A 112,252-nucleotide genomic window follows, 5' to 3' on the forward strand; every position below is an offset into this window, starting at 1 on the left:
GGGGGTGGGGGGGGGGCCTCCCCCCCCCCCCCCCCCCGGGGGGGGGGTGTTACCCCCCCCCGCCACTACCTGCACCAGTTCCACGGCCGGTCGCTGCTGGTGACCGGTATTGGCGTAATCTTCTGCTGTGAATCCGGACGTCGAAGCAGACATCAAGGACCTCTCCGCCACCCTGAGCAGCATCGAGGCGGTGATGGACCTCGATGCCCTGCGTGCCCAGGTCGCGGATCTGGAGGAGCAGGCAGCCCGCCCCGACCTCTGGGACGACCAGGAGAAGGCGCAGAAGGTCACCAGCCAGCTCTCGCACAAGCAGGGTGAGCTGCGCCGCATCACCGGCCTGCGGGAACGCCTCGACGACCTGCCGCTGCTCTACGAGCTCGCGGAGGAGGCCGAGGACGCGGACGCCGCCGCCGACGCGGACACCGACAGGGCGAAGCTGCGCGACGAGATCGCGAGCCTCGAGGTGCGCACACTGCTCTCCGGCGAGTACGACGAGCGCAACGCGCTGGTCACCATCCGCGCCGAAGCCGGTGGCGTCGACGCCGCCGACTTCGCCGAGATGCTCCTGCGCATGTACTCCCGCTGGGCCGAGCGGCACAACTACGGCGTCGAGGTCTTCGACACCTCCTACGCGGAAGAGGCCGGCATCAAGTCCGCCACCTTCCGCGTCACCGCCCCCTACGCCTACGGCACGCTGAGCGTCGAGCAGGGCACCCACCGCCTCGTGCGCATCTCGCCGTTCGACAACCAGGGCCGCCGCCAGACGTCGTTCGCCGGCGTCGAGGTCGTGCCCGTCGTCGAGCAGACCGACCACGTCGAGATCGACGAGAAGGACCTGCGCGTCGACGTGTACCGCTCGTCCGGCCCCGGTGGCCAGGGCGTCAACACGACCGACTCGGCGGTGCGCCTCACGCACATCCCGACCGGCATCGTCGTGTCCTGCCAGAACGAGCGCTCGCAGCTGCAGAACAAGGCCACGGCCATGAACGTCCTGCAGGCGAAGCTGCTCGAACGGCGCCGCCAGGAGGAGCAGGCGAAGATGGACGCGCTCAAGGACTCCGGCTCCAGCTGGGGCAACCAGATGCGCTCCTACGTGCTGCACCCGTACCAGATGGTCAAGGACCTGCGGAACAACCACGAGGTCGGCAACCCGTCCGCGGTGCTCGACGGTGAGATCGACGACTTCCTCGAAGCCGGCATCCGCTGGCGCAAGCAGTCCCAGCAAGCGTGAGCCGCAGCCGCGGTGTGAGCTGAGGCGAAGGGCACGTCCGGGCCGTCCGATGGTCCGAACGTGCCCTTTCGTCCACCGGTTGTGCTGAACCGACCACGCCGTGTGGGGGAGGAGAACCGCCTTTCCGGGGCTGGAAGTTAACCGGAACGGGGGCTTTACCGCGGCCATGGGTAGACTCGCGCCTCGTGATTCGTCTCGAACACGTTTCCAAGGTCTACAAGACCTCCACGCGTCCCGCGCTCGACGACGTGTCCGTCGAGATGGAGAAGGGCGAGTTCGTCTTCCTGATCGGGCCCTCCGGGTCCGGCAAGTCGACGTTCCTGCGCCTGCTGCTGCGCGAAGAGGTGCCGACCAGGGGACGCGTCTACGTCTCCAACTTCGACGTCGCCAAGATGTCGCGGCGCAGGGTCCCCCGCCTGCGCCAGTCCATCGGCTGCGTGTTCCAGGACTTCCGCCTGCTGCCGACGAAGACGGTCGCCGAGAACGTCGCGTTCGCCCTCGAGGTCATCGGCAAGCCCCGCAACACCATCGTCAAGGTGGTGCCGGAGGTGCTGCAGCTGGTCGGCCTCGACGGCAAGGAGGACCGGTTCCCCACCGAGCTCTCCGGTGGTGAGCAGCAGCGCGTCGCGATCGCCCGCGCGTTCGTGAACCGCCCGCTGGTGCTGATCGCCGACGAGCCCACCGGAAACCTGGACCCCGACACGAGCCAGGACATCATGTTGCTGCTGGAGCGGATCAACCGCACCGGCACGACCGTCATCATGGCCACCCACGACCACGGCATCGTCGACTCGATGCGCCGCCGGGTCGTGGAGCTGTCGTACGGCAAGGTCGTCCGTGATGACGCGCGCGGCGTTTACGGCGTCGGCCGCTAAGCGCTCCTAATCCCCGACCCCCCAAGGAACCCCGCCCCCGATGCGTACCAGCTTCGTGTTCAGCGAGGTCGTCACCGGACTTCGCCGGAACGTCACGATGACGATCGCGATGATCCTCACGACCGCCATCTCGCTCGGGCTGCTCGGCGGTGGCCTGCTCGTCGTCCGCATGGTCGACAAGATGCAGGCCAACTACGCGGGCAAGCTCGAGGTCTCGGTCCTGCTGACCAACGACGTCAGCGCCAACGACAAGGACTGCACCCAGCAGCCGTGCGCGGGGCTGAGGTCCCAGCTCGACCAGACCTCCGGCGTCGAGTCCGTGGTGTACCAGAACCGCGACGAGGGCTTCGAGCGCTTCAAGCAGATCTTCGAGGCCCAGCCGGAGCTGCTCAAGCTCGCCCGGCCGGAGGCCATCCCGGCCACGTTCCGGGTGAAGCTCGAAGACCCGGAACGCACCGAGGTCATCAAGAACGCCTTCGAGGGCAAGCCGGGCGTGAAGGGCGTCGACGACCAGGGCAAGTTCCTGGAGCGGTTCTTCGACGGCCTCAACGGCTTCCGCGACGTGGCGCTGATCCTGGCGCTCATCCAGGCGTTCGCGGCACTGCTGCTGATCTCGAACACCATCCAGGTGTCGGCGTTCACCCGCCGCGTCGAGGTCGGCATCATGCGCCTGGTCGGCGCGACCCGCTGGTACACGCAGCTGCCGTTCCTCATCGAGGCGGTCGTCGCGGGCATCATCGGCGCGGTCACCGCGGTCGCCGGCCTGGTGCTGTTCAAGGCGTTCTTCCTCGACCGCATCACCCGCAACCTCACCGAGTCGGGCATCATCCCGCCGGTCGGCTACCTGGACATCCTCATAGTCTCGCCGTGGCTGTTCCTGGTCGCGATCCTCATCTCGGCCACGACCGGCTACGTCACGCTGCGGCTCTACGTGCGGCTTTAAGAGTTTTACCGACCACGTAGAGTTGTCGCCATGGTCAAGGAACGCGGGCAGAAGGTCATCGCGTCGAACCGCAAGGCTCGGCACGACTGGGCCATTCTGGACACCTACGAGGCGGGCATTCAGCTCGTCGGCACCGAGGTGAAGAGCCTGCGCATGGGACGGGCGTCCCTCGTGGACGCCTTCGCCCAGGTCGACGACGGCGAGATCTGGCTGCACGCGCTGCACATCCCGGAGTACGTCGCGGGCACCTGGACGAACCACGAGGTCCGGCGCAAGCGGAAGCTCCTGCTGCACAAGCACGAGATCGAACGGCTGATCGGCAAGACCAAGGAGTCCGGTCTGTCGCTCGTCCCGTTGCAGATGTACTTCAAGGACGGCTACGTCAAGGTCGAGCTCGCCCTCGCCAAGGGCAAGAAGTCCTACGACAAGCGCCAGGACATCGCCAAGCGCGACGCGAACCGTGAGATCGCACGGGCGCACGGGCGGGCGTTGAAGGGCCGCTACTGACGCCGTCCACCACCGCACCGACGAGAACGCCCGGCCCACCGCACCGCGGGAGCCGGGCGTTCCGGCGTTCGCCTCAGCTGTCGAGGTAGGCGAGGACGGCGCGGACCCGCCGGTGCTCGGAGTTCGACGGTTCCAGGCCGAGCTTCGCGAAGATGTTGCCGACGTGCTTCTCCACCGCGCCGTCGGACACCACGAGCGTGCCGGCGATGGCCGTGTTCGACAGGCCCTGCGCCATCAGGCCGAGCACCTCGCGTTCGCGCGGAGTCAACGAGTCGACCGGGCTCTTCTTGCTGCGCACCATGAGCTGCGTGATCACCTCGTGGTCGATGCTCGTGCCGCCGTCGGCGACCCGCCGCACCGCGTCGACGAACTCCTTCACGTCGGCCACCCGTTCCTTCAGCAGATAGCCGACCCCGCTCGCACCGCCCGCGAGGAGCTCGACGGCGTAGCGCTCCTCCACGTACTGCGACAGCACCAGCACCGGCAGCCCGGGATGGCGGCGGCGGCACTCGATGGCCGCGCGCAGCCCCTCGTCGGTGAACGTCGGCGGCATGCGGACGTCCACCACGCACAGGTCGGGCCGGTGCTCGGTCACGGCGTCCAGCAGGTCGGTCCCGTTCTCCACCGCCGCCACGGTGTCGATGCCCTCGTCGGCGAGCAGCCGCTGCACGCCCTCCCTCAGCAGCACCGAGTCCTCGGCGATCACCACGCGCACGGCAACTCCGCTCGAATCACGGTCGGCCCACCAGCGGGGCTGACGACGACAACCACACCGTCGATGGTCGCAGCCCGGTCCGCGAGCCCGGCGAGCCCGCCACCCGGCTTCAGCTCCGCACCGCCCTGACCGTTGTCGGTGACCTCGACCAGCACGCCCGTGTCGATCCGGTTGACCCGCACGGTCGCCCTGGTGCCGGTGGAGTGCTTGGTGATGTTGGTGAGCGCCTCGCCGACGGTGAAGTACGCGGCGCTCTCCACCGCCGTCGGCGGCCGCGGGTCGACGTCCACCTGCAGGTCCACCTCGATCGGCACGCGGGCGGCCAGCGCGGACAGCGCCGCGTCGAGACCGCGGTCGCCGAGCACCGACGGGTAGATGCCGCGTGCCAGGTCCCGCAGCTCCTTGATGGCGAGCTTGGCGTCCGCGTGGGCCTCCGCGATCAGCTCGGCCGCGCCCTCCGGGTCGCTGTCCAGCTTCGACTTCGCCCGGCCCAGCCCCATCGCCACGGCCACGAGCCGCTGCTGCGCGCCGTCGTGCAGGTCGCGTTCGATGCGCCGGCGCTCCGCCTCGGCCGCCTCGACCCCGCGCGCCCGGCTCGACTGCAGCCGTTCCGCCTCGACCGCCAGCTCGTCGGCACGGGTCGGCCCGAGCATGGCGCGGGCGAACCGGCCGTGCAGCGCGCCGAGCGCCTTCGTGCCCATGACCGCGAGCGGGACCAACGCCAGCCCGAGCACCGCGATCGGCAACGCCGAGGCGAACGAGTCGATGGTCCAGAGCTCGCCGACGACGACCGCGAACGGCGCGTAGCTGATCCAGAACGGCACCGCGGCCAACGCCGCCACGACCGTCCAGAGCGTGAGGACCGCGCCGAACTCCAGGACCCCCACCGGCAGCAGGAGCAGCAGGTAACCGAAGTCGCGCCAGGTGGCGGGGTCGGTGAACTGGGCCTTCCACCGCTGCCACAGCGTGCCCGGCTGCCGGGCCCGGTAGGGCACCGGGATGTCCGTGCGCAGCGCCGCACCGACCCACGCCCGTTCCACCGTCGCGCCGGCCCGCACCGCCTGCATCGCGAGCCAGAGGATCGGCAGGCCCACCCACAGCACGGACAGGGAGAACCCGACGACCGTGAGCACGACGGTGAGGGTGAACCAGAAGATGCCGGTCACCAGGTTGGTCAGCAGGTAGAACCCGGCTGCGAGCGCGTTCGGTTTCCTCATGACGTCCATGTTGTCGTTGTCGCTGGTCAGGGACCATGCGGCCAACCAGTCAGCCGGTGGTGGGGACAGCCCTACCTGCCTCGGGAAGAACTCGGTGGCAGCGGCCGTTATGCTAGGTGCACCACGACGAGGGGGTGAACGGTTTCGACTGTGGACGTTGATTCAGGGGAAGCGTGCCGGTGCAGGCGAGAGACCACCGCAAGCGTCATCGCAAACCAATAAGCGCCACGTCTAACGACAAGCGCGCGTTCGCTCTCGCCGCCTGAGGCGAGTAGCAACGCTGTCGGCCTAGGAGTGCCTTCGGCCTAGAGTCCGGCATCAGCTAGAGGGCTTACCTGCAGTCCCGGTCGCGGGGACTGTTCGGGAAACTCACAGCGACTGGGCCCGTCACATCAGCTCGTCCGCGTGACTGATGGGGTCAAGCAGAGGCAGAGCGGACTGCGCACGGAGAAGCCCTGATGAACCGCCACAGGACCCGGGTTCGATTCCCGGCACCTCCACTCGGACGGCGAGTGCTCGTGGAGAGCACTCGCCGTTTCTCGTTCCGGGTGTTCATCTGGGGGGCGACCCCCAGACCCCCGAGCAGTTCGGGCGCTGAGCGCCCTCACGCAAACCCGAGTGCCATCACGCAGGCTCCCGAGCAGGGTCGGCGGTGAGCGGCCTTAGGTCGACAGCGGCAAGACGTCGGAGAGTGTGGACAGGAAGTCCTCGGCATCGAACATTGCGCCGGCCGAGGCGACGCCGGTGACGTGGAAGCGGCCGGTGAGCAGGCGGTCTACCGCCTCCACGGCCAGAGGGGCGCTGACGGCGTAGATGTCGCGGCCTGCGACTGACAAGCGGCGTTCCTCCGAACCTCGGCGTACGCGTACGTCCACCTCGAAGGTTTCCGGTTCGGAGCGGGGAGTGGCGGCGGCCAGGGCCTGGGCCGCGGTGACGGACATGTACGAGGTCACCGACGGGATCGCCAGGTGGCTGGGCACGGTCACGATGTCGGCCATCGAGAACTCACCGACCACCTCCCGCGGCCCGCTGGGGAAGTCCCAGGTCGACGTGGGCGGCGCGGTGTCGTGGTGCTCGAGCCGGCCGTCGCGGAACCGGACCCGCCGACCACCCCGGCGGTCGCGGGAGACCGCACCGGCGGTGAGCGTGCCGGGGGTCGGCTGCCAGCCGCTCAGGCCGTAGGCGACGTGCGCCTCGGACGCGTCGGGCCAGTCCGCCATCGCGGCGGTGACCAGCAGGTCCGCCAAGCCACCGAAGAACGCCATCGCGGGCACGACCGGGACCGCGGCACCGCGGGCGAACGTGTCGGCGTTCGCCTCGATCTCGGCGGCCACGTCCACGTACGGGATGCCGGCGCGTTCGGCGGCGGCGATCAGCGGCAGCGCCGTCACGGCGAACGGACCGGCCGCGTTGACCACCGCGTCCGCACCGGTCAGCGCCCGGTCGAGAGCGGCGGGGTCGTCGGCGGTGGCCTGCGCGCGGCCGAACGGCAGTGGCGTGAAGCCGCGCTTCTCCAGCTCCGCCTGGATGAACCGGCCGGTGAGGCCGGAGGCGCCGTAGACCGCGATGTGGTGTCCCATGACGGCAATTCAAGCCAGGGCGGCGCTCACTGCCCAGTGTCTGGAACGACACGATGCGTACAATTCCGGACATGCTCGCGTTCGCCGTGACCGACGGGATGCTGCACTTCGAGCTGACCGCTACCTACGAGATCTTCACCGCGCCTCAGCTCGGCTACCGGGTGGTCGTCTGCGGTGACGGGCCGGTGCGCGTCGGCCGGTTCACGCTGGAGCCCGACCTGCCGCTCGACCGGCTCCACGAGGCGGACACCGTCATCGTGCCCGCGGTAGCCGACTGGGAGGGGCCGGTCGACCGGCGGCTGATCGAGGCGGTCCGGGTGGCGCACGCGAAGGGCGCGCGGATCGCCTCGCTGTGCACGGGCGCGTTCGTGCTCGCGGAAGCGGGGTTGCTCGACGGGCTCCGCGCCACCACGCACTGGGCGCACGCCGACGAGCTCGCCCGCCGGTACCCGCGGGTGGAGGTCGCACCGGACGTGCTCTACGTCGACAACGGCCAGGTGCTCACCGCGGCGGGCAAGGCGGCGGCGATCGACCTGAGCCTGCACCTGATCCGCCGCGACCACGGTGCGGCGGCGGCGAACACGGCGGCGCGCAGGCTGGTCGTCCCACCGCACCGCGACGGTGGCCAGGCGCAGTTCGTGCTCGCCCCGGTGCCCGCCGAGGAGGGGCACCCGCTGACCGAGCTGTTCGACTGGGCGAGCGAACGGCTCGACCAGGTGCTCACCGTCGAGGACCTGGCCAGGCAGGCCGGTATGAGCTCGCGGCACCTCACCCGGTTGTTCCGCACCGTCACCGGCACCACCCCGTTGCAGTGGCTGCACATGCGGCGGATCCGGCGCGCGCAGGAGCTGCTGGAGCTGACCGACGACAGCGTCGACCTGATCGCGGAGGCGGCGGGGATGGGGACGGCGACGACGTTGCGCCGGCACTTCCACCGCACCGTGGGTGTGCCGCCGGACACATACCGCCGCACGTTCCGGCCGGTGGGTGGCAGGTAGTCCCCGAGCAGGGCGTTATGTTGGCCGGATGAGCAACGGACAGCGCATCGGGGCGCGGGTGTTGCGGCGCAAGCCGATCGACCAGCTGACCCATCCCGGCAGCGAGATGCGGCGCACGCTCGGCGTCGGCCACCTCACCATGATCAGCATCGGCGCGACGCTGGGCACCGGCATCTTCGTCGTCCTCGGCGAGGCCGTGCCGCTGGCGGGACCGGCGATCGTCGTCTCGTTCGTGCTCGCGGGCATCACCGCGTTGTTCTCCGCGCTGTCCTACGCCGAGCTGGCCGGGCTCATCCCGGCGTCCGGCTCCTCCTACTCCTACACCTACGCCACGCTCGGCGAGATCGTCGCCTGGGTCTGCGGCTGGTGCCTCGTGCTGGAGTACGGCGTGTCCGTCGCGGCGGTCGCGGTCGGCTGGGGCCAATACGTCAACGAGTTGCTGCACCTGGTCACCGGGCTGCGGATTCCGGACGCGCTCAGCCAGCCGCCGGGTGACGGCGGGATCGTCAACGTCCCGGCCGTGCTCGTCGTCGTCATCTCGATGCTGGTGCTGCTGGGCGGGGCGCGCGGCAGCGCCCGGACGAACACGATCCTGGTGTACGTGAAGATCGGCGCGCTGGTCATGTTCTGCGCGGTGGCGTTCACGGCGTTGAAGGCGGGCAACCTGCAGCCGCTGTTCCCGCTGGGGCTCGCCGGCATGAGCGCGGGCGCGGCCACCCTGTTCTTCTCCTACATCGGGTTCGACGCCGCCTCCACCGCCGGTGAGGAGGCGGAGAACCCGCAGCGCGACCTGCCGCGCGCGATCATCATCTCGCTCGTCGTGATCACCGCCCTGTACTGCGCCGTCGCGCTTGCCGCCGTCGGCGCCATGCCGTGGCAGGCGTTCGAGGGCACCGAGGCGGCGCTCAGCCGGGTGCTGACCGACAACGTCGACGGCGCCATCTGGCCGATCCTGCTCTCGATCGGCGCCGTGGTGGCGACGACGTCCGTGGTGCTGACCGTCCTCTACGGACAGACGCGCATCCTGTACGCGATGTCGCGCGACGGGCTGGTGCCGTCGATCTTCGCGAAGCTCAGCCCGCGCACCGGGGTGCCGTTCGTCAACACCGTCGTCGTCGGCCTGTTCATCGCGGTGCTCGCCGCGCTCGTGCCGCTGGGGTCGCTGGCCGACGCCACGAGCATCGGCACGTTGTTCGCGTTCGCGCTGGTCAACATCGCCGTGATCATCCTGCGGCGCACCGAGCCCGACCGGCCGCGAAGCTTCCGGGTGCCGTTCTCGCCGGTCACGCCGCTGCTGGGGCTCGCGTTCTGCGTCTACATGATGTTCAGCCTCGGCCTGGACACCTGGGTCGCGTTCCTCGCCTGGATGGCGCTCGGGTTCGTCATCTACTTCGCTTACAGCGTCCGGAAGGCCCGCCTTGAGGTTTCGAGCGATCACTGACGTCCCGGGTATCGCCCGCGTGGCGCGGTACTACGCCGACGTCTGGGAGACGAGCCTCGACGTGCTGTCCACCGAGACGCTGCACTGCATCCGGCACGCGGGCGGCGCGACGATCGGCGCGTTCGACGGCGACGAGCTGGTCGGTGCCACGACCGGGCTGTTCTGCCCGGACGGGTCGGTGTACTCGATGATCGCCGCGGCCCGCCCCGGTGCCGGGCTGCCGTTGAAGCTCGCGCAACGCGACTGGGCGGTCGGCCTGGGCGCGCGGTCAATGCGCTGGACCTACGACCCGCTGGTGGCGCGCAACGCCCGGTTCAACCTGGTGAAGCTCGGCGCCGTCGTCACCGAGTACGCGGTGGACTTCTACGGGCCGATGAACGACGGCGTGAACACCGGTGAGTCCGACCGGCTCACCGTGCGGTGGGACCTGACCGGCGCGCGGGAGCCGCACGAGTCCGAACCGCGCGGCGAGGTCACGGCGACCGCCCCGGACGGCGGGCCGCTGCGGCGCACCGACGGCGACCGGATCTGGTGCCGGGTGCCGGCCGACGTCGTGCGGGTGCGCAAGGAAGCGCCGGAGCAGGCGCAGGAGTGGCGCGCGGCGGTGCGGGACGTGTTCCTGGACGCCTTCGACCGCGGGTACGTCGCGACCTCGATGTCCCGCGACGGCTGGTACGAGCTGGAGGTGGCCGGATGAGGATCGAGCGGGTCGAGCTGCTGCACGTCGCGATCCCGCTGGTGTCGCCGTTCCGCACGTCGTTCGGCACGATGACGACGAAGGACACGTTCCTGCTGCGGGTCGTCACGGACACCGCGGAGGGCTGGTCGGAGTTCGCCGCCGACCCGGAACCGCTGTACTGCTCGGAGTTCGTCGCCGCGGCGGAGCTGGTGCTGGCCGACCACCTCGTGCCCCGCGTGACACCGGAGGTCACCGCCGCCGAGGTCGGGCCGAGGACGCACGCGGTCAAGGGCCACAAGCTCGCCAAGGCCGCGCTGGAGACCGCCGTCCTGGACGCCGAGCTGCGCTCGTTCGGGATGCCGATCGGCACGTTCCTGGGCGCCACCACCGACAGGGTGCCCGCCGGTGTCTCGGTCGGGATCAAGGACTCGGTCCCCGAGCTGCTCGACGACGTCGAGGGCTACCTGGCGGAGGGCTACGCGCGGATCAAGCTCAAGATCGAGCCCGGCTGGGACGTCGACCCGGTCCGCGCGGTCCGCGAGCGCTTCGGCGACGTCCTGCTGCAGGTCGACGCGAACACCGCGTACACCCTCGCCGACGCCGACCACCTGCGCCGGCTCGACGAGTTCGACCTGCTGCTCATCGAACAGCCGCTGGAAGAAGACGACCTCCGCGGCCACGCCCTGCTGGCACAACGGTTCCGCACACCGATCTGCCTCGACGAGTCGATCACCTCGGCCAGGGACGCGGCCACCGCCATCGCGCTCGGCGCGTGCCGGATCGTCAACGTCAAACCCGCCCGCGTCGGCGGCTACCTCGAAGCCCGGCGCATCCACGACGTCGCCGTGGCGAACGGGGTCCCGGTGTGGTGCGGCGGGATGCTGGAGACCGGTGTCGGGCGCGGGCCGAACCTCGCGCTGGCCGCGTTGCCCGGCTTCACGCTGCCCGGTGACGTGTCGGCGTCGCGCCGCTACTTCGCGGAGGACGTGACGGAACCGCTCGAGCTGCGGGACGGGTTCATGCAGGTGCCGAGCGGGCCGGGCATCGGGGTCGAGCCGGTTCGAGAGGTGCTGCGGCGCTTCACCACCGCGACCCGCGTGCTCTACGCCAGGGACTGAAGCTCGCGGGCCAGGTTGCTCCGCGCGGCGGCGCCCCACCGCTGCCGCGCGGGCTCGGTGACGTACAGGTTCTCGCGCTCCAGCAACGCCTTCAGCACCTTCGCCCGGCCCGCGCGCCACGCCGGTTCGTCGTAGCGCGCGTACTCGCGGCGCACGGCCTGCCGGTAGCGCTCGTAGTGCTCGGGCTCGGAACCGAGGATCGCCAGGTCGGCGTCCAGCAGCACGTGCGCCAGCGGGTCGTCGGACGAGTGCGTGATCGTGGCCAGCACCAACGCCTCCACGCGCGTGACGTGCTCCTCCGCCAGCCCCGCGAGGCGTTCGCGGGCCCACAGCGCGCTGGCCCGTTCGTCCTCGCCCGGTCGCCCGTCGTAGATCACGTCGTGCGCGCACGCGGCGAGGGTGAGGACCGCCCGTTCCTCGACGGAGAACGCGAAGGCGTCCGCGAGCTCCGACGAGTCGCGCACGACGGACGCCACGTGGAACGTGTTGTGGTAGGCCCTGTGCGGCTCGGCGTAGCGTTCGACCAGGTCACCCGCGTCCGGTGTGCCGCCCAGTGCCCGGACCGCGTCGTCCCAGATCCGCCTCACCGCGCCAGCTCCTCTTCGACGACGTCCGCGGCGGCGCTGCTGCCGCCCTCTGGCTGGAACTCCGGCAGCGGGAAGATCGCTGTGTGCGCCACGGTCACCTGCTCTTGTCGTAGGGGCGTTCCGGCCAGTGGTGCTTGGGGTAGCGGCCCTTGAGCTCACTGCGCACGCGCAGGTAGCCGTTGCGCCAGAACGACCTGAGGTCGCTGGTCACCGCGGTCGGGCGGCCGGCGGGGGACAGCAGGTGCACGACCACCGGGACGCCCGCGATCTTCGGGGTGTCGGCCCACTTCATCGCGTCCTGGATGCGGACGTGCAGCGCGGGCGTGTCCTGGGTGTAGTCGACCTTGCCCTGCCCGATGCGCTCCGGGGCGAGCTGGTCGAGCTCCGCCGCCTCCGGCCACGGCAGCAGGTTCCGCAGCACCTGCACGGTGTCGATCTTGGCCAGGTCGGAGCGCTTCTTCGCCTTCCCCAGGTCGAGCGATCCGATCAGGCTCTCGTCGTCGACGCTCGGCCAGTCGCGGGTGCGGTGCAGGAACGCCATGCGTTCGCGCAGGCGCTTGGCGGCGTCGGTCCACTTCAGCAGGCCGAGCCCCTCGGCTTCGAGGCCCATGCGCAGTGCCTGCTGCGACTTGGCCAGGTCGTTGAGCGGGCGTTCGTCCAGGGTGATCGCGCCGAGCTTGCGGACGCTGTTCGCGACGACGTCGCGTTCCCACCGGATGTCGTCCTCGGTGTGCACGAGGGCTTGGGCGGCCGTGACGGCGAGCTCCTCGTCGGCGGGCGCGGCGAGGCGGATGCGGCCGTGCTTGCTGCCCGGTTCGCGGTCGGCGATCGCGACCGCCAGCCACTGGGAGTGCGCGTTGTCGTGCTCGACCGCCGTGCCGTTGGCCATCAGGTAGACGGTGCTGTTCTTGGACCGGCGCTTCGCGAGCCGTTCCGGGTAGGCGAGGGCGACCACGAGGGCGGGATCGCCGTTGCCGTGCGGGTTCGTGCCGAGCTTTTCGAGCTTCTTGGCCTCCTGGCGCCACTTTCCCGGGGCTTTGAGGGCGGTCGCCAGGTCGGTCGTGCTCGGGTGGGAGCTGTCGTCGAGCAGCGCCACGACCTCGGCGGCGGTCCGGTTGCCCGCGAGCGCGCTGCCGTCGATCAACGCCCGGCCCAGGCGCGGGTGCAGGCCGGCGCTCGCGATGCGGTCCCGGCGCTCGGTGTCCTCCAGCGCGCCGATGGAGTGCAACGTCTCCTGGGCGGCCTTCAGCGCACCCTCCGGCGGGGCGTCCCACCAGTTCAGGCCGGAGCCGTCCGGGGTGCCCCACACCGCCAGTTCCAGCGCGAGCCGGGTCAGGTCGGCGGTGCGGATCTCCGGTTCGGGGTAGCGGGGGAGCGTCGAATGCTCGTGCTCCGGCCAGCAGCGGTAGACCCGGCCGGGAGCCTCACGCCCGGCGCGACCGGCGCGTTGGTCGGCGACGGCCTGCGACACCCGGATCGTGGCGAGACCGGCGAGACCGCGGCGGTGGTCGACGCGGGGGACGCGGGCCAGCCCCGCGTCGACCACGGCGCGGACGCCGGGGACGGTCAGGCTGGACTCGGCGATGCTGGTGGCGAGCACGACCCGTTGCCGCGGACCCGGTGTGAGGGCGGCGTCCTGGACCGCTGCCTTGAGCTGGCCGTGCAAGATCACCGTGTCGGCGTTCAGCAGGCTCGCGGTGCGGTTGATCTCGCGCACGCCGGGCAGGAACGCGAGCACGTCACCATCCACTTCGGACAATGCTCTGTTGATCGCGCGTGCGACGGTGTTCTCGATGCGCTCGTTGCGGTTCGGCGGGACGTAGGTGATCGCCGTGTCGAACGTGCGGGCAGCGGTGTGCAGGACGGGTGCGTTGCCGAGCAGGTCCGCGAGCCGTTGGGCGGCAACGGTCGCGGACGTGGCGAGCAGCTTCAGGTCCGGCCGCAGGCCCGCCTTGGCGTCCAGCAGCAGCGCGAGCAGCAGGTCGGCGTCGAGGTGGCGTTCGTGGACCTCGTCGAGCAGCACCGTGCCGACGCCGGTGAGCTCCTGGTCGTGCTGCAGGCGGCGGACGAGCAGGCCGCTGGTCACGACCTCGATGCGGGTGTGCCTGCTGGTCTTGCGGTCACCGCGGACCGAGTAGCCGACGGTGTGGCCGACCGGTTCGCCCAGCAGGCTCGCCATGCGCGCGGCGGCGGCGCGGGCGGCGATGCGGCGCGGCTCGGCGACGACGACCTTGCCGGGCAGGGCGAGCGGCACCAGCGTGGTCTTGCCGGTGCCCGGCGGTGCGACGAGGACCGCCGACCCGTGGTCCTCCAGCGTGCGCAGGAGCTCGGGCAGGACGGACTTCACCGGGAGATCGGGCAGGTGCACGTTCCTGAGTGTGTCAGGGTGGTGGCATGGTGCTGTTGGGTGTGGTGTCCGGAGTGCTGTCCGCACTGCGATCCGCGCGGAACGTGGCGCAGTGGAAGCACGTGCCGATGGTGTCGGAGTCCTCGAAGACCGCCTCCGTGCTGGCCGTGGTCCCCGCGCGCGACGAGGAGGCCACCCTCCCGTCGCTGCTGCCCGGCCTGGTCGGACAGCCGGGGGTGCGCGTGGTGGTCGTGGACGACGCCTCCGCGGATGCGACCGCGAAGGTCGCGCTCGCGCACGGCGCCGAGGTCGTCACGTCGCCGGGACCGCCCTCCGGGTGGGCGGGCAAGGTGCACGCGATGCACCTGGGCGCGCAGGCCGTGCGGGACGAGGAGTGGCTGCTGTTCGTCGACGCGGACATGACCTGCGCACCTGACCTCATTGGCCGGCTCGTGGCCACGGCGTCCGAGCTGGGCGCGGACCTGATCTCGTCGTCCGGGCGGGGGACCGGGCCGGCGTGGTGGTTCCTGCTGCCCGCGTTCAACACGCTGGTGTTCGAGGGCTCGCCGCCGGACGGCAAGGGCCCGACGGCGCTCGCGGTCGGGCACTGCGTCCTCGTGCGGCGGCCCGCGTTCGAGAAGGCCGGTGGCTGGGAGGCGCTGGCCGGGAACCACGCGGACGACGTCGGCATGGCGACGCTGATCAGGGACACCGGCGGGTTCGTGCGGTTCGTCGACGCGTCGGCACTGCTCACGACCTCGGGCCTGGACACGTTCGGGGACACCTGGCGGTCGCTGCGCAAGAGCATCCAGCCGGCGTTCCGCGACATGTTCGGGACGCGGGCACGGCCGCTGCTGGCCGCCGCCGGGCTGCTGCACCTCGCGTACGGGCTGGTCCCGGTGCTGCGGTGGCGCTCGCCGTGGTCGTGGCTCGCCTGGGCCGCGCAGGCCGCGTCGCACCGCGAGTTCGTGAAGCGCGTCGGGCAGCCGGAGGCCTCCGCCGTGCTGGCGCCGCTGGCATGGGCGACGATCGGGGTGTTCCTGCTGGACTGTGCGCTGCGACCCGGCGCGAGGTGGAAGGACCGCCGCGTTGGTTGACCCGTTGCGCGACCCGGACGACCCGGACCTGCTCGACCCGTACCAGTCGCGGTCGCTCGCGATCCTCGTCGAGGGCGCGCGGCTCGCGTCCGGTGCCGTCCGGTACGGCAAGGTCGGGCGGGTCGGCTGCGCCGCCGTCGTGATCAATCGGGAGAACCCGCTGCCCACCGGCAACTTCGGCTGCGCGCTCGACGGGTCCTCGGTGGAGGTCGCCTCGACGCTGCTGCGGCTGGAGCAGACGTTCGCGGACGTCGGGCGGGCCGAGGCCGTGGTCTACGCGTCACCGACGACAGTGGACGAGATCGAGGGCATCGCCGACGACTCCGGCTGGTACGCGGTCGAGGAGCTGCAGACCGTGGTGCACCGCGGCCGTGCCGTCGTCGCCGAGGGGGTGCGGCGGGCGGAGGACGCGGACCTGCCGGGGATCGTCGAGCTGCTGTCCGACGAGCTGGTGGGCAACCGGGCGCGGCTGCAGAAGTGGCTCGGCCACCGGCTGGACGACCCGCGGTGCCTGCTGCTGGTCGTGGACGACGGCGAGCGGATCGGCGGGTTCGCCTCCGGCTTCGCCGAGCGCGGCGTGGGCCTGGTCGAGCAGTGCGTGGTGCGACCGGCCCGTCGCCGCCGGGGCGTGGGGCGGTCGCTGGTGGTCTCCGCGGTCGCCGCGCTGCGCTCGGCCGGTGCGGCGCTGGTGGCCTCCCAGGTCGACGAGGGTCCGGGGGAGCGCTTCGCCGAGGCGTGCGGGTTCGTCGCGATGTATCCCGTGACGGCATACGTACGCAGGGTGGATGAGCTGCTCGATTGAAGTGTTCAGTTGCCGCGTGACATATCCTTAGCAGGGCTAAGGGAGGCATGGGGTGCGCGAGCGCTTGCCGGTAGAGGTCTGGGTACTGGTCGCGGCCAGTTTCATCATCGCCATCGGGTTCGGGATCGTGGCACCGGTACTGCCGGTGTTCGCGGCGACGTTCGGGGTCGGGCACACCGCCATCGCGATCCTGATCAGCGTGTTCGCGGGGGTCAGGCTGGCGTTCGCGCCGCTGAGCGGCATCCTCGTCAACAAGTTCGGCGAGCCGCGGATCTACATCGTCGGCATCCTGATCGTGGCGGCCGGTACCACCATGGCCGGGTTCTCCGGCAGCTACTTCGAGATGCTCGGCTGGCGGGCCCTCGCGGGCATCGGGTCGACGATGTTCACCGTCGCCGCGCTCGCGCTGCTCATCCGGATCACCCCGGCGCCCATGCGCGGGCGGGCCTCCGGCATGTGGGCGGCCGGGTTCCTCGTCGGCAACGTGGCGGGCCCGATCGTCGGCGCCGGTCTCGTGCCGTTGGGTCTCTGGGTGCCGTTCGTGTCGTACGGCGCGTTGCTGTGCGTCGCGGCGTTCGTGGTCTGGTTCTTCCTGCGGAAGTCGACGCTGGCGGCACTGGACAAGTCCGGCGGCGCCGACCACATGCCGTTCATGGACGCCATGCGCCACCGCGCCTACCACGCTGCGCTGGCCTCCGGTTTCGCCAACGGCTGGGCCGTGTTCGGCGTGCGCATCTCGCTGGTGCCGGTCTTCGTGATCGAGGCGCTGGAGCAGAGCCCCGCCGTCGCCGGCATCTCGATGTCGGTGTTCGCCGCCGGCAACGCCGCGATGCTGTTCCTCTCCGGCCGCATCGCCGACACCCGCGGCCGCAAGCCGGTCGCCATCGCGGGCCTCCTGGTCAGCGGCGTCACCACGATCTGGATGGGCTTCACCACCGGCACCTGGGACTTCATGGCCGCCTCGCTGATCGCGGGCATGGGCGCGGGCCTGCTGAACCCGCCGCAGAACGCCGTCGTCGCCGACGTGATGGGCGCCCGCGGCCGCGGCGGCCCGGTGCTCGCCGGCTTCCAGATGGTGACCGACCTGGGCGCCATCATCGGCCCGATCTCCGCGGGCGTCCTCGCCGACACCTTCGGCTTCGAGGCCTCGTTCGCCGTCACCGGCGCGGCACTGCTGCTGTCGGTCGTCTTCTGGCTCATCGCCCCCGAGACCCTGCCCACACACGAGGAGGAGCACACGGCCGCGGCCGTGGCACCGGAGTGCGGCGCCCTCGACGAAACGGCCGAGGTCCCACTGGGCGAACGCGTCGGCGGCAAACCACGCCACCCGGAAGCGTGAGCGCGTACTCAGGTTCTTTTCAGCCTGGATCGCTACCCTCGCCCCCGTGGGTGGAGCAGAGCGCAGTGCGCGGAAACGGAAGCAGGCCGCGCGTGCGGTGACCCAGGCTCGCAAGTCGGGCGGGGACAGGACGAAGGTCATCGCCGGCATCGCCGTGGTGGCCGTGCTGGCGGTCGCCGTGATCGGTTACGTGATCTACCAGCAGCAGTCCGGCGACTCGACGACGGACGGCGCGATCCCCGCCGCCCCCGCCGAGAAGGTCATCTCGGCGCCGTCGGTGCGGGACAACAACGTCGTGGTCGTGGGCAAGGACAGCGCCACCACCACCATCGACGTCTACGAGGACTTCCTCTGCCCGGCCTGCGGCCAGTTCGAGGAGATCTACGGCAAGGACCTCAAGACCGCGGTCGAGGACGGCAAGCTCAAGATCCGCTACAACATCCTCCCGATGCTGGACCGCCTCTCCAAGCCGGCCGGCTACTCCTCGCTGTCGGCCAACGCGGGCCTCTGCGCCGCCGACGCCGGCAAGTTCAACGAGTTCCACGCGGCCCTGTACTCGAAGCAGCCAGAGGAGGGCGGCCCCGGCTACACCAAGGACCAGCTGATCAAACTCGGCAAGGACCTCGGCATCACCGACCCGGCCTTCGAGACGTGCGTGCAGAACGACACCTACAAGGCCCCGCTCACCGACCTCATGTCGAAGACGAGCGCCAACGACGCCCTGAAGAACAACGGCGGCTTCGGTACGCCGACCGTGGCGCACAACGGTTCCCGCGTGGACATGGCGGCCAACGACAACTGGCTGGCCGACCTGCTCAAGTAAGCCCCTCGCTGACAGCGCCCGGTCCCCGTTCGTTCGTGGGGGCCGGGCGTCTTCGTTCTCGCTGGCCTTCGGTTGTTCGTGAGTGTGCTGCGAGTCACTTCGGTCTTCGGGGGTCGGGAGCTGGGGTGAAACTGGGGTTGCGGGTGGGTTGGACCGGGGTCTACCAGGGCGGATGGGGGTTCGGGACCCCCGATTTTCATCTTGTGGCACCGATGTTGTACGGTATTGGCACACGAGAACGGCAGGGAAACCAGCCGGGAACGTGGACCTTCAAGGGGCTGTGGCGCAGCTGGTAGCGCATCACACTGGCAGTGTGAGGGTCAGGGGTTCGAGTCCCCTCAGCTCCACAATTGGATAGCACAAGAATTGCCCGCTGACCTGCGCAAACAGGTTCGGCGGGCGATCTTGTTTTCTGTCCTAAGTGGACGCCGCCTCACCGTGAGCTCCACGACGAGTCCTTTGGTCAGCGACCGCGCACACTCGACTTGGTCGGCAGCTCGCGCAACACGTCAATCACCGCCTGCGAGCCGACCTCCACCTCGCCGTCCACAAGGCACGCCCAAGTCGTGGCCACGAACCAGCTACCTGACGCTCTTGAGCGCAGCGGTGAGGGCCTGCCACGGAAGCAGGACGCAACGTACGCGGCTTCCGGTGGACCGCACGGCCTCGAAAGCGCCCATCGCGCCGACCGAGGCCGGCGGCTCCGGAGTTGCGCCACGCAGGAAGTCGCGGACCGCGTCGTGCAGTTCAGCGACCCTGTCCGCGGTCTTCGCCTCCATCACCAGGGTGTGCATGACCGACGCCGACGCCTGGCTCAGCGTGCAGCCGGCGACCTCGTGGCTCAGCTCGTCGACGATGTCGTCGTGGTGGCGCAGGCGCAGGGTGATCTCGTCGCCGCAGGACGGGTTGACCTTGTGCACCTCCGCGGTGAACTCGTCCTGCAGGCCGTGGCCGCTGCGCAGGCGGTAGTGCTTGGCGATGACGTCCCGGTAGAGGTCGTCGAGCTTCACGCGTGCTCCTCCAGGTCGATGAACCCCTGCGCGGCGAAGAACTCGCGGGCCCGCCGCACGCCGCTGACCAAGCGGTCGATGTCGTCATGTCCGTTGTAGACGTGCACGCTGGCGCGGACGGTCGCTGTGACGCCGAGGGCCCGGTGCAGCGGCCATGCGCACTGGTGACCTGCCCGCACCGCGATGTCGTCGTCGTCGAGGATCTGCGCCACGTCGTGCGCGTGCACCCCGTCGACGACGAAGCTGATGATCCCGGGCCGGCGCGCTGGGTCGTCGGGTCCGAGGGTGCGTACGCCGGGGAGCGCCCGCAGCTCGGCGAGCGCGTATCCGGTCAGCTCGACCTCGTGGTCGAGCACCCGCTGTTCGCCCAGGCCCTGCAGGTAGCCGATGGCCGCGGCGAACCCGACGGCCTGCGACACCGGTGGCACGCCGGGCTCGAAGCGGCGCGGCGGGTCGGCGTAGGTGGCGCCGGTGAGCGTGACCGTCTCGATCATGGAGCCGCCGGTGAGGAACGGCGGCATCCGCTCCAGCAGGTCGAACCGGCCCCACAGCACGCCGATGCCGCTCGGCCCGAGCATCTTGTGGCTCGACAGCACGAGGAAGTCCACGTCGAGCGCGCGCACGTCGATCGGGATCCGGCCTGCGGCCTGGCAGGCGTCCACCGCGACGAGGGCTCCCGCTCGGCGGGCGGCGCGCACGATCGGAGCGGTGTCGGTGACCGCGCCGGTGACGTTGCTCTGGAGGGTCACCGACACCAGCGCGGTCCGCTCGCCGATCACCTCGTCGAGCACGGTGAGGTCGAGACAACCGTTCGGGGTGCTGGGGATGTACCGCAGGGTGGCGTCGGTGCGCCTGCACAGCTCCTGCCACGGCACGAGGTTGGCGTGGTGCTCCAGCTCGCTGACGACGACCTCGTCGCCGGGCCTGATCGACAGGCTGTCCGCGCCGGTGCCGGGTGAGCCGAGGGAGAACGCGAGCAGGTTGATCGCTTCGGTGGCGCTCTTGGTGAACACGACCTCGGAGGGGTCCCCGCCCAGGTAGGCGGCGACGACGGTGCGGGCGTCCTCGTACGCGGCTGTCGCTTGCTCCGCGAGCCGGTGCGCGCCGCGGTGGCACGCGGCGTTGGAGTGCTCCAGGAACTCGCGCTCGGCGTCGAGCACGGCGCGCGGGCGCTGGGTCGTCGCCGCGGAGTCGAGGTAGACCAGCGAGCTCGCGTCCGAGGCGGTCAGCAGCGGGAAGTCGGCCCGGACGCTCCGGGAGTCCAGGCGGGGGAGGGCGGGTGTCCGGTCGACGGCGGTCATGAGACCGTCCTGTGGTCAACGGTGCCGGACTCGATGATGATGTTCGCCGTCTGCAGGCACAGGCCCCGCACGCACACGCTGATCTCGTCGGCGTCGGCGATGTAGTCGGGTTCGGCGAACTTCGGGTTGAACGCCTCGATCCGCTTGGTCCGCACACCCTCCTGGTAGTCCGGCAGCCGGGTCCAGACGATGCCGTCGTAGGACTCGGTCCGCTCCGGGAAGACCGCCGGGTCCTGCCAGCGCACCACGACGCCGAACATCAGCAGCGGTTCGAACAGCGGCTCGGCCAGGCCGTCCTCGTCCAGGTCGCCGTCCGCGGCGTAGCTGAACCCGCCGCCGACCATGGACAGCGAGCAGGTGGCCAGCGGTTCCTCGGCGGTGGCGTGCTCGAGCGCGGTGCCGCAGCCCAGCTTGCGGGCCAACAGGTCGGCCACGGCGTAGGGCAGCGCCTCCGCGGTGCGCGGCACCGGGCGCACGTCGTTCTCGGCGTAGCGGGCGACCACCCGCAGGTCGTCGGAGCGCACCTCGTCGAGCAGCAGGGGCAGCTCCTCCTCCAGCGAGCCCTTGCTGTCGTCGAGGATCGCCGAGGCCAGCGGCACCGGCAGCATGCTCGTCGGCGTGCTGACCACGTTCGGGTGCGTCCGGTTCGCCGAGGCGCGGCGCGTGCCGTTGAGGACGTGCGGCTCCCCGTCGATGTCGGTGACGATGGTCAGCTGCAGCACCGGCTGCCACAGGCTCCCGGGCTCCAGGCACTCGCGCAGCGTCGTCACCCGGTTGGACACACCCGGCAAGTGGGCGCGCAGAAACTCAGCGTCATAAACCTTGGCCATTCGAATTCCCCCTCGTGGTGACACGGTTTCGTGTTGTCATCCACGGCAGCATGCGTTCTCGCCGCCTGCCCTCCAGTGGAGGCTGGTGGCGCACCGAGGCGCTCTCCCCCAAGCTAGCGCGACCTGTGAACGAGCGGTTGTGTTGTCCTTGTCGTCCGTTATGTGCATAGGGCTGGACGAGTGAGTTCTTGAGTCGGGCCGACCGCTTCTTCCGGTCAGAACAGGTAAGCCTGAAATCCATCTTGCGACTCAGCGTGATTCTTGATTCATGTGCACGAGGAATTTCTCACGCCGTTGCCCCGGAAGGGTGGTCTTCTGCACTACTCTCTGATGCTGATCGAGGAAACCGGGGCTATGCCATTCCTCGTCAGGAGAAAACACGCGGTGGCCGGCATTGCTCTACGCTCGGCCCGGTGACCTCCACCCTTGATCGCCTGTACTCGTTCATCCAGTTCTCCGCGCGCCTGCGGGAGGTCGAGCGGCACAACCTGGCGACCCCCGACCGGCCCGAGTCGGTGGCCGAGCACTCCTGGCACCTCGCCCTGATCTGCTGGCTCCTGCGCGACGAGTTCGAGCGCGAGTTCAACGCACCCGTCGACCTGGACAAGATGATCAAGATGTGCCTCCTGCACGACCTCGTCGAGATCGACACCGGCGACCCCTCCGCCTGGCGCACCGACGGTGCCGCCGAGGGCAGCGCGGAAGCCAAGCGGCAGAAGGCGTTGGCGGAGGAGCAGTCGGCTCAGGAACGATTCGGTTCCCTCCCGGAACCCATTGCCTCCGAAATGCTCGCGGTGTGGCACGAGCACGAGGCAGCGGAAACGGTGGAGGCGCGGCTCGTGCGGGCGGTGGACCGGTTGAACCCGGCGCTGATGCGGCACCTGACGGGGCAGGGGTGGTCGGATGTGAGCGCTACCGCTGAGGACCTGGACAACCTGCAGCTCCCGCGGGTGTCGGTGAGTGCGACGCTCACCGAGCTGTATCAGCGGGTTCGCGCGGCTGCGGTCGAAAACGGGCAGTTCGTCGTCAAGGGCGCTTAGTCTGCGTTTTTGTCGAATTTGAAGTGGAATCGGTGTGATGAGCCGGGAATTTCTGTTCTGCAAGGGTCAACTGGTCCTGCGGCAGGCTTTCCGAGGTCCGCGGGAAGGCTTCCGGCCCGTGAGCAGGTTCAGCGGCGCTACGGGGTCGGCGACCCTACCGGGGCACGTCGATCGCCGTGGTGCGTCACCAACTGCACAGCCGGAGGCGTGCCGTTGGTCACCGTGTCGGTGGTGACGGTGATCTGGATCAGGCCGGTTGCGCGCTGTGGAAAGAACCGTTGGCGCACTGGGTGTTCACCAGCTGGTAGTCGTCTGTTGTGGACTGTGCCGTCACCGACACGTTCCCCGCCTTGAGCACCGCCACGTCCATGTGCCCGTGGAAGGTCGCGACCGGGGTGGACGTCGACACGGCCGGGTTGAAGACGTTGAAGCCCACATCGGTGTTCGTGGTCTCGTTGGTGGTGCCGTAGGTGATGCTCGACCACGCCGCCAACGGCCGGGTCGCCGCACCGGCGACGAAGCTCGTCTGGTTCCAGGTCCACGCCGTCACCGACAGGTCGTCTGGGGTCTGGTTCCAGATCGTCGTGTACAGCGTGTTGGCGTTGCAGTCCTGGTAGTGCGTGTACAGGTTCCACCCGTTCTGGTTGCCGAACACGTCCTGCGGCACCGCGCCGTTGTTCCAGATGTCGGCCAGCGCCGCCTCGCTGGGGCAGTCGCCGGAGGAGGCGCCCGAGGCCAGCAGGTTCACGTCGTAGACCCCGCCGGGCAGGGCGACGCTGTACTGCGCGCCCTGCGGACCGTCGACCGGGCCCTGCGACCGCGGGTACTGCGCCCACAGCTGGTTGCCGTACCGGGACGGGACCAGCGCCTGCATGATCGCGAGCGAGTAGCCGGGCGTGGCCGCTTCCACCAGTTGCCCGGTCAGCTCGGCCGACCAGTTCAGCTCGCCATCGGCGATGCCCGACTGGAAGGCCTGCATCTGGGCCCAGCTCTGCAGGACCGAGGTCTCCGTGGACCCGGCCGCCGCCAAGATGCCGGTGTAGGCCTCGCTCAGCGCGCCCCACAGGTCGGCGAACGCGCCCTCGAACGTCGCCAGGGGGTTCTTCGTGGTCGTCTCGTAGACGTTGTAGGCCGTGCTCATCAGGTTCGCCACCACCGAGGCCACCGGCCCCAGCGCCGACAGCGCGGTGTAGACGGTGCCCTCGACCAGGGCGAGGACCGTGGCGGCGGTGTGCGACTGGGACCCCAGGCCCACGTCCGCGCCCAGCTCGTCCAGCAACGCCTCACTGTTGATGAAGAACGAGTTGATGAACCCGGTCAGCTCGCCGAACAGGCGCTGGATGTCGTCGGCCAGGCTGAGCTGCTGCTGCAGCGAGGTGACCACCGCGCTCCAGTCGGTCGCCGACACCCCCGTCGGGCACGTGGCCGAGGAGCTGATGAACAGCGACAGCGTGAGCGGGCTGATGGTGAGGTTGCTGTAGGACTGCTCGACGGTCATCGTGCGCGGCAGCAGCTCGGCTTGCTGGAGCTGTTCGTTGATCGAGTCGTAGGCGGTGCCCTGGCCGCCGGTGTAGGCGGGGAACTGCCCTGTCGGCAGCCCCAGGATGCCCTGCACCGGGTAGGCCGGCCACAGCGTCCAGGTCTGCGCGGGCGACCCGGTGCAGCTGTCCACCACCACGGGGGTGCCCGCCGCGGTCGACCCGTCTTGAACGGTGAGCGCGAGCGTCCCGTTGCCCAGCGAGCTCATGAACGCGCCGTCGGTCAGGGTGAAGACCTCGTTGGCCCCTCCGTTCCCGTGCCAGGCGATGACCTGCGTGCCCGGCGCGGTCAGGTTCGCGGTGACGTTCGCGTAGAGGCCGTTCAGCCGGTTGACCAGGAGGTTGCCGTCGACGCACCACAGCTGGTTGGGCCGTGGACCCTGCGGCGCCGGCGTCGAGGTCAGCGGGTTGAGCACCAGCGGCGTCAACGGCTGGCCGTCGGCGTTGGCCAGGTCCAGGACGAACTTCGTGCCGGTCGGCTCGGACAGGTCGCTCACCACGAACGAGTGCCAGTTCTGCATGACTGCCCACTTCCCACGGCTGGACTACCCGACCGATGGCAACACGTTCGCCCCTGCCCCACCAGAAGGGTCACCCGGAGGTGTGTCACCTCCCCTTGTCACACCTGCCTGCCGGGGACAGCGGGATCGGCTGCACCGCCGAACAACCCGGAGTGACCTCTGGGACGCGTTGACCGAGCCGTTTTCGACGTGCTCGCACAAGCCCTGGCGCAGTGACAGGACGTCCTGACCACGCCGCACCGGCAGCACCACCTGGAGCGGACCTGGCGGCGCCGGGCAGCCGGCCCCCGCGCCGGGGCGGGCGGAGGGGCCGGCTGCCGGGGGTCAGGCCGCGTGCGCCTGCAGCGACGAGTAGCCGACCCCGGACTGCGCGAACGCCTCGACGGCGAACTCGGTGAGCTGGTCGACCACCGTCGGGTTCAGCAGCAGCTGTTGCGTCTGGACCAGGCTGGCGCCGGAGAGGCGCGGCTGCTCGCTGTACTCGATCTTGACGCTGTTCCCGCCGGTGGTCGTGACGTTCACCTTGACGTCCCGGTAGACGCCGGTGAGCTTCGAGGCGATCTTCATCGTCAGGTCGGCCACGACCACGGCCGCGGTGAGACCGGCGATGATCGTCAGCATCACCTTCGGGTCAACCCCGAACGCCTGGGACTGGGCCGGCGTCGTCCACTTGCCCCCGCTGTACAGGCGGGTCGCGGAGTTGGCCGAGCTGAGGTCGACCTCCACCGAGTTGGACCGCGCGTCGCTGAACATCGTGCTCGTGGTGATCTTCTGCTCGAACCACACCTGGACCACCTCCGCCGGCGTGAGCACGTCCTCGCCGAGGACGATCTCCTTCTCGGCGACGTAGATCGGGGTCGTCGACCCGTTGCCGTGGATGTCCGTCGAGTACGACGACAGACCGGGGTGGATCTTGCCGTACTGGTTGACCAGCGTGATCCCCGTGCTCAGGCCGCCGGTGACGGCGTCGTGGAGCAGGCCGTCGTCGTCCAGGACCGCTTTGTCGCCCAGGCCGATCGCGACGTCGTTGGTCGAGACGCTCACCGCCACGTCGCCCTGGAAGCCGTTGCTGCCGAAGAGCCGGTAGAGCGGCTGCCACGAGAAGGTGTTCTTCGAGAGGTACCTGTCGGCCGACTGCCACACGACGTTGTAGGTGCCGTTCACCTTCTTCGCGAAGCACAGGTTGTACTTGTTGTCCTTCAGGGTCTTGAGGTCGTCCGGTGCGATGTGGATCGAGACCGTCTTGAACTGGCCGTCGGCCATGGTGCACTCCTCGGTCGTGGTGACGGGGCCGGTGCGACCCCGTGGGGCACACGCTCCGGCGCCGCCGTCTCCGACCGGTCGCCGCGCCGCACGAGGGGGTGTCGCCGTGCCGTCGCCGTCACTCGATGGGCTGGACTGGGCCAGGCGGGTTCCGTTGGGCCATTGGCGGTACAGGTGCCGACGGGGGTCCCCGGGGGCTGGTGACGCGCCGTTGCCGTTCTTACCCGGACGGGTGACCACGAAGGTATGGGTCAAGTCCGCGCACGACTGAGTGACGGCGGTCCGGCGGCGCCGGGGCGGACGCCGCGGCAGTCGGGCGGGAGATGCCACGGAGACGCTTCCGGGCGATGCTCGGGTCGTGGGGCGACGGCGCCGGTGCTCGCGGGGAGGACGACGATGACCGAAGCGGAAGGTGGCAGACGAGCCGGGGGCGCGGGGGTGCGGCTGGTGGTGCTGGGCCGGTTCGAGCTGCTCACCGGAAGCGGGGACGTCCCGTTGCCCAAAGGCGCGCAACGGCTGCTGGCCTACGTCGCGATCCACCACGGCGAGGCGGTGAGCCGGCAGGCCGTCGCCGAGCAGCTGTGGCCGGAGTGCCGCAGGCAGCGGGCGACCGCGAACGTGCGGCAGGCGCTGTGGCACCTGCGCAGGGCCACGGAACGGCCGGTCGTCGAGTGCTCCGTGGACCGGTTACGCCCGTCGCCCGCGCTGACCGTCGACTTCTGCCGGGCGATCGAGGCGGCCCACCGCGTCGTCGGTCCCGCCGCGACCGTCGACCCGGCGACCGCGGGGGACCTGGTCGCCGCGCTGTCGCGGGACCTGTTGCCGTACTGGGCCGACGAGTGGCTCGCACCCGAACGCCGGCGCTGGGAGCAGGTCCGGTTGCACGCGCTGGAGGCGGTCGCCCACCGGCTCATCTCGGCCGGTGCGCACCTGGCTGCGCTGGAGGCGGCGTTCACGGCGATCTCGATCGACCCGGTGCGGGAGACCGCGCACCGCACGGTGGTCGCGGCGCACCTGGCCCAGGGCAACTGCGGGTCGGCGCTGCGGCACTACCAGCACTACCGGGCGTTGCTGCACCGCGAGCTGGGGGTGGCGCCGTCGTCGCACATGACCCGGTTGGTGGCGTCGCAGGCGGCGTTGTGACCCGGTACCCGTCAGCGGTGCAGCCGGGCCCACAGCGCGGGCCAGCCGCCCTTGCCCAGCACCGCGGCCGGGATCAGCAGGCCGTGTTCGGCGATCTTCGACCAGAACAGGTCCACGGGCGCACCGAGGTCGGCGGCCGCGGGCAACGCCTGCTGCCAGGGCCCCTGCGGGTCGGCCAGGTCGCTCGGGGGAAAGCCGGGCACCGTCGTCTTCCTCGGCCCGGCCACCACGACCGTGTCCTTTGTGGACTCCGAGCAGGTGGTCGCGATCGCCAGCGCGCACACCAGTTCCGTGGACGGGCGACGGGCCACCGAACGCGCCAGCGCGGCGTCACCGAGCAGCTCGCCCATGGCCGCGCGGACCGACCGCGCCACGACGTCCAGGGCGTGGGCGGGAGCGATCTCGGGGCGGCGCACCAGAGCGCGCAACGTCCTCGGCAGCGGTGCGCCGCCGGTGAGGGCGTGCAGCCGCTCGTGGTCGCGCAGCTCCTGGTCGAGCCGGTGCACCGCGGCGGCCAGCGGGCGGACGCGCGTGGCCTGCCACAGGGTCGTCGCGGCGAGGCCGTCGGCGAGGGCCGCGCGGACCAGGTCCACGTGGTCGTCCACGCGCTTCAACGCCACCACGGCCGCGTCCGGTTCGAAGTCGGCGGGACCGGGTCGGCCGAGACCGCGGGCCAGCTCGGCGTAGGCCCGCCGGGCGGTCACGACCGGCTTGCCGGCCAGCTCCCGTTCCACGGCGGCGGTCAGGGCGCGGACGAGCTCGGCGGGCAGGTTTCCCGCGGCGGACCGGCGGGCGGAGCCGCCCCGCACGCGCACCGGGGGAACGGGCACCACCGGCTCCGGTTCCGGCGGCCGGGGCGCGGGCAGGTGCTCCACCCACTTCCTGACCTGCTGCTCCAGCTCGTCCGCGACGGTGTCGTTGAACCGCGCGCGCAGTTCGTGGACGTGCCAGCCCGCGGTGTGGCGGCGCACGTCGAGGTTCGCGGCGATGCGGCCGTCGGGAGCCCGCAGGGCCATGAGCACGCAGTGGCCCTTGCGCGCCTGGTCGGCGTACCAGGACTCGCCGATGCAGTTGCCCATGTACCCGGACCACTCGGCCAGCTGCCGCGGTTCGCGACCCAGCTCCACGGTCAGCCCCGCGACGGTCGAACCGTCCACAGCGGACACACCGGGCGGGATGGGGAACACGCCGGTGTCGGCCTCGGCGATCACGGCGCTGGAGGTGACGCCGGTGACCAGCTCCGCCCAGCTCCCGCAGCGCGGTGGTGGCACCGCGCCGAACATCACGAGCTGCGCCACCTCGGCCACGGCGAGCGGCAGCGAGGTGTGGCCCGGCTTCGCCGGCGCGTCGTCGTAGGTGACGGTGGGGTGGGGGTGCTCGTGCCGGACGGTCGCGGAGTCGCCGCCGTGGAACGGTGCCAGCGCGTCGGCGAGGTCCGCGAACCACAGCAGGTCGTGCGGCAGCTCGACGTCGGCCGGATCGGCGCCGGCGAGGCGCTGGGCCAGCGGTGCGGTGGGGGCCTCCTCGCGCGTGTCGGCTAGCGGCGGCTGTTCCCAGCTCTGCGGCGCACGCGGGTACCCCACTTCCCGGCGCCACCCGGCCAGCTGCGGCGACCGCCCCGGATCGCCCTCGCCAGGGTGGTGCAGCGGCTGGAACAGCCTGTCGAGGAACCTCTCCACGGCCTCGAACACGACCACGCCGTAGTTGCGCGCCATGGCGGTGTACGTGCGCACCCTGCCCTCGGTCCGCGCGTTGACCGTCCGGTCGGGACCGGTTTCCAGCACGATCCGGTGGACGTAGGCGCCTGGCCGGGCCGGGTGGTTGTACGCGCCGTCGGGCCGGTGGGTGGCCGCCGTGCGGCTCCTCTCGGTGAGACAGGCGTCGGCGGCGACCAGCTCCGCCCGGTGCCGGTCCACGGCGACCGCGAAACCCTCGTCGGACGTCGTCCGCGCGAACCGCAGCAGCGCTGTCGCCGCGATGGCGTCGTGCAGCAGGTGTTCGAGCTCGCTGGCGGTCCACCACTTCGGCGGCTGCCAGCGCGCGGCGTTGGCGAGCGTCACCGGCTGTCCGCTGAGGTCCCAGGTCAGGTGCTGCACGATCTTGGCGTCGAAGTGCTCGCGGTGGCGCTCGCGGAGCTCGTCGAGCCGCTCCGTCCGCACCTGCGACGCCACCAGGCGGGCCCGGCGCTGCCGGTCCAGCAGCAGCCCGCACACGTGGTCCCACAGGTCGAGGACGAGCTTCAGCCTGCGCGGCTTCGGGTACGCGGCCAGCACGCGGGACAGGTGACCGGCCACAGTGGACGCCGCGCCGCGCGGGAACGGGTCGACGTCCTCGGGCGCACGCAGGTCCAGCACGCGTTCCAGCTGTTCCGGCCCGAGCAGGTCGGACGCCGCCGAGGCCAGCTGCACCGCGGCCCAACGCCCGTCGGTGACCGCCCGGTGCGCCGCCGCGCCGACCCGTTTGGTGACCTGCTCGCCGAACAACGCCACCAGCACAGCGGTCCGGTCACCCAGCCGGTGCGCGCCGTCGGCACCGAGGCACCGCAGCGCGGCCAGCACCGCGTCGCGGCGGTCGCCGTGCGCCCCCGCGAGCCGGGCCGAGTGGAAACCGCCACCGAGGTCGACGCCCGCACCCGCCGCGACCTCACCGCCTTGGCGCACCAGCCGGTCGAGCCGGCCGGTCGCGGCGCGGACGGCCGCGGGAGCGGCACCGGCGGGACCGAGTGCGACCGGTGCGCCGGGCACGGGCGGTCCGCCCGACGGGACCGGCCAGCAGCCGAGCCCCGGTCCGGCCGTCACGCCGAATGCCAGTCGAGTCGTCATCGGCACCATCATCGCGCACGCGTGCCACCCGTTTTCCCGGCTGAAGCGCGTCCGGTGACCCGCTGACACCGCGCTGGCACGCGGTGTCAGGGAAGTGTCAGCGCGCGTCGCAATTCTCATGGCCATGAGGAAGTCAGCGCTCTCGGCGCTCAAGAGGATCACTTTCGTGGCGTTGATGGGCGCGCTGGTCGGCGTGTCCGCAGGCGCCGCCACGGCCAACGCGGCGACCGCCCGCAACGGCTCCTGCGAGGCGGGCGAGTTCTGCCTGTACTACAACAGCGACCACGCCGGTTCGGTGTCGGACTTCGCCACCTCCGTTCCCGACTACGGCGACGAACAGCCGAGCTGCTACGACTTCAAGGGCGCGGGCAACGGCAAGGGCCTGTGCGTGAAGAACGAGGCCGCCTCGGTCTGGAACCGCACCAGCGGCCCGGTCACCGTCTACTTCAACAGCGGCTACGCCGGTCCCCGGCAGACCATCGCCGCCGGTGGCAAGGTCAACCTGAACTCGGAGCTCAAGAACGAGAACGCCGCGCACAAGCTGGGTGACGGCGGTGGCGGCACCCCGCCGCCGAGCGGTTCCTACGGCACCCCGGCGACCAACCCGCACCCGTCGGCCACCGCGCGGGCCCCGCAGGCCACCAAGCGCACGCAGTTCATCGACGACCAGATCCGGTCGCTGACCGGCGAGAAGGACTGCTGGGTCGGTGACTACCGCAGCTACGAGCCGTCGACGAGCAACCACAACACCGGCAACGCGCTCGACTGCACCATCTCCAACGCCATCGGCTCCTACCCGAGCGCGGCGCAGAAGGAGCAGGGCTGGAAGCTGGCCCGCTGGCTGCAGAAGCACGCCGCGAAGCTCGACGTCCGCTACGTGATCTGGCAGGGCAAGATCTGGAGCGTCGCCCGCTCGTCCGAGGGCTGGCGCGACTACACCGCGGGCAGCGGTGTCACCGGCGGTCACTACGACCACGTCCACGTCTCCGTGCAGAACCCGCACGGTGACTGAGCTGCCGGACAGCTGACGTCCGGCAGGGGGGACGTCGACCTGGTCCGGTGCTGTGCAAGGGGAGTGCCCGTCGCGGGTGCTCCCCTTGCCGCGTCGCTCAGGCGTTCCGGCGGCGCACCACCTCGGTGATCCAGACCGGTGCGAACGGCGACGTGCAGTTCGGTGGTGTCGGGTAGTCCTTGAGCACCTGCAGCCGTTCGCCGATGTCGATCGCCCGTTGCCGCAGCGCCGGGTGCTCGATGCCGATCTGCGCCAGGCAGTGGTTCATCGCCCACTGCAACCGGTCCGGGGCGTCGCGCAGCTCCTCCTCGACGACGTCCAGCAGCCCGTCGAGGTCGAGGCCCTCCGGTTTCTTCGCCACCCGGTCGACGGTCAACGCCCAGCCGGCGCTCGCCACCACCGGGTCGGGGTCGTCGATCCACGTCACGCGCAGGTCTTCGGCGTGAGCGCTCTTCTTGACGACGTAGTTCACGAGCCAGTCGTGCACCTTGGGCTTGCGCGCCTCGCGCAGCATCGTGTCGAGCTCGGCGCGTGAGAACGCCTTGGGGCGGCAGATCAGCAACGCCAGCAGGCGCGCCGCCGTGTCGCCGGTGGCCCACAGCTGCACGGCGAGGTCCTGCTGGGTCTTGAGCTCCTTGGCCAGAGCGCGGAGCCTGCCGAGGTTCACGCCGTGGTCGTCGCCGTGCTTCTCGTTCACGGCACGGGCTTTCGGGTCCTCCAGTGCGGCCAGCCTGTCGAGCACCCCGGTCACCGTCATCGCAGCCTCCCGTTCGTCACCGACAACAGAATACGTCGGTGACGAACGGGTCGTGCGGCTAGCGGCCGACCACCGTGCAGGTGGCGGTCGCGGTCCTGGCCGGGTTGCTCTCGGACGTGGCCTTGAGCGTCACCTTGGACGTGATCGGGCCGCCGTCGCGCTTGGCGTGCACCGGCACGTCCACGCGGCCGCCGAACTTCGCGGTCGCGAGCGCGTTCGGCAGCGACACGGTCCAGCCGGTGTCCGCGACCGTGGCGGACACGCGGTAGACGTCACCGCCGAGGTACTGGGTGACGTCCTCGGGGTGGCCGCCCGCCGCGGCCGCGCGACCGGTGTTGGTCAACGGGAACCGGCACGTGGCCACGCCGTCCGAGCCCGTGCGGGCCGCCGTGGGCGTCACGCGCACGCCGCGCTGCTGCGGGCCGGCGCCGTCCAGCGAGCGGACGGCGACGGTGTAGGACAGCACGCCCGCGGCGTCGCGCTGCACGTCGAGGACGTAGAAGTGCAGGCGGTTGGCCTGGTCCACGTACTCGAACTCGCTGCCGGAATTGGTGCCCGCGTGGAACAACGCGTCCGACAGCTGCCGGTAGTCGCCGACGGTGATGGGGACCTTCGTGCCGTCCGGCAGGACGTAGTCGGTCATGCCGATGTCCTGCGGGTTGGCGTCGACGACCCACGTGAACGGTGCGGCGTCGGCGTTCTTGGTCTTCGCGAGCAGCACACCGGAGTCAGGGGTGAACGAGTCGGCGCCCATGCGGTCGACGACTTCCAGCGTGTAGTTGTTGTAGCCGCCGCCGTCGCAGAACGGGTTCGCCGACACGGTGCAGGTCGGCGACCGGTCGGCGTTCATCGCGATGTTCACGCCGGTGAGGCCGGTCGCGCCGGGCTGCACGGAACGGGCGGTGACCTTCGCGATGACCGTGCCGGAGCCGGCCAGCGCCTCCCGCGACAGCCGCAGGACGTTCTGCTCGTCGACGATGCCGAGCTTGATCTTGTTGCGCAGGGTCTGCTGCGCGCCCAGCGACGCACCGCCGGTGGCCGGGATGGTCCACCGCGAGTGCGGGCCGCCGGGGCCGTTGAACGAGCCGCGCGACAGCATGTCCCACGGGCCGGAGTAGTCACGCCGCGGCGGGCTGCCGTAGGGGTTGCTGTAGTTGTCGCCGATGCCGAGGAGGTGGCTCAGCTCGTGCGCGTAGACGCCCTGGCCGGAGCTCTCGGCCTGGGTCGACGAGCCGCCGCCCGCGTTCGGCCAGATCGACGAGCCCGCCGCCCACGAGGTCCAGTCCACGTACCGGGTGCGCGACCAGTTCGGCAGCGCGGGGTCCGGCGGGCCGAAGTCGTCGGTGACGTCCTCCCTGGTGCGGAACTTCATCATCCCGAACTCCTGCCAGGTGCCCGACTCGTCCTGGCCCGCCGACAGGTAGTAGGTGAAGTCGTAGCCCGCCGGCACCTCCGCGCCGACGTCGGCCACCCACGCGGCACGGCCGTCGGTGCGGATGTCGCGGGTGCACGTGTCGCCGGCCGGGCAGCCGGTGCCGCCCTGGAACTCCATGGCGTACTCGTGGTCCTTGCCCGGCATCGTGTACGGGCCGAACGCCTTCAGGTCGACGCCGTAGCGCCCGCCGGAGGTCTCCATCCAGTACTCGTGCACGGTGTGGCCCCGGTTGAGGCCGTTCGGCTTGTTGAGGAAGTCCTGGTAGAACTGCGCGACCTGCTCGCGCGGCACGCCGCTGGCCTCCGCGCTGGGGTTGCCGAACACCGTGGAGTGCTCGGGCTGCGTCACGACGAACGGCTGGTTCGGGTAGTCCAGCAGCACCAGGGCACCCTTGAACGTGCGCACCGACCCCCGCTTCGAGGGGTCGGCCCAGGTGGTGCCGGGGATCTTGCGGTAGTCCCCCTCCCACGTCATGTGGTCGGGGTTGACCCAGTTCTGCGGGTCGATCGGGCCGGGCAGTCCGGCGTGCGCGGCCACTCTCGCGGCGTCGCGCGACTGCTGCCACGGCTGCTGCTGCGGCCAGTGGTCGAACTGCCAGTGGTGCAGGGGTTCGTCGGGCGGAGCAGCGCTCACGCCGGTGGTGCCGGCGACGAGTCCGCCGACCGAGAGCAACGCGGTGACCAGCAGTAACGGACGCCGGTTCCGGCGACGTGCAGGTGTGCGGTCCATACCACCCACCGTGGTGCAGACCGCGGTGCCGTCACCACGGCCTGGCGTCGGGTGGCCGCGTTGCCAGTTGACACAGCGGAACGGTGCCCGACGCCCTCCACAGGGGAGGTTCGGCCCCGCACGACCGGGGTGAAGCCGCTCGTGGGAAGCCGTCCACAGTAGAGCCTTTTCGGCTCACTGAAGCTGGAGTTGCCCCGTCGATCAGTGGCCTGAAGAATGCGGACGCTCCACGCGGAATTTGCCCTCTGACCACCGGCGGAGCTTCCTTGTCAGTGTTCTGCGCAGCCTCTACTCTCGGATCCAAGAGCTTTGACGACTGCTGGGGCGGAGTTCGTCGGATTGTTTCGCCTATTCGGACGGGCTGCCACGGCCGCGTTACTGCAGTTGTATTTACGGGTTGACCGGTCAACGGTCCGGTTCGCCTTCATGGTCCGCACGGCCGCGGCGGTGGTCGGTGCGCGTTGACAACGAGGTCGGCGGAAGTGACGAGGAGGGGGACACGTCATGGGATCTGGAGACGTCCGAGGGCGCAGGGCTGCGGCCAACCGTGCAGGTCGAAGCGATGACCAGGTGATGATGACACGGGTCGGGCTGCGCATCCCCACGGCGTTGAGCTTCGACGAGTGGGAGCGGGCAGGTCGCAGGCTGGCCGAGCTCGTGGACTCCTCGGCGTGGTCGCTGGGGGACTGGCTCGTGTTCGGCAAAGAACACTACTCCGAGCGCTACCAGCACGCGGTGCGGGCGGTCGGTCTGAGTTATCAGACGTTGCGCAACTACGCCTGGGTGGCCGGTCGGTTCGATTTGCACCGGCGGCGTCCGGCGTTGACCTTTCAACACCACGCGGAAGTCGCCTCCCTGCCGGCTGATGTCCAGGAATACCTGCTCAGCCAAGCGGAGATGAATTCTTGGACCACCCGGCAGCTGCGTTCCGCCATTCGCGGCGAAAAAGACTCCGGAAATGAGGTTTCGGCCGACTCGCGCATCAGCCTGCCGCAGGACCGGATCGAGACCTGGCGGCAGGCGGCGGACGTGGTCGGGCAGGACTTCGAGCAGTGGCTGGTGACGAACCTCGACCGGGCCGCCGAGCGCACGCTGAGCTCGGGGCAGGGGCTGCGGGTCGTCTCCTGAGCGACGGCCCGGCGCCGGCGGCTGTCACAGGTTGCGGACGAGTCCGCCGTCGCAGCGCAGCGCCGTGCCGGTGATGTAGGACGCCGGCTCACCGCACAGGAACGCGGCCGCGGCGGCGAACTCCTCCGGGCGCCCGTAGCGGCCGGCCGGGATCGTGGCGAGGGAGGCACGGGTGACCTCGGCGACGGTGCGGCCGGACCGCTCGGCGTTCGCGGCGTCGACCGCAGCGAGCCGGTCGGTCTCGATGCGGCCGGGCAGCAGCATGTTCACGGTGACGCCGGCCGCGGCCACCTCGCCGGCGAGCGTCTTGAGGTACCCGGCGAGCGCGGCCCGGCCGAGGTTCGACAGCGCCATGTTCGCGAGCGGCGCGGCGACCCCGCTGGAGCCGACCGCGAGGATCCGGCCCCAGCCGCGGTCCCGCATCGCGGGCAGGCACAGCGCGACGAGCCGCAGGTGCGGGCGCAGCAGTGCGTCCAGCGCGCCGTCGGCGTCGGCCACGTCCACCCCGTGCGCAGGGCCCTGGCGCGGCCCGGGACCGTTGAGCACCAGCACGTCCGGTGGCCCGAACCGCTCGGTCGTCGCGGCGACCAGCGCGGCAGGGCCGTCCGGTACCGTCAGGTCCACCTCCACGCCCACCGCGCTGGGCAACGACGCGGCGACCTCCCGCGCCCGGTCGCCGCGGCGGCCGCAGATCACCACGCCGGCCCCCTCCGCGGCGAGCGCACGGGCCACCGCCTCACCGATTCCGCCGGTCGACGAACACACGAGTGCGGTGCGCCCGGTCAGTCCGAGATCCATGGGTTCCACTCCAAACCTGAAATCGGCGAGTTGTTGGATTGAATATCAGTGCGCCGGGGTACGTGCAACCGGCGTCCTGCCGACAGGACAACCGGCAGGACCGGAAGAGGTGTGGAACGAGCGCTATTTGTTGCGGCCTCGCGATAACGCGTGCTAGGCATTTGTCACCACCCGACCTGATTATGGGAATGGATATGACTGCCGAATACGACCCACTGCTGCTGCCGTTGACCAGTGAAATTCTCGACACGACGTTGCGGGACGGCTCCTACGCCGTCGATTTCCAGTTCGACGAGAATTTCGTCGTCGAACTGATGTGCCGGCTGGACGCGACCCCGATCCAGAAGATCGAGATCGCGCACGGGGTCGGGTACGAGGCGGAACGGGCGGGCAACCGGCCGGGCAGCATCTCGCTTCGCCGCTGGTGCGAGCTGGCGGGCACCCACCTGCGGTCATCGACGTGGGGCGTGTTCGCGCAGCCGTCGTTCAGCCGCCTGGAGACCATGTCCGAGCTGGTCGGGGCGGGCATGAGCTTCGTGCGCGTCGGCATGGAGGCCGAGAAGGTCGCGGCCAACCTCGACTACCTGCGCAGGGCCACCGAGATCTGCGGTCAGGTCTACCTCAACCTGATGAAGTCCAGCTCCACGCCCTACGAGGCCCTGCCGGACCTGCTCAAGGCCGTGCCGCGGGAGGTCGCGGGCGTCTACGTCGTCGACTCCTACGGCTCGATGCTGCCCAGCGACGTGCACCGCTACGTCACCGTCGTGCAGCGGTCGTTCCCCGTCGTCGGTTTCCACGGCCACAACAACCTGGGCCTCGCCAACGCCAACAGCATCGCGGCGCTCACGGCCGGCGCGTCGATCGTCGACGGCACCCTGCACGGCTTCGGCCGCGGCTCCGGCAACGCCGAGACCGAGTCGCTCGCCGGCATCCTCAAGGTCAAGGGCGACGACCGCTACGACTACCGCGAGCTGTCCCGGATGGCCGAGTTCTGCCGCGAGCACCTCGACGTGCTGCCGGACAACCGGAACATGCAGGTCCTGGGCGGTGTGCTGGGCGTGCACTCGAACTACTACCAGCTGGTCGAGGACCTGTGCGAGCAGCACCGGCTGGACCCGGCGTCGGTGATGGAGAAGGCCGCCGGCCTGGCCACCCGCAGCATCGACGGCGCCGACATCAGGGCCGCCGCCGAGCTGTTGTCCGCGCCCGCGACCGTCGGCGCTCGGGCCTGAGGGGGAGACGCCGTGAAGCTGGCGCGGTTCAGCACGGGCATCAGCCACGAGGTCCACGCGGGCCTGCCCGACGGGCGCTGGGTGCCGTTGTCGCTCATCCCCGGCTACGAGGAGCCGGTGCGCCTGGTCGACCTGCTCGTCCCCGACCACCGGCCGGAGCTCGAAGCACAGGTCGCAGCCCTCGCCGACCGGGCAGTCGAGCTCGACCTGGGCGACGCGGCCACGATCGCCCAGGGCCCCGTGTGGGGTGCCGGGCTCAACTACCGCAAGCACTCCCAGGACCTGCTGACCGAGCAGCCCAAGTCCGGTCCGGGCTCCTACCTGCGCCCGGACAACGCGCTGATCGGCAACGGCGGTGTGATCGAGCTGCCGCGGCAGAGCGAACGCGTCACCGCCGAGGCCGAGCTGGGTCTCGTGATCGGCACGGAGTGCAAGAACGTGCGGCGCGACGAATGGCTTTCCGTCGTCGTCGGGGTCGCCGCGGTTCTCGACATGACCGCGGAGGACGTGATCCGGGAGAATCCGCGGTACATCCCGTGGGCGAAGGGGTTCGACACGTTCTGCAGCGTCGGTCCGCAACTCGTCACGGTGGACGAGATCACCGACTTCGCGACAATTCAGGTGTCGACCGTGCGAAACGGGGAAGTCATGTCTTCGGCACCTGTTTCCGACATGCTCTACGACCTCGGCTATTTGGTGGAGTACTTCACCGCCGGCCGCACGATCGCACCCGGCACGGTCATCTGCACGGGAACTCCGGGTGCCGCCGTGATCTCCGCGGGCGACTCCGTCCGCGCGGTGGTCGAGGGGGTCGGAACGCTCGTGCACACCGTCAAACAGGCACCGTGAAGGGGCGACAGGCGTGTTGGTTGAGCAGCTTTCCATCGTGGACGCGATCCGGCGTGCCTTCGTCGAGCACGCCGATCGCGCCGCCGTCGAGACGGCGGCCGAGACGATCACCTACCGCGAGCTCGGCGACCGCGTCGCGGCGTTCGCGGGACAGCTCGAAGCGTGCACCGCTCCCGGCGAGTTCGTCGGGGTCGAGGCCGCGCGCGGTGCCGCGACGATCGTCGCGCTGGCCGGTGCGCTGACCTCCGGCCGGCCGTTCGTGGTGCTGGACCCGCGCGACAGCACGTCGAACGCGGAGAAGGTCGCCGCGCTCGGCGTCGCGTGGCTCGCCCGCGGCGGTGAGCTCGTCGAGGTGCCCGGCGAGAAGCGGGCGGTCGGGCAGACCGGGGCCGCCTACGCGATCCACACCTCCGGCTCGACCGGTGAGCCGAAGTGCGTGCTGGTCGCGGTGGACCCGCTGGCGCGGATGATCGCCGACCACGTGCGGCGGCTGGAGCTCACACCGGACTGCCGGACGTTGCAGTTCGCGCGGCTCACGTTCGACGGCTGCGTCACCGAGATCCTCTGGACCCTCACCTCGGGTGCCTGCCTGGTCGTGGTGGACGAGTCGCGGCTGGCGCCGGGCCCGGTGCTGCAGGCCACGCTGGAGGACCTGCGGATCACGCACCTGAAGACCACGCCGTTCGCGCTGACCGCGACCGAGCCGACCGGCTCGATGTCGTTGCGGCACGTGGTGAACGGCGGTGGCGCGTGCCGTCCGGCGCTGGTCGGCAAGTGGTCGGCGGTGGCGGCGTTCCACAACGCCTACGGGCTGACCGAGACCACCGTCTGCAACCTGCTGAGCGACGTGCTCGACCCGGCGCTGCACACGGAGACCGTGCCGCTGGGCGAGGTCGTCGGCGACTGCGGGTACGAGGTCGTGCCGCGCCCCGGCGACCCGGCCTCCCGCGGCGAGCTGGTGATCATCGGGCGCAGCGTGGCGATCGGGTACCTGACCGCCGACGGCGTGCAGCGCTTCGAGGGCGCCTACCGGACCGGTGACGTGGTCGAGGAACGCGACGGGCGGCTGTACTTCGTCGAACGCGCCGACCGGCAGCTGAAGGTCCGCGGCTATCGGCTCGACCCCGGTGAGATCGAGAGCGCCGCCTGCCGGTTGGCGGGCGTGGTCGAGGCGGTCGTGACGGCCGAGTCGCACGACGGTTCCGAGATCGCGGACGCCTTGGTCTGCTACTTCGTCGGCACGGTCGACGAACGGGCCGTGCGCGCCCATCTGGAAGCGGTGCTCGACCCCTACAAGGTGCCGTCGGTGGTCACGCGCATCGAACAGATGCCGTACACGCCCAACGGGAAGGTCGACCGGGACGCCCTGCGGGCCGCGCGCACGACGACGGCGGCGGCGGTGACCGATCTGCCGGAGGACCGGGTGCTCGCACTGGCCCGGCAGCTCACCGGTGTCTCCGACGCCTCCCTGGACGACAACTTCTTCGACATCGGCGGCGACTCGGCCTCGACCGTGGTGCTGGTGAACGAGTTGCGCAGGCTCGGCTGGATGGACGCGGGCGTGCGGGACGTGCTGCGCGCCGAGAACCTGAAGTCGCTCACCACCGCGCTGCGCGAGCGGAGCGCCTGATGTGCGGCGTGTGCGGGACGTTCGCGCCCGACGGCCAGGTCGACCGCGGTGTCGCCGCGGCCATGCACACCCGGCTCGTGCACCGCGGCCCGGACGAGACGTACTCGCTGAACACGCCGACGCTGGCGGTGAAGCTGGGCCGGCTCGGCATGACCGGACTGGTCGACGGCTGGCAGCCGGCGGAGGACCGCGGCGGCCGGTTCGTGGCGATGACGAACGGCGAGATCTACAACGCCCGTGCGCTGAAGGCGCGGCTGGGCACCGACCCGGCCAACGGCGTGGACGTCGCCGTGATCCCCGACCTCGTCGCGGCACACGGCATCGCGGGGCTGGCGGAGGTCGACGGGCAGTTCGCGTCGGTGGTGTTCGACCGGGCGGAGAACGCGCTGTACCTGGCGCGCGACCGGTTCGGCGTCTGCCCGCTGTACTACACGGCGGTGGGCTCGTCCGTGCACTTCTGCTCCGAGCTCAAGGCGCTGGTGCAGTGCGCGGGGCAGGCGTGGCGGGTCGACGTGACCGCGGTGGACCAGTACTTCTCGCTCGGCAACGTCGTCGCGCCCAGGACGCTGGTGCACGGTGTGTCCGCGGTGCCGCCGGGATGTGCCGTCCGGATCTCGGCCGACGGCGTGGAGACCGTGCGGTACTGGCGTTACGGCGACTTCACCGAGGACCCGGTGCCCGCGGAGGAGCTGCGGTCGGCACTGCGCGAGTCGGTGTCGGCGCGGCTGCACGCGGACGTGGAGATCGGCGCGTACCTCAGCGGTGGCTTCGACTCCACGGCGATCGTGCTGGAGGCGGCGTCGCTCGTGGACCGTCCGATGAGGACGTTCTCGGTGGTGTTCGACGACCCGTCGCTCGACGAGGGCCGGTTCCAGCGCGAGGTCGCCGCCCTCGCCGAGACCAAGCACGAGCAGATCCGGTGCGGGGTCTCCGACATCACCGCGTCGTTCGAGAAGATGGTGCGGCACTGCTGCTTCCCGCAGCGGGAGACCTACAACGTCGCCGCGATGATGCTCGCCGACGCGGTCCGGTCCGCCGGGATCAAGGGCGTGGTGTCCGGTGAGGGCGCCGACGAGCTGTTCTTCGGCTACGACTCCTACGCGTTCGACAGCGCGGGCCGCGGCCGTCGGCCCGGTCGTGACGAGAACGAGCAGGCCTGGGGCAGGGCCGACTTCGCGTGGGAGGTGAACTGGGACAAGGTGTCCTCGCGCCGCACGGCGTTCCTCGCGCCGGAGGTTCAGGAAGCCCTGCGGGGCGCGGAGTTCTGGCGCTCGCGGCTGATCCCGTTCAGCGACGACGAGGTGCGCTCGCTCTCCCCCATGCAGCTGCGGTCGGTCGCGGACGTGCACGTGCAGCTGTCCGGGCACCTGCTCGGCGACCACGGTGACGCGATGGTCATGCGGAACTCGGTCGAGGGGCGGTACCCGTTCCTGGGCAACGGCGTGGTGGCGGCGGCGTTGCGGGTCCCGGACGCGGAGAAGGTGGCGGACTTCGAGGGCAAGGCGTGCCTGCGGTCGGCCTACCGCGGGATCGTGCCGGACTCGGTGCTGAACCGGGGCAAGCACGGGTTCACCGCCTACGACCTGGACTCCGTCGTGGACCCGGTGACGTGGGCGCGGTGGGAGGAGCTCGTGGTGGCCAGCGGGGTGCTGGCGCCGGGGTCCCTGACCGTCGCGCCGGGCACGGACAAGTTCGACTTCCGGTTGAGTGCGATCAGCATCGCGATGGTGGTGGATGAGCTCGGGTTGCGGGTCTGAGGTGTTCGTCTTCCCCGGTGCCGGGTCCTACGGCAGCGACTGCCGGGCGTTGCTGCGCTCGGGGACGCTGGTGAAGTACCCGGGGCGGTTCGGGCGCAGCGCGCCGGCGGCGTCGTTCGGCGCGCTGGTCGAGGCGTGCGCGGAGCAGGTCACCGGGGAACGGCCGGTGCTCGTCGGGCACAGCTTCGGTGCCTACGTGGCCTATGCGGTCGCCGGGGTGCTGGAGACCTCCGGTGTCGCCGTCGAACGGCTGGTGGTGCTCGGAGCCGTTGCGCCGTCCCGGCATTCCGTGGCACCGGAGTCCATTTCGGACACCGAGGCGTACCTGGAGCGGGTGGCGCCGGGGCTCGTCGCGGGGGAGTGGCGCGACGTCGTGGTGGAGACCGCGGCGCGGGACATGACGCTGCTGGGCGAGTTCCGGCCGTCGGACCACCCGGTGCTGCGGTGCCCGGTCTTCGCCGCGCACGGCGAGGAGGACCCGCTGACGTCCCCGGCCGGTGTCGCCGCGTGGGCCGAGGTGACCACGGGCGTGTTCACCCGCACCGAGTTCCCCGGCGGCCACTCAGCCCTGCTGGAGGCCCCCGACCTGCTCTGACCAGCCCTCTCCTGGCATCTGCCTGGGCAGCAAGGGAGGGGCTAGGGGGAGGTTTTGGCTGCGCAGATGGGCGAGCAGGTGTTCGCGAGCAGTGGAACCAGGGCCTCGGCGACGTGTCGCACGACCCAGCGCTGGTGCAGCTCGGTCACGGGGCCGTCGCACACGCTGCACGCGCGGACGTGCTCGGTGCCGTGCGTGCCGGGGTCGAGGCGGGAGAGGTCGGTCGTGGGCGGCACCAGCACCGGGAACACGTGGCCCGCGTAGAGCGCGTCCGCGCTGACCCGGCTCTCGGCGAGGTTCCGGCAGCGGGTCAGCTCGTACGGGAACCAGTGCAGCCGGTGCGAGGTGTGCGGGTCGAACCGCCGCAGGCTCGTCATGGCACCGATCTCCGGCGGCACGCGGACCAGGTTCGACCCGCGCAGGTCCAGCACCTCGACCGCCGTCAGCTTCGCGATCGTGGGCGGCAGGGTGATGATCTGGTGCTGCTCCACGGGACTCAGCTCGCGCAACGGCCGGAACAACGCGCGCCCGTCTGCCGCGGCCTCCTCGACCACCTCCAGCAGGTGCAGCCAGCCCGGTGACGCCGGGTTCTGGCGGTCCGGGTGGAAGCGCACGAGCTGCCGGGTCCTGTCGACGCACCGGCACCCGTCCTCGGTCTCCCCCATGACGGGCAGGGTATCGCTGCCACCGTTCGGCCCGTCGGGATCAACCGGTTGCCCTGCACGCCGAACGGCTAGACCTGGGCCTGTGCGGCTCGGCGGCGCGGGCGGAACCACATGGTGACGCCGGTGGCCATCAGCACGAACAACGGCAGCAGCGGCACGTACGACACCCACACCACCGAGCTGTCCACCGTCAGCGCGACCGCCGTGAAGACGACCGTGACCATGAAGACCATGCTCACGACGCGGTGGAACCGGCGCATCCGCTTGCTCATCTCGAACCTCCCAGTCGGGTGTTTGTCGAGGTCAACGGTATGAGCACGGGTGCGGTCCGCGCTTCTCGATTCCTGACCGGTCGTTCACGGGGAAATCAGGCAGGATGCGCGTGTCGATCGCGGCCGCTCCCGATCGACGTGCTGGTGAGAGCACACCGGAGCACCTGAGGAGAAGATCGATGCGCACCCTGATCGCCACCGCGTTCGTCTCGCTCGACGGCGTCGTCGAGGCCCCCGGCGGCGAGCCGGGCCACCGCAGCTCCGGCTGGACCTTCAAGGACATCGCGTTCGACGAGGCAGCCTACGAGATCAAGGGCCGTGAGCAGGAGGAGGCCGCGGCCATGATGATGGGCCGGGTCAGCTACGAGGCGTTCTCCCCGGTGTGGCCGGCGCTCGACTACTTCCCGCGGTACAACGCGATGCCGAAGTACGTCGTCTCCAGCACGTTGGAGGAGGACCAGCTCGTCGGCAACTGGGGCGACATCACGATCCTGCGCTCCCTCGACGACGTGGCCGCGCTCAAGGAGACCGACGGCGGCCCGATCTCGATCCACGGCAGCGCGACGCTGAACCGCAGCCTGTCCGACGTCGGCCTGATCGACCGCTACCACCTGCTGGTGTTCCCGGTGCTGCTCGGCGCGGGCAAGCGGCTGTTCAGCGAGACCGACAAGGACAAGCAGCTGCTGACGCTGGTCGAGAGCGAGTCCTACTCCAACGGCATCCAGAAGCTGGTCTACGACGTCACGCGCTGACGCTCGCGCTCCGGCACGGCCACCGGTCGTGCCGGGGTGAGCTGGACCAGGACGATCGAGCCGATCAGCACCAGCGCGCCGATGAGCTGGAGCAGCGACAGCGTCTGACCGAGGAACACCAGCCCCAGCAGGGTGGCGACGAGCGGGCTGAAGAACCCCAGGAACGACAGCCCGATCGCCGGCACCCGGTCGGTGCCGCGGAACCAGACCGAGTAGGCGAAGAGCGACCCGAGCACGATCAGGTAGCCGAAGCCGAGCGCGTTGGTGCCGTTGATCGTGCTCGGCAGGCCCTCCAGCAGGAACAGGGCCGGCAGCAGCACGATCCCGCCCGCGGTGAGCTGCCAGCCGGTGAACAGCAGCACGTTGACCTCGGCCGGCCGCTGCCACCGCTTGGTCAGCACGATGCCCGACGCCATGCAGACCGCGCCGCCCAGCGCCGCCAGCACGCCGACGACGTCCAGCTGCGCCGTCGCCTTCAGCACGAGCAGCGCCACCCCCGCCGAAGCGGCCAGGCACGCCAGCAGGTGGGGGAGCCGGACGCGGTCGCCCAGCAGCAGCGCGGCGAGCACCAGCACGACCATCGGCTGCACCGAGCCGACGAGCGCCGCGACCCCGCCGGGCAGCCGGTAGGCGGCGACGAAGAGCAGGAAGAAGAACGCGCCGATGTTCAGCGTGCCCAGCACGAGCGCGCGCCACCACCAGATGCCGGTGGGCAGGATGCGCCCGAACAGCAACAGGATCAGCCCCGCCGGCAACGCGCGCACCACCGCGGCCAGCAGCGGCCGGTCCGGTGGCAGCAGCTGGGTGGTGACGAGGTAGGTGCTGCCCCAGATCATCGGTGCCAGCGCGGTGGTCGCCGAGTCCGCCAGCAGTCGGTTGCCCTTCATGGCACTGCCCCCGTCACTTGTCGGTGCCGAAGAACCGATCCCCGAAGTCACCGATGCCGGGCAGCATGTAGGCGTTCTCGTTGAGCCGTTCCTCGATCGCGGACGTCACGATCCGCACCCGCGGGTAGCGCGAGCACACCGCCTCGATGCCCTCGGGCACCGTGATGAAGGTGACGAACACGATGTTCTCTTCTAGCACCCCGTGGTCGAGCAGCACTTGAACCGCGGCCAGCGCGGTGCCACCGGTCGCGAGCATCGGGTCGAGCAGCAGCACCTGGCGGGACGCGATGTCCTCCGGCAACGCCGAGTAGTACAGCTTCGGCAGCTTGGTCACCCTGTCGCGCTGGATGAGGATCTTGCCGATCCGCACGCCCCTGACCACCGCCCGCAGCCCGGCCTCCATGCTCTCGCCCGCCCGCACGATCGGGACGCCGACGAGGTCCTCCGCGAACCGCAACCCGTGGTAGGTCGCGCCGACCGGGGTGGTGACGTCGCGCGGTGTGAACGGCAGCAGGTCGAGCCCGGCCTCCACGAGCAGCCGGATGATGCGTTCGGTGTAGAAGACGAACTCCTCGCGCGACACCTCGCGGTCGCGGACGATCGTGTGCATCGCGCGCAGCTGGTTGGTCTGCGGCAACAGGTGGACGTTCTTCTCGAGGTAGGCCTCGATGGAGATCACGGGCACTCCTTGGCAGCGGCCACGACCCCGGCGAACGAGTCGACGAGCCAGGTGGGGTTGGCGCTGAGCAGTTGTTCGACGCTGTGCACGCCGTAGGTCACGCCGATCGACGCCATCCCGGCGGCGTGCGCCATCAGCACGTCGTGGGTGGTGTCGCCGACCATCACCGCGTTCGCCGCGGCCACGTCCAGCGCGTCGAGCACCACGAACCCGGACGCGGGGTCGGGCTTCGGCGCGGGCACCTGGTCCGCGCCGACGACGACGGCGAAGTGCTCGCGCAGCCCGGCCGCGGTGAGCAGCGCCTCGGCGTTGGCGATGAACTTGCTGGTGGCCACGGCGAGCAGGACACCGCCGTCCGCCAGCTCCTCCAGCCCGTCGTGCACGCCGGGGAACACGAGCCGGGTGGCCATCGGCAGCACGATCCGGCGGAACGTCGACTGGTAGAGCTCCACGCAGTCGGCGGCCACCGGGTCGTCGGCCGCGACGCCCAGCAGCTTCGCGAACGCCGCCGGCAGCGGCAGCCCGATCGTGGACCGGATCGCGCCCGAGTCCGCGGTGGGCAGTCCGAGCTGGGCGAACACGGCGGCGAACGTCGTGACGATCCCGGTCGGGGTGTCGACCAGCGTGCCGTCGAGGTCGAACACCACGCAGCGGCGGCTCATCGGCTGAACTCCCTCGCGTGGGCGGCGGCCAGCTCGCCGGCGACCTCGGCGGTGCTGACCAGCACCGCGGTGTTCGCCTTGGCGGAACGGCCTTCCGTGGCGCGTTCGACGGCCTTCATCAGGTACTTCGTGATCGCCTGTCCGGTCACGCCCTCGCGTTCGGCGCGCTCGACCGCCTCGGCGATCACCGACTCGACCTCACCGCCGTCGATCGCGTCCCCCGGTTTCGTGGGTGTGGTGACGAGGAACGAGCCGGGGCCGCCGAGCCGCCAGTGGTTCTCGACCGCGCGCGCCAGCACCGCGGGGTCGTCGATCCGGTGCGGGCTGCGGAACCCGCTGGAGGTGCAGTAGAACGCCGGGAAGTCGTCGGAGCGGTAGGACACGACCGGCACGCAGTGCGTCTCCAGGAACTCCAGGGTGAGCCCGAGGTCCAGGATGTTCTTCGCGCCCGCGCACACCACGGCGACCTTCGAGCGGGTGAACTGGATCAGGTCCGACGACACGTCCATCGTCCGCTCGGCGCCGCGGTGCACACCGCCGATCCCCGCGGAGGAGAAGAACTTCAGCCCGGCGAGCTCGGCGGCGATCACCGACGACGCGACGGTCGTGGCGCCCATGCCGCCGCGGGCCAGCACGATCGGCAGGTCCCGGCTGCTGACCTTCGGGATCTTCGGTGTGGACGCGAACCGCTCGATGTCGGTGTCGGTCATGCCGACGAGGATGCGGCCGCCGTCGATGCCGATCGTCGCGGGCACCGAGCCACCCGCGCGCACGGCGTCCTGCACGCTGCGGGCGGTCTCGGCGTTGTCCGGGTAGTCCAGGCCGTGCGTGATGACGTTGGACTCCAACGCCACCACGGGCTGTCCGGCGGTGATCGCCTCGGCCACTTCCTCGCTGTACACCAGGGGAATGCTCACGAACTACCTCCGATCGCCAGCGTGACCGCCTTGGTCACGGCCTCGATCAGCTCGGACATCTGCTCGTCGGTGAGCAGCACCGGCACGTGCGCGGCGGCGTGCAGCTCGACCTGCCGGCGCACCTGCGACTGGCCGATGGCGGTCATCAGCTCGTCGATGTCGGGCTCGCGCAGCAGGCTGTAGTGGTCCGCCTCCAGGTCGACGATGACGGGGGGCACTGCAGAGAAACCTTCGCTGCCCTCGATGAACGAGTAGTCGTCGCCCCGCGCCTTGAAGATGGTGATGGGCGCGGTGATCGTGCGTTCGGCGAGCTCGCTGAAGGTGTACTTGAAGGAGAACGTCTCGGTGACGATCCGGATGATCCGCCGCACCAGCTCGGGGTCGAGGTCGCGGAACTCGGCGCTGACGAACCCGGCGAAGCTCTCCTCGTCGCGCGCCACCTCCAGGCACCGCTGCAGCCGCGGGTCGGTGATGCTGCCCGCGAACACCGAGAACAGGATGGTCACGAACGCCCTGTTGTCGTACGCGGCCTCGTTGCTGTCGCGCTCGTCGCGGACTTTCGGCGAGCCCGGCGCGATCAGGAACAGGGTGCGCACCTCGTGCCCGGCCTGCTCCAGCTGGTGCGCCGTCTCGAACGCGACCCGCGCGCCGAACGAGTAGCCCCACAGCGTGTACGGGCCCTCCGGCTGGACCTTCTTGATCGCCTCGACGTCGGCGGCGGCCATCTCGCGGATGGTGCGGTACGGCGTCTCGCCCTCGTTGATGCCGTGCGCCTGCACGCCGTAGAACGTCTTCTCCGACTTGCTCGCCAGCGTGCGCAGGTTCATCGGGTAGCCGCCCAGACCGGGCCAGCAGAACACCGGTGCGCCGGTGCCGCCGGAGCTCATCGGCACGAGCCGGGAGATCGGTCCCTCGTGGACGCCGTCGACCCGGCGGGACAGCTGCTCGATCGTCGGCGACTCGAACAGCACCTGCAACGGCAGCGAGGTGCCGAAGTCCTTGTTGATCCGGTTGACCAGGCCGACCGCGATCAGCGAGTTGCCGCCGGTCTCGAAGAAGTCGTCGTGCGTCGACACGGTCTCGCGCTTCATGAGCTTCTTCCACAGCTCGCTGACGCGGCGTTCGGTCGTGGTGCGCGGGGCGACGAACGGGCGGTCGTTGTCGTCGGCGTTGGTCTTGTCGGACTTCTCCAGCGCCTTGACGTCGATCTTGCCGTTCGCGGTGACCGGCAACGCGTCCAGCACCACGACCTTGTTCGGGATCATGTAGTCGGGCAGGAAGTTGACCAGGTCGTCGCGGATCAGCTCGGCCGGTCCCTTCATGTGCACGACGTCCTCGTTCATGCCGGGGCTGCGCCGCTGGGCGTAGGAGACCTTGCCGCCCAGGAAGAAGTACGACGGGCCGGGCGCCTCACCGAGGTCGGCCAGCACGCCGTTGATGCGCTTGGCCGACGGCAGGTCGTTGCCGGACTTGGAGCTGTAGCCCGACGACATGAAACCGAGGTCGACGTCGTTGGCGGACAGCCGGTGCATGGTCCGGCCGAGGTCGACGTACTCGCGCCACGGCTCGGTGGTGCGGCTGACGACCGTGACGCCGAAGCTGGCCCGCTCGTACACGGCCTGGTTGATGGCGATGACGTGCTTGCGCAGCACCAGCTCGTCCGAGACGCGCTCGAACTCGCCGTCGCGGTAGCGGTACTGGCCCGCGGGCAGGTCCGCGACCTTGCCGGGGTGGGTCTGGACGTAGACGTCGACGGCGTCGTCGGTGCGCGGGCCGGTGTGGGCGGTCAGCTGGAACGTGCCGAGGTAGTGGTCCTCGTCGGCGACGTCGAGCAGGTCCTTGATCTCGGGGGTGTGCGCGGCGGCCCGCAGGTCGAGGCCGTAGCCGGGCAGGACCTCCTCGAAGAGGCCGACCATGTGGCCGGTCTCGATCTCCAGGACCTCCTGGACGTTGTTCTGGTACACGCCCTCGATGGCGGCCCTCCGCCCGATGAAGTGCAGCTTGACCTGCGGCTCCTGCTCCTCGACCTGGGCGATCCGGACGAGCTGGTGGCGCAGCGGGTGGTAGTAGTACAACCCCGCCGGCAGGCCCGCGATGTGGTGCAGCTCCAGGTAGATCTGGGTCGCGTAGAGCGAACCCGGCGAGGCGTAGCCGTACTTGGGCAGCAGCCGCTGGTCGCTGTAGTGCGCGCCGAAGTAGCGCAGGATCTCGCCCAGCTCCGCGAACCGCACGGACTTCGGGTCCTTCGAGCCGGTCGCGTCGACCTGGCGGCCCAGCAACGCGGCGAGGTCGGCCGCGGTGACCGCGCCGCCCTCGTAGAACCGGTAGGACTTGCGCGAGAACACGACCTTGCGCTGCAGGCAGGACGCCTCCTCACCGGGCAGCTCGAACGCCTCGCGCCCGCCGAGGTCGTCGCGCACGCCGGGGTTCGACAGCTGCGCGCGGACCTGCAGCCGGGAGGACTTCGACTGGTGGTGGGCACCGGAGTTGCCCTGGTCCATCAGCGCGGCTTCCTTGGGGTTCAGCTCGACGCACGCGATCAGGTTCTGGAACCCGGTGCGCTCGTCGGACTTCACGATGACCGCCGCGTTGCGCACCCAGTCGTGCGTCTCGATCGCGAGCCGGATCTCGTCGAGCTCCACCCGGTAGCCGCGCAGCTTCACCTGGCTGTCGGCGCGGCCGGCGAACTGCACGGTGCCGTCCGGGTTCTGCGTGACCAGGTCGCCGGTGCGGAACATGCCGTCCACGAACCGCTCCGCGGTCAGCTCCGGCTGGTGCAGGTACCCGCGGGCGACCTGGAGGCCGCCGATGTGCAGCTCGCCGATCTCGCCCAGCGGCACCATGTCGCGGTTCTCGTCGAGCACCAGGTAGGTGGTGTTCGCGGCCGGCGCTCCGATGGAGATGGACTTGGGGGCGTTCGCCAGCTGCGCCGGGTCGACGGTGAACGACGACGAGTTGATCGTCGTCTCGGTCGGCCCGTAGAGGTTGACGAGCTGCGTGTCCGGCATGGTGGCGGTCGCGCTGACCGCGAGCGTGCGGGACAACGCCTCACCGCCGCTGAAGATCTGCCGCAGGCTCGTGCAGGTGTGGAGCTCCTCGGTGTCGATCAGCGCCTGCAGCAACGTCGGCACGCACTGCAGCGTGGTGACGTCGTGCTCGCGGATCGTGCCGATCAGCATCTCGGGGTCGCGGTAGATGCCGGGCCGTCCCATCACCACCGTGCTGCCGACCGCCGGTGCGAGGATCTCCCACTGCGCGGCGTCGAAGCTCATCGGCGTCTTCTGCACCACGCGCTTCGTGCCGTCGATGCCGTGCGCGTCGTGCAGCCACAGCATCTGGTTGACGATGCTGCGGTGCTCGATCATCACGCCCTTGGGCTTACCGGTGCTGCCGGAGGTGTAGATGATGTAGGCGAGGCTGTCGTGCGCGGGGCTGAAGCCGTCGTCGAACGCCTCGTCGCAGTCGGCGAGCGTGACGATCCTGGTGCCGCTCGGCGCGAGCTCCGCGAGGCGGGCCTTGAGCCCCGGCTGGGTCAGCACGACTTTCGTGCGCGAGTCCTCGATCATGTACCGCAGGCGTTCCTCCGGGTACTCGGGGCTCAGCGGGAGGTACGCGCCACCGCTGCAGAGGATGCCCCACGCGCCGACCACGAGGTCCAGCGACGGTTCGACGAACATGCCCACGCAGTCGTCGGCCGTGATGCCCAGTCTGCGCAGGTGCGTCGCCAGCGCGGAGCTCTGCTCGAACAGCTCGCCGTAGCTGAGGCTGCTGTCGCCGAACACCACGGCCGTGCGGTCGGGGTGCTCCTCGACCTGCTTGCGCAGCAGGTCGGGCAGGCACCCGCCGTCGCGCTGCGTACCGTCGACTGAAGCTGCGTTCGGCATGCGAGAAGCCCCCAAGGCGTCGGTGGTGACCAATGGGTACGAGAGCCCAGTGCGGTGGAAAACGTACGAACGGCGCCTCGAATCCGTCTGGAGGACGTGCCGAGACGAGGCCGTCACGGCACGTCGGACCCAGGGTCGTTCCACTGAGGACGGTCGGTCCGGCCCGCGCGGGCCGGTGAGGGGCGTCAGGCCGACGTGGAAGGCCCGGTCATCGTCCACTTCGGACTGCGTCGAGCGCCTGCCAGGTGAGCCGGCGCAGCTCGCCGAGGTCGCCGCCGCCCTGGCGCAGCCACACCGTGCTGGCCGCGTCCAGGCACGCCAGCAGGGTCGCCACGACCGCCTCGCCGACGAGGCCGGCCGGGGCGCCACCGGTGCCGACGCGGCGTTCGACCTCCGGGGCCAGCGCCTCCTGCCAGCGCAGGTGCTTCTCCAGGTGGGCGGCGCGCAACGCGGGGGTGGTCGCGACCAGCCGCCCGATCGCGGCGCCGCGTTCGGGGCTCGTGTGCTCGCCGATCACCTCGAACGCGTGCGCCAGCGCCTCCCAGATCGGCTCGTCGTCGGGACGCGCGCGCAGCGCCGCCAGGATCACCGGCCCCTGCTCGGCGAGGTCGCCGAAGACGATGTCCTCCTTCGAGCCGAAGTAGCGGAAGAAGGAGCGCCGGGAGATCCCGGTCGCCGCCACCACCTGGTCGACCGTCGTCTCCTCGAAGCCCTGCTCCAGGAACAACGCCAGCGCGGCGTCCACGACCTCCTCCTGGACGCGGCGGCGGGTGCGGTCCCACAGGCGCTCTGACATGCCGCCAACCCTAGTGCCGTGGCGCACTCCTGGCATCTGGTGCTAGGTTGGCACTTGATGCCAGGGAGGCCCAGAAGTGACAATCGACTACCGAGGTGCTCGCGTCCTCGTCACCGGTGCCAGTGCCGGGATCGGTGCGGAGTTCGCCCGTGAGCTCGCCCGCAGGGGCGCTGACCTGGTGCTGGTGGCGCGCCGGGCGGAGCGGCTGGAGGCACTGGCCGCCGAGCTGAAGGGTGTCGAGGTCACCGTGCTGCCGTGCGACCTCACCCAGCCGGACGCCGTGCCGGAGCTGGCCGCCGGGCTGCGGGCGCGCGGGCTCACGCTGACCGGGCTGGTCAACAACGCCGGGTTCGGCACGTACGGGCCGTTCGCGCAGGAGGACGTGGAACGGCTGCGCACCGAGATCGCGCTCGACGTCTCCGCGGTGGTCGAGCTGTCCAGGACGTTCCTCGGCGAGCTGGTGGCGTCCGGGCGCGGGGTGCTGGTCAACGTCGCGAGCATGGCCGCCTACCACCCGACGCCGCGGATGGCGGTCTACGGCGCGGCCAAGGCGTTCGTGCTGAGCTTCACCGAGGCGCTGTGGCAGGAGCACCGGCGCAGCGGCCTGCGGGTGCTCGCGCTCTCACCCGGCGCGACCGAGACGGAGTTCTTCGCCGTCGCCGGCGAGCAGGCCTCGGGCGGTGCGCGCAAGGTCGGGCCGGAGCTGGTGGTGCGCACGGCGTTGCGGACGCTGGACCGGCGCAACCCGCCGCCGAGCATCGCGGTCGGGCGGGCGAACCGGGTCCTGGTCAGCTTGTCGCGCCTGGTCAGCAGGCGGCAGGCGGTCAGGGCGATGGCCGCGCTGTCGGCCTGAGGCTCAGGTGCCCTGCGGCCAGGCGACGGTTCCGGTGCGCGGCAGCCTTTTCACGACTGGTGGTTGTGCACCGACGTGCCCGCCCTGGTCGCGTCCCGGCCCCAGTTCGCGAGCAGCTGCAAAGCCTCCGCGGACGCCGAACCCGGTTCCGCGTGGTAGGTGGTGAAGAACAGCTCCGGCTCGCTGGGCATCCGCAGCGTCTCGTACGCCAGTGTCATCTCGCCCACCAGCGGGTGCCGCAACACCTTGGTGCCGAAGGACTTCTCCTTCACGTCGTGCTTGGCCCACAGCTTGCGGAACAGCGCGCTCTTCAACGACAGCTCGCCGACCAGCGCGGCCAGCTCCGGGTCGTCGGCGTAGCACCCGGCGTCCATCCGCAGGAAGGCGACGACGTCGGCGGCCTTGCTCTGCCAGTCGGCGAACAGCTCCTGGTAGGACGGGTGCAGGAAGATCAGCCGGCCCCAGTTGCGCTCGCGCGGCTCCAGCTCGGACCAGTCGCCGAACAACGCCGCGGCCATCGGGTTCCAGGCGAGGACGTCCGAACGCCGGCCGCCGATGTACGCGGGCACGCCGACGTTGTCGAGCAGGTGCTGCAACGCCGGGCGCACGTGCGAGCGCTGCGCCTTCTTCTTCGTGCCGGTGCGGCTGCGCGTGAGGTTGCGCAGGTGCGCGTGCTCGGCGTCGGACAGCCGCAGGGCGCGGGCGATCGAGTCCCAGACCTCGGCCGAGACGTTGCGGCCGTTGCCCTGTTCCAGCCGCGTGTAGTACGCGACCGAGACACCCGCCAGCTGGGCCAGCTCCTCGCGGCGCAGACCGGGGACGCGGCGGGCGCGGCCGAACCGCGGCAGCCCCACGTCGTCGGGTGACAGCCGCGCCCGGCGGCTGCGCAGGAACTCGCTCAGCTCGGTGCGTGGGTCCACTGTCATGCCCCGAGTATCCCTGACCTGCGTGAACCGTGCCTGCTACTGCCAGTGGTAGGCACAGCGGACGTACGAAAACCAGGTGTCTGGGTAGCGACCGGCGACCGGGGCAGTGTTCTCGGTGACACGACGAGACGAGGAGAACCTGATGAGCACCGTCGCTGCCTACGCCGCTGCGGCACCCAAGGCACCGCTGGAGCGCACCACGATCGAGCGTCGCGCCGTCGGCGCGCACGACGTCCTGATCGACATCAAGTACGCGGGCATCTGCCACTCCGACATCCACCAGGTCAACGAGGGCTGGGGCGAGGCCATCTTCCCGATGGTCCCCGGCCACGAGATCGCGGGTGTCGTCGTCGAGGTCGGCTCCGAGGTCACCCGGCACGCCGTCGGCGACCGCGTCGGCGTCGGCTGCATGGTCGACTCGTGCCGCGAGTGCGACTACTGCCTGCGCGGCCTGGAGCAGTACTGCGCCAACGGCAACACCATGACCTACAACGCCATCGGCCGGGATGGCCAGGCTACCCACGGCGGCTACTCGCAGCAGATCGTGGTCGACGAGAACTTCGTCGTCCGCATCCCGGACGCCCTGCCGCTGGACGTGGCCGCGCCGCTGCTGTGCGCGGGCATCACGCTGTACTCGCCGCTCAAGCACTGGGGCGTGGCGCCCGGCAAGAAGGTCGCGATCGTCGGCCTGGGCGGTCTCGGCCACATGGGCGTGAAGATCGCCGCCGCGCTCGGCGCCGAGGTGACCGTGCTGTCGCAGTCGTTGCGCAAGAAGGACGACGGCCTCAAGCTCGGTGCCCACGACTACCGCGCCACGAGCGACCCGGCCACGTTCTCCGAGCTGGCGGGCCGGTTCGACGTCATCGTCTCCACGGTGTCCGCGCCGCTCGACCTCACCGCCTACCTCGGCCTGCTCAAGACCGACGGCGCGCTGGTCAACGTCGGTGCCCCCGAGGAGCCGGTCTCGATCAACCTGTTCGGTCTGCTCGGCGGTCGCAAGACCCTCGCGGGCTCGATGATCGGCGGCATCGCGGAGACCCAGGAGATGCTGGACTTCTGCGCGGAGCACTCCCTCGGCGCGGAGATCGAGCTGATCACCGCCGAGGAGATCAACACGGCCTACGACCGGGTGCAGGCCAGCGACGTGCGGTACCGGTTCGTGATCGACGCCGCCACGATCTGACCGGCATCTGCGAGTACCGAGCCTTTTCCATCCTCATGGTCGGGTGCGTTGTTCGAGGGTGACCTGAGCAGCAAGGAGGGTGCGGGGGCGGGCAAGACTCCCGGCCGGAGGCGCTCAGGCCGGCGCGCACTGAACCCCGGCGTCCTCACCCCAGCCGGTCGCACGGCAGCACGAAGAACCAGCCCGCCGGTTCGTGCTCCAGCCGTGCCTCCGGCGCGTTCGCCGCGCACTGCGCCCGGCCCTGTTCCACGCTCGCGTCCCACGGCACACCGCGCAGCACCGTGCCGGGCTCCTGGAGGTGTCCGATGACGCTCGACACCAGCAGGATGCCGAGCACCCACTGCCCGGCCCGCACGGCGAACCGCTGCCACGCGGCCGGAGGCGCCGCGTCGAGCCCCACCGCGACCGCTGTGAACAGGAACAGCACCGGCGCGACGCTGTAGCGCTGCCCGGCGAGCACCACGCCCGGCTGCTGCACCTGCAGCGCCGCGCTCCAGTTCAGCACCAGGCTCAGCCCGATCAGGAGCACGCTGCAGCAGGTGGCGACCGCGGCCAGCGCCCGCCCGGCGCGGTCGCCCCACCACAGCGCGGCGAGGACGGGCAGACCGGTCACCAGCAGCGCGCCGAGGACGACCAGGTTGCCGTGCGCGGGGTAGAAGAGGCCGAGCCGTTCCGACCCGGTCAGCGCCACCACCGGCACCCGCAGCAGGGCCGCGAGCAGCACCTGCACGGTGTCGACCGGGTCGTGCGAGTACGGCGTGCGTTCAGCGGACAGCACCACCGCGCCCTGCACCAGCGCACCGGCCAGGAACACGACCGGAACCTCCCGGCGCGGCAGGAACAGCCGGACGAACGCGATCGGGACCAGCAGGAGGACCAGCGGGCTCGACAGCGTCGCCAGGACCACGAACACCGCGACCGGCACGCGCGGCGCGGTCCGCCACAGCAGCGCCCAGAACACGCCGTACAGCAGGAACCAGTGCAGGTTCGCCATGTTGTTCAACGTCTCGGAGTTGCCCGCCGGCACCACGACCACGAGCGCGGCCAGCACGAACCGCAGCGCCGTCGACCGCAGGTACGCGCCGGACGCCGCGAACGTGACGAGCGCGACGACCGCCCGCAGCACCGCCGCCGCGACCGCGAACCCGGCCGCCGTCCACGGCAGCGGCAGCAGCGCGACCAGTTCGGCCACCAGCCGGGGCAGCACGTGCAGGTAGCCGCCGTACGGGTCGGCCAGGTTCTGCAGCGCGGGGGAGCGGAGGGCGTCGACGGCGAACCGCGCGCCGTCCTCGGCCCACAGGTGGTCTAAGCGCGCCCAGCCGGCCGGGACGAGCAGCAGGAACGCCACCGAGGCCAGGAAACCGGCCACGTACCCGGTGACGGCGCGATCTCCCTCCGGTTCGGGGAACACGCTGTCCGCGAGCGCCCGCGGTCTGTCCGTCGTCACCGTCACTCTTGTCCCCCATGTCCGAATTCAGGGGTGAAGGTACCGGTCAGCGCGCGGCGAGGTCCTGGTGGCGTTCGTAGCGCTCCCACTGCTCAGCGGACACCTGCTTGACCGCCGACGAGTTGAGGGTCGCCACCTCCACCGAGCCGATCACCCACAGCTTGTTCTCGAGCAGCAGCCCGACGACGCCTTCTGGGTTGGCGACCGCGGGCGCACCGGCGGGCACCTGCGCCGCGACCTTCAGCTGGTCGACGCCGACCGGGCGGTCCGGCAGCACGGCGCGGGCGAACTTCTCCGCGACCGAGCGGCGTTCGAACCGCACGACCTTGCCGCCCATGACCACGTCGACCGTGCGTTCCGGTGACGGCAGCGCGAAGCCGTTGAGCGCGCTCGCCTCGTCCGCCGTGGTGCAGCCCTTGAGGCCGACCGCGTCGAGGCCGAAGCGGATGATGTTCGTGGGCGCGTTCCCGGGACCGTCGACCGTGGACCGCAGCACGTCCAGCGCCACCCGGCCGCACGGGTCGGCGCCGTTGACCGGTGCGTGGCCCTGCGGCGTGCGCACCAGGCCGGGGCCCTCGCGCCAGATGCCGGGGATGAGCACCGGCTTGAACGGGTGCCGGGTGAAGTCCTTGTTCCAGAACGTCATGGTCGTGCCGTCGTCGGTGGAGTGCGCGATGGCCCACGTCGAGGCCGCGTCGATCCACATCCAGTCGGCGCTGAACGCCTCGACGACCGACCGGGTGCGCGGCTTGTTCGTCGCCGGCACCGGCTGGAACCCGGACTGGCCGAGCGCCTCGACGCCGGTGGCGAACGTCGGGTCCTTCGACCGCAGCACGTACTGGCCCGCGCCGTTCTGGTGCGAGGCGAGGCCCGTGGTGTCGGTGAACATCAGGTACACCCAGCCGTCGAGGTAGACGGCGGACTGCTGGCCCGCGCCGTAGGTGTTCTCCCGGATCACGTCACCGGCCGGCCCGATGATCGACTGGCCGTTGTTCGCGCGTGACCAGCTCAGGCCGTCCGGGCTGGTGGCGACGCCGACGGAGCTGCCGTTCGCGTGGTTGTCGCGCGCCGCCCCGGTGTAGTACATGTAGTAGGTGCCGCCGATCTTGATCAGCGACGGGTCGCACGTGTGCATGGCGTCGAAGCTGGTGCCGCTGCCGGAGAACACCGGGACCGCGGTGCTCATCGGCCCGTCCAGCGCCCCGCCCTCGCTGTAGAGGACGTCGTCGCCGCCGGGGGGCGCGGCGCTGAGCTGGCTGCACCACCACGCGCGCACCTTGCCGCCTTCGAGCATCACGGCCGGCCCGTAGTTGTACGGCGCGTCACCGGAGCCGGCGATCACGACACCGGGGCTCTGCCGGGCGTTCTCCGTCTTCAGGTCGAGCTGGTTCCTCGCCGGTGGTGCCTTGCGCGTCGCGCCGGTCTGCGTCGGCCTGCCCTCGCTCGTGACCGCCACGGGGTCGCCGGCGGCCGCATCGGTGCACGCGGTGACCGCGCCGAGGAGCGCCAGCGCAGCGAGCAGCGGAAGAGGTCGGCGACTCAGGGGCACGCACCCATCATAGTGATCAAGTCCTCCAGACGGGTGAAGAACCTGGTAGCGGGCTGTTTCCCGCCCGGCCGGTCCACCTGCGGTTAGCGGGTGCGAGGCCGTGTTCCGCGGGCAACGCCGCTGCGCAACACCGTGATCCGGACGGCCTGCGGGACCACCGGGTGCGCAGCGGGGTTAGCCGGGAGCCGCGCCGGTGTGCCAGCGTGGCCCCCATGTCGTTGCCAGAGCCGGTGGTCCGCGCCGACGCGACCGACCACTACGACCGGGTGCTGTCCTGCGGTCTGCTGCCGTCCGATGCGCTTTGCCTCACCGCGGTGCGCGGCCTGTCCGTCGGCGAGGCACTGCGCCGCTTCGACGGCCTCCCCGGCGAACGCAGGGCCGACCTGGGCGAGGTGAACGCGCGCTCCGGTGGCGCTCACCCCGACGAGCTGCCGGTGGTCCTCGCCGACGAGGTGGACGGCTGGGTGCTGCTGGTCGAGGACAACGGGTGGCACGGTGCGGATCGGGAGGTGCTGGAACGCCTGTCCGCCGGCACGGTGGCGGCCTCGGCGTTCTGGAACGTCAACTTCGACAGCACCCTGAGCCTCGCGCACGACGGTGAGCTGCTCGGGGCGTTCGACTTCGTCCTGCGGCAGGAACGGCCCGCCGCGCTCGTGCCGTACCTGGAAGGCCTGGAGTTCGACGACGCGCACCGCATGTGCGCGGAGTCGCTCGCGTTCGTGGAACGGGTGTCGGGCGTGCGGCTCACCGAGCAGTGGGCGGCCGGACCGCACTTCGCGTCCGTGGTCGTCGACCTGCGGCGGTTCCGGCCCAGCGACCCGAGGCAGTGGCTCGACGTCAACGAACCCGGCCTGCTGGCGTGGGCCACCACCGCGCGGGAGGCCGAGGTCCGCGCCGCGGCCGAGGAGGTCGCGCGCACCGCCTGCGCGGCGGCGGGTGTCGAACCCGAGGCCACGGTCGACGACGTGCTGCGGGACCACCGACGGGTCATGGAGCTGCGCTGGGACCGCGCCGCACCACCGGACCCGGACCTCGACCCGGTCGCCCGCCTCCAGGCCGCGGTCCGTCAGCGCGACACCGAACCCGTGGCGGAACGCGAGGTCGAGGCGCGGGCCCACGCACGGGCCGCTGTCGTCGCACTCCGGGCGGACGACCCGCTCGCGGCTCTGGTCGGCGGCCGCTACAACGCCCACCAAGCGGTGCGGTTGCGGCAGCCACGGCCTCGGGTGCCGCCGCAGCACGCCGGCTGACCCCGGACACGCCGGTGCCCCCCGGCCGGAGTCGGCCGGGGGGCACCGGGTGGTGGGAGCGATCAGCCGTTCTCGGGCTGGGTGACACCCTCGTGGACGTCGTAGCGGTCCGCGTTCATGACCTTGTTCCACGCGGCGACGAAGTCGGCGACGAACTTGTCGGCGGCGTCGTCACTGGCGTAGACCTCGGCCACGGCGCGCAGCTCGGAGTTCGAGCCGAACACGAGGTCGTTGCGGGTCGCGGTCCAGCGCACCGCACCGGTGGCGCGCTCACGGCCCTCGAAGTTCTCCTCGTCCTCGGTGACCGACTTCCACTCCGTCTCCATGTCGAGCAGGTTGACGAAGAAGTCGTTGGTCAGCGTCTCCGGCTTGGCGGTGAGCACACCGGCCGTCGAGCCGCCGTGGTTCGCGCCGAGCACGCGCAGGCCGCCGACCAGCACGGTCAGCTCCGGCGCGGAGAGGCCGAGCAGGTTGGCCTTGTCGATCAGCAGGTACTCCGACGGCAGCGGGTTGGCCTTGCTGCCGAAGTTGCGGAAACCGTCGACCTTGGGCTCCAGCACGGCGAACGACTCGGCGTCGGTCTGCTCCTGCGTGGCGTCGGTGCGGCCGGCGAGGAACGGGACCTCGACGTCGCGGCCGGCGGCCTTGGCGGCCTGCTCGATCGCCGCGGCACCGCCGAGGACGATCAGGTCGGCCAGCGAGACCTTCTTGCCGCCGGTCGCGGAGCTGTTGAAGGCCTCCTGCACGCCTTCCAGCGTGCGCAGGACCTGCGCGAGCTGGTCGGGCTCGTTGACCTCCCAGCCGCGCTGCGGCTCGAGGCGGATGCGGGCACCGTTGGCGCCACCGCGCTTGTCGCTCTGGCGGAACGTGGAGGCCGAGGCCCACGCGGTCTTGACCAGCTGCGAGACGGACAGGCCGGTCTCCAGAATCTTCGCCTTGAGCGCGGCGACGTCCTCGGCGGAGATCAGCTCGTGGTCGCGGGCCGGCACGCGGTCCTGCCAGAGCAGCTCCTCCTGCGGCACCTGCGGGCCGAGGTAGCGCTGGATCGGGCCCATGTCGCGGTGGGTCAGCTTGAACCACGCACGCGAGAACGCCTCGGCGAACGCCTCGTGGTCCTCGGCGAACCGGCGCGAGATCGGCTCGTAGACCGGGTCGACCCGCAGCGAGAGGTCCGTGGTCAGCATCATCGGCTGGCGGTTGAGCGTGCCGTCCTCGGGGTCGGGCACGGTGTTGGCGCCCGCGTCGCCCTTCGGCTTCCACTGGTGGGCGCCGGCCGGGGACTTGGTGAGCTCCCACTCGAACTCGAACAGGTTCTTGAAGAACAGGTTCGTCCACTTGGTCGGCTGCTGCGTCCAGGTCACCTCGAGGCCCGAGGTGATGGCGTCGCGGCCCTTGCCGGTGCCGTGCGTGCTGATCCAGCCGAAGCCCTGCGCGTCCATCAGCGAGCCCTCGGGCTCGGCGCCGACGAGCGACGGGTCACCGGCACCGTGCGCCTTGCCGAAGGTGTGGCCACCGGCGATCAGCGCGACGGTCTCCTCGTCGTTCATGCCCATGCGGCCGAACGTCTCGCGGATGTCGCGGGCGGCGGCTAACGGGTCCGGGTTGCTGTTCGGGCCCTCGGGGTTGACGTAGATCAGACCCATCTGGACCGCGGCCAGCGGGGACTCCAGGTCGCGCTCACCGCTGTAGCGGGTGTCGCCGCCGAGCCACTCGGTCTCCGGGCCCCAGTAGACGTCCTCGTCCGGCTCCCACACGTCCGCGCGGCCACCGGCGAAGCCGAAGGTCTGGAAGCCCATGGTCTCCAGCGCGCGGTTGCCCGTGAAGATCATCAGGTCGGCCCACGAGACCCTGCGGCCCCACTTCTTCTTGACCGGCCACAGGATGCGGCGGGCCTTGTCCAGGTTGCCGTTGTCCGGCCAGCTGTTCAGCGGGGCGAAGCGCTGCATGCCCGCGCCCGCGCCACCGCGGCCGTCGTGCGTGCGGTAGGTGCCGGCGCTGTGCCACGCCATGCGGATCATGAACGGGCCGTAGTGGCCGAAGTCGGCCGGCCACCAGTCCTTCGACTCGGTGAGCACGGCGTCGACGTCACGCGCCAGCTCGTCGAGGTCGACGGTCAGGAACTCCTTCGCGTAGTCGAAGTCCCCGCCCATCGGGTTGGCCTGCACGGGGTGCTTGCGCAGGATCCGCAGGTTGAGCTGCTTGGGCCACCAGTCGCGGTTGCCACCGCCCTCGGTGGGATGGCTGCGCCGGCTGTGCGCGACGGGACAGCCGCCGGCCTCCTCCTCGTTCAGCTCGCTCACCTTGGCGTCAGTGCTGTCTGACACAGGAATCCTTCCGGGTGTTCAGGAACTCTTCGCGGCGGTCGTGCACTCGGGGCAGGTGCCCCAGTAGATGACCTCGGCCTCGTCGATGACGAAACCGTGGTCGTCGGACGCGTCCATGCACGGCGCGTGGCCGACGGCGCAGTCGACGTCGGCGATGGCGCCGCAGGAACGGCATACGACGTGGTGGTGGTTGTCCCCGACGCGGGCCTCGTAGCGCGCTACCGATCCCTGCGGCTCGATCCGCCGCAGCAGTCCTGCTCCGGTCAGCGCGCGGAGCACGTCGTACACGGCCTGGTGGGAGACCGCGCCGAGGTTCTGGCGCACGACACCGATGATCGAGTCCGTGTCGGCGTGCGGGTGGGTGTGCACCGCGGACAGCACAGCCATCCGCGGAGCCGTCACCCGCAGTGACGCCCCGCGCAACATGCGCTCGAATTCGGAAGCCGTGGGCACGAACGCCACCCTGCCCGCTTTTCTGGAATGAGTCAAGTTATTGAGTGATGTCAGACAATCGCCGGACGCCCTCGACCAGCGCGTGCTCCGGTGCGCCCCCGTAGGTCAAACGCAGGAAGTTGCCGGGCGGTTCAGCCGCGAACCACGGCCGTCCGGGGAAGACCACCACGTCACGGGCTGCGGCGGCGGTCGTCAGCTCCACGTCGTCGAGCCCCTCCGGCAACCCCACCCACAGGTGCAAGCCGCCCGACGAGGGCGCGACCGTGAAGTCGGGCAGGTGCGTGGCGAGCGCGGTCCGCAGGGCGTCCCGCCTCGACCGCAGCGACTGCTGGAGCGAGCGCAGGTGCCGCCGCCACGCCGGGGACGTCACGAAGTCGATCGCCGCCTCCTGCAACGGTCCCGCGACGTACAGGTCCTGCCGCGACCGGGTGGTCCGCAGCCGCCGCCCGGCCGGTCCGCGCGCGCCGATCGCCGCGACCCGCAGCCCCGGTGCGGCGATCTTGGTCAGCGAGCGGACGTGCACGACGTGGCCGTCGGTGTCCTGCGAGGCCAGTGTGGGCGGCGCCGTGCCGTCGACGGTGAAGCCGCGCGCCCAGTCGTCCTCGACCAGGAACGCCCCGGCCGCGGCCACGATCCGCATGACCTCGGGCCGTCGTTCGGCGGACAGCACGCCGCCGTGCGGGTTCGCGTGCAACGGCTGGCAGTAGAAGAGCTTGGCGCCCGTGTGCGCGAAAGCGGCCTGGAGCAGGTCCGGGCGCACCCCGTCCGCGTCGGCGGGCACCGGCACGACCTTCAGCCCCGCGTCCCTGGCCGCCGCGATCGCACCGAGGTAGGTGGGCGACTCGACGAGCACCGTGTCACCCCGTCCGCCGAGCCCGCGGAACACCGTGGCGAGCGCTTCCTGGGCGCCCGCGCACACCGTCATGTCGCCCGCCCTGAGCTCGCCGCCCGCCTCCCTGGCGAACCAGGCGCGCAGCTCCTCCCTGCCCTCGACCGGCACCCGCCCCCACGCGGCCGGCCGGCGCGCGGCCCTGGTGAGCGCGGCGCCGAGCGCCTCCACGGGTTGCAGGTCCGGGTCGAGGTACCCGCTGGAGAGCTGGATGACCTCGGGCCTCGGCACCGCGACCAGGTTCGCCACCAGGTCCTCGCCCGGCCGTCCCTCGCCCAGCGCCACGGACTGCCACGACAGGTCCTGCCCGCCCGGCCCGCTCGCGCGTGCGGCGACGAAGCTGCCGCGGCCCGGCCGGACCTCGACGAGCCCTTCGGCCGCGACGCGCTGGATGGCCTGCTGCACGGTCGCCGGCGACGCCCGGTGCCGCGCCATCAGCTCGCGCACCGACGGCATCCGGTCGCCCGCGCGCCCTGACCGTGCCGCCGCCCTCAGGTCCTCGATAACGCGCATCGCTGCGTTATCCTCATTCATGAGAGCCAAGAGTAACGTTATCGTGCCTCCGGGGGTAACGCTCGGCGCACTCGCCGTGCTGGGCTTCAGCTACTCGTTGCCCGCGACCCGGCTGGCCGTGCAGGGACTCGACCCGTGGTTCGTCGCGTTCGGCCGTGCCGCCGGTGCCGCCCTGCTCGCGATCGGCTACCTCGCGTTATCGCGTGCGCCGCTGCCGTCGAGGGCGCAGGTGCGCCGTCTCGCCGTGGTCGCCGCCGGCATCGTCGTCGGCTTCCCGCTCTTCACGTCCCTGGCCCTCACCACGCAGACCTCCGCGCACGGCGCCGTCGTCATCGCCGTGCTGCCCATGTCGACCGCGATCTGGGCCGTCCTGCGCGCCCACGAACGCCCACCCGTCGCGTTCTGGCTCTCCAGCGGCGCTGGCCTGCTCGCCGTGCTCGCGTTCCTGGCGGCCGGCGGTGGTTTCTCCGGGTCGTTCGGCACCGCCGACGCGTACCTGCTGATCGCGGTCGTGGTGTGCGGCCTCGGCTACGCGGAAGGCGGCGCGTTGTCCCGCGAGCTCGGCGGCGCCCGCACGATCTGCTGGGCGCTGGTCGTCGCGCTGCCCGTGACCATCCCGGTCGCGGTGTGGACAGCGGACTTCTCCCGTGCCACCGGCACCGTGTGGTTCAACTTCGGTTACGTGACAACGGTTTCGATGTTCCTCGGTTTCGTCGCCTGGTACGCCGCGATGGCCGCGGGCGGTGTCGCGAAGATCGGCCAGCTCCAGCTGGCGCAGCCGGTGCTGTCGCTGGGCTGGGCCGCGCTGGTGCTCGGCGAACCGGTCGGCTGGCCCGCGCTCGTGACCGCCGCGGTGGTGCTCGTGTGCGTGGTGCTGACGCAACGAAGCCGTGTGGTGTCAACGAAGTCCGTGCCGGAGCCGGCCGTGCGCTGACCGCCTGGGTGTCGTACCGCGGCCCTATACTGCACCCCTTCGGCTTTGGGGGTCGGCAGTGGCTACACCGGACGAGTTCCTGGGCATCGCGGGCGCGCTCACCGAGGCGCACCGCTCGCAGGGGCAGCAGTACGACACCTTCCGCGTGCGGGGCAAGGTGTTCGGCTACTACTGGCCGCGCACGCGGACCGCCGGTCTGCGGCAGACGCTGTCCGAGCAGCAGGCGCTGGTCGCCGAACGCCCGGACGTGTTCGAGGTGCAGTTCACCTCGGGCGGCTTCGGCTGGGTCGTGGTGCACCTGGAGGGCGTCGGGGCCGACGAGCTGGCCGAGCTGGTCTTCGAGGCGTGGCGGCTGTCCGCGCCGGAGGAGCTGGTCGCGCAGGTCCCCGACCTCGCGGGCGGTGTCCGCGCGGGCTAGCGGAACAGGATGCGGGTGATCTCCGTGTCGGTGGCGCGGCCCTCGTCGTAGCCGCCCTCGCGGCCGAGGTCGTTCATGATGGCCAGCGTGTACCGCTGGCCGGGGCCGACGAAGCCGACGGAGTTCATCACCCAGCCGCTGTCCTCCTCCGACCAGCCGTTCTTCGCGCCGGAGTCGGGGCCCCAGACGCCCCACTGCTGTTCGGGGCCGACGCCGCGCATCTGCTCGACGAGGTAGGCGCGGTCATCCGGGTTCACCTGGTCGAGGACGTGGTTGACCAGGCGGTCCAGGTCGTCGGCGGTGCACTTCTCAAAGCCCCAGTAGGGGAACGCGCTCGTGTAGCCGCGTTGGGCGACGAGGCCGGTCATGCCGTACCGGGGGAACGCGGCGTTGAAGGTCGTGCCGCTGTAGCGCTTCCACAGCGTGTCGGTCGCGTCGTCGTCGGAGCTGTGCAGCATCGCCGTCATCAGGCGGCGGTCCTCGCTGCTCAGGCGGATCTGGCCGGCGCGGTGGCGTTCGAGCAGGTTCACGGCCATCGCGAGCTTGATGGTCGAGGCCGTCCACACCTCGTCACCGGCGTGGTCGTTGCGCCAGACCACACCTTTCTCACGGTCGCGCAGGACGATGCCGACGGTGCCGGGCCGGGTCTCGGCGTACTGCTGAGCGGCCTGGATGCGCTGCTGGAACGCGCATTCGAAGCCGCTGTCGGGCAGCGGGCACGCCGGGGGCGTGGCCACGAGCGGCGCCGCGGCAGGGGTGTGGGCGGCGCCGGTCGGGGGAGCGGGGAGCGGGGTCTCGGCCGTCACGGCGGCGCCGCAGGCCGTCAGGGCGAGCGCGCACGCAACGAGGATCGGCCGGAGCATGAGCCGCACCCTAGACACCCGGCCAGGTGGCGTCGACCGCCGGACGGCAGACCGTCCGATCTGCGCGTTTTGTGGCTGAACCCGACTTCGAGTCAAAGATGTTTGACACGGTGTCGGGTTCGTTTTACCTTGATGATGTCAGGTTTCTTTGACATCAGGAGCGGGACCGTGGCGGTGGAGGAGAAGCGCGCGTGGGCCATGGGGATCGTCGCCCTGGTCGGGTACGCGGTGTACGTGGTGCTGGTGCTGACAGGTGCCGATGGACGGCCGTTGGCCGAAGCGCCGTACGTCGGCGCGGCGTTGTGGACGATCGGGTCGGGGATCGTCGCCGGCATCGTGGCGGGCATCTGGTTCGGGATCGCGTCCCGGCGCGAGGGCGGGCTCCAGGTCGACGAACGGGACCGGGAGATCGGCCGGTTCGGTGACCACGTGGGCCAGTCGTTCGTGGTCATCGGCGGGATGTCCGCGCTGGTGCTCGCCATGGTGGAAGCGCCGCACTTCTGGATCGCGAACGTGCTGTACCTGGGTTTCGTGCTGTCGGCGGTGCTCGGCTCCGCGGCGAAGCTCGGCGCCTACCGGCAGGGCGTGCTGTGAAGCCCACGAAGGTCACGAACTCCATCCGCGCGCTGCGGTTCGCGCACGGCGAGATGACGCAGGCCGACCTCGCCGCGGCGATCGGCGTGACCCGGCAGACGCTGATCGCCGTCGAGCAGGGGCGGTACTCGCCCTCGCTGGAGGTCGCGTTCCGGATAGCGCGCGTGTTCGGGGTCCCGCTCGAAGAGGTGTTCCAGTACCCGGAGGAGGAGACGACGTGAAAGCCGTTGTGCAGCGAAGATACGGGTCGGCGGTGCTCGGTGACCTGGACGTGCCGGTGCCGGGGCGGGGTGAGGTGCTGCTGGAGGTGCGGGCGGCGGGGGTCGACATGGGCACCTGGCACCTGCTCACCGGCCAGCCCTACCTGGTGCGGGTCATCGGGTTCGGGTTCCGCGGCCCGAAGTCGCCGGTGCCGGGCAGGGACGTGGCCGGTGTGGTCGCGGCGGCCAGCCCCGGCGTGACCGGGTTCGCCGTCGGCGACGAGGTGTTCGGCACCTGCGACGGCGCCTTCGCCGAGTACTCCGTCGCCCCCGTCTCCCGGCTGGCGCGCAAACCGGCGGGGCTCTCGTTCACGGAGGCGGCCGCCCTGCCGATCTCGGGCGGGACCGCGGTGCAGGGCCTGCGCTCGGTCCAGCCGGGCCAGCGGGTCCTGGTGCTGGGCGCCGGCGGCGGCGTCGGGTCGTACGGCGTGCAGATCGCCCGGTCACTCGGCGCGCACGTCACGGGTGTGTGCAGCACGGGCAAGGTGGAGCTGGTGCGCTCGTTGGGCGCGCACGAGGTCGTGGACTACACGGTCGCGGACTTCACCGGAACCTACGACCTGGTGCTGGACTGCGGCGGGCACCGTTCGCTGTCCCGGCTGCGCAAGGCGGTGGGACGGCACGGCACGGTGGTGATCGTCGGTTCCGAGACGGCCGAACCGCTGTTCGGCGGGTTCGACCGGTCGCTGCGGGCCATGGCGCTGAACGCGTTCGTCCCGCAGAAGCTCGTCGCGCTGGCCTCCGCGGAACGCGCCGACGTCTTCGAGGAGCTCCGCGTGCTCGTCGAGGCGGGCCACGTCAGACCGGCCGTCGGCCGCACCTTCCCGTTGGCGGCGGCGGTCGAGGCGATCGAGCACGTCCACTCGCGACGGTCACCCGGCAAGGTCGTCGTCACGATCTGACCGCCGATCCCGCCGGTGGTCACGCGGTGCCGTCGCGCATGCTCACCGCGCGTGCGGCAGCGTGAACGAGTCGACCTGCGGCAGGTCGTGCCCGAGCCGGTCCCGCTTCGCCGTCAGGTACGCGATGTTGTGCGGGTTGGGCGGCATCAGCAGCGGCACGCGGGCGGCGACCTCGATGCCGTTGTCCTCCAGGGCCGCGATCTTGTCGGGGTTGTTGGACATCAGGCGGACGGACCGCACGCGCAGGTGCCGCAGCACGCGGGCGGCGGGGGAGTAGTCGCGGACGTCGACGGGCAGGCCGAGGGAGGTGGCCGAGTCGAGGGTGTCCATGCCGGCGTCTTGCAGCACATGGGTGCGGACCTTTGCCACCAAACCGATTCCGCGGCCTTCGTGGCCACGCAGGTAAACCAGCACGCCGCTGCCCTCGCGGACGATGGTGTTCAGCGCGGCGTCGAGTTGTTCGCCGCACTCGCAGCGCATGGCCCCGAAGATGTCACCGGTCATGCACTCGGAGTGGATGCGGACGAGGACGTTCTCGCGCAGCTTCGTCTTGCCGTAGACGAGTGCCATGTGTTCGTGGCCGTCCGCGCGGAAGGCGATCGCGCGGAAGGTGCCGCGGCGGGTCACCAGGTCGGACTCCGCCACGTCTTCGTCGGTGAAGGCCTGCTCGAACATCTCGGGTCCCCTCGTCACCAGGTTCCTCCCGGGCGGTCAACTACGCTCGGGCCTGACGTCGCACCGTAACCCGGCCGCACAGCGGAGGTCATCCTGTTCAGCATCACCGTCCGCGATCACGTGATGATCGCCCACAGCTTCCGCGGCGAGGTCTTCGGTCCGGCACAACGTCTGCACGGAGCAACGTTCCTGGTGGACGCAACGTTCAAACGGGCTGAGCTCGACGCCGACAACATCGTCGTCGACATCGGACTCGCCACCCAGGAGCTGGGCAAGGTCCTGGCCGCGTTCAACTACCGCAACCTCGACGAAGAACCGCAGTTCGCGGGCATCAACACGTCGACGGAGTGGCTCGCGAAGCACATCGCCGACCAGCTCGCCGACGCCATCGCGGCGGGGGCGCTCGGTGAGGGCGCTCACGGCATCGATGGGATCACCGTCACACTCCACGAGTCGCACGTGGCGTGGGCGAGCTACGAACGTGCACTTCGTACTGCCGGCTGACGTCGCCGATCCGGGCAGTCCCAGCGGCGGCAACGTCTACGACCTCCGGGTCGGCGACGGCCTGCACAAGATTGCCGTCGCTGGTGACTGGCCGCGTCCGCGTGACAGCGGAGCGCTTGAGCAAGCGCTTGCGGGCGTTCCGGACGGGGAGGTGGTCCTCCTCGACGGACTGGTGAGCTGCGGTGTGCCCGAAGTGGTCGTGCCGCACGCACGGCGGCTGCGGCTCGCCGTGCTCGTGCACCTGCCGTTGGCCGATGAGACCGGTCTCGACCCGATGACCGCGCACGACCTGAACGAGCGGGAACGACAGGTCCTGCGCGCCGCCGCAGCTGTCATCGCGACCAGTCCGACGGCGGCGCGTGACATCAAGACCAGGCATGGGCTGGAGCACGTCCACGTCGTCGTCCCGGGCACGGACCCGGCGCCGCCGGCCACCGGCACGGACGGCAAGACGAACCTGCTCTGCGTCGCGTCGATCACACCGCGCAAGGGCCAGGACGTCCTGGTCAGAGCGTTGCAGAGGACGAACCACGACTGGCGGCTGACGTGTGTGGGCCCGCACCGCCCGTTCCTGCACCAGATCCCGCGCGACGACCGCGTCAGCTTCCCCGGACCGCTCACCGGCGAGGCACTGACCAGCGCCTACGTCAACGCCGACCTGTTCGTGCTGGCGAGCAGGAACGAGACCTGGGGCATGGTCGTCACCGAGGCCCTCGCGCACGGCCTGCCGGTCATCGCGAGCGCCGTCCCGGACGCGCTCGGCACCGGCGGGCTGCTCCTCCCGCCGGGAGACGAAAACGCCTTCGCAGCTGCACTGACGCGCTGGTTCGAAGATCACCGGTTCCGCGCGGAGCTCCGGCGCAGGGCGCGGTCCAGAAGGGCTCATCTGTCCACTTGGGACGAATCTGCGCAGGGCCTGCGGAGGGTGCTGGCTAGTCTGCGGCCATGACCTTCGCGCCGGAATGGCTGGCACTGCGGGAAACCGCCGACGCACGCGCACGTTCGACGGAGCTCGTGGACGTGTTCCGCGGAACTCGGGTGAACCGAACCCCGCTGACGATCCGTGACCTGGGGTGTGGAACGGGATCGATGGGCCGGTGGCTCGCCGGGAAGCTCGGCGGCGTGCAGCAGCACTGGGTGCTGCACGACCGCGACCCCCGGCTGCTCGGCCTTGCGCGGGCGAGCATGAACGCCGTCGAGAACGTCACCGCCGAGACGCGGGAGGGCGACCTCACCGCGCTCACCGCCGCCGACCTCGCGGGTGCCGACCTGGTCACCTGCTCCGCGCTGCTCGACCTGCTCACCGCCGCCGAGGTGAACGCTCTGGCCGCGGCCTGCGTAGGAGCACATGTGCCCGCCTTGTTCACGCTCTCGGTGGCCGGCCGGGTCGAGTTCGACCCGGCCGAGCCGCTCGACGCCGCCTTCCAGGACGCGTTCAACGCGCACCAGCGGCGGGTGGTGGACGGGCGCGCGCTGCTCGGGCCGGACGCACCGGCCGCCGCGCAGGAGGCGTTCGCGGCGCTCGGGGCGGCGGTGCGGACGGCGCAGAGCCCGTGGCGCACGCGTGGTGACGCCCTGCAGCGGGAATGGCTCAGGGGCTGGGTCGCTGCGGCGGTCGAGCAGGAACCCGCACTCGCCCCGGCCGCGTCCGAGTACCTGCGCCGCAGGTCGGAGGCCTCCGCGGTGGTCCACCACGTCGACCTGCTGGCCCTACCTGGAGCTGTGTGATGAAACGTTTCTGGCCGTGGCTCCGCCTGCTGGTGGCGGTGGCGATCCTCGTGGGGCTGGGCCTGCGCCTGGGCACCGGGGCGTTCCTCGACGGGCTGCGCGCGATCGACGCGTTCTCCGTCGCCGCAGCCCTCGCGATCGGGTTCGCGACGACGCTGCTCAGCGCGGGTCGCTGGGTGCTCGTCGCGCGCCGCCTCGGCCTGCCGCTGACCGTGCGGACCGCGGTCGGCGACTACTACCGCGCCCAGCTCGTCAACGCCGTGCTGCCCGCGGGCGTGCTCGGCGACGTGCACCGCGCGGTGCACCACGGGCGCGAGTCCGGTGACGTGGGACGGGGCGTGCGCGCCGTGTTCTTCGAACGGTTCGCCGGCCAGTTCGTGCTGATCGGGATCGGGGTCGCGGTGTTCCTCACCCACCCCGCCCCCGGCCTCGGCTTCGCACCGGACGTGACCACGGTCGCCGTCGTGCTCACCGGTCTGGCGGTGCTCGCCGTCCTCGGCTGGCACGTCGGACCGGTCAAGAGGGTGCTGGTCGACACGCTCGCGGACGGCATCCGGCTGCTGTCGCTCAAGACCTGGCCCGCGGTCGTCGTGCTCTCCGCCGGAGCGGTCGCCGGGTACGTCGCGCTGTTCCTCGTCGCCGCTCGCGCCGCCGGGTCGGACGCCACGGTCACGCAGCTCGCGCCGGTCGTGGTCGTCGCGCTGCTGGTGATGGCGATCCCGGTCAACATCGGCGGGTTCGGCCCGCGCGAGGCGTTCCTCGCGGTGGCGTTCGGCGCCGCCGGGCTGGGCGCCCAGCAGGGGTTCACCACCGGCATCGTCTACGGCGTGCTCGCCCTCGTCGCGAGCCTGCCCGGCGCGGTCGTCCTGCTCACCTCACGGCGCAAGACCGTCGGCCAGGTCGAGGTGATGCCGGAACGACTCGACCAGCCCCGCGAGCACCAGCTCGCCCTTGCGCGCTGAGGCCAGTGACGGCCGCCCGACGACACCGGAGGACGTGTACGGCCTCAGACCCAGGGTGAGCATGTGCCGCCGGTCCTCCGCGAGGTGGTCGGCGGACTCGAAGCCGGGACGGACCAGATCGGGGTGGGCGTGCAACAGGATCGAGGTCTCCAGCTCACCCGCGTGCATGTCGCTGTACGCCGAGGTCTCGATGCCCGCCTTCTCCCGCGCGAACGCCCAGTCGTCGCGGCCGGGGAACAGCGCCATCCCGGTCGACTCCTGCACCACGTTCGACAGCACGTAGTTGCCGCCGTGCGCGTTCACCAGCACGAGGTGCTCCACCCCGTTGTGCCGCAACGAGTCCGCGATGTCCGTGACCAGTGACACCAGCGTGCGCGCGGAGATGCTGACGGTCCCCGGCCAGTCGGCGTGCTCCTGCGAGCAGGAGAACTGGACCGGCGCGAGCAGCCGGACGTCGTACGCCTCGGCGATCCTCGACGCGATCGTCCAGGCGATCACCGCGTCCGTGGCCAGCGGCAGGAACGGGCCGTGCTGCTCGGTGCTGCCGACCGGGAGCACGGCCACGCGCTGCCCGCGGACGTCGGCGGTGGTGTCACTGGGGAACATGGCCCCGACCGTAGTCAATCCGGTGGCACAGCGCAGGAATCTCCCCGGCGGCCAGCTTCGGCATGACCTCGGGCAGCTCCTCGAACGCGCTGGAACCCGTGATCAGCGCGTCGAACCGCTCGTCGGCGAGCAGGTCCAGGGCGAGCGCCATGCGCTCGGCGTACGACCGGTCGGGCCGGCCGACCACGCCGACCTGGCTGCTGCGGATCGTGAGCCGCTTCGAGTGGAAGAACTCGCCCAGCGGCACGGCGACGCGCCGGTCGCCGTACCAGCTCAGCTCGATCACCCGGCCCTCCGGTGCGAGCAGGTTCAACGCCGTGGTGAGCCCGGCTTCCGTCGCGCTCGCGTGGAAGACGAGGTCACAGCCGTCGAGAGCGGCGTCCGGCAGCGCGAACCCGACCCCGAGCCGCCGGGCGACCGACTCGCGGCCGGGGTCGGCGTCGACGAGCTCGACCCGCGCGCCGGGGAACGTCGCGAGCACCGCCGCGATGCTCGACCCGACCATGCCACCGCCGACCACCGCGATCCGGTCGCCGATCAACGGGCGTGCGTCCCACACGGCGTTCACGGCCGTCTCCACGGTCCCCGCGAGCACCGCGCGAGCGGCGGGAACGCCGTCCGGCACCGGGGTGACCGCGGATTCCGGGACCACGTAACGGGTCTGGTGTGGATAGAGGCAGAACACCGTCCGCCCGCGCAGGTCCGCCGGTCCGTGTTCGACGACGCCCACGTTGAGGTACCCGTACTTGACCGGCCACGGGAAGTCACCGTCCTGGAAGGGGGCCCGCATCGTGGCGTACTGGTTCTCCGGCACCCCGCCGCGGTGCACGAGCGTCTCCGTGCCCCGGCTGACCCCCGAGAACAGCGTGCGCACCTCGACCTCACCCGGACCCGGTCCGGCCAGCTCGACCGGCCGAACCTCCCCTTTTCCGGACTCATTGAGCCAAAAGGCATCCGCCGTACGTGTCACTCACAACACCTCCGCCGCGCTAGGGGCCACTGATGACCACACTCCAGCACACCCGCACCTCCGCCGCTGTCACGCGGGGGCCCCGCGTTCCCCTCAGGGGCACGCGGGAGTCCTACGTTCCCCTCGAACCGGGGGTGTGGGCGGGGGCGCAGGTCGCGTTGCTGGTGGTCGTGGCGGCGATGGTCGGGCTCGGGCCGCTCGGGTGGGCCGCAGGGTTGGCCTACGGGTTCGCCACCTGGGCGTTCCTCGGCTATGGCGTGCAACGGCACCGCATCGCCTCCCTCGGGCCCGCTGACCGGGTCACGCTGGCGCGCGGCCTGCTGGTCGGCGCGGTCACGGCGCTGGTCGCCGACCGCGCGGGGCAGGACGTGCCGGTCGCGCTGGTCGTGGCGCTGGCGGCGGTCGCGTTGTCGCTGGACTGGGTGGACGGCCAGGTCGCGCGCCGCACGGGCACGTCGACCGCGCTGGGCGCCCGGTTCGACATGGAGGTCGACGCGTTCCTGATCCTGGTGCTGAGCGCGTACGTGGCCGTCCACACGGGTCCGTGGGTGCTCGCGATCGGGCTCATGCGGTACGCGTTCGTCGCCGCGTCGTGGAAGTTCCGTTGGCTCAACGCGCCACTTCCGGCCAGCTACGCGCGCAAGGTCGTGGCGGCGGTGCAGGGCATCGTCCTCGTCGTGGCGGCGTCGGGGCTGCTGCCGTTCGCGGGCGTGCTCGTCGGTCTCGCGCTGGTGTCGCTGGTGTGGTCGTTCGGTCGCGATGTGCTCTGGCTGTGGCACAACGGCGCTGCCGTGGTGGGAGAATCCCGCCATGTCTGAGCAGACCTCCACCGCGGCGAAGGTCGGCAACGTCGTCGTCTGGATCTTGCAGATCGCGCTCGCCGTGCAGTTCTTCCTGAACGGCTACTCGCTGTTCACCGACCAGTTCGTCGCGAAGTTCGACGACATCGGCCTCGGCCAGTGGTTCCGGTACTTCACCGGCGTGCTGGAGATCGCCACCGCGGTCGGTCTGCTGGTCCCGCGCATCTGCGGCCTCGCGGCGCTCGCGCTGGCGGGCATCATGGCCGGCGCCGCGCTGACCGAGGTGTTCCTCGTGACCAACGGCGGCCTCGACGACGCGAAGATGCCGCTCCTGTTCATGGTGTGGGCGCTGGTGATCGCGGTCTACCGCCGCGAGCAGGTCCTCGGCGCGCTCAGCCTCGCGAAGAAGAAGTGACCTTCGGGAAGTAGCGCAGCACGGCGACGTCCCCGACCTTCTCGACGTCCTCCAGGTGGAACCGGCGGGCCGGTCCACCGGGGAACTCGGCGGGGTTCACGAAACGCGGGGCCGTCGCCTGCCCGATCAGCATCGGCGCGACGGCCACCCTGATCTCGTCGGCCAGCCCGGCGCTCAGGAACGCCGTGTGGACGCTCGTGCCGCCCTCGACCATCAGCTTCCGCACACCGCGTTCGCCGAGGTCGTCCAGGATTTCGGGGAGTTCGCCGAAGGTCTTCGTCTCCGCCAGGTGGCCGACCGTGGTGACCGGGGCCTGCGAGTACACCAGGCGCTCCCCGCCGCAGTGCCAGAAGCGCAGCCCGGGGTCCAGCCGGCCGCTCCTGGTCACGGTCACCCGCAACGGGAACTCCGGCTTCCCCCCGGCAACCCTGCGCGCGCGCCGCTCCTCGCTGTAGACGAGCAGCCGCGCGTTGTCGCGCCGCAACGTCTCGGCCCCGACCAGGACCGCGTCCGACTCCGCGCGCATCCGGTCGACGTGGTCGAAGTCCTCGGCGTTGGAAAGCGGGAAGCGCTCGGTGCCGCGGTCGTCGATGTGGCCGTCGAGGCTGACGGCCACGCTGAGCAGAACGTGCGGGCGGGTCACGCATCCGATGCTAGTGCAGTTGAACCGGTCCGGGGTCGCGCCGCGTTTAACCCAGGAGCAGGGAAAGGGGAAACTCGGTGCGGACGGTGTTGCGGCGGACGGCCACGGTGCTGGCGGGGTTGTTCGTGTTGTTCGTGCTCATCGCACCGAGCGACCTGGAGAGGTTCACGGTCGAGGCGTTCCTGCGGGTGCCGCTCGAAGGTCTCGTCGGCGTGCTGCTGCTCGTGCTGCTGCCGGACCGGTTCCGCCGGCCCGCCGCGCTCGTCCTCGGTGTGGCGCTGGGGCTCTTCACCGTCGTGAAGGTCATGGACATCGGGTTCGACGCGGTGCTGTACCGGCCGTTCGACCTCGTGCTCGACTGGCCGCTGCTGGTGCCCGCGGTCGACTTCGTGGACGTGACGTTCGGCCGCTTCGCCTCGGTGCTGGCCGTGGCGCTCGCGGTCGCGCTGGTCGCCGGGATCGTGGTGCTGGCCGCGATGTCCGTGCAGCGCCTGGGATCGGTGGCCGCCGGACGGCGCCCGGTCGTCGTCCGGGTCGTCGCGCTCGCCGTCGTGGGGTGCGTTTCCCTTGCGGTGCCGGGAGTCCCGGTCTACTCCGACGCGGCGGCGACCTCGGTGGCCGACCACGCGCGGCGCTTCCAGGCGGGGCTGCGCGACCAGGACGTGTTCGCGAGGGAGGCCGCGGTCGACGCGTTCCGCGGCCGCCAGGGACTGCTGTCGGCGTTGCAGGGCAAGGACGTCGTGTTCACCTTCGTGGAGAGCTACGGCAAGTCGGCGCTGGACCTGCCCGACGTGGCCGCGAAGCTCGCCGACGGCGGCGCACGGCTGAACGCCCGCGGGTACACGGCGAAGTCGGCCTACCTGACCTCGCCGACCGCGGGCGGCGGCAGCTGGATGGCGCAGGCGACGCTGCTGTCCGGGCTGTGGATCGACAACCAGCAGCGCTACCGCAACCTCGTGGCGAGCGACCGGCTCACGCTGCCGCGCGCGTTCCGCGAGGCGTCGTGGCACTCGGCCGGCGTCGTGCCGGGCATCACGCAGGCGTGGCCGGAGGGCGGCTTCTTCCACTACGACGAGGTCTACGCGGCGCAGGACCTCGGCTACACCGGCCCGCGCTTCGGGTACGCGACCACACCGGACCAGTTCACGCTGGAGTCGTTCCAGCGCAACGTCCGCGGGAAGCGGCAGGGCCCGGTGATGGCCGCGATCCCGCTGGTGTCCTCGCACGCACCCTGGTCGCCCACACCGGACCTCGTCGACTGGGACCGCCTCGGCGACGGCGCCGTCTACGCCGGCATGCCCGCCTCGGACGACCCGCCCGAGTCGATCTTCGGCCGAGACCCGGCCGCGGTGCGCGCCGACTACGCGCACTCGGTGTCGTACTCGCTGGAGTCGGTCGTGTCCTACCTGGAGCGCTACGGCGATGACGACCTGGTGTTCGTGTTCCTCGGCGACCACCAGCCCGCGCAGGTGGTGACCGGTGAGGGCGCCTCGAAGGACGTGCCGGTCACGGTCGTCGCCAGGGACCCGGCCGTGCTGGAGCGGGTCGGGGAGTGGGGGTGGGACGACGGGCTCCGTCCGGGCGCGACGGCACCGGTGTCGCGGATGAGCGACTTCCGCGACCAGTTCCTCTCGACGTTCTCCCCGCCGGAGGCGTAGCCGGGGTGCGCCCGGACCCGAGCTCCTCCGGGCCGCGGCGCCGACCGCGAGCCCGGACCGTCGTCCCCCGGACCGTCGTGCTCAGCCCATCGTCTTCTGGCCGTCGATGGTCTCGCGGATGATGTCCGCGTGGCCGGCGTGCTGCGCGGTCTCGGCGACGATGTGCACCAGCACCCGCCGCGCCGACCGGGTCGCGCCCTCGGGGAACCACGGCGCCGTGGGCAGCGCGTGCGTCAGGTCGAGGTCGACCGTCTCGACGAGCCGGTCGGTGTAGGCCGCGACCTCCTGGTAGCGGGCCAGGACGCCCTCCAGCGTCTCGCCCGGCGCCATCCGGAAGTTCGCGGCGTGGTTCTCGTAGTCCGTCGACTCGTGGTCGACCTCCATGGCCGACGTGCCGTGCTCGATGAACCGGACCCAGCTCTCCTCGACCGTCGCGACGTGCTTGATCAGGCCGCCGATGCACAGCGCGCTGGCCGTCGGGCTGGACGCCGCCTGCTCATCGGTGAGGCCCTGCGCGGTGAACGTCAGGAACCAGCGGTGCTGCCGCAGGCTCTCGAGCAGGTCCGCGCGTTCGCCGGTGAGGATCTCGGTGGTGGTCATCGCCTGTGTCCTTCGCTCGTTTGTCCGACACGAAGGACTCTATGACCACTTGAGGTCAGCTTGTGTCCTAGACGAACGCCGCTCAAGCGGAACTTGAGCGGCGTTCGAGCGACAGGGCGGCGACGTGGTCGTCACCGTCGGTGGTTCACCGGTTCAGGTAACCGTCGTCCGGGCGATCGACCCGGCCGCCGCCCTCCTCGGTCTCCTCGACGTGCATGGCGGTCTCCTCGGGCGCGGTGACGTGGCCGCCCTCGCCCGCCGCGACCGCGACCGCGTCCGGCTCGTCGTCGACGGGCTCGCCACCGCCCTCGGGCGTCGTGAACTGCTGGGGTTCGGTCATGCCCTGGTGGTTTCCGGTGATCGGGACCCGCAAACTCATCGGCAGTGCAGCCGCACGGCCGTGTCCCGGCCGCCGCCGCGCAGCGTGGCGAGGTTCGCGCCGGTCAGCCCGAGCACGGCCTGGGCGGTCGCACGGGTCGCCGTCGCCGGGGTGAAACCGGTCGAGTCGAACGCGATCGCGCCCCGGTCCGCGACCGGTGCCGAGCAGCCGACCTGCAGCGACCGCAGGTACGCGCGGGCCTTCGCCGCGCTCTGACCGGACAGCACCTGGGCGGCGAGGCCCGTGCTGTTGGCGTTGGAACCGGACTGGGCGCTCGGGAACCCGCCGTCGGCCTGCTGCCGGCCCCGCAGCCACGTCAGGGCGCTGCCGGTGGGCTTGCCGGTCGAGCGCAGGGCCTGGACGACGATCGCGGTCGCGTCCACGTCGCTGACGCACGGCGAGGTCTCGAACGCCACCGGGAACCCGCCGTCGGGGCACTGGCTCGCCGCGAGGTACCCGGCGGCCTTGCCGTCCTTCAGCGCGATGACCCCGTACGACTGCGTGAACGCGTTGGAGAAGTCGCCGAACTGCGACCGGTCGGTGTAGCGGCCGGAGGGCGCCTGCAAGGCCGTGAGCCCGGCGAGCAGGTCACGCCCGGCGAACGCCCGCGGGTCCTTGCCCTTCACCCGTGCGGCGACGGCGAGCTTGGCGTGCGCACCGGCGTACGCCTCGCCGTCCGTGCCGAGGTAGGCGCCGGCGATCTCGGGCTTCGCGAGCCACGCGATGGCCCGGTCGGCGTGGCCGTCGGCCGAGCGGGCGGCCGAGAACGCGAGCACCGCGTCGATCGTCAGGCCCTGGTCCGGGTACTTCACGCCACCGAAGTCGGTCTCCAGCCGCTCGCCGTCCACCAGTTGCGCGGCCAGCCACCCCGCGGCGGCGTCGACGCGGTGGGCGGTGCCGGCGTGGGCCGGGACGGCGGTGACGAGCGAGACGCCGACGACGGCGGCGACGATGAGTTTCTGCACGCACCGACACTCTCATCCCGCTGCGCCCCACCGGCGGGTTTTGCGAGACTCGTCGCATGATCGCCGACGACCTGCGCCACTACCTCCAGCAGACCCGCGACTCCGTGGTGTCCTCTTTGGACGGACTGGCCGAGTACGACGTGCGCCGCCCGCTCGTGCCCAGCGGCACCAACCTGCTCGGCCTCGTCAAGCACCTGGCCGGCATCGAGCTCGGCTACCTCGGCGACTGCGTGGGCAGGCCCGCTCCGGTCGTGCTGCCGTGGGTCGAGGACGGTTCGATCTGGGAGGGCGCCGACATGTGGGCGAAACCGGACGAGACCCGCGAGTACCTGCTCGACCTCTACCGCACGGCCTGGCGCCACACCGACGAGGCGATCGCCGCGCTGCCGCTGGACGCACCCGCCTCCGTGCCGTGGTGGGCCGAGCACAAGCGGCAGACCACGTTCGGGCACCTGCTGGTCCGCGTGGTCTCGGAGACCGCCCACCACGCCGGGCACTGCGACGTCGTGCGCGAGCTGGTCGACGGCCGCACCGGCGCCGGCAACCCGCCGGAGTACTTCGCCTTGGTGGAGCGCATGGCGGCGCAGACGCGCTGACGGCCACCCTTGCCGAAAGTTAAGGTGCACCGGTTCCGAACGCCAGAGGTGCGCGGGCGCCGGGCTTCGTAGGTTCGACCGGGTGACTTGGCTGACTGTGGGCACCGACGCGGTGCTCGGTGTGTTCGCTCTGATGTTCGCGTTCCTGTGGTTCCGCTTCCGGTTGCGGGCCGTCCTGGCCGGAGCGGGGGTGGTGCTGGCCTACGCGGTCAGCGAGGTGGTCAAGCTGCTGGTGCGCGAGGACCGGCCGTGCCGGACCAGGCCGTCGCTCGCGGAGTGCCCCGAGGTGGGCGACTGGTCGTTCCCCAGCAACCACTCGGTGATCGCGGGTGCGGCGGCGATGGCGATCTGGGCCATGCACCGCGCGCTGGGCTGGGTCGCGGCGGTGTGCGCGCTGGCAGCGGCGGCGTCGCGGGTGGTCGTGGGTGTCCACTACGTGCACGACGTGCTGGCCGGGCTGACCCTCGGTGCGCTGGTGTCGTGGGGGATCGCGGTGCTGCTGACCAGGGTGCTGCCGAAGCGGCGGGTACTGCCCGACGACGCGCCGACCGTGGTGATGAGCCGGCTGGGATGATGGGCCCCGTGTGGCTGAGGCTGGTCCTGTGGGTGTGCGCGGCGCTGCCGGTGGTCGCGGCGGGCGTGACCACCAGGGCCGGGCGCCTCGCCGGGTGGGAGGTCCTGCTCTACCTCGCGGTGCTCGCGGCGGCGTTCGCCGCGGTGCGCCGCAGACCCGCTGTCGCGCTGGGCTCGGCGCTCAGCGCGTGGCTGGTCTGCTACCTCGTGCGCGTCGAGCTCGACAGCGCCACCGGTGTCCTCGCGCTGGCCCCCGCGCTCGCGGCCACCAGCTTCTTCGCCGGCCGGTACGCGCGTGACCCGCGGGTCGGCGCGATCACGCTGACCGTCGCGGAGGTCATCGGTGTGGTCGTGGCGCTGGTCGACCGCGGTGGCTCCGACACCGCCCTCGCCGTCACGTCCGGCATCGGCGTCCTGGGCGTGGTGCCGTGGGCGTTCGGGCGGTTCCGCCGCCGGTACGCCGAGCTGCAGGAGGTCGGCTGGGAGCACGCCGCGTTGCTGGAACGCGACGCCGAGAACGCCCGTAACGCCGAACGCGCGCGCCTGGCCGGTGAGATGCACGACCTCGTGGGCCACGAACTGGCCAGAGCCGCACTGCTCGTCGGTGCGCTGGAGCTGGAACCGGCGCTGTCACAACAACAACGCGAGGCCGCCAGGACCGCGCGGGCCAGCGTCACCGCCGCCGCGGAACGCCTCGCGGACGTCATGCAGGTGCTGCGCGCCGACGCGGACGAACCGGTCACGTCGGTCGAGGAGGTCGTCAGCCGCTCCGGCCTGCGGGTGGCGCTCGTCAACGACCGCACCGAGCCGCTGGACGGGATCATCGCGCGGACCGTGCACCGCGTCGTCGCCGAGGCGCTGACGAACGTGATCAAGCACGCCCCCGGCGCCGACGTCAGCGTGCGCCTCACCGCGAACCTGGAGCTGCGCGTCACGAACGGTCCCGCGCCGCGGACGCAGGCCGTCGGCAGCGGCAAGGGCCTGGTGGGCCTCGCCGAACGGGTCGCGCTCGTCGGCGGCTGGTTCGAGGCGGGCCCGTCGGACGACGGCGGGTTCGAGGTCAGGGCGAAGCTCCCGGAACGCCCGCGCGCCCGCACCACGCCCACGCACGTGCGCCGTGAACGCACGGAGGAGGAGATCCGCCGGACCGCCCGCCGAACCGTGCTGATCACGTCGGTGGTGTGCGCGGGCATCGCGATCGGCGTGCCGGGCTACATGGTGTTCGACGCGGCGACGTCCGTGCTCACCCCGCAGCAGTTCGACCGCGCCCAGCCGGGGCAGCGCGAGGACGACCTGGACCTGCCGCTGCGCACCCGCGTCGACAACCCGCTCGGCGTCACCGCACCGCCGGGCACCGACTGCCGCTACTACAGCACGCACCCCAACCCGTTCGACGGCGACCGCCACGACCTGCACCAGCTGTGCTTCCGGGATGATCGGCTCGTGTCCAAGCTGTGGCTCGCGAGGAGGAGCGGTTGATCAGGGTCGTGCTCGCGGACGACGAGCCGGTGGTCAGGTTCGGCGTGAAGGCCGTGCTCGCGACCGCCGGGGACGTCGAGGTGGTCGCGGAGGCGGAGAACGGCAGCCAGGCGATCGACCTCGTGGCCCGCCACCGGCCGGACGTGGCCGTGCTCGACATCCGCATGCCGGTGTTCGACGGGCTGGACGCGGCGAAGGTGGTCCGCGAGTGCCACCCCGGCACGAAGACGCTGGTGCTGACCACGTTCGCCGACGACGCGTACATCAGCAGGGCGCTGGGGGAGGGCGCGGCCGGGTTCGTGCTCAAGACCGGTGATCCGCAGGAGATCATCGCCGGTGTGCGGGCGGTCGCGAGCGGGGGCGCGTACCTGTCGCCGCTGGTGGCCAAGCGGGTCGTCGACCGCCTCTCCCGCGCGCACCCGCGACCCCTGGCGCAGCAGCGCATCGAGGTCCTCACCGCCCGCGAACGCGAGGTGCTCGGCCTGCTCGGCGCCGGCCTGTCCAACGCCGAGATCGCGTCCCGCCTGCACGTCGTGGAGGGCACCGTGAAGGTCTACGTCAGCACGATCTTCCGGCAGCTGGGCGTCCGCAACCGCGTGCAGGCCGCGATCATCGCCCACGAGTCCGGCATCATCCCTGCCTGACCGGCATCTGCAAGTACCACCAACTCGCAGTTGGCGGTACTTGCAGACGCCGGAAAAGGTCAGGTGCGGGCGCCGATGCCGGAGATGGCGCGGACTTCCATCTCCGCGGCCAGTGCCGCGTTCTCCGGCTCCCGCTTCGAGAAGATCGTCGCCAGGAACCCGCACAGGAACGAGAACGGGATCGACACCAGGCCGGGGTTGCCGAGCGGGAACCACGCGAAGTCGACGTCCGGGAAGATCGACGTCTTCGCACCGGACATCACCGGCGAGAAGATGATGAGCACCAGGCACGACCCGAGGCCGCCGTAGATGCTCCACAGCGTGCCGGTGGTGTTGAAGCGCCGCCAGAAGATCGTGTAGAGGATCGTCGACAGGTTCGCCGACGCCGCCAGCGCCAGTGCCAGCGACACCAGGAACGCCACGTTCTGGCCGTTCGCCGCGATGCCACCGATGATCGACAGCACGCCGACCACCACGGCGGTGAGGCGGGCGACCTTGATCTCGCGGCGCGGTTCCACGTTGCCGCGCTTGATCACGTTGGCGTACACGTCGTGCGCGAACGAGGCCGACGCCGCGAGGGTCAGACCGGCGACCACCGCGAGGATCGTCGCGAACGCCACGGCCGACACGATGCCGAGCAGCACCGCGCCACCGATCTCGAACGCGAGCAGCGGCGCCGCCGAGTTCTCACCGCCCGGTGCCGCGGCGATCTTGTCGGTGCCCACCAGTGCCATCGCGCCGAAGCCGATCACCAGCGTGCACAGGTAGAAGATGACCATCGTCCAGGTCGCCCACACCACGGAACGGCGCGCCTCGGCGGCGTTCGGCACGGTGTAGAAGCGCATCAGCACGTGCGGCAGCGACGCGATGCCGAGCACCAGTGACAGCGCCAGCGACACGAAGTCCAGTTTGGACATCGCGCTGAAGCCGTACTTGGCGCCGGGGTCGAGCACCGCCGCCCCGAGCTCGTTGTGCTCGGTGGCCTGCTCCATGATCGCGGACAGGCTGAAGCCGAACTTGCCGAGCAGGAAGACGCTCATCAGCGTCACGCAGAGCAGCAGCAGGACGGCTTTGATGATCTGCACCCACGTCGTGCCCTTCATGCCGCCGACCAGCACGTAGAGCACCATGACCATGCCGACGACCGCGATCAGCAGCGCCTGGCCCCACTTCGAGGACACGTTGAGCAGCAACGCGATCAGGCCGCCCGCGCCCGCCATCTGCGCGATCATGTAGAAGAACGAGATCACCAGCGTCGCGTTCGCCGCCGCCGCGCGGACCGGGCGCTGCCGCATCCGGAACGCCAGCACGTCGCCGACGGTGAAGCGGCCGGTGTTGCGCAGGCCCTCCGCGATCAGCAGCAGGCCGACGAGCCACGCGACGACCCAGCCGACGGAGTACAGGAAGCCGTCGTAGCCGTGCGCCGCGATGCCGCCGGAGATGCCGAGGAACGACGCGGCGGACAGGAAGTCGCCCGACAGCGCCACGCCGTTCTGCGCGCCGGTGAACGAGCTGCCCGCGGCGTAGTAGTCCGACGCCGTCACGTTGCGGCTGCTGAAGCGGTAGACGATGTAGAGGGTGATCAGGACGAACACCGCGAAGACGCTGAGGTTCAGCACCGGGTTGCCGGTGGTGGGCATGCCTTACTCCTCGACGCCGGTCTTCTCGGCGAGCAGCCTGCGCTGCGGGTCCAGCCTCCGTTTGGCGTAACGCGCGTAGGAGAGCGTGATGACGATGGACACGACGAACTGGCCGAGACCCAGCAGGATCCCGAGGTTGATCACTCCGATGACCTTCGTGCTGACGAAGTCCTTCGCATACGCGGACAGCAGCACGAACGTCAGGTACGAAGCCAGGAACAAAGCGGTCATCGGGAAGATGAACGTCGTGAGCCGGCGGCGCAGGGTCCGGAATTCATCGCTCTGTTGAATCAGCGCGAAGTTCGGTTTGCCGTTCGAATCGACGTACGACAAGGCCTCGGGGTCGTCGAACGACGCGAAACCCCTGATTTCCGGTTGTCCGTGCTGTGTTTCGCCAGGCGACCACATCGCCTTGGTCATCTGTTCCCGCCCCTCCTGCGTGCGGGCACACTCTAGCGCCCGCACGTGTCCAGTCAACGCCGCTGGGAGCTGCGCGAGTACCGGGAACAGGACAAAATCGGACAGGTCCATTCGTCTCAAATGGTTGTCCAGCAGGGATCTTCTGGTTCGGCAGCACCGGAGCTGCGAGATGCGCAACATCACCGCGACTGGTTCGGACCGTTGTCGCACGTGTGCGGCTGGCCTAGGATCGTCCGGTCCGCGTTTTCGTGACGGTTGGGGATAAAGTGGGGTTCTTAGCGCGCGAACGCACGATCGCGCCTCCCGGTTGGAACCGCTGGCTCGTTCCGCCCGCGGCTCTCGCGATTCACCTCTCCATTGGCCAGGCCTACGCCTGGAGCGTCTTCAAGACGCCGCTGGAGAAATCGCTGGGCATCACCGGGACGCAGAGCGCCCTGCCCTTCCAGCTCGGCATCGTGATGCTGGGCCTGTCGGCCGCGGTGCTCGGCACGACCGTGGAGCGCCGCGGACCGCGCTGGGCGATGTTCATGTCGCTGGTGTGCTTCTGCTCCGGCCTGCTGATCTCGGCCGCCGGCGTGTGGGCCGGCCAGTACTGGGTCGTCGTGGCCGGCTACGGCCTCGTGGGCGGCATCGGCCTCGGCATCGGGTACATCTCGCCGGTCTCGACGCTGATCAAGTGGTTCCCCGACCGGCCGGGCATGGCGACCGGCATCGCGATCATGGGCTTCGGCGGTGGAGCGCTGATCGCCTCCCCGTGGTCGACCTCCATGCTCACCGCGTTCGGCAACACCTCGACCTCGGGCATCGGCAAGGCCTTCCTGGTCCACGGCATCGCCTACGCGGTCTTCATGACCGTCGGCGTGCTGCTGATCCGCCTGCCCTCCAAGGAGTTCGAGGCGGCGAAGGCCGAGCTGGCGAAGGACCGGCCGAAGGCGGTCGTCCCCCACAACGTCTCGGCGAACAACGCGATCAAGACGCCGCAGTTCTGGCTGCTCTGGGTCGTGCTGTGCTTCAACGTCACCGCGGGCATCGGCATCCTGGAGAAGGCCGCGCCCATGCTGGTCGACTTCTTCAAGGAGTCGTCCACGCCGGTCGCCACGGCGGCCGCCACCGGTTTCGTCGCGCTGCTCAGCGCCGCGAACATGGCCGGCCGGATCGTCTGGTCGTCCACCTCGGACCTGGTGGGGCGCAAGAACATCTACCGCCTCTACCTGGGCGTCGGCGCGCTGCTGTACCTGCTGCTGCTGACCATGGGCTCGACCAGCGTCCCGCTGTTCGTGATCGGCGCGATGGTGATCCTGTCGTTCTACGGCGCGGGCTTCGCGACCGTCCCCGCCTACCTGCGCGACCTCTTCGGCACCTACCAGGTCGGCGCGATCCACGGCCGCCTGCTCACCGCGTGGTCGGTGGCAGGCGTGCTCGGGCCGCTGATCGTCAACGCCATCGCGGACGCGGGCAAGAAGGCCGGCCACACCGGACCGGACTTGTACGCGACGTCGTTCTACATCATGATCGGCCTGCTGGTCGTCGGTTTCGTCGCGAACGAGCTGATCCGCCCGGTCGACCCGAGGTTCCACGAGCCGAAGGCCGCGGCCGCGGTGCCGGCCACCGGGGACGCGGCAGGTGACCAGACCACCGTGGCCAGGTGGAACGAGGCCGAGGCTGCGGACACCGCCGCCGAGAAGGCCGAAGACGCGGACAAGTCGGAAGGCGTGGTGCAGAAGTGAGCGCGGAAGTGAACTCTGCCCAAGGGGAGAAGTCGCAGCTGCTGTTGCTGGTCGGCGCGTGGCTGTGGGTGGGCATCCCACTCGCCTACGGGCTGTACCGCCTCTTCCTGAACGCGGCGAAGCTCTTCGTCTGAGCCGATGTTCACCACGCTCGTCAACTGGCGCAACTGGCGCCTGCCGGTGAAGCTCGCCGCGGTGTTGATCGTCCCGGTCACCATCGCGGTGGTCTCCGGCGTCCTGCAGATCCAGTCGCACATGGAGCGGGCCGACTCCTACGCCGCACTGCAGCGGCTGGAGAAGGTTCGCACCGCGCTGATCCCGGTCGTCGAAGGCGTCCAGGCGGAACGGCGGGTCGTCGCGGAAGGCGGCGGCCAGGACGTCCTGCGGGACCAGGTCCGCCGCACCGACGACGCACGGGAGGCGTTGCGCACCGCGATCGGGAAGGCCTCGCTCAGCGAGGTCGTCACCGCGCGCATGAACGACGTCGAGGCCAAGGTCGCCCGGCTGCCCGCGCTGCGGGAGCAGACCTCCGACGTGCCGGCCGCGGTCAAGGAGTACACCTCGCTGACCGAGTCGATGCTTGACGTCGACGAGGTGCTCGCGAGCGACTTCGGCGACCCGGCGCTGTCGAAGACCGCGATGGGCCTGCACCACGCGCTCCACGTGCAGGAGGAGGTCCTCTACCAGCAGGCGGTCGTGCTGTCGGGCCTGGACCGCGGGCTGCTCGCGCAGGCCGAGGTGCGGTCGCTGGTCGAGTCGAACGTGAAGCTCAGCTACATCGCCGGCCAGTTCGCCGCGCTCGCGACGCCGGAGCAGCTGAACTCGTACTGGCAGGGCTTCAACGGCCCCGACATCGAGGCCCACCGCAAGATGCTGAGCGCGGCGCTGCTGCACCCGACCTCGGACTCCGCGGCGTCCGGCGGCGCGCGGCCCAGGCCGTTGCCGATCGCGGCCGCGGACTGGACGAAGGCCTCCGGGGCGGTCGCCGAGTCGCTCGACGGCGTCGTCCGCGGCCTGCAGACCGACCTGCGCGACACCGCGAACCGGCTGCGCGACGAGACCAGCGACGCCGCGGGTGCCGCGTCGGCGCTGCTGTTCGCGAGCCTCATCCTGGCCGCGACCGTCGGGTTCGTCGTCGGCCGCTACCTGCTGCGCTCGCTCAACGCGCTGCGCCGCTCCGCGCTGGACGTGGCCTGGGAGAAGCTGCCGGAGATGGTGGCGACCGGGCGCGGCACCACCGAGGTCGAACCGGTGCCGGTGCACACGACCGAGGAGTTCGGCCAGGTGGCGCGCGCGTTCGACGCGGTGCACCAGCAGGCCGTCCGCTCGCTCGTGGAGCAGGCCGGTCTGCGCGCGAACATGCGCAACATCTTCGTGAACCTCTCGCGGCGCAGCCAGAGCCTCGTGGAACGCCAGCTCAGGCTGATGGAGGAGCTGGAGAAGTTCGAGGAGGACCCGGAGCAGCTCGCGAACCTGTTCAAGCTCGACCACCTGGCCACCCGCATGCGCCGCAACAACGAGAACCTGATGGTGCTCTCCGGTGGCGATGTGGCCAGGCGCTTCACCCGCCCGATCCCGCTGACCGACGTGCTGCGCGCGGCGGCCGCGGAGATCGAGCAGTACCAGCGGGTCGTGGTGCACACCGCGCCCGGTGCCGAGGTCGTCGGCTACGTGGCGAGCGACCTCGTCCGCCTGCTCGCCGAGCTCCTCGACAACGCGACGGCGTTCTCGCCGCCGCACACCCGGGTCAGCATCAGCGCGTCCATCGAGGCCGGCGACATCGTGCAGATCGACGTCGTCGACCAGGGCATCGGCCTCGACGCCGAGGCGCTGGGTGCCGTCAACGGCCGGTTGGAGGCCGCCGGCGAGGGCGCAGACGTGCAGGTGTTCCGCGAAATGGGACTTTTCGTCGTCGGCAGGCTCGCGGCGCGCCACCAGATCGTGGTACGTCTCGATGCGAAACAAGGCAAGGGGACTCGCGCGATCGTGTTGGTTCCCGCCGAACTGGCACCACGGCGGGACGAGTCCTGGGAGTCTTTCCGCGGGGAGGCGATCGAGGAGCAGACGTTGCAGACGCCCATGCGCGTTCCTGGACAGCACGCGTCCTGGTTCGCCGCACCCGCTGCGAGCACCCCGCCGCCCCCCGCACGCCAGACGCCCGAGTCGGCCCGAGGCTTCCTCGACGCCTTCCAGCGCGGCGTGCAGAAGGGCCTTCCCGACCGGCAGGAGAGTCGATGAGCACGCAGGTGGACCAGTTCGGCTGGCTGGTCACCAACTTCGCCGAACGCACGCCCGGCATCGAGCACGCGGTGGTGATCTCCGCCGACGGCCTGGTGCTGGTCTCGTCCTCGAAGCTCCCACCGGAGTCGGCCGAGCAGTTCGCGGCGATCGTCGCCGGCGTCGTCTCGCTCGCCGAGTCCGCGTCCTCGTGCTTCGCGGGCGAGGCCGTGGTGCGCACGGTGGTCCAGATGGACCGCGGCGTCATGCTGCTGATGTCGATCAGCGACGGCTCGGTCCTCGCGGTGCTCGCCGCCGCCGGCTGCGACGTCGCGCAGGTCGCGTACGAGATGACGGTGGTCGTGCGGCAGGTGGGTCAGCTGCTCACGCCGGAGCTGCGGGCAGAGCTGGCATGAGCGGCGACGACGATCAGCAGGTCAGCTTCGGCGACCTGATGAGCGGCTTCAGCCTGGACAGCGACCGGATCAGACGCCGTGGCCGCAAGCACAGGGCCAAGCGGGAACCCGCGCCCGAACCGGTCGAGGAACCGGACCGCCCCGCACCGCCGGTGTTCCCCCGGCCCGACCTGTACGCCCAGCCGGACCCGTACGCCACGACGGTGTTCGAGCCGGTGCCGCCGCTGCCGCCGATCGAGTCGGCGTCGATCGTGCGCGCCTACGCGTGGACCGGTGGCCGGACCACCTCCGAGGTGCACCTCGAGATCGAGACGCTGGTCTCGGTGAACGAGCGGTCGGTGACCGCGGTCCGGCCGGAGCACCAGGAGGTGCTGGCGCTGTGCTCGCAGCCGCGGTCGGTGGCGGAGATCGCCGCACTGCGCGGCCTGCCCCTGGGCGTCACGAAGGTGCTGCTCGGCGACATGGCGGGCCACGGCCTGATCGACGTGCACCGCACCGCGTCGTCGTACGGCGACGACCGTCCCGACGGCGCGCTGATGGAACGCGTGCTGGCCGGCCTGCGCCGCCTCTGACCCTCCTTGCCGACGGCATCTGCAAGTACCACCAACCCTTGATCAAACCACCGCTGACTACCACCAACTTGTTCGCCGTGCACCGAACCTGGCCGGGCGCGGCGGGGAGCCGGAAGCGCTGTTGGTAGTAGAAAAGTGCTGGTTGATGTTGAGTTGGTGGTACTTGCAGATGCGGGGGCGGGCAGGGGGTCCGCTACGGTCGGGGGACCGGGCGATCTGTGGGGAGGGGCCGTGGAGTTCCAGGACGTCGTGCGCAAGCGGCGCATGGTGCGGAAGTTCACCGACGAGCCGGTCAGCGACGAGAGCCTGCGGCGGATCATGCGCAACGCGGTGCGCGGGCCGTCGGCCGGGTTCTCGCAGGGGCAGGGGTTCCTGGTGCTGCAGGGGGAGTCGCTGCGGCGGTTCCGGGAGCGGTGCCAGGTCTGGGCCACCGACGACACGAAAGCCGCGCCGGTGCTGGTGGTGCCGATGTCGGTCAAGGACACCTACCTCGACCGGTACGCGCAGCCGGACAAGGGCTGGACCGACCGCAGCGAGGACCACTGGCCGGTGCCGTACTGGCACGTCGACACCGGCATGGCGGCGCTGCTGATCCTGCAGACCGCGGTCGACGAGGGACTGGGCGCGGTGTTCTTCGGGATACCGCGGGAGGAGTGGCCGGCGTTCCGGGCGGAGTTCGGCGTGCCGGACACGCACGAGCCGATCGGAGCCATCGCCATCGGGCACCCGGCGGAGACCGAGGTGTCGCCGGGGGCGTCGCCGCGGACGCGGAAGCGTTCGGCGTTCGAGGAGGTCGTGCGCTGGGGGCAGTGGGGGTGACGACGGCGTTCCGGCTGCTCGGGCCGCTGGAGGTCGTGCTCGGCGGACGGCACGTGCACGTGCCACCGGGCAAGCGCCGGGTGGTGCTGGCCGCGCTGCTGGTGCGGGTGCGGCAGGTGGTCGGGGTGGACGAGCTCGTCGACCTGGTCGGCGGCACCCGCAACGCGCTGCAGACGACGATCGGACGGCTGCGGGAGGACCTCGGCGACCCGGAGCTGATCAGGACGCGACCGGGCGGGTACCTGCTCGACGTCGACCCCGCCGAGGTCGACCTGCACCTGTTCGGGCACGCGGAACCGGAGGTGGCGCTGGGGCTGTGGCGCGGGCGGCCGTTCGCCGACATCGGCAGCGACCGGCTGGAACGCGACCACGGGCCCGCGCTCGTCGAGACCCACCTCGCGGCGCTGGAGGCGCGGATCGAGGGGGACCTGCGCCGGGGCCGGCCCGAGCAGCTGGTGCCGGAGCTGCGGGCGCTCACCCGGCAGCACCCGGTGCGGGAACGGATGTGGGCCCAGCTCGTGCACGCCCTGCACCGCAGCGGCCGGCCGGCCGAGGCGTTGCGGGCCTACGAGGAGGTGCGCCGCAGGCTCGCCGACGAGCTCGGCGTCGATCCGGGCGCCGAGCTGCAGCAGGCGCACCAGCAGGTGCTGCGGGCGGACAACCGGCCCAGGGCGCGCAACGACCTGCCGGGCGACATCGCGGACTTCGCCGGACGGCAGGACGACCTGGACCGGGTGCTCGCCGCGGTGCCGCCGGGGTGCGTGGCGATCACGGCGATCGACGGCATGGCGGGCATCGGCAAGACGACGCTCGCGGTGCGGGCGGCACACCGGCTCAAGGACCGGTTCCCGGACGCGCAGCTGTTCGTGGACCTGCACTCGCACACCGACGGCGTCGAACCGCGCACGCCGCTGGACGCGTTGCACGCGCTGCTGACCGCCCTCGGGGTGCCCGCGAGGGACGTCCCGGACGAGCTGGACGCGCGAGCGGCGCTGTGGCGTGCGGAGATGGCGCACCGCAGGGCGTTGGTGGTCCTGGACAACGCGGTCAGCGCGGCGCAGGTCCGGCCGCTGCTGCCGGGCAGCGGGCTGGTGCTCGTCACGAGCCGGCACCGGCTGGTGGACCTGGACGCGGCCCGCACGATCTCACTGGACGTGCTGCCCGAGCAGGACGCGCTGGACCTGCTGACGGGCATCGTCGGCCCGCGCGCCGGCCAGGACCCGCGGGCGGCCCGCGAGATCGTCCGGCTGTGCGGGTGCCTGCCGCTGGCGGTGCGGATCGCCGGTGCGCGGTGGCGGACGCGACCGGCGTGGACCGCGCAGGACCTGAGGCGCCGGCTCGGCGAGCAGCGGCTGACCGAGCTGGCGGCGGGGGAGCGCAGCGTCGCGAAGGCGTTCGCGATGAGCTACGACCAGCTCACCGGCGAGCAGCAGCGGTTGTTCCGGCTGCTCGGGCTGCACCCCGGCGACGACTGGGACGCGTCCCTCGCCGCCGCGCTGATCGGCACGACCCGGCCCGACGCGGAACGGTTGCTGGACGCGCTGCTCGACGCACACCTGGTGCAGCAACGGGACAACGGCCGCTACCGCTTCCACGACCTGCTGGCTGACCACGCGAAGGCGAGCGTCCTCCCGGACGAACGGGAGGAGGGCGTCGTGCGCGTCCTCGACCACTACCTGCACAACGCCGCCGCGGCGGAGGTCCTGATGTCGCCCGGCAACCCGCGGATCCCGCTGGCGGTGCGGTACCCGCCGCTCGACCCGCCGCCGCTCGCGAACGCCCGCCAAGCCGCGGCGTGGCTCGACACCGAGCGCCGCAACCTGCGGGCCGCCGTGTACCTGGCCGCCTACCAGGGCCACTACGAGCACGCCTGGCAGCTGCCGCACCACCTGTCGCAGTACCTGCTGAACCGCGGCCACGGCCGTGACCGCGTGGAGGTGCACAGCCTCGCGCTCGCCGCCGCGTACCAGCTCGGCGACCTCCGTGCCCGCGCGGAGGCGTTGAAGGGCCTGGGCAGGGCGCACTTCGCCCGTCCCGGCGGCAACCCGGCCGAGCACCTGCACGCGGCGCTCGACCTCATGCGCCAGATCGGTGACGTGCGCGGGGAGGCCTCGGTCCTCGGGCTGCTCGGCATCACCGCGCGGGAGGCGAACGACCTCGACGCGGCACAGGGGCACTTCGAACGCGGCCTGGAGCTGATGCGCCAGGTAGGTGCGCCCACCGGTGAGGCGAGCGCGCTGCACCACGTCGGCGTGATGCACGCGCTGCGCGGCGACAACGACCGGGCCATGACGCACATCAGGGCGGCGCTGGCGCTGCTGGAGGAGCACGGCGACCGCAACCGGGCCGCGATGGCGTTGCAGGACATCAGCTTCGTGCACTACAACCTGGGCGACGACGACGAGTGCGTCGCCCACCTGGAGCTGTCGCTCGCGGCGTTCCACGAGGCGGGCGACTGGCGCGGTGAGGCGTTCGCGCGCACCGACTTCGCCCACACCGCGCTGGAGCTCGGCAGGCCGGCCAAGGCGCTGGAGATGGCACGCACGGCGGCGGCGTTGTGCCGCACCGGAACCGGGCTGGCCGACGACGACGCGGTGCTGCGCGGCCTGGCCGACGCCGAGGACGGCTACGGCGAGCTCGGCCTGTCGTTCGCGCTGGCCATCGCGGCCGAGGTCGAGGGACGGCTGCACGACGCCGTCCGGTACGCGCGGTGGTGCGTGGACGCGATCACGCGGTCCGGCCGCCACTGGGCCGGTGACCGCGTGCTGGGCCAGCTGTGCCGGCTGCACGCGGCGCTCGGCGACCACGGGACCGCCGTCGCCTTCGGGGAACGGGCGGTCCGCGCCGCCGAGGGCCTGAACCAGCCCAGGGCGGTCGCCGTCGCCCGCGCGCTCCTCGCCGCTGCTACAACCACAGCCCCAGCAGCACCAGCGCGGTGACGGCCGCGGCCACGACCGCCACGGCCACCCACTGCTCCACGACGTCCCTCGTCCTGCGCATTCCCGGCTCCCCTCGGTGGTGTGGCCACCGAGGGTGCGCGGCACCGCCCACACCTCGTCCCCACCGCGGTCACACCGGCTCACCCGGCGGAACGGTGGTGACGGGACTGCGTGCGCGCAGTGGTGCGCTGAGTGTGCGCCGTGAACGTCCGGTTGATCTGATCGGGCGACGTCCCACCGCCAAAGTGTGGATCAAGGTCGCACCATCTGGCGCCGTCGGGCACCGGACTGGTTGCGTTCGGGGCATCACGTCCACCGCGCGGAGGTCCCACGCCCATGCAGCCGTTCCAGCTGCCGGAGTTCTACACGCCCCACCCGGCCCGGCTGAACCCGAACCTCGAACGCGCCCGCGTCCACACGCGGGCCTGGGCGTGCGAGATGGACATGGTCGACGCGCCGCAGCACGGCACGGTGATCTGGACCGCCGCTGACCTCGAAGCGCACGACTACGCGCTGCTCTGCGCGTACACGCACCCCGACTGCGACGGGGAGGCGCTCGACCTGATCACCGACTGGTACGTCTGGGTCTTCTACTTCGACGACCACTTCGTCGAGCTGTACAAGCGCACCAGGGACGTCCCGGGCGCGCAGGCCCACCTCGACCGGTTGCCGCTGTTCATGCCGGTCGACGGCCACATCACCGCACACCCGGCGAACCCGGTGGAGAAGGGCCTCGCCGACCTGTGGCGCCGCACGGTCGGCCGGCACTCGCTCGACTGGCGGGAGCGGTTCGCCGCCAACACGAAGCACCTGCTCGACGAGTCGATGTGGGAGCTGCACAACATCAGCGCGGCCCGGCTCGCCAACCCGATCGAGTACGTGGAGATGCGCCGCAAGGTCGGTGGCGCACCGTGGTCGGCGAACCTCGTCGAGCACGCCGTCGGCCTCGAGGTGCCCGCGCGCATCGCGCTGTCCCGGCCGATCGGCGTGCTGCGCGACACCTTCAGCGACGCCGTGCACCTGCGCAACGACCTGTTCTCCTACGAGCGCGAGGTGCTCGACGAGGGCGAGCTGTCCAACGGCGTGCTGGTGTTCGAGAAGTTCCTCGGCCTGTCCACCCAGGCCGCCGCGGACGCCGTCAACGACCTGCTGACCTCGCGCCTGCACCAGTTCGAGCACACCGCGCTCACCGAGGTGCCGATCCTGCTCGACGAGCACGGCATCGACCCCGTCGGCCGCGCGGCCGTCCTGGGTTACGTGAAGGGCCTGCAGGACTGGCAGGCGGGCGGTCACGAGTGGCACCTGCGGTCCTCGCGGTACATGAACTCCGGTCCGCCGCCGCAGCTCGGCGTCCTGGGCTCGTTCGCCAAGACCCTGCCGCAGCGGCTCCGGCAGTTCTCCAGCACGCCCAGGGTCGTCGAGCCGTACGCGCTGCCGGCGTTCGAGGTGCCGTTCACCCTCTCCCTGGCACCGCACCTGGACCAGGCCCGCGACCAGGTGGTCGCGTGGGCGGTCGAGCAGGGCATGACCGGTGAGGGCGTCTGGGACGAGGCCCAGGTCCGCGGGTTCGACTTCCCGCTGTGCTCGGCGGGCATCGACCCGGACGCCACGGCGCAGGAGCTGTACTTGTCCGGCTGCTGGCTCACCTGGGGCACCTACGCCGACGACGCCTACCCGCTGTGGTTCGGCCGGACCCGCGACCTGCTCGGCGTGAAGACGCAGACCACCCGCCTCAAGGCGTGCATGCCGGTCGACCTCGTGCAGACCGTGGTGCCAGCCAACGCGATGGAGCGCTCGCTGGCCGAGCTCTGGCAGCGGACCGCGGCGCCGATGAACCCGGCCTTCCGCGCCACGTTCCGCCAGACCGTCGACGCCATGCTCGACGCGTGGGTGTGGGAGGTGGTCAACATGCACCACAACCGCATCCCGGACCCCGTGGACTACGTGGAGATGCGGCGCAGCACGTTCGGCTCCGAGCTGACGACGTCGCTGTCCCGCTTCTCGCACTCCGCGATCGTTCCCGAGCAGCTGTGGCAGACGCGGGTCGTGCAGACGATGGAGCGGTCGGCCATGGACTACTGCACGATGCTCAACGACGTCTTCTCGTACCGCAAGGAGATCCAGCACGAGGGCGAGGTGCACAACATGGTGCGCGTCGTCGAGAACTTCCTCGGCGTGCCGCAGAGCCGTGCCTTCGAGCTGACCTACGCGCTGATGGACGCCCGGCTCGGCCAGTTCGTGCGGTCCGTCGAGACCGACCTGCCGAAGATGTTCGACGACCTGGCCCTGGACGCCGGTGCGCGGGCCGGCCTGACGCGGTACGCCGACGAGCTGAAGGACTGGATCGCCGGGATCATCCACTGGCACGAGGAGACCAGCCGGTACGACGAGGCCGGCGCGCTGCCGGTGGGCCGGCTCCCGGTCTTCCACCGCGGTCCCACCGGTCTGGGCACCGCGGCCGCCCGGCTCACCTCCCGAACGCCGGGCTGAGCCCCCGGTCAGCCCCGGTCAGCCACTGACAGCCGTTGGTCAGCCCCCGGTCAGCGCACCCCGCCACGGTGTGCGCATCGGCCACTCCACAGGGGGAGCACCATGACGAACGTCCTCATCTCCGGCGCCAGCATCGGCGGTCCGGCGCTGGCCTACTGGTTGCGCCACCACGGCTTCGACGTCACCGTCGTCGAACGCCACCGCGGCCTGCGCCCCGGCGGCCAGGCCGTCGACGTCCGCGGTCCTGCGCTCGACGTGGTGGAGCGGATGGGCCTGGGGGACCGGTTGCGGTCCATGACCACGGGCATGCGCGGCATGAGCGTGGTCGACGAGGAGGGCACCGAGCTCCACCGCTCCACCGAGCACACGCTGACCGGCGGCGACCTCGCCAGCCCCGACGTCGAGGTCATGCGCGACGACCTGGCCCGCCTGCTGTTCGACGCGGTGGAGGGCGTCGAGTACCTCTTCGACGACACCATCACCGCGATCGACGGCACCCGCGTCACGTTCGAGCGGGCCGCCCCGCGGGACTTCGACGTGGTCGTGGGCGCGGACGGGCTGCACTCGAACGTCCGGCGGCTCGTGTTCGGTCCCGAGGCGCAGTTCGTCCGCCACCTGGGCACGAACCTCGCCGTGTTCACCGCGCCGAACTTCCTGGGCCTCGACCACTGGCAGGTGTTCCAGCAGGGCGAGGTCGTCGGCGGCGGGGTCATGAGCGCCCGCGCCAACGCGGAGTGCCGGGTCTACATGGGGTTCTACGGCGAGGTGGACTTCGACCACCGCGACGTCGAGGCCCAGCGGCGGCTGGTGGCGGAGGAGTTCGCCGACGCCGGGTGGGAGTGGCAGACCGCGCTCAAGCACATGTGGGAGGCGCCGGACTTCCACTTCGACGCCATGGCGCAGGTCCGGATGCCGTCCTGGTCGCGCGGTGGCGTCGTGCTGCTCGGCGACGCCGGCTACTGCGGTTCGCCGTTGTCCGGTCAGGGCACGAGCTTGGCGCTCGTCGGTGCGTACGTGCTGGCCGGCGAGCTGAGCGTGAACCGCGAGACCGCGTTCCAGCGCTACGAGGAGCTGCTGCGCCCGTACGTGACGGCCAACCAGGACATGGCGCTGAAGAACCAGGCCAACGGCGGGCAGCCGACCGAGGAGTTCGCCGCGGTCGTGAGCTCATTCCAGCTCCCCGGCCGCTGATGGCCCGGCTCACAGCCATTTGACTCGGGGTGATCCCTCCCGCACGATCGGGTGGACAACAGCATCCGCACGCCGCGGGGGAAGCCGGTGGAACTCCGGCGCTGACCCGCAACGGTGACAGTCCGAATGCCCGTGGCGCGCGGTGGCTCCATCGACCCGTCGAGGACAGCGGGGCAGGGGGAAGAGCAGTGATCCGGACATCCGCGCTGGCCGCAGTGGTAGCGGCCGCGCTCGTCGTGACACCGGCCGCTCAGGCGGCCGAGCCGCCGTCAGCGGGAACGTGGCTGGCCGGCCAGTTCGTCGGTGGCGACCACCTGGTGAAGGGGCCGGACCTCGTCGACCACGGCCTGACCGCGGACGGCGTCTACGGGCTCGCGGCCGCCGGTGTCGGCCGGTCGACGGCGGTGCGGGCCGCGGCGTGGCTCGCCGAACCCGAGCAGTTCCAGTACTTCGCGGGCGACGGCGAGGCCGAGTCCTACGTCGGTGGCCTGGTGAAGCTCGCGCTGGTCGCGCAGGCGCTGGGCACCGACCCGCACGCGTTCGCCGGTGCCGACCTGCTCGAACGCCTTGCGGCGCTGCGGGAGGAGTCCGGCCGCTACCGCGACCGCACCGACCCCGACTACGACCAGACCAACGCGTTCACGCAGGCGCTGGCGATCATCGTGTTGACCCGCGCCGACCAGCCGGTGGCGCAGCCGGTCGCGTTCCAGGTGTCCACGCAGTGCGCTGACGGCGGGTTCCCGATCTCGTTCGGGCAGCCGGTCTGCAAGTCCGATGTGGACGCGACGGCGATCGTGCTGCAGGCGTTGCAGGCGGCGGGGGAGCCGACGGCGTCCGCGCGGGCGCTGGACTGGCTGGTGGCGCAGCAGAAGGCGGACGGCGGGTTCCCGTCGGCGTTGCAGGGCTCGAACGCCAACAGCACCGGCCTCGCGGTCGGCGCGCTCGTCGAGGGTGGCCGGACGGCGGCCGCGGACCGGGCCGTGGCGTACCTGCGGTCGTTGCAGGTCGGCTGTGCCGGACCGGAGGCCGCTCGCGGCGCGATCGCCTACGACAGCACGGGTTTCGAGGTCTACGGCGCCGTGCGCGCGACCACCCAGGCGATGCTCGGCCTGGCCCGCAAGGGCCTCGCCGACGTGTCGTTCGCCGGTGCCACGCCCGGTGTGCCCGCGGTCGACTGCGCGACCCCGCCGACCACCACGCCCCCGTCGACCACCGCACAGCCGACCGTGCCGCCGACGACGACCGCTCCGGTGACCACCTCGTCGACGGCCACCCCGGTCGCTCCCGCGCCGGCCGGTCCGACGCCCCCGGCCACTCAGCGGCTCGCCGCGACCGGCCCCGAGGAGGCCGTCGCGCTGACCCTGCTCGGTTCCTCCGCGCTGCTCGCCGGCGCCGTGCTCGTCCTCGTGTCCCGTCGTCGGAAGGTTGGTGCGTGATGCGCCGCATCCTCGCTGTCCTCGCCCTGGTCGCGAGCTCGTTCGTCGTCGCACCCGCCTCCGCCGCGGACTGCGCGGGCGTGAAGGTCGTGGTGGACTTCACCGCGCTGGGCGGCGGCGTCCAGACCGGCTGCGCTCCCGGCGACCCGGCCACCGGTCTCGCCGCGCTGACCGGCGCGGGCTTCACGTACTCGTTCGTGCCGCGCCAGGCCGGTTTCGTGTGCCGGATCAACGCGCTGCCGAACCCGTGCACCGCGCCCACGACCAGCGCCTACTGGTCGTACTGGCACGCCTCGCCCGGCGGTTCCTGGGCCTACAGCTCCGCGGGTGCGGGCAGCTACGACCCGGCGCCCGGCAGCGTCGAGGGCTGGGCGTTCGGTGCCGGCACCGCCCCCGGCGCCACCCCGTGACGAGGTTCTTCTGCGTGCTGGCACTGGTGATCGCCGCGGCGGTCCCGGTGCCGGCTCAGGCGGCGGGCTGCGACGGCGTGACCGTCGTCGTCGACTTCCGCGGTCTCGGCGGTGGTGTGCAGCAGGGGTGCGCGGCGGGCAGTCCGGGTTCCGGGGTGGCGGCGCTGGCGGCGGCCGGGTTCAGCTACGCCTACGCGTCACGGCAGCAGGGGTTCGTCTGCCGCATCAACGGCAGGCCGGGCACCGACACCGACAGGTGCGTCACCACCTCGCCCGCCACCGCGTACTGGTCGTACTGGCACGCGCCACCCGGTGGTTCGTGGTCCTACAGCAACCAGGGCGCGGCGACCTACGTGCCGGCCCGCGGCAGCGTCGAGGGGTGGGCGTTCGGCGCGGGGGAGCAGCCGGGGATCGCCCCGCCGGCCGCACCCGCACCTGCACCGCCACCGGTCCAGCAGCCGCCCGCTCAGCAACCCCCTGCCCAACAGCCTCCGGCCCAGCAACCGCCCGCACCGCCGCAGGTCCCCGTGACCCCGCCTGCCGGGCAGCCGTCCACCACTGCACCGCCCTCGTCCTCTGCCGCGACGACTTCGGCGTCGGCTTCGGAGCCGTCTTCGAGCACGGCCGCCGCCGTGACCTCGGCCGCGGTCGAGGAGAAGGCGCAGCAGCAGGACCAGGAGCCGGGTAGTCCGTTGTGGACGGTGCTCGGCGTGCTGGCGATCGGCGCGCTGGTCGTGGCGGGACTGCTCGTGGCCCGTCGCCGGCGCAGCGCGGAAGAGTGAGCGCTCGGCGGAGGTCCGCGGCGTGAGGCTCCACTCCGGCGCGTGGTGGCTGTGGGCCCTGGGCCTGGCCACCGCCGCCAGCCGCACCACGAACCCGTTGCTGCTGGGCCTGGTCCTGGCGGTGGCGGGGGTCGTGGTCGTGACGTGCCGCGCGAACACGCCGTGGGCGGGAACCTACGGCGTGTTCCTCAGGTTCGGTCTGCTGGTCATCGGCCTGCGGGTGCTGCTGCACGTGTTCCTCGGCGGCATCGCGGGCCCGACGACGTTGTTCACCCTGCCGCAGGTCCCGTTGCCGGACTGGGCGCAGGGCATCCGCATCGGCGGACCGGTGACCGCGGAGGGGCTGGTCTTCGCGCTGTACCAGGGGTTGCTGCTCGCCACGATCCTGAGCTGCGTCGGCGCCGCGAACGCCCTCGCCAACCCGAAACGCCTCCTGCGCTCCCTGCCCGCCGCGCTGTACGAGGTGAGCGTGGCCGTGGTGGTGGCGCTGACCGTTGCGCCGCAACTGGTGTCGTCGGCGCGTTCGGTCCGCAGGGCCCGCCGGTTGCGCGGTGACGCGGCTCGCGGCGTGCGCGCGATCCGCACGCTGCTGGTGCCGGTGCTGGAGGACGCGCTGGAACGCTCGCTCGTCCTCGCCGCCTCCATGGACTCGCGCGGCTACGGCCGCACCGCCGGCATCTCGCGCCGCGACCGCGCGGTGACCGGCGCACTGGTCCTGGCGGGCCTCTTCGGCCTCTGCATCGGCACGTACGGCCTGCTCGCCGACGCCTACTCCGGCTGGCCCCTGCTCGCGCTCGGCGTGCTGCTGGCCGTCGCGGGCCTGCTGGTCGGCGCCCGCCGGGTGCCGCGCACCCGCTACCGCCCCGACCGCTGGACCCCGCGCGCGGTCGCCGTGGCGCTGAGCGGCGTGGCGAGCGCCGCGGCACTGGTGCTCTCGACCGACCCGGCGCTGTCGCCGGCGACGGTCCCGCTGCAGGCACCCGAACTACCGCTCGCACCGGCGCTGGCCGTGCTGGTGGCGCTGGCACCGCTGGGGATCGCGAGGGAACGATGATCAGGTTCGAGGACGTCACCATCACCTACACCGGCACCCCGGTGCTCACCGGCCTGTCCGCGGAGATCCCCGAGGGAGAGCTCTGCCTGGTCGTCGGCCGCACCGGCGCGGGCAAGTCGACGTTCCTGCGCGCGATCAACGGCCTCGTCCCGCACTTCAGCGGCGGCACCCTGGAGGGCCGCGTCCTCGTCGACGGCCGCGACACCGCCCACCACCCACCCCGCGAACTCGCCGACGTGGTCGGCTTCGTCGGCCAGGACCCGCAGGCGGGCTTCGTGGCGGACAACGTCGAGGACGAGCTGGCCTACTCCATGGAGTCCCTCGGCCTGCCCGGCGACGTCATGCGCAAGCGGGTGGAGGAAACCCTGGACCTGCTGGGCATCGCGGACCTGCGCGACCGTCCACTCGCGACCCTGAGCGGCGGCCAGCAACAACGCGTCGCCATCGGCGCCGCCCTCACCGCCCACCCGCGCGTCCTGGTGCTGGACGAACCCACCTCCGCCCTCGACCCCGGCGCCGCCGAGGACGTCCTGGCAGCCGTGCAACGCCTGGTGCACGACCTCGGCATGACCGTCGTGATCGCCGAACACCGCCTCGAACGCGTGGCCCAGTACGCCGACTCCGCGCTGCTCCTGCCGGGCGGCGAGCTGGGGGACGTGGGCGCGACCCTGGCCAAGGCCCCGGTCGCCCCGCCCGTGGTGCGCCTGGCGCAGCTGGCGGGGTGGACGCCGGTGCCGGTCTCGGTCAGGGACGCGCGCCGCATGGCCAAGGACTTCAGGGCCCGGCTCACCGAACCACCTGCTGCAACGGCACCACGCGGTGACACCGCCCTTGCGGTCGACCAGGTCGTCGTCAAGTACGGCGACGTCCACGCCGTGCGCAACGTTTCCCTCCAGGTCGCGCACGGCGAACGCGTGGCGCTGATGGGCCGCAACGGTTCCGGCAAGTCCACCTTCCTGTGGGCCGCCCAGGGCAGCGGCCGCCGCACCTCCGGCACCGTCACCGTCGCCGGCACCGACCCGAAGACCCTCAAGCCCGCCGAGCGCCGCCGCACCGTCGCCCTGGTCCCCCAGCAGCCGAGCGACCTGCTCTACCTGGAGACCGTCGCCGACGAGTGCGCCCAGGCCGACCGCGAGTCCGGCCGCCCCGCGGGGACGTGCCGCGCTGTGCTGGACGGCCTGGCCGACGTCCCCGACGGGACGCACCCGCGTGATCTGTCCGAGGGGCAACGGCTCGCGCTCGTGCTCGCGGTCATGCTGACCGGCACCCCGCGGGTGCTGCTGCTCGACGAACCGACCCGCGGTCTCGACTACCCGGCCAAGGCCGCGCTCGCGCGGGTGCTCGCAGGTCTGGGGAGCGCGGTCGTCCTGGCCACCCACGACGTCGAGTTCGTCGCGGAGTTCGCGACGCGCGTGGTGGTGCTGGCCGACGGCGAGGTCGTCGCGGACGGGCCCGCGCGTGCGGTGGTCACGTCGTCGCCGGTGTTCGCGCCGCAGGTCAGCAAGGTCCTCGGGCCGTGGTTGACCGTGGAGGAGGTCGAGGCAGCGCGATGATCGCCCTCCGCACCCGCTCGGCCGTCGCGCTCGCGATCTCCGGGGTTCTCGGGCTGGCCGCGTTCACGTGGCCGTTGTTCATCGCGCCGACCAGTGACCTCGCACGTGGTGGTGACGCGCCGTGGACGTTCGCGTTGCTGCTGCCGGTGGTGCTGGCCGTGGTGCTCGCGGAGATCAGCGACCGCGGCATGGACTCCAAGGCGGTCGCGATGCTCGGCGTGCTGTCGGCGCTCGGTGCCGCCATCCGGCCGCTCGGCGCGGGCACCGCCGGCATCGAGACGGTCTTCTTCCTCATGGTTCTCGGCGGGCGGGTGTTCGGGCCGGGGTTCGGGTTCGTGCTGGGCAACACGACGTTGTTCGCCTCCGCCCTGCTGACCGGCGGCGTCGGGCCGTGGCTGCCGTACCAGATGCTCGGCGCGGCCTGGGTCGCGCTCGGGGCCGGGCTGCTGCCGCAGTGGCGCGGCAAGGCGGAGATCGCGCTGCTCGCCGGGTACGGGGTGGTCAGCTCGCTGGTCTACGGGTTCCTGCTGAACCTGTCGTTCTGGCCGTTCGCGGCCGGCGAGGGCACGAGCGTCAGCTTCGATCCGGAGGCCTCCGCCGCGCAGAACCTCGTGAAGCTCGCCGCGTTCACCCTCGCCACCTCGCTCGGCTGGGACCTCGGGCGTGCCGCCACCACCGCCGTGCTGGTCGCGGTGACGGGGCCGGTGCTGCTCAGGACGTTGCGCCGGGCGGCGCGAAAAGCGGCCTTCCTGCCCGGTCGCGACCGGCCGGAATTGGCTCAGACCATTGACGGCAATCGGGAGGTGTGACCACCCTGTGAGTCGGGCCGCCGCCCCCGACTCGGAGGAGGAGTCGTGAGAACTCGTGTTCTCGCCGCGGTCATCACCGTGACCGCCGCGCTCTCCGTCAGTGCGCAGTCGCAGGCCGCGGAACCGTTGCAGGGCCTGGTGCCGGTCCCGGTCTCCGTGCAGGCACGCGCCGGCGTCACGCACGCGCTGACCGCCACCACCAAGGTCTACACCGCTCCGGCGGCACGGGACGTGGGCGACTTCCTGGCCGGCGTGCTGCGGCCGTCGACCGGGTTCGCGCTGCCGGTGTCCGACACGACCGGCACGCCCGCCGACGGCATCGCGCTCCTGCTCTCCGGTGCGCCGGGCACCGTGGGGCAGCAGGGGTACCAGCTCGACGTGGCCGCGTCCGCGATCACCATTCGCGCCAACACCTCCGAGGGTCTGTTCGCGGGTGTGCAGACGTTGCGGCAGCTGTTGCCCGCCAAGGTGGAGAGCACGACCGCGCAGCCCGGTCCGTGGACCGTGCCGGGTGCGTTGATCGTCGACCACCCGCGGTTCTCCTACCGCGGCGCGATGCTGGACGTGGCACGGCACTTCCACCCCGTCGCCTCGGTCAAGAGCTACCTCGACCAGCTCGCGCTCTACAAGATCAACTACCTCCACCTGCACCTGAGCGACGACCAGGGCTGGCGGATCGTGGTCGACAGCTGGCCGCGGCTCACCTCCCACGGCGGCAGCACGCAGGTCGGCGGCGGCCCCGGCGGCTTCTACACCAAGGCCCAGTACAGCGAGATCGTGCAGTACGCGGCGGCCCGCAAGATCACGGTCATCCCGGAGGTCGACCTGCCGGGCCACACCAACGCGGCGCTCTCCTCGTACGCGGAGCTCAACTGCACCGGCCAGGCCCCGCCGCTGCGCACCGACATCGAGGTCGGCTACTCCTCGTTGTGCGTCAACAAGGACATCACCTACAGGTTCGTCGACGACGTGGTCCGCGAGATCGCGGCGCTGACCCCCGGCCCGTACTTCCACATCGGCGGCGACGAGGCGCACGCGACCACCGACGCCGACTACAAGGCGTTCATGGACCGCGCCCTGCCGATCGTCAAGAAGTACGGCAAGACCGTGCTCGGCTGGCACGAGTTCGTGAAGACGACGACCGACACCGCCGCGATCCCGCAGTACTGGGGCACCTCCACGGCCAACGCGACGGTGCAGGCGGCGGTCGCGCGCGGCAACAAGGTCGTCATGTCGCCCGCGAACAAGGCGTACCTGGACATGAAGTACAACTCCAGCACGCCGATCGGCCTGACGTGGGCGGGCCTGATCGAGGTCCAGACCGCGTACGACTGGAACCCCGGCACGCACCTGAGCGGCGTCCCCGAGTCCGCCGTGCACGGCGTTGAGGCTCCACTGTGGACCGAGACGGTCACGACCTCGAACGACGTCGAGTACCTGGCGTTCCCGCGGCTCGCGGCGATTGCCGAGCTGGCCTGGTCGCCGTGGTCGACGCACAGTTGGGACCAGTTCAAGGTGCGCCTGGGCAGCCACGGCCCGCGCTGGACCACCATGGGCATCAACTTCTACCGGTCCGCCCAGGTCCCGTGGGACACCGGTGGCCCTGGGCCCGGCCCGTGCGCGGAGCCCGCGTGGGACCGCGACAAGGCCTACAGCGGCGGCAACGTCGTTTCGCACGGCGGCCACAGGTGGACCGCGCAGTGGTGGACGCGGGGCGAGGAGCCGGGAACCACCGGGCAGTGGGGTGCGTGGCGCGACGGCGGCGTGTGTTGAGCGCTTCTGGGTACTCCGCCGGACATGACTGATCCGGAAGAAGCCGAGGAGTTCGCCGAAGAGGTCGGTGTCGACCCGACCCCGCAGGAGGTGGACGAGTACCGCGAGATGACGCAACCGGGCGAGTGGCGCGCCGACGAGAAGATGGCACCGGGTGGCGCGCCCGCACCGCAGGACGGCGACGACCCGACCGGCGGTTCCGGCGCGTGATGTCCGATTTATCCGGTGCGGGTGAATAGTGTTCGCCCGCACCGGGTACCAGGGTGTCGTGGATGCCCGAGTTGCCGTATTCGCCCCGTCCCCTCAACTGACCGTCACCGTCGAGGACCTCGACGGTGAGCCCGACGTGCACCTGCACGCGGGCGGCCAGGGTTTCTGGCAGTCCAGGATGATCGCCGCGTTGGGTGTCGAAGCCGTCGTGTGCGCGACCTTCGGCGGCGAGACCGGACGTGTGCTGCGCACGTTGCTGGAAGGCGAGCACGTCGACCTGCGCGCACGTGATGTCGCCGCGCGCAACGGCGCCTACGTGCACGACCGCCGCGACGGAAGCCGGTCCGAGGTGGTCGAGATGCTCCCGGACGCGTTGTCCCGCCACGAGCTCGACGACGTCTACGAGCTGGCCCTGATCGAGGGCATCCGCGCCGGCACGGCCGTGCTGAGCGGCCCGTCCGACGACCGGGTGCTGCCGCACGACGTCTACCACCGCCTCACCGCCGACCTCACCAGCAACGGCTGCCGCGTGATCGTCGACCTCGCCGGCGACCGGCTGGCCGAGGCCGTGCGCGGCGGCCCGCACGTCGTGAAGGTCAGCCACGAGGAGCTGGGCGAGGAGGACGTGCCCAAGCTCATCGCGAAGTGCCGCGAGCTCGCCGAGTCGTGCGTCCACGGCGTGGTGGTCTCCCGTGCGGACGAACCGGCATTGGCCCTGCTGGAGGACAAGCTGTACTTCGTGAAGATGCCCCAGTTGCAGCCGGTCGACACGCGGGGCGCGGGCGACTCCATGACCGCGGGGATTTCAGCGGGCCTCGCACTGGGTATGTCGTTGGAGGACGCGGTGAAGCTCGGCGCCGCCGCGGGCGCGGTCAACGTGACGCGCCACGGTCTCGGCAGCGGGAGCGGCGACGCGGTGCGGGAGCTGAGCAAACGCGTGGAACTGGAGCCGATCGAGGAATGAGCGGATGCGCGCGCTGATCACCAACGACGACGGAATCGACTCGCCCGGCCTGCTGGTGCTGGCGCAGGCCGCAGTCTCACTGGGCTACGAGGTGGTCGTCGCGGCACCGGCCCAGCAGGCCAGCGGCACCAGCGCCTCGGTGGCGGCGGTCGGCGACACCGGCAGGGTGGTCAGCGAACGCCGTGACCTGCCCGGTCTCGACGTCGAGGCGTGGGCGGTCGCCGCCCACCCCGGCCTGATCTCGCTGATCGCCTGCCAGGGCGGTTTCGGCGGCAAACCCGACGTGCTGCTCTCCGGCATCAACCTGGGCGCGAACGTCGGACGCGCCGTCCTGCACTCCGGCACCGTCGGCGCCGCCCTGACCGCGCACGTGAACGACGTGTCCGCGCTCGCGGTGTCGCTCGACGTCGGGTTGGACCACCCCGAACCGCTGTGGGACAAGGCGGGCGAGCTGGCACGCGTCGTGCTGCCGCTGCTGGGGGAGATGCCCGATGCGACGGTGCTCTCGCTCAACGTGCCGAACGCCGGTGACGTGCGCGGACTCCGCTGGGCGGAGCTGGCCCGGTTCGGCACGGTGCAGAGCCGCGTGGACGAGGCCGGCGAGAACGAGGTCGAGCTCGTCGCCGTGTACTCCGAGGAGTCACCCGCACCCGGCACGGACGCCGCGCTGCTCGGCGAGGGCTACGCGACGCTGACCGCGCTGCGCTCGGTGGAGCGCGACACTAGCGTCGAGCGCCCTTTGCCGCCCTGGCCAGCGTGATCACGAGCCCGATCAGCGCGGTCCGCACCTCCAGGAAGCTCTCGGCCGTGATGTCGTCGACGTAGAACGCCAGCAAGCCGAACGACACGAGCAGCAGGAGGCCGTACATCCGCGCCAGGTCGAGCCGCCACGCCATGACGACGCCGAGCGCGCCGACGCCGATCTGCAGCACGTGGTAGTTCGGGTCGAGCCCGAACAGGTCGAGCCACCCGAAGACGAGCTGGAACACCCCGGCCGTGAGGGTGAGCGCCTGTGGCCTGGTGAACCGGAAGCGGTCGGTCGTCGCCAAGGCCATGGTCGCCCTACCCTTCGGATCGCCGCCACACCGCGTCGTACTTCGCTTGGCTTTCGCGGTCCTGCGCGGCGTTGCGCTCTCGACGGCCTGCGGTCGCTGTTCCTCTGGGATACCCGTACTTCGTGAGGCGGTAATCCACGCTTTCGGGTGCGTAGGACAACGCGAAGTAAAGGCCCACAACGAATCCCAGCGCACCGCACGCGATGGCGAGCGGCCACGGCGACCCGAGCCCGAACACGAGCGCCAGCGTGATGGCCGTCGTCAGCGGCGTGACCTGCACCAGGCTGCGGAGCGTGAAGCGCAGCAACCACTTCGGACCGGTCACGTCGTCGTAGACGAACGCGCGGTGCTTCTGCGGCACGCGCCCACCGGCGTAGTACCAGAGCTTCAGCGCGGGGTTCATGCCGTGGCCTTCGCGATCACCTTGCGCAGCACCTCGTTCAGCTGGGCGAGCTCCTCGAACGACATGCCGAGCTGCTCGACGACCTTGAAGGGGATCTTCAACGCCTCGTTCCTGAGCTCCTGGCCCTGCTCGGTGAGGGTCAGCGCCAGCGCGCGCTCGTCGGCCTTGTCGCGCTGCCGCTCGACGTACCCGATGGCCTCCAACCGCTTCAGCAACGGGCTGAGGGTGCCGGGGTCGAGCTGCAGGGCCGTGGAGAGGTCCTTCACCGTGCGCGGCGACCGCTCCCACAGGGCCAGCATCACCAGGTACTGCGGGTGGGTGAGGTTGAGGGGTTCGAGGATCGGCCGGTAGACCGCGATCACCGTGCGGCTGGCCACCGCGAGCCCGAAGCAGACCTGCCGCTCCAGCTCAAGGGGGTTCTCCGGGATACTTGGTGTGCTAATCATTTGTGCACACAGTATCTCGGGGGCGTGCCTGCGGTCCAGCGGGTGTGGCGGGGGAGACGTTCCCCGCTCCAGGCCCTACCTCAGCGCTTCGGTCAGCACCCCGGCCGTCACCGCGGCACCGGCGGCCGTCATCACCGTGCCCCCGTGGTCGACCTCGGGGATCAGCACCGGCTCGTGCAGCACGGGCAGCGCCGCGCGGAACCCGGCCGCGTCCTGCGCCGAGTAGGCGGGCGGGGTGTCCGGCCCGGTGCTCCACCCGGCGTGCACGAACCACGTCGGCACGGTCAGCGAGCGCCAGGGCGAGGTGCCGAGGACTGTGTCACGCGCGTCGGCGAGGACGGTGGCCCGGTCGAGCCTGCGGTGGCCGTCGGGGGACAGGTCGTGGGCGAAGTACGCGCGCTGCAGCGGGTCGGCCGGGTCGATGAGCGGGTTCGCGGCGGCGTTCGCGGCGAGGTAGCCGTCCGGTGTCCAGGTCCGGTCCAGGACGGCGAGCTGCGGAGCGAACGCGGCCTCGATCAGCTCGGGGGTCATGGCGGCGTGCGCGGGCATGGGCAGACCGCCGTCCACGAGAACGAGCGCGCGCACCCGGTCCGGATGGCGTACGGCGAGGTCGACGCCGACGTACGCGCCCATGGACATGCCGCACACCGTCACCGCGTCGAGTCCCAACGCGTCCAGCACGCGCACCATGTCGTCGGTGTGCTGCCGGAGCGACGAGCCCGTCAGGGCCGCGCTGTCGGCACGGCCGCGCAGGTCGGGGGCCACCAGCGTGAAGCCGTGCGCGGCGACCCAGCTCCACAGCTTGCGGTTGCTGGTCAGGCCGTGGACGGCGAGCACGGGTGCGGTGTCGCCGTCCACCACCTCGACGGTCAGGGTCCCGCCGGTGACGGGGACGTGGTGCAGCATGTGCCGGAGCTCCTCTCAGGCCTTGCCCGGGTTGAAGATGTGCAACGGGTCGAGGGTGTGCTTGACGGCGTCCTGCACGGCGCACACGTCGGGGCCGAGCTCGCGGATCATGCCGTCGCGCTTGAGCAGGCCCACGCCGTGCTCGCCGGTGACGGTGCCGCCGAGTGCGAGCGCGGCGTCGATGATGTCGGTGAACGCGGCCTGCGCGGCGATGCGCGCGTTGTCGTCGCCGGGCGGGGTGACGAGCATCGGGTGCAGGTTGCCGTCGCCGGCGTGGGCGATGGTCGCCACCTGGACGCCGTGCCGCGCGCCGATCTCCACGATCCGCGCGAGCATCGCGGGCACGGCCGACCGCGGCACGCACACGTCCTCGGTCAGCAGCGGCCCGAGGCGTTCCAGCGCCGGGTAGGCGAGGCGGCGGGCGGCGAACAGCGCCTCGGCCTCGGTCGAGTCGGTCGACCGCTCGGTCCACACGGCGCCGGCCTCGGTGAACGCGCTGGCCAGGCCGTCGGCGTCCGCGGCGGTCTCGGCGCGGGCCAGCAGCATGGCCTCGGTGTCGGGTTCGATGCCCAGGCGCTTCCAGTCCTCGACGGCCCGCAGGCACGCGCGGTCGACCAGCTCCAGCGCCGCCGGTTGCAGGCCGCGGCGGGTGCACAGCGCGACCGCGTCACCCGCGGCGACGAGTCCGGCGAACGCGCCGACGACGGTGGCCTGCGGTGCGGGCGCGGGGCGCAGCCGCAGGGTGATCTCGGTGACGACGCCGAGCGTGCCCTCCGAGCCGACCAGCAGGCTGGTCAGGTCGTACCCGGCGACGCCCTTGGTGGTGCGCCGCCCCAGCCGGACCGCCGTGCCGTACTCGACGGGCCCGCCCATCACGACCTCCAGGCCGAGGACGTAGTCGCGGGTCACGCCGTACTTCAGGCAGCACAGGCCGCCGGCGTTCGTGGCGACGTTGCCGCCGATGGTCGACCACGGCGAGCTGGCCGGGTCCGGCGGGTACCAGAGCCCCTGCGCGGCAACGGCTTTCTTGAGGTCGTCGTTCACCACGCCGGGCTGCACGACGGCGAGCAGGTTCTCGGGGTCGATCTCCAGCACCCGGTCCATCCGGCTGAGGTCGAGCACGAGGCAGCCGTCGACGGCGTTCGCCCCGCCGGACAGCCCGGTGCCCGCACCGCGCGGCACGATCGGGACGTTGTGGGCGGCGCAGTGCCGCACCGCCTCCTGGACCTCCGCCGTGGACTGCGGCCGGAACGCGGCCCAGGGCGTGCCCGCGGGCGCCCACTCGGCCTCGTCGTGGCTCAGGTTCACGAGCGAGTTCGGGTCGGTGATCAGGTTCGGCAAGGTCATGACCGCTCCAACGCGCCGTGCGCGGCCTTGTGCGCCACGCGTTCCAGTTCCGCACCCCACTCTGCCGGAGTCGTGTCCGCGTGGAACGGCACGACGCCGAACCCCGCCACCGCGAACCGCGCGAAGAGCAGCAGGTCGAAGGCCTGCGCGGGGGAGGCGAGCGGAGGTGTGAGCAGCGCGGCGATGCTCTCGGCACCCGCGTTCAGCTCCCGGGTACCGGTGGCGATGAGGTCCGGTTCCCGCAGGATCACCTCGCGGCGGCCGAGCTTGAGCGCCCACTGCTCCGGCGTGATCGTGCCGACCGCGGCGCGAACCGCGTCCACCAGTGCCGCGACGGGGTCCGGGCCCGGCCGCAGCGCGCGGACGACCCGGCTGAGGAACGCGTCGTACCAGAAGATCGCGGCCTTGCTGCCGAACGTGCGGAACAGCGTCCGCTCGGACACCCCGGCCCGGTCGGCGATCGCCTTGGTCGAGGTCGCCGCGAACCCGTGCTCCAGGCACAGCTCGATGGCCGCCTGCTGGATGGCGAGGCGGGTGCGCAGGTCCTTCGCGGCGCGGCCGGTGAGCGTCTCCACGCGGCTCAACCTAGCGCGAAATGTCAGCAACTGCCAGATTTTCTGGCAGGAACTGTCAGAGTGTGGGGTGCGGGTTCTGGGGTAGACGACCTGCATGCCCCGCACGACCGTCGTCATCGCCACGCGGAACCGCGCCGACAGCCTGCTGCGCACCCTCGCGCACCTCAGCCCGTCGCGGGTGCCGGTGATCGTGGTCGACAACGCCTCCACCGACGACACCGCCGCACGCGTGCGGGCCGAGTTCCCGCTGGTCCGGGTGTTGCAGTCGCCGGTCAACCGCGGTGCGGCCGGTCGCAACGCCGGGGTGCTGGCCGCGCGCACGCCGTACGTGGCGTTCGCGGACGACGACTCGTGGTGGGCGCCGGGGGCGTTCGAGCGGGCCGAGCGGATCTTCGACGACCACCCGGACCTCGCCGTGATCGCGGGCCGCACGCTCGTCGGTCCTGAGGAGAGACCGGACCCGATCACACCGCTGCTGCGCGACAGCCCGCTCGGTCAGGGCGTGGCGGGGCCCGCGGTGCTGGGGTTCCTGGCCTGCTCGGCGATCGTGCGGCGGCAGGCGTTCGAGGAGGTCGGCGGGTTCAGCGCGCTGCTGTTCTTCCGCGGCGAGGAGACGCTGCTGGCGTGGGACCTCGCGGCAGCGGGCTGGGCGCTCTGCTACGTCGAGGACGTGGTGGCGCACCACCACCCGTCACCGCACCGCGAGCAGGGCGGCGAGATCGTCGAACGGCGCAACGCCGTGCTGACGTCGTGGATGCGCAGGCCCGTGAGCCGGGCACTGGCGGACTCGCTGCGGGACCCGGTGGCGTTCCGCGCGGCCGTGCCCCGCCTGCGCCAGGCGCTCCGGCAGCGCAGCGCGTTGCCGGAACACCTGGAGGCGCAGATCAGGAAAGCGAGCGGACCGCCGCGGCGAGGCGCGTGATGCCCTCGTCGATCTGCTCCGGCGTGACACCCGAGAACGCGAGGCGCATCTCGTTGTCGCCGCCCTCCAGCAGGAAGTCGGAGCCCTTCACGAACTCGACGCCGTGCTCCTTGGCGACCGGGAACAGCTTCTCGATCGACACGCCCGGCAGCTCGACCCACATGAAGTAGCCGCCCTGCGGCGCCGTGAACACGGCCTCGGGCAGCTCCCGCCGCAACGCCGCGACGAGCGCGTCCCGGCGGGCGCGCAGCGCGGTGCGCACGTTGACGACCGACTCGTCGAGGCGACCGGACCGGCAGTACGAGTTCACGATCGACTGCGCCACCATGTTCGGCGAGATGTACGTGGTGGTGGCGATGTCCTGGACCGCCTTGATGACGGACTTCGGCCCCACCAGGTACCCGCAGCGGATGCCGGGCGCCATGGTCTTCGAGAACGACGACGCGTAGACGACCTTCTCGTTCTCGTCCTGCGACAGCATCGTCGGCAGCGGCTCGCCCTCGAACCGCACCTTCACGTACGGGTCGTCCTCGAACAGCACGAAGTCGTACCGGGCCGCGAGCTCCAGCAGCCGCGCCCGCTTGGCCGCGGACAGCGTGTAGCCGGCCGGGTTGTGGAAGTTCGGGATGATGTGCGCGAGCTTCGGCCGCACACCGCTCTCCAGCAGCTTCTCCAGCGCGTCGACGTCGATGCCGTCGGTCTGCAGCTCGATCGCGTGGACCTTCGCGCCGCGCTGGCGCAGGTTCAGCAGCGTGCGGTCGTAGGTCGGCGCCTCGACCACGACGTCGTCGCCCTCGCCCACGAGCAGCTCGAACAGGAACGCGTCGGCCTGCATCGACCCGTTGGTGACGAGCACCTGCTCCGGCTCGACCCCGTGCTGCTCCGCGAGCCAGGTCCGCAGCGGCACGTAGCCGACGCTCGTTCCGTACGCGAAGGTGCCGCCGGGGTCGTCCGTGAAGGCTTTCTGCGCTGCTTCGCGCAGACCTTCCTGGTCGATGATGTCGAGAGAGGGCGCTCCGCGCGTGAACAGGATCGAGGCCATGCGCGGAGCGTACAACTCCCACTATTTGGGCTACGGCGCGTATGCGTATGCGTTGAGCTGGTCGACCGCGCTCTTCGCGCCACCGAGGTGGTAGAGGTCGACCGACAGGTAGTTCGGCTTCTTCCGCGCCGCGGGCTGGCAGAACTGCTGCGCCCGGTTCAGCACCTTCTCGTTGTCCGTCGTGGCGGTGTTCGTGAACGGCACGTCCCGGAAGTGGTTCATGACGAACAGCGGCTGGAACCGGTCGGTGGCCGTGAGCGGTTTTTCAGCCCATCGGCTGTAGCAGGACCAGTCGGACGCGCCCACCCCCGGCCCCATCGACCAGTAGTTCTCGACGGTCCAGTCCCGCTGGTACAGCACACCGGTGTCCTCGCGCCCGTCCTTGTCGTGGTCGGTGAAGACGATCAACCGCTTGTTCGCGCTCTGGAGCTGGCTGCGCGTCGGCCAGCCGTTCTCCTTCACGCCCTCGGCCCGGTACAGCACGTCGTCGAGCCCGTTGACCTTGCGCAGCTCGGCGCGCAGCGTGGCGGCGTCGACGTAGTCCTCCAGGAAGACCGTGATGATCTCCTGGCGGTTGTTACGCAGGAAGTCGACCATGCGCTGCAGGTCGACGTTGAGCGCCACGGGCCGGCTGACGAGCGTGCAGCTGTTGTGGCAGAGGATCGCGCCGTCCGGCGTCTGGTGGATGTCGAGCATGAACCCGCGCACGCCGTCGTTCAGCTGCTGCACGATGCCGCGCGTCTGGTTCTTGGCGAGGTTGACGAACGGCGGCGCGAACCCGCCGTCGACCCCGTTCGCATACGCGTTGTGGGCCGTCAGGAACGTCATCTGGTCGAGCCGCGGGTCAGCCGGCATCGGGTTCTGCCGACCGGTGACGGGCGTGAGGTACCACCGCGTCTCCCCGCCGAGGCCGAAGACCTCCCACTGGTCACCGAACTGCGTGAGCGAGTGGACCGTGTCCCCCTGTGAGCACGGCGCCATGCTGAGCTGGCGGGTGATGCACTGCCCCGGCGAGTCGGTGTTCTCGAACCTCCCGTCGGCGAGCCGCCACTGCTGGTGGTCCTCGTTGCCCTTCGGGCGGTGCAGGGCGAGTCCGGTGCCGCTCTGGGCGACGTTGAGCCCGGTGCGCACACCGGTGACGTAGAACGTGCCGCTCGGGGCCGCCACCGCCGGGGAGGCGGTGACGACGGGCACCAGGGGCAGTAGCAGCGCGGCTGCGATGGCAGGGAGGTATCGCATGGTGAACAGCGTCACTTAGATGAGCGAAACATGAAACATCTTCAGCAGTGTGAACGTTTAACACTGTGGATGTTCCGCGCGTCGGACCGCCCGCCGCACCTGGTTGCGGGGCCGGTTGAGGGCCTGGTCACGGGCCT

The 112,252-nt window shown here is 71.2% G+C and carries 107 protein-coding genes, 1 tRNA gene, 1 other RNA gene and 1 riboswitch; of the genes, 63 read left to right on the top strand and 46 right to left on the bottom strand.

The genetic code is table 11. The features are described from left to right. Window positions 1-127 precede the first annotated feature (127 nt). The 4 genes from prfB (at window position 128) to smpB (ending at window position 3,556) form a co-directional block, all read left to right on the top strand. Window positions 128-1,231 carry a peptide chain release factor 2 gene (gene prfB, locus AB0A63_RS32300; protein ID WP_360397890.1) on the top strand — a complete coding sequence of 368 codons (1,104 nt, stop codon included), beginning with the start codon at window positions 128-130 and terminating at the stop codon, window positions 1,229-1,231. Window positions 1,232-1,416: 185 nt separating this feature from the next. Beyond that, window positions 1,417-2,106, top strand: coding sequence for a cell division ATP-binding protein FtsE (ftsE, locus tag AB0A63_RS32305; protein ID WP_030470385.1), 690 nt, complete (start codon window positions 1,417-1,419; stop codon window positions 2,104-2,106). A gap of 40 nt (window positions 2,107-2,146) precedes the next feature. Beyond that, window positions 2,147-3,049: a permease-like cell division protein FtsX gene (gene ftsX / locus AB0A63_RS32310; protein WP_360397892.1), complete on the top strand. Its 903-nt coding sequence runs from the start codon at window positions 2,147-2,149 to the stop codon at window positions 3,047-3,049. Between the two features lie 30 nt (window positions 3,050-3,079). Continuing rightward, window positions 3,080-3,556, top strand: a complete 477-nt coding sequence (smpB, locus tag AB0A63_RS32315; RefSeq protein WP_360397894.1) for an SsrA-binding protein SmpB — start codon at window positions 3,080-3,082, stop codon at window positions 3,554-3,556. Between the two features lie 73 nt (window positions 3,557-3,629). On the opposite strand, the gene AB0A63_RS32320 is transcribed toward smpB, so the two are convergent. Together AB0A63_RS32320 and AB0A63_RS32325 are read right to left on the bottom strand one after the other, a co-directional pair. Then, a complete protein-coding gene (locus AB0A63_RS32320; RefSeq protein WP_360397896.1) occupies window positions 3,630-4,271 on the bottom strand; it encodes a response regulator transcription factor in 642 nt (213 codons plus the stop codon). Beyond that, window positions 4,259-5,488 (bottom strand): sensor domain-containing protein, encoded by a 1,230-nt coding sequence (locus AB0A63_RS32325; RefSeq protein ID WP_360397898.1) that lies wholly within the window; start codon window positions 5,486-5,488, stop codon window positions 4,259-4,261. The genes AB0A63_RS32320 and AB0A63_RS32325 overlap by 13 nt, the downstream gene beginning before the upstream one ends. A 130-nt stretch (window positions 5,489-5,618) precedes the next feature. Between AB0A63_RS32325 and ssrA the strand changes: the two genes are divergently transcribed. Then, window positions 5,619-5,991: a transfer-messenger RNA gene (gene ssrA / locus AB0A63_RS32330) on the top strand. Window positions 5,992-6,150: 159 nt separating this feature from the next. On the opposite strand, the gene AB0A63_RS32335 is transcribed toward ssrA, so the two are convergent. Then, window positions 6,151-7,068, bottom strand: coding sequence for a saccharopine dehydrogenase NADP-binding domain-containing protein (locus AB0A63_RS32335; RefSeq protein ID WP_360397900.1), 918 nt, complete (start codon window positions 7,066-7,068; stop codon window positions 6,151-6,153). Window positions 7,069-7,121: 53 nt separating this feature from the next. Between AB0A63_RS32335 and AB0A63_RS32340 the strand changes: the two genes are divergently transcribed. From AB0A63_RS32340 to menC, 4 genes are read left to right on the top strand one after another with little or no spacing between them, the layout of a single operon-like run. Further along, window positions 7,122-8,066 (top strand): helix-turn-helix domain-containing protein, encoded by a 945-nt coding sequence (locus tag AB0A63_RS32340; protein ID WP_360397902.1) that lies wholly within the window; start codon window positions 7,122-7,124, stop codon window positions 8,064-8,066. Between the two features lie 28 nt (window positions 8,067-8,094). Next, window positions 8,095-9,507: an amino acid permease gene (locus AB0A63_RS32345; RefSeq protein ID WP_360397904.1), complete on the top strand. Its 1,413-nt coding sequence runs from the start codon at window positions 8,095-8,097 to the stop codon at window positions 9,505-9,507. A gap of 19 nt (window positions 9,508-9,526) precedes the next feature. Continuing rightward, window positions 9,527-10,204, top strand: a complete 678-nt coding sequence (locus tag AB0A63_RS32350) for a hypothetical protein (protein WP_360397906.1) — start codon at window positions 9,527-9,529, stop codon at window positions 10,202-10,204. Then, window positions 10,201-11,304, top strand: coding sequence for an o-succinylbenzoate synthase (gene menC, locus AB0A63_RS32355; protein WP_360397908.1), 1,104 nt, complete (start codon window positions 10,201-10,203; stop codon window positions 11,302-11,304). Before AB0A63_RS32350 ends, menC begins: the two co-directional genes overlap by 4 nt. Here the strand turns inward: menC and AB0A63_RS32360 are convergent. Beyond that, window positions 11,289-11,891 carry a hypothetical protein gene (locus tag AB0A63_RS32360; RefSeq protein ID WP_360397910.1) on the bottom strand — a complete coding sequence of 201 codons (603 nt, stop codon included), beginning with the start codon at window positions 11,889-11,891 and terminating at the stop codon, window positions 11,289-11,291. The genes menC and AB0A63_RS32360 overlap by 16 nt on opposite strands. 94 nt (window positions 11,892-11,985) lie before the next feature. Further along, window positions 11,986-14,259 carry an ATP-dependent helicase HrpB gene (gene hrpB / locus AB0A63_RS32365; RefSeq protein ID WP_360397912.1) on the bottom strand — a complete coding sequence of 758 codons (2,274 nt, stop codon included), beginning with the start codon at window positions 14,257-14,259 and terminating at the stop codon, window positions 11,986-11,988. A 26-nt stretch (window positions 14,260-14,285) separates the two neighbouring features. Between hrpB and AB0A63_RS32370 the strand changes: the two genes are divergently transcribed. The 5 genes from AB0A63_RS32370 to AB0A63_RS32390 all read left to right on the top strand — a co-directional run bounded on the left by AB0A63_RS32370 (window position 14,286) and on the right by AB0A63_RS32390 (window position 18,646). Then, entirely contained in the window at window positions 14,286-15,335 is a 1,050-nt protein-coding gene (locus AB0A63_RS32370) for a glycosyltransferase family 2 protein (RefSeq protein ID WP_360397914.1), read from the top strand. Next, complete coding sequence (locus AB0A63_RS32375) at window positions 15,328-16,137, top strand: GNAT family N-acetyltransferase (protein ID WP_360397916.1); 810 nt, start codon at window positions 15,328-15,330, stop codon at window positions 16,135-16,137. Before AB0A63_RS32370 ends, AB0A63_RS32375 begins: the two co-directional genes overlap by 8 nt. Before the next feature lie 52 nt (window positions 16,138-16,189). Further along, window positions 16,190-17,476 (top strand): MFS transporter, encoded by a 1,287-nt coding sequence (locus AB0A63_RS32380; RefSeq protein ID WP_360397918.1) that lies wholly within the window; start codon window positions 16,190-16,192, stop codon window positions 17,474-17,476. Window positions 17,477-17,522: 46 nt separating this feature from the next. Beyond that, window positions 17,523-18,299: a thioredoxin domain-containing protein gene (locus AB0A63_RS32385; RefSeq protein WP_360397920.1), complete on the top strand. Its 777-nt coding sequence runs from the start codon at window positions 17,523-17,525 to the stop codon at window positions 18,297-18,299. Window positions 18,300-18,573: 274 nt separating this feature from the next. After that, window positions 18,574-18,646: transfer RNA gene (locus AB0A63_RS32390), tRNA-Ala, on the top strand. A 234-nt stretch (window positions 18,647-18,880) separates the two neighbouring features. Here AB0A63_RS32390 and sufU read toward each other — a convergent pair. Genes sufU through AB0A63_RS32405 form a run of 3 tightly spaced genes read right to left on the bottom strand, consistent with a single transcriptional unit; the run spans window position 18,881 to window position 21,392 of the window. Next, window positions 18,881-19,309 (bottom strand): Fe-S cluster assembly sulfur transfer protein SufU, encoded by a 429-nt coding sequence (gene sufU / locus AB0A63_RS32395; RefSeq protein WP_360397922.1) that lies wholly within the window; start codon window positions 19,307-19,309, stop codon window positions 18,881-18,883. After that, window positions 19,306-20,610 (bottom strand): SufS family cysteine desulfurase, encoded by a 1,305-nt coding sequence (locus tag AB0A63_RS32400; protein ID WP_360397924.1) that lies wholly within the window; start codon window positions 20,608-20,610, stop codon window positions 19,306-19,308. Before AB0A63_RS32400 ends, sufU begins: the two co-directional genes overlap by 4 nt. Beyond that, a complete protein-coding gene (locus tag AB0A63_RS32405; protein WP_360397926.1) occupies window positions 20,607-21,392 on the bottom strand; it encodes a hypothetical protein in 786 nt (261 codons plus the stop codon). Before AB0A63_RS32405 ends, AB0A63_RS32400 begins: the two co-directional genes overlap by 4 nt. 461 nt (window positions 21,393-21,853) lie before the next feature. On the opposite strand from AB0A63_RS32405, the gene AB0A63_RS32410 reads away from it, so the two are divergent. Next, window positions 21,854-22,480: an HD domain-containing protein gene (locus tag AB0A63_RS32410; protein WP_360397928.1), complete on the top strand. Its 627-nt coding sequence runs from the start codon at window positions 21,854-21,856 to the stop codon at window positions 22,478-22,480. A 247-nt stretch (window positions 22,481-22,727) separates the two neighbouring features. On the opposite strand, the gene AB0A63_RS32415 is transcribed toward AB0A63_RS32410, so the two are convergent. After that, window positions 22,728-24,539, bottom strand: a complete 1,812-nt coding sequence (locus AB0A63_RS32415; RefSeq protein ID WP_360397930.1) for a hypothetical protein — start codon at window positions 24,537-24,539, stop codon at window positions 22,728-22,730. A 324-nt stretch (window positions 24,540-24,863) separates the two neighbouring features. Beyond that, window positions 24,864-25,802 carry a hypothetical protein gene (locus tag AB0A63_RS32420; RefSeq protein ID WP_360397932.1) on the bottom strand — a complete coding sequence of 313 codons (939 nt, stop codon included), beginning with the start codon at window positions 25,800-25,802 and terminating at the stop codon, window positions 24,864-24,866. Window positions 25,803-26,198: 396 nt separating this feature from the next. Between AB0A63_RS32420 and AB0A63_RS32425 the strand changes: the two genes are divergently transcribed. After that, window positions 26,199-26,945 (top strand): BTAD domain-containing putative transcriptional regulator, encoded by a 747-nt coding sequence (locus AB0A63_RS32425; protein ID WP_360397934.1) that lies wholly within the window; start codon window positions 26,199-26,201, stop codon window positions 26,943-26,945. Between the two features lie 11 nt (window positions 26,946-26,956). Here AB0A63_RS32425 and AB0A63_RS32430 read toward each other — a convergent pair whose 3' ends face one another. Continuing rightward, entirely contained in the window at window positions 26,957-29,767 is a 2,811-nt protein-coding gene (locus AB0A63_RS32430) for a hypothetical protein (protein WP_360397936.1), read from the bottom strand. 124 nt (window positions 29,768-29,891) lie between these two features. Between AB0A63_RS32430 and AB0A63_RS32435 the strand changes: the two genes are divergently transcribed. Beyond that, window positions 29,892-30,779: a peptidase inhibitor family I36 protein gene (locus tag AB0A63_RS32435; protein ID WP_360397938.1), complete on the top strand. Its 888-nt coding sequence runs from the start codon at window positions 29,892-29,894 to the stop codon at window positions 30,777-30,779. A gap of 97 nt (window positions 30,780-30,876) precedes the next feature. On the opposite strand, the gene AB0A63_RS32440 is transcribed toward AB0A63_RS32435, so the two are convergent. Together AB0A63_RS32440 and AB0A63_RS32445 are read right to left on the bottom strand one after the other, a co-directional pair. Further along, complete coding sequence (locus AB0A63_RS32440) at window positions 30,877-31,536, bottom strand: DNA alkylation repair protein (protein ID WP_360397940.1); 660 nt, start codon at window positions 31,534-31,536, stop codon at window positions 30,877-30,879. Window positions 31,537-31,594: 58 nt separating this feature from the next. Then, window positions 31,595-33,700 (bottom strand): M6 family metalloprotease domain-containing protein, encoded by a 2,106-nt coding sequence (locus AB0A63_RS32445; protein WP_360397942.1) that lies wholly within the window; start codon window positions 33,698-33,700, stop codon window positions 31,595-31,597. Window positions 33,701-34,276: 576 nt separating this feature from the next. On the opposite strand from AB0A63_RS32445, the gene AB0A63_RS32450 reads away from it, so the two are divergent. Beyond that, a complete protein-coding gene (locus AB0A63_RS32450; protein WP_360398254.1) occupies window positions 34,277-34,828 on the top strand; it encodes an LmbU family transcriptional regulator in 552 nt (183 codons plus the stop codon). A 24-nt stretch (window positions 34,829-34,852) separates the two neighbouring features. On the opposite strand, the gene AB0A63_RS32455 is transcribed toward AB0A63_RS32450, so the two are convergent. Further along, window positions 34,853-35,626, bottom strand: coding sequence for an SDR family oxidoreductase (locus tag AB0A63_RS32455; protein WP_360397944.1), 774 nt, complete (start codon window positions 35,624-35,626; stop codon window positions 34,853-34,855). 194 nt (window positions 35,627-35,820) lie between these two features. Between AB0A63_RS32455 and AB0A63_RS32460 the strand changes: the two genes are divergently transcribed. The 5 genes from AB0A63_RS32460 to AB0A63_RS32480 are packed head-to-tail and all read left to right on the top strand — an operon-like array spanning window position 35,821 to window position 41,689. Then, the gene (locus AB0A63_RS32460; protein ID WP_360397946.1) at window positions 35,821-36,858 is read left to right on the top strand and encodes a hypothetical protein; all 1,038 of its coding nucleotides are present in this window, start codon (window positions 35,821-35,823) and stop codon (window positions 36,856-36,858) included. Between the two features lie 12 nt (window positions 36,859-36,870). Beyond that, window positions 36,871-37,707, top strand: coding sequence for a fumarylacetoacetate hydrolase family protein (locus tag AB0A63_RS32465; protein WP_360397948.1), 837 nt, complete (start codon window positions 36,871-36,873; stop codon window positions 37,705-37,707). A gap of 13 nt (window positions 37,708-37,720) precedes the next feature. Then, entirely contained in the window at window positions 37,721-39,337 is a 1,617-nt protein-coding gene (locus AB0A63_RS32470; protein ID WP_360397950.1) for a non-ribosomal peptide synthetase, read from the top strand. Further along, window positions 39,337-41,094 carry an asparagine synthase (glutamine-hydrolyzing) gene (asnB, locus tag AB0A63_RS32475; protein WP_360397952.1) on the top strand — a complete coding sequence of 586 codons (1,758 nt, stop codon included), beginning with the start codon at window positions 39,337-39,339 and terminating at the stop codon, window positions 41,092-41,094. The genes AB0A63_RS32470 and asnB overlap by 1 nt, the downstream gene beginning before the upstream one ends. Next, the gene (locus tag AB0A63_RS32480; protein WP_360397954.1) at window positions 41,072-41,689 is read left to right on the top strand and encodes an alpha/beta fold hydrolase; all 618 of its coding nucleotides are present in this window, start codon (window positions 41,072-41,074) and stop codon (window positions 41,687-41,689) included. The genes asnB and AB0A63_RS32480 overlap by 23 nt, the downstream gene beginning before the upstream one ends. A 41-nt stretch (window positions 41,690-41,730) precedes the next feature. Here AB0A63_RS32480 and AB0A63_RS32485 read toward each other — a convergent pair whose 3' ends face one another. Both AB0A63_RS32485 and AB0A63_RS32490 read right to left on the bottom strand, forming a co-directional pair. Next, window positions 41,731-42,354 carry a leucine-rich repeat domain-containing protein gene (locus tag AB0A63_RS32485; protein ID WP_360397956.1) on the bottom strand — a complete coding sequence of 208 codons (624 nt, stop codon included), beginning with the start codon at window positions 42,352-42,354 and terminating at the stop codon, window positions 41,731-41,733. A 68-nt stretch (window positions 42,355-42,422) separates the two neighbouring features. After that, window positions 42,423-42,626: a hypothetical protein gene (locus tag AB0A63_RS32490; protein WP_360397958.1), complete on the bottom strand. Its 204-nt coding sequence runs from the start codon at window positions 42,624-42,626 to the stop codon at window positions 42,423-42,425. Between the two features lie 179 nt (window positions 42,627-42,805). Between AB0A63_RS32490 and AB0A63_RS32495 the strand changes: the two genes are divergently transcribed. Then, complete coding sequence (locus AB0A63_RS32495; protein ID WP_360397960.1) at window positions 42,806-43,378, top strand: dihydrofolate reductase family protein; 573 nt, start codon at window positions 42,806-42,808, stop codon at window positions 43,376-43,378. Here the strand turns inward: AB0A63_RS32495 and AB0A63_RS32500 are convergent. From AB0A63_RS32500 to AB0A63_RS32525, 6 genes are all read right to left on the bottom strand, one after another. Then, on the bottom strand, window positions 43,360-44,265 hold the full coding sequence (locus AB0A63_RS32500; protein WP_360397962.1) for an EamA family transporter: 906 nt from the start codon (window positions 44,263-44,265) through the stop codon (window positions 43,360-43,362). The genes AB0A63_RS32495 and AB0A63_RS32500 overlap by 19 nt on opposite strands. 13 nt (window positions 44,266-44,278) lie before the next feature. Then, window positions 44,279-44,944 (bottom strand): uracil phosphoribosyltransferase, encoded by a 666-nt coding sequence (upp, locus tag AB0A63_RS32505; protein ID WP_360397964.1) that lies wholly within the window; start codon window positions 44,942-44,944, stop codon window positions 44,279-44,281. After that, the gene (locus AB0A63_RS32510) at window positions 44,941-45,606 is read right to left on the bottom strand and encodes an HAD family hydrolase (RefSeq protein WP_360397966.1); all 666 of its coding nucleotides are present in this window, start codon (window positions 45,604-45,606) and stop codon (window positions 44,941-44,943) included. Before AB0A63_RS32510 ends, upp begins: the two co-directional genes overlap by 4 nt. Further along, window positions 45,603-46,523, bottom strand: a complete 921-nt coding sequence (locus AB0A63_RS32515; RefSeq protein WP_360397968.1) for a pseudouridine-5'-phosphate glycosidase — start codon at window positions 46,521-46,523, stop codon at window positions 45,603-45,605. The genes AB0A63_RS32510 and AB0A63_RS32515 overlap by 4 nt, the downstream gene beginning before the upstream one ends. Continuing rightward, entirely contained in the window at window positions 46,520-50,407 is a 3,888-nt protein-coding gene (locus AB0A63_RS32520) for an amino acid adenylation domain-containing protein (RefSeq protein WP_360397970.1), read from the bottom strand. Before AB0A63_RS32520 ends, AB0A63_RS32515 begins: the two co-directional genes overlap by 4 nt. Window positions 50,408-50,615: 208 nt before the next feature. Then, on the bottom strand, window positions 50,616-51,203 hold the full coding sequence (locus AB0A63_RS32525; RefSeq protein ID WP_360397972.1) for a TetR/AcrR family transcriptional regulator: 588 nt from the start codon (window positions 51,201-51,203) through the stop codon (window positions 50,616-50,618). A gap of 76 nt (window positions 51,204-51,279) precedes the next feature. Here AB0A63_RS32525 and AB0A63_RS32530 point away from each other — a divergent pair, with 76 nt between their 5' ends. Further along, window positions 51,280-52,056: an SDR family oxidoreductase gene (locus tag AB0A63_RS32530; RefSeq protein WP_360397974.1), complete on the top strand. Its 777-nt coding sequence runs from the start codon at window positions 51,280-51,282 to the stop codon at window positions 52,054-52,056. Window positions 52,057-52,106: 50 nt separating this feature from the next. On the opposite strand, the gene AB0A63_RS32535 is transcribed toward AB0A63_RS32530, so the two are convergent. Beyond that, window positions 52,107-52,982, bottom strand: a complete 876-nt coding sequence (locus AB0A63_RS32535) for a helix-turn-helix transcriptional regulator (RefSeq protein ID WP_360397976.1) — start codon at window positions 52,980-52,982, stop codon at window positions 52,107-52,109. Window positions 52,983-53,124: 142 nt separating this feature from the next. On the opposite strand from AB0A63_RS32535, the gene AB0A63_RS32540 reads away from it, so the two are divergent. After that, a complete protein-coding gene (locus AB0A63_RS32540; RefSeq protein ID WP_360397978.1) occupies window positions 53,125-54,165 on the top strand; it encodes an NAD(P)-dependent alcohol dehydrogenase in 1,041 nt (346 codons plus the stop codon). A 145-nt stretch (window positions 54,166-54,310) separates the two neighbouring features. On the opposite strand, the gene AB0A63_RS32545 is transcribed toward AB0A63_RS32540, so the two are convergent. Continuing rightward, window positions 54,311-55,612: a hypothetical protein gene (locus AB0A63_RS32545; protein WP_360397980.1), complete on the bottom strand. Its 1,302-nt coding sequence runs from the start codon at window positions 55,610-55,612 to the stop codon at window positions 54,311-54,313. Between the two features lie 46 nt (window positions 55,613-55,658). Beyond that, on the bottom strand, window positions 55,659-57,161 hold the full coding sequence (locus AB0A63_RS32550; protein ID WP_360397982.1) for a beta-xylosidase: 1,503 nt from the start codon (window positions 57,159-57,161) through the stop codon (window positions 55,659-55,661). A gap of 212 nt (window positions 57,162-57,373) precedes the next feature. On the opposite strand from AB0A63_RS32550, the gene AB0A63_RS32555 reads away from it, so the two are divergent. Beyond that, window positions 57,374-58,411, top strand: coding sequence for a DUF6461 domain-containing protein (locus AB0A63_RS32555; protein WP_360397984.1), 1,038 nt, complete (start codon window positions 57,374-57,376; stop codon window positions 58,409-58,411). 62 nt (window positions 58,412-58,473) lie between these two features. On the opposite strand, the gene katG is transcribed toward AB0A63_RS32555, so the two are convergent. From katG to AB0A63_RS32570, 3 genes are read right to left on the bottom strand one after another with little or no spacing between them, the layout of a single operon-like run. Then, window positions 58,474-60,735, bottom strand: coding sequence for a catalase/peroxidase HPI (gene katG, locus AB0A63_RS32560; protein ID WP_360397986.1), 2,262 nt, complete (start codon window positions 60,733-60,735; stop codon window positions 58,474-58,476). 18 nt (window positions 60,736-60,753) lie between these two features. Beyond that, window positions 60,754-61,188: a Fur family transcriptional regulator gene (locus tag AB0A63_RS32565; protein ID WP_360397988.1), complete on the bottom strand. Its 435-nt coding sequence runs from the start codon at window positions 61,186-61,188 to the stop codon at window positions 60,754-60,756. Between the two features lie 37 nt (window positions 61,189-61,225). Further along, entirely contained in the window at window positions 61,226-62,590 is a 1,365-nt protein-coding gene (locus AB0A63_RS32570; RefSeq protein WP_360397990.1) for a PLP-dependent aminotransferase family protein, read from the bottom strand. Window positions 62,591-62,633: 43 nt separating this feature from the next. On the opposite strand from AB0A63_RS32570, the gene AB0A63_RS32575 reads away from it, so the two are divergent. Together AB0A63_RS32575 and AB0A63_RS32580 are read left to right on the top strand one after the other, a co-directional pair. After that, window positions 62,634-63,524, top strand: a complete 891-nt coding sequence (locus tag AB0A63_RS32575; RefSeq protein WP_360397992.1) for a DMT family transporter — start codon at window positions 62,634-62,636, stop codon at window positions 63,522-63,524. A 79-nt stretch (window positions 63,525-63,603) separates the two neighbouring features. Next, window positions 63,604-63,942 (top strand): MmcQ/YjbR family DNA-binding protein, encoded by a 339-nt coding sequence (locus AB0A63_RS32580; protein WP_360398256.1) that lies wholly within the window; start codon window positions 63,604-63,606, stop codon window positions 63,940-63,942. On the opposite strand, the gene AB0A63_RS32585 is transcribed toward AB0A63_RS32580, so the two are convergent. Then, window positions 63,939-64,805 carry a serine hydrolase gene (locus AB0A63_RS32585; RefSeq protein WP_360397994.1) on the bottom strand — a complete coding sequence of 289 codons (867 nt, stop codon included), beginning with the start codon at window positions 64,803-64,805 and terminating at the stop codon, window positions 63,939-63,941. The two genes, AB0A63_RS32580 and AB0A63_RS32585, sit on opposite strands and share 4 nt — an antisense overlap. Window positions 64,806-64,973: 168 nt before the next feature. On the opposite strand from AB0A63_RS32585, the gene AB0A63_RS32590 reads away from it, so the two are divergent. Genes AB0A63_RS32590 through AB0A63_RS32600 form a run of 3 tightly spaced genes read left to right on the top strand, consistent with a single transcriptional unit; the run spans window position 64,974 to window position 66,561 of the window. Then, entirely contained in the window at window positions 64,974-65,399 is a 426-nt protein-coding gene (locus tag AB0A63_RS32590) for a hypothetical protein (RefSeq protein WP_360397996.1), read from the top strand. Further along, a complete protein-coding gene (locus AB0A63_RS32595) occupies window positions 65,396-65,620 on the top strand; it encodes a helix-turn-helix transcriptional regulator (protein ID WP_360397998.1) in 225 nt (74 codons plus the stop codon). Before AB0A63_RS32590 ends, AB0A63_RS32595 begins: the two co-directional genes overlap by 4 nt. Beyond that, window positions 65,617-66,561 carry an NAD(P)-dependent alcohol dehydrogenase gene (locus tag AB0A63_RS32600; RefSeq protein ID WP_360398000.1) on the top strand — a complete coding sequence of 315 codons (945 nt, stop codon included), beginning with the start codon at window positions 65,617-65,619 and terminating at the stop codon, window positions 66,559-66,561. The genes AB0A63_RS32595 and AB0A63_RS32600 overlap by 4 nt, the downstream gene beginning before the upstream one ends. Before the next feature lie 42 nt (window positions 66,562-66,603). Here the strand turns inward: AB0A63_RS32600 and ribA are convergent, their stop codons facing one another. Next, window positions 66,604-67,254, bottom strand: coding sequence for a GTP cyclohydrolase II (gene ribA / locus AB0A63_RS32605; protein WP_360398002.1), 651 nt, complete (start codon window positions 67,252-67,254; stop codon window positions 66,604-66,606). 75 nt (window positions 67,255-67,329) lie between these two features. Here ribA and AB0A63_RS32610 point away from each other — a divergent pair, with 75 nt between their 5' ends. From AB0A63_RS32610 to AB0A63_RS32625, 4 genes are read left to right on the top strand one after another with little or no spacing between them, the layout of a single operon-like run. Next, the gene (locus AB0A63_RS32610) at window positions 67,330-67,740 is read left to right on the top strand and encodes a 6-carboxytetrahydropterin synthase (protein WP_360398258.1); all 411 of its coding nucleotides are present in this window, start codon (window positions 67,330-67,332) and stop codon (window positions 67,738-67,740) included. After that, complete coding sequence (locus AB0A63_RS32615; RefSeq protein ID WP_360398004.1) at window positions 67,718-68,689, top strand: glycosyltransferase family 4 protein; 972 nt, start codon at window positions 67,718-67,720, stop codon at window positions 68,687-68,689. Before AB0A63_RS32610 ends, AB0A63_RS32615 begins: the two co-directional genes overlap by 23 nt. Further along, on the top strand, window positions 68,686-69,468 hold the full coding sequence (locus tag AB0A63_RS32620) for a class I SAM-dependent methyltransferase (RefSeq protein ID WP_360398006.1): 783 nt from the start codon (window positions 68,686-68,688) through the stop codon (window positions 69,466-69,468). Before AB0A63_RS32615 ends, AB0A63_RS32620 begins: the two co-directional genes overlap by 4 nt. Further along, window positions 69,468-70,430, top strand: coding sequence for a lysylphosphatidylglycerol synthase transmembrane domain-containing protein (locus AB0A63_RS32625; protein WP_360398008.1), 963 nt, complete (start codon window positions 69,468-69,470; stop codon window positions 70,428-70,430). Before AB0A63_RS32620 ends, AB0A63_RS32625 begins: the two co-directional genes overlap by 1 nt. On the opposite strand, the gene AB0A63_RS32630 is transcribed toward AB0A63_RS32625, so the two are convergent. Continuing rightward, window positions 70,344-71,036 carry a creatininase family protein gene (locus tag AB0A63_RS32630; protein WP_360398010.1) on the bottom strand — a complete coding sequence of 231 codons (693 nt, stop codon included), beginning with the start codon at window positions 71,034-71,036 and terminating at the stop codon, window positions 70,344-70,346. The genes AB0A63_RS32625 and AB0A63_RS32630 overlap by 87 nt on opposite strands. Beyond that, on the bottom strand, window positions 71,023-72,006 hold the full coding sequence (locus AB0A63_RS32635; protein WP_360398012.1) for a zinc-binding alcohol dehydrogenase: 984 nt from the start codon (window positions 72,004-72,006) through the stop codon (window positions 71,023-71,025). The genes AB0A63_RS32630 and AB0A63_RS32635 overlap by 14 nt, the downstream gene beginning before the upstream one ends. Window positions 72,007-72,185: 179 nt before the next feature. Here AB0A63_RS32635 and AB0A63_RS32640 point away from each other — a divergent pair, with 179 nt between their 5' ends. Both AB0A63_RS32640 and AB0A63_RS32645 read left to right on the top strand, forming a co-directional pair. After that, entirely contained in the window at window positions 72,186-72,824 is a 639-nt protein-coding gene (locus tag AB0A63_RS32640) for a CDP-alcohol phosphatidyltransferase family protein (RefSeq protein ID WP_360398260.1), read from the top strand. Further along, entirely contained in the window at window positions 72,817-73,221 is a 405-nt protein-coding gene (locus tag AB0A63_RS32645) for a DoxX family protein (RefSeq protein WP_360398014.1), read from the top strand. The genes AB0A63_RS32640 and AB0A63_RS32645 overlap by 8 nt, the downstream gene beginning before the upstream one ends. On the opposite strand, the gene AB0A63_RS32650 is transcribed toward AB0A63_RS32645, so the two are convergent. After that, window positions 73,199-73,864 carry a dihydrofolate reductase family protein gene (locus AB0A63_RS32650; RefSeq protein WP_360398016.1) on the bottom strand — a complete coding sequence of 222 codons (666 nt, stop codon included), beginning with the start codon at window positions 73,862-73,864 and terminating at the stop codon, window positions 73,199-73,201. The genes AB0A63_RS32645 and AB0A63_RS32650 overlap by 23 nt on opposite strands. A gap of 77 nt (window positions 73,865-73,941) precedes the next feature. On the opposite strand from AB0A63_RS32650, the gene AB0A63_RS32655 reads away from it, so the two are divergent. Continuing rightward, complete coding sequence (locus AB0A63_RS32655) at window positions 73,942-75,522, top strand: sulfatase-like hydrolase/transferase (protein WP_360398018.1); 1,581 nt, start codon at window positions 73,942-73,944, stop codon at window positions 75,520-75,522. Between the two features lie 81 nt (window positions 75,523-75,603). On the opposite strand, the gene AB0A63_RS32660 is transcribed toward AB0A63_RS32655, so the two are convergent. The 3 genes from AB0A63_RS32660 to AB0A63_RS32670 form a co-directional block, all read right to left on the bottom strand. Continuing rightward, the gene (locus AB0A63_RS32660; RefSeq protein WP_360398020.1) at window positions 75,604-76,122 is read right to left on the bottom strand and encodes a DinB family protein; all 519 of its coding nucleotides are present in this window, start codon (window positions 76,120-76,122) and stop codon (window positions 75,604-75,606) included. Between the two features lie 145 nt (window positions 76,123-76,267). Next, entirely contained in the window at window positions 76,268-76,501 is a 234-nt protein-coding gene (locus AB0A63_RS32665; RefSeq protein WP_360398022.1) for a hypothetical protein, read from the bottom strand. Continuing rightward, entirely contained in the window at window positions 76,498-77,466 is a 969-nt protein-coding gene (locus AB0A63_RS32670) for a prenyltransferase/squalene oxidase repeat-containing protein (RefSeq protein WP_360398023.1), read from the bottom strand. The genes AB0A63_RS32665 and AB0A63_RS32670 overlap by 4 nt, the downstream gene beginning before the upstream one ends. Before the next feature lie 56 nt (window positions 77,467-77,522). Here AB0A63_RS32670 and AB0A63_RS32675 point away from each other — a divergent pair, with 56 nt between their 5' ends. The 4 genes from AB0A63_RS32675 to AB0A63_RS32690 all read left to right on the top strand — a co-directional run bounded on the left by AB0A63_RS32675 (window position 77,523) and on the right by AB0A63_RS32690 (window position 80,758). Beyond that, on the top strand, window positions 77,523-78,062 hold the full coding sequence (locus AB0A63_RS32675; protein WP_360398025.1) for a DinB family protein: 540 nt from the start codon (window positions 77,523-77,525) through the stop codon (window positions 78,060-78,062). An 82-nt stretch (window positions 78,063-78,144) separates the two neighbouring features. Continuing rightward, window positions 78,145-78,636 carry a phosphatase PAP2 family protein gene (locus tag AB0A63_RS32680; RefSeq protein ID WP_360398027.1) on the top strand — a complete coding sequence of 164 codons (492 nt, stop codon included), beginning with the start codon at window positions 78,145-78,147 and terminating at the stop codon, window positions 78,634-78,636. An 8-nt stretch (window positions 78,637-78,644) separates the two neighbouring features. Then, window positions 78,645-80,114 carry an ATP-binding protein gene (locus AB0A63_RS32685; RefSeq protein WP_360398029.1) on the top strand — a complete coding sequence of 490 codons (1,470 nt, stop codon included), beginning with the start codon at window positions 78,645-78,647 and terminating at the stop codon, window positions 80,112-80,114. Next, on the top strand, window positions 80,111-80,758 hold the full coding sequence (locus AB0A63_RS32690; RefSeq protein ID WP_360398031.1) for a response regulator transcription factor: 648 nt from the start codon (window positions 80,111-80,113) through the stop codon (window positions 80,756-80,758). Before AB0A63_RS32685 ends, AB0A63_RS32690 begins: the two co-directional genes overlap by 4 nt. Before the next feature lie 59 nt (window positions 80,759-80,817). Here the strand turns inward: AB0A63_RS32690 and AB0A63_RS32695 are convergent, their stop codons facing one another. Both AB0A63_RS32695 and AB0A63_RS32700 read right to left on the bottom strand, forming a co-directional pair. Further along, complete coding sequence (locus tag AB0A63_RS32695) at window positions 80,818-82,398, bottom strand: cation acetate symporter (protein ID WP_360398033.1); 1,581 nt, start codon at window positions 82,396-82,398, stop codon at window positions 80,818-80,820. Window positions 82,399-82,401: 3 nt separating this feature from the next. Continuing rightward, the gene (locus AB0A63_RS32700) at window positions 82,402-82,929 is read right to left on the bottom strand and encodes a DUF485 domain-containing protein (RefSeq protein ID WP_360398035.1); all 528 of its coding nucleotides are present in this window, start codon (window positions 82,927-82,929) and stop codon (window positions 82,402-82,404) included. A 155-nt stretch (window positions 82,930-83,084) separates the two neighbouring features. Between AB0A63_RS32700 and AB0A63_RS32705 the strand changes: the two genes are divergently transcribed. From AB0A63_RS32705 to AB0A63_RS32795, 19 genes are all read left to right on the top strand, one after another. After that, window positions 83,085-84,545 (top strand): OFA family MFS transporter, encoded by a 1,461-nt coding sequence (locus AB0A63_RS32705; protein ID WP_360398037.1) that lies wholly within the window; start codon window positions 83,085-83,087, stop codon window positions 84,543-84,545. Next, complete coding sequence (locus AB0A63_RS32710) at window positions 84,542-84,679, top strand: hypothetical protein (protein WP_360398039.1); 138 nt, start codon at window positions 84,542-84,544, stop codon at window positions 84,677-84,679. The genes AB0A63_RS32705 and AB0A63_RS32710 overlap by 4 nt, the downstream gene beginning before the upstream one ends. A 4-nt stretch (window positions 84,680-84,683) precedes the next feature. Further along, window positions 84,684-86,783: a nitrate- and nitrite sensing domain-containing protein gene (locus AB0A63_RS32715; protein WP_360398041.1), complete on the top strand. Its 2,100-nt coding sequence runs from the start codon at window positions 84,684-84,686 to the stop codon at window positions 86,781-86,783. Continuing rightward, a complete protein-coding gene (locus AB0A63_RS32720; protein ID WP_360398043.1) occupies window positions 86,780-87,178 on the top strand; it encodes a roadblock/LC7 domain-containing protein in 399 nt (132 codons plus the stop codon). The genes AB0A63_RS32715 and AB0A63_RS32720 overlap by 4 nt, the downstream gene beginning before the upstream one ends. Continuing rightward, window positions 87,175-87,750: a DUF742 domain-containing protein gene (locus AB0A63_RS32725; RefSeq protein WP_360398045.1), complete on the top strand. Its 576-nt coding sequence runs from the start codon at window positions 87,175-87,177 to the stop codon at window positions 87,748-87,750. The genes AB0A63_RS32720 and AB0A63_RS32725 overlap by 4 nt, the downstream gene beginning before the upstream one ends. 231 nt (window positions 87,751-87,981) lie before the next feature. Next, window positions 87,982-88,569 (top strand): nitroreductase family protein, encoded by a 588-nt coding sequence (locus tag AB0A63_RS32730; protein ID WP_360398047.1) that lies wholly within the window; start codon window positions 87,982-87,984, stop codon window positions 88,567-88,569. Continuing rightward, window positions 88,566-91,508: a BTAD domain-containing putative transcriptional regulator gene (locus tag AB0A63_RS32735; RefSeq protein WP_360398049.1), complete on the top strand. Its 2,943-nt coding sequence runs from the start codon at window positions 88,566-88,568 to the stop codon at window positions 91,506-91,508. Before AB0A63_RS32730 ends, AB0A63_RS32735 begins: the two co-directional genes overlap by 4 nt. Window positions 91,509-91,844: 336 nt before the next feature. Then, a complete protein-coding gene (locus AB0A63_RS32740; RefSeq protein WP_360398051.1) occupies window positions 91,845-93,998 on the top strand; it encodes a germacradienol/geosmin synthase in 2,154 nt (717 codons plus the stop codon). 102 nt (window positions 93,999-94,100) lie between these two features. Further along, entirely contained in the window at window positions 94,101-95,189 is a 1,089-nt protein-coding gene (locus tag AB0A63_RS32745; RefSeq protein ID WP_360398053.1) for an FAD-dependent monooxygenase, read from the top strand. Window positions 95,190-95,233: 44 nt separating this feature from the next. Continuing rightward, window positions 95,234-95,342: riboswitch (cobalamin riboswitch) on the top strand. Window positions 95,343-95,377: 35 nt separating this feature from the next. Next, entirely contained in the window at window positions 95,378-96,625 is a 1,248-nt protein-coding gene (locus tag AB0A63_RS32750) for an LPXTG cell wall anchor domain-containing protein (protein WP_360398055.1), read from the top strand. Continuing rightward, the gene (locus AB0A63_RS32755) at window positions 96,622-97,035 is read left to right on the top strand and encodes a hypothetical protein (RefSeq protein ID WP_360398057.1); all 414 of its coding nucleotides are present in this window, start codon (window positions 96,622-96,624) and stop codon (window positions 97,033-97,035) included. The genes AB0A63_RS32750 and AB0A63_RS32755 overlap by 4 nt, the downstream gene beginning before the upstream one ends. A gap of 14 nt (window positions 97,036-97,049) precedes the next feature. Then, entirely contained in the window at window positions 97,050-97,817 is a 768-nt protein-coding gene (locus tag AB0A63_RS32760) for a hypothetical protein (RefSeq protein WP_360398059.1), read from the top strand. Window positions 97,818-97,839: 22 nt separating this feature from the next. Further along, window positions 97,840-98,871, top strand: a complete 1,032-nt coding sequence (locus tag AB0A63_RS32765; RefSeq protein ID WP_360398061.1) for a CbiQ family ECF transporter T component — start codon at window positions 97,840-97,842, stop codon at window positions 98,869-98,871. After that, window positions 98,868-100,424 (top strand): ATP-binding cassette domain-containing protein, encoded by a 1,557-nt coding sequence (locus AB0A63_RS32770; RefSeq protein ID WP_360398063.1) that lies wholly within the window; start codon window positions 98,868-98,870, stop codon window positions 100,422-100,424. The genes AB0A63_RS32765 and AB0A63_RS32770 overlap by 4 nt, the downstream gene beginning before the upstream one ends. Then, the gene (locus AB0A63_RS32775) at window positions 100,421-101,233 is read left to right on the top strand and encodes an ECF transporter S component (protein ID WP_360398065.1); all 813 of its coding nucleotides are present in this window, start codon (window positions 100,421-100,423) and stop codon (window positions 101,231-101,233) included. Before AB0A63_RS32770 ends, AB0A63_RS32775 begins: the two co-directional genes overlap by 4 nt. Window positions 101,234-101,311: 78 nt before the next feature. Beyond that, complete coding sequence (locus AB0A63_RS32780; RefSeq protein ID WP_360398262.1) at window positions 101,312-103,006, top strand: family 20 glycosylhydrolase; 1,695 nt, start codon at window positions 101,312-101,314, stop codon at window positions 103,004-103,006. Between the two features lie 24 nt (window positions 103,007-103,030). Then, window positions 103,031-103,216 (top strand): hypothetical protein, encoded by a 186-nt coding sequence (locus AB0A63_RS32785; protein WP_360398067.1) that lies wholly within the window; start codon window positions 103,031-103,033, stop codon window positions 103,214-103,216. Window positions 103,217-103,274: 58 nt separating this feature from the next. After that, entirely contained in the window at window positions 103,275-104,180 is a 906-nt protein-coding gene (locus tag AB0A63_RS32790) for a PfkB family carbohydrate kinase (protein WP_360398069.1), read from the top strand. A 4-nt stretch (window positions 104,181-104,184) separates the two neighbouring features. Next, a complete protein-coding gene (locus tag AB0A63_RS32795; protein WP_360398071.1) occupies window positions 104,185-104,940 on the top strand; it encodes a 5'/3'-nucleotidase SurE in 756 nt (251 codons plus the stop codon). Here AB0A63_RS32795 and AB0A63_RS32800 read toward each other — a convergent pair. From AB0A63_RS32800 to AB0A63_RS32825, 6 genes are all read right to left on the bottom strand, one after another. After that, window positions 104,903-105,235, bottom strand: coding sequence for a hypothetical protein (locus AB0A63_RS32800; protein WP_360398073.1), 333 nt, complete (start codon window positions 105,233-105,235; stop codon window positions 104,903-104,905). The genes AB0A63_RS32795 and AB0A63_RS32800 overlap by 38 nt on opposite strands. 7 nt (window positions 105,236-105,242) lie before the next feature. Next, entirely contained in the window at window positions 105,243-105,638 is a 396-nt protein-coding gene (locus AB0A63_RS32805) for a DUF5313 family protein (RefSeq protein ID WP_360398075.1), read from the bottom strand. Next, complete coding sequence (locus AB0A63_RS32810) at window positions 105,635-106,084, bottom strand: MarR family transcriptional regulator (protein WP_360398077.1); 450 nt, start codon at window positions 106,082-106,084, stop codon at window positions 105,635-105,637. Before AB0A63_RS32810 ends, AB0A63_RS32805 begins: the two co-directional genes overlap by 4 nt. A gap of 75 nt (window positions 106,085-106,159) precedes the next feature. After that, window positions 106,160-106,990 (bottom strand): alpha/beta hydrolase, encoded by an 831-nt coding sequence (locus AB0A63_RS32815; RefSeq protein ID WP_360398079.1) that lies wholly within the window; start codon window positions 106,988-106,990, stop codon window positions 106,160-106,162. A gap of 15 nt (window positions 106,991-107,005) precedes the next feature. Then, complete coding sequence (locus tag AB0A63_RS32820) at window positions 107,006-108,337, bottom strand: FAD-linked oxidase C-terminal domain-containing protein (RefSeq protein ID WP_360398081.1); 1,332 nt, start codon at window positions 108,335-108,337, stop codon at window positions 107,006-107,008. Continuing rightward, window positions 108,334-108,912 (bottom strand): helix-turn-helix domain-containing protein, encoded by a 579-nt coding sequence (locus AB0A63_RS32825; RefSeq protein ID WP_360398083.1) that lies wholly within the window; start codon window positions 108,910-108,912, stop codon window positions 108,334-108,336. The genes AB0A63_RS32820 and AB0A63_RS32825 overlap by 4 nt, the downstream gene beginning before the upstream one ends. Window positions 108,913-109,006: 94 nt before the next feature. On the opposite strand from AB0A63_RS32825, the gene AB0A63_RS32830 reads away from it, so the two are divergent. Further along, entirely contained in the window at window positions 109,007-109,834 is an 828-nt protein-coding gene (locus AB0A63_RS32830) for a glycosyltransferase (protein WP_360398085.1), read from the top strand. Here the strand turns inward: AB0A63_RS32830 and AB0A63_RS32835 are convergent. Continuing rightward, window positions 109,797-110,876 (bottom strand): PLP-dependent aminotransferase family protein, encoded by a 1,080-nt coding sequence (locus AB0A63_RS32835; protein ID WP_360398087.1) that lies wholly within the window; start codon window positions 110,874-110,876, stop codon window positions 109,797-109,799. The genes AB0A63_RS32830 and AB0A63_RS32835 overlap by 38 nt on opposite strands. Window positions 110,877-110,906: 30 nt before the next feature. Further along, window positions 110,907-112,115: a PI-PLC domain-containing protein gene (locus AB0A63_RS32840; RefSeq protein WP_360398089.1), complete on the bottom strand. Its 1,209-nt coding sequence runs from the start codon at window positions 112,113-112,115 to the stop codon at window positions 110,907-110,909. Window positions 112,116-112,252 lie beyond the last annotated feature (137 nt).

The organism is Lentzea sp. NPDC042327 (genome assembly GCF_040647275.1).
Classification (GTDB): Bacteria; Actinomycetota; Actinomycetes; order Mycobacteriales; family Pseudonocardiaceae; genus Lentzea.

Excerpts from the sequence above, each read along its gene's own strand:
- AB0A63_RS32500 (WP_360397962.1), bottom strand. The coding sequence starts at position 44,265 with ATGAAGGGCAACCGACTGCTGGCGGACTCGGCGACCACCGCGCTGGCA.
- AB0A63_RS32770 (WP_360398063.1), top strand. The coding sequence starts at position 98,868 with ATGATCAGGTTCGAGGACGTCACCATCACCTACACCGGCACCCCGGTG.
- AB0A63_RS32440 (WP_360397940.1), bottom strand. The coding sequence starts at position 31,536 with ATGACGGTGACCGGGGTGCTCGACAGGCTGGCCGCACTGGAGGACCCG.
- AB0A63_RS32335 (WP_360397900.1), bottom strand. The coding sequence starts at position 7,068 with ATGGGACACCACATCGCGGTCTACGGCGCCTCCGGCCTCACCGGCCGG.
- AB0A63_RS32800 (WP_360398073.1), bottom strand. The coding sequence starts at position 105,235 with ATGGCCTTGGCGACGACCGACCGCTTCCGGTTCACCAGGCCACAGGCG.
- AB0A63_RS32370 (WP_360397914.1), top strand. The coding sequence starts at position 14,286 with ATGGTGCTGTTGGGTGTGGTGTCCGGAGTGCTGTCCGCACTGCGATCC.
- AB0A63_RS32495 (WP_360397960.1), top strand. The coding sequence starts at position 42,806 with ATGCGCACCCTGATCGCCACCGCGTTCGTCTCGCTCGACGGCGTCGTC.
- AB0A63_RS32485 (WP_360397956.1), bottom strand. The coding sequence starts at position 42,354 with ATGGGGGAGACCGAGGACGGGTGCCGGTGCGTCGACAGGACCCGGCAG.
- AB0A63_RS32555 (WP_360397984.1), top strand. The coding sequence starts at position 57,374 with ATGTCGTTGCCAGAGCCGGTGGTCCGCGCCGACGCGACCGACCACTAC.
- AB0A63_RS32425 (WP_360397934.1), top strand. The coding sequence starts at position 26,199 with ATGACCGAAGCGGAAGGTGGCAGACGAGCCGGGGGCGCGGGGGTGCGG.
- AB0A63_RS32840 (WP_360398089.1), bottom strand. The coding sequence starts at position 112,115 with ATGCGATACCTCCCTGCCATCGCAGCCGCGCTGCTACTGCCCCTGGTG.
- AB0A63_RS32720 (WP_360398043.1), top strand. The coding sequence starts at position 86,780 with ATGAGCACGCAGGTGGACCAGTTCGGCTGGCTGGTCACCAACTTCGCC.
- AB0A63_RS32775 (WP_360398065.1), top strand. The coding sequence starts at position 100,421 with ATGATCGCCCTCCGCACCCGCTCGGCCGTCGCGCTCGCGATCTCCGGG.
- AB0A63_RS32810 (WP_360398077.1), bottom strand. The coding sequence starts at position 106,084 with ATGATTAGCACACCAAGTATCCCGGAGAACCCCCTTGAGCTGGAGCGG.
- AB0A63_RS32815 (WP_360398079.1), bottom strand. The coding sequence starts at position 106,990 with ATGCTGCACCACGTCCCCGTCACCGGCGGGACCCTGACCGTCGAGGTG.
- AB0A63_RS32520 (WP_360397970.1), bottom strand. The coding sequence starts at position 50,407 with ATGCCGAACGCAGCTTCAGTCGACGGTACGCAGCGCGACGGCGGGTGC.
- AB0A63_RS32340 (WP_360397902.1), top strand. The coding sequence starts at position 7,122 with ATGCGTACAATTCCGGACATGCTCGCGTTCGCCGTGACCGACGGGATG.
- AB0A63_RS32430 (WP_360397936.1), bottom strand. The coding sequence starts at position 29,767 with ATGACGACTCGACTGGCATTCGGCGTGACGGCCGGACCGGGGCTCGGC.
- AB0A63_RS32745 (WP_360398053.1), top strand. The coding sequence starts at position 94,101 with ATGACGAACGTCCTCATCTCCGGCGCCAGCATCGGCGGTCCGGCGCTG.
- AB0A63_RS32665 (WP_360398022.1), bottom strand. The coding sequence starts at position 76,501 with ATGAGTTTGCGGGTCCCGATCACCGGAAACCACCAGGGCATGACCGAA.
- AB0A63_RS32805 (WP_360398075.1), bottom strand. The coding sequence starts at position 105,638 with ATGAACCCCGCGCTGAAGCTCTGGTACTACGCCGGTGGGCGCGTGCCG.
- asnB (WP_360397952.1), top strand. The coding sequence starts at position 39,337 with ATGTGCGGCGTGTGCGGGACGTTCGCGCCCGACGGCCAGGTCGACCGC.
- AB0A63_RS32445 (WP_360397942.1), bottom strand. The coding sequence starts at position 33,700 with ATGGACCGCACACCTGCACGTCGCCGGAACCGGCGTCCGTTACTGCTG.
- AB0A63_RS32400 (WP_360397924.1), bottom strand. The coding sequence starts at position 20,610 with ATGACCGCCGTCGACCGGACACCCGCCCTCCCCCGCCTGGACTCCCGG.
- AB0A63_RS32510 (WP_360397966.1), bottom strand. The coding sequence starts at position 45,606 with ATGAGCCGCCGCTGCGTGGTGTTCGACCTCGACGGCACGCTGGTCGAC.
- AB0A63_RS32660 (WP_360398020.1), bottom strand. The coding sequence starts at position 76,122 with ATGACCACCACCGAGATCCTCACCGGCGAACGCGCGGACCTGCTCGAG.
- AB0A63_RS32540 (WP_360397978.1), top strand. The coding sequence starts at position 53,125 with ATGAGCACCGTCGCTGCCTACGCCGCTGCGGCACCCAAGGCACCGCTG.
- AB0A63_RS32455 (WP_360397944.1), bottom strand. The coding sequence starts at position 35,626 with ATGGATCTCGGACTGACCGGGCGCACCGCACTCGTGTGTTCGTCGACC.
- AB0A63_RS32830 (WP_360398085.1), top strand. The coding sequence starts at position 109,007 with ATGCCCCGCACGACCGTCGTCATCGCCACGCGGAACCGCGCCGACAGC.
- smpB (WP_360397894.1), top strand. The coding sequence starts at position 3,080 with ATGGTCAAGGAACGCGGGCAGAAGGTCATCGCGTCGAACCGCAAGGCT.
- AB0A63_RS32625 (WP_360398008.1), top strand. The coding sequence starts at position 69,468 with ATGAAACGTTTCTGGCCGTGGCTCCGCCTGCTGGTGGCGGTGGCGATC.
- AB0A63_RS32435 (WP_360397938.1), top strand. The coding sequence starts at position 29,892 with ATGAGGAAGTCAGCGCTCTCGGCGCTCAAGAGGATCACTTTCGTGGCG.
- ftsX (WP_360397892.1), top strand. The coding sequence starts at position 2,147 with ATGCGTACCAGCTTCGTGTTCAGCGAGGTCGTCACCGGACTTCGCCGG.
- AB0A63_RS32795 (WP_360398071.1), top strand. The coding sequence starts at position 104,185 with ATGCGCGCGCTGATCACCAACGACGACGGAATCGACTCGCCCGGCCTG.
- AB0A63_RS32415 (WP_360397930.1), bottom strand. The coding sequence starts at position 24,539 with ATGCAGAACTGGCACTCGTTCGTGGTGAGCGACCTGTCCGAGCCGACC.
- AB0A63_RS32535 (WP_360397976.1), bottom strand. The coding sequence starts at position 52,982 with ATGACAGTGGACCCACGCACCGAGCTGAGCGAGTTCCTGCGCAGCCGC.
- AB0A63_RS32715 (WP_360398041.1), top strand. The coding sequence starts at position 84,684 with ATGTTCACCACGCTCGTCAACTGGCGCAACTGGCGCCTGCCGGTGAAG.
- AB0A63_RS32675 (WP_360398025.1), top strand. The coding sequence starts at position 77,523 with ATGATCGCCGACGACCTGCGCCACTACCTCCAGCAGACCCGCGACTCC.
- AB0A63_RS32640 (WP_360398260.1), top strand. The coding sequence starts at position 72,186 with ATGGTCGGGCTCGGGCCGCTCGGGTGGGCCGCAGGGTTGGCCTACGGG.
- AB0A63_RS32450 (WP_360398254.1), top strand. The coding sequence starts at position 34,277 with ATGACACGGGTCGGGCTGCGCATCCCCACGGCGTTGAGCTTCGACGAG.
- AB0A63_RS32700 (WP_360398035.1), bottom strand. The coding sequence starts at position 82,929 with ATGGACCTGTCCGATTTTGTCCTGTTCCCGGTACTCGCGCAGCTCCCA.
- AB0A63_RS32325 (WP_360397898.1), bottom strand. The coding sequence starts at position 5,488 with ATGAGGAAACCGAACGCGCTCGCAGCCGGGTTCTACCTGCTGACCAAC.
- AB0A63_RS32620 (WP_360398006.1), top strand. The coding sequence starts at position 68,686 with ATGACCTTCGCGCCGGAATGGCTGGCACTGCGGGAAACCGCCGACGCA.
- AB0A63_RS32585 (WP_360397994.1), bottom strand. The coding sequence starts at position 64,805 with ATGCTCCGGCCGATCCTCGTTGCGTGCGCGCTCGCCCTGACGGCCTGC.
- AB0A63_RS32490 (WP_360397958.1), bottom strand. The coding sequence starts at position 42,626 with ATGAGCAAGCGGATGCGCCGGTTCCACCGCGTCGTGAGCATGGTCTTC.
- menC (WP_360397908.1), top strand. The coding sequence starts at position 10,201 with ATGAGGATCGAGCGGGTCGAGCTGCTGCACGTCGCGATCCCGCTGGTG.
- AB0A63_RS32740 (WP_360398051.1), top strand. The coding sequence starts at position 91,845 with ATGCAGCCGTTCCAGCTGCCGGAGTTCTACACGCCCCACCCGGCCCGG.
- AB0A63_RS32420 (WP_360397932.1), bottom strand. The coding sequence starts at position 25,802 with ATGGCCGACGGCCAGTTCAAGACGGTCTCGATCCACATCGCACCGGAC.
- AB0A63_RS32525 (WP_360397972.1), bottom strand. The coding sequence starts at position 51,203 with ATGTCAGAGCGCCTGTGGGACCGCACCCGCCGCCGCGTCCAGGAGGAG.
- AB0A63_RS32630 (WP_360398010.1), bottom strand. The coding sequence starts at position 71,036 with ATGTTCCCCAGTGACACCACCGCCGACGTCCGCGGGCAGCGCGTGGCC.
- AB0A63_RS32345 (WP_360397904.1), top strand. The coding sequence starts at position 8,095 with ATGAGCAACGGACAGCGCATCGGGGCGCGGGTGTTGCGGCGCAAGCCG.
- AB0A63_RS32480 (WP_360397954.1), top strand. The coding sequence starts at position 41,072 with ATGAGCTCGGGTTGCGGGTCTGAGGTGTTCGTCTTCCCCGGTGCCGGG.
- AB0A63_RS32785 (WP_360398067.1), top strand. The coding sequence starts at position 103,031 with ATGACTGATCCGGAAGAAGCCGAGGAGTTCGCCGAAGAGGTCGGTGTC.
- AB0A63_RS32645 (WP_360398014.1), top strand. The coding sequence starts at position 72,817 with ATGTCTGAGCAGACCTCCACCGCGGCGAAGGTCGGCAACGTCGTCGTC.
- AB0A63_RS32570 (WP_360397990.1), bottom strand. The coding sequence starts at position 62,590 with ATGCGCGTTATCGAGGACCTGAGGGCGGCGGCACGGTCAGGGCGCGCG.
- AB0A63_RS32835 (WP_360398087.1), bottom strand. The coding sequence starts at position 110,876 with ATGGCCTCGATCCTGTTCACGCGCGGAGCGCCCTCTCTCGACATCATC.
- AB0A63_RS32820 (WP_360398081.1), bottom strand. The coding sequence starts at position 108,337 with ATGACCTTGCCGAACCTGATCACCGACCCGAACTCGCTCGTGAACCTG.
- AB0A63_RS32695 (WP_360398033.1), bottom strand. The coding sequence starts at position 82,398 with ATGCCCACCACCGGCAACCCGGTGCTGAACCTCAGCGTCTTCGCGGTG.
- AB0A63_RS32725 (WP_360398045.1), top strand. The coding sequence starts at position 87,175 with ATGAGCGGCGACGACGATCAGCAGGTCAGCTTCGGCGACCTGATGAGC.
- AB0A63_RS32460 (WP_360397946.1), top strand. The coding sequence starts at position 35,821 with ATGACTGCCGAATACGACCCACTGCTGCTGCCGTTGACCAGTGAAATT.